Origin of the sequence: Streptomyces sp. NPDC057697 (genome assembly GCF_042799335.1) — a bacterium.
Lineage (GTDB): Bacteria > Actinomycetota > Actinomycetes > Streptomycetales > Streptomycetaceae > Streptomyces.
The window spans coordinates 1-115,343 of the sequence record NZ_JBHVJA010000012.1 but is presented as its reverse complement, the minus strand read 5'-3'; the positions used below and the strand labels follow the sequence as shown (position 1 = coordinate 115,343).

The following is a 115,343-nucleotide window of genomic DNA, read 5'->3' as shown; positions in this document are numbered from 1 at the left end:
ACATCCTGCCTCCGTTGCCCGCTCCCGCCCCGCTGCCCCCGGAGCCCGGCCTCGCGCCGTCGCTGGACACCGAGACCGAACCGGAGGCGGGGATCGACCCGGCCGCCCTGGAGATGCTGGCGACGGACGCCGCCGCGCGGGCCCACCGGATGCTGGCCGAGGCGCTCTCCCCGGGCCATGAGCAGCAGCCGCCGCCGGTCGGGCTGACGGCACGGCAGGACGCCGTGCGGCTGGCGGCGGAGGCCCGGCCCGCGTCCTGGATCGCGGAGCGGCTGGCCACCGGTTCGGAGCGGCACGAGGCCGGGCTCGACGCGGCGGTGCGGGCGTGGCGGTACGGCGGGGCGGCCGCGCTCGCCGTGCTCGAAGAGGAGTGGACGCCCGGTCCCGAGGTCCTGGCCAGGGCAGGGGCCCGGCTCGCCGGGGCGTGGGAGGAGAGCGAGCGGCCCCGGCTGAGTGCGGCGGCCAATCGCTGGACGGCGGTGGACGGCGGCGTGCAGCTCCGCTACGGCCGGGACGGGCGCTGGTGGCCGTACCGCGAGGAGGGCGGGCGCTGGGTCCCGGCGGGCCCGGCGGACGACGATCCGGCGGCCGCGCTGGGCGGCATCGACGTGGCGGACGGCTGAGAGCCGGTACGCCGGGGCCGGTGCGGGGCCCGGCGGACGGCCTGCCCGTAGGCCGCTCGGGCGGACGTGCGAGCGCCAGTCCGTGCGGTCCCCGGGGCGCTCGACGACGGGCGGGGGCGAGTACGCGCCCCCGCCCGTCGTCGCGTTCTGTCCGGGCGTTCAACTGGATGTCACCGTGTGTTGAGGGCGAGGACGGAACCTGACGGCCGTAAAGCGCTGTTCGTGCCCCAGGAGGTTCCATGTCCCCGCGTGTTGTCCGTCGTTCCCTTGCCGTCGGCCTGCCGCTCGCCCTGCTCGGCACGGTGTGCGTGGCCGGGACGGCGACCGGTGCCCAGGACCGGCACGAGCGTACGGCGCGGGTCACCGGGACGGCGGTGCTCGGTGACATACCGCTGGCCCGCTTCAGCAACGGGCTGCTGCCGGGAACGGTCGCGGACGACCGGGGGGTGGCGCTGGGCGGCATCGGCAGCGACATCTACCCCGCCGGCCGCCGGGGCGAGTTCTGGACGGTCACCGACCGGGGGCCCAACGGGCAGATCAAGATCGACGGGAAGAAGCGGCGTACCTTCCCCGTGCCCGGCTTCGACCCGGCGATCGTCAAGGTACGGGTCAGCGGCAAGCACCTCCGGGTCCTCAAGGCCATTCCGATCACCACCCGGTCCGGTGCCGCGGTCACCGGTCTGTCGAACCAGAAGGAGCGCGACGAGGCCCCGTACTCCTACGACGCGAAGACGCCGCTGGAGTACAACCCGAACGGTCTGGACACCGAAGGCATCGTCCGCGCCGCCGACGGCAGCTTCTGGCTGGTCGACGAGTACGGCCCCTCCCTGGTGCACGTCTCCGCCCAGGGCCGGGTGCTGACCCGCTACGTGCCGCGGGGTCTCGGGCTGAAGGGCGCCGACTACCCCGTGGTGGAGGCGCTGCCGGGCGTGCTCCTGCACCGGAAGATCAACCGCGGTTTCGAGGGCCTGGCCCTCCTTCCCGGCGGCGATCTGGTGCTCGCGGTACAGAGCCCGCTCTCGCTGCCCGACCAGGACGCGGGCGAATCATCCCGCAATGTGCGGCTGCTGCGCTTCTCGACGAAGAAGCGCGCGGTCACCGCGGAGTACGCCTACCGGTTCGACGCGGTGGGCGTCGTGGACCCGGGCGAGGACGACACCTCCGAGCTGAAGGTCTCCTCGGTCGTCGCGATCGGCGGGAACGACCTCCTGGTCGAGGAACGCACGGACAGGGCTGCGCGGCTGCACCGGGTGACACTCCCGCACGGCTCCGGGATCCTGGGCTCGGCGTGGGACGACGCGGCCACGTCCCCCTCCTACGAGGAACTCACCGACCCTTCGGCGTCGGGTGTGCCGGTGCTCCGCAAGAGCCTGGTCGTCGACCTGGGCAAGGTCGCGGGCGTGCCCGGGAAGATCGAGGGGGTGGCGGTGACCGGCCGGGACACGCTCGCCCTGATCAACGACAACGACTTCGGGATGACCGACGGCCCCGAGGCCTTCGACGCGAACGGCCGCCTGGTCGACAGCGGCATCAAGACGTCGGTGACGCAGCTCAAGCTGCCGCGCCCGCTGCGCGGCTGACCCCGGGTACCGGTCCTCGGCGAGCCGTACCCGCCGAGGACCGGGCCGTCGCCGCCTCACCCGCCGCCGACCCGCCGGCGCCGTACATTCCGGTGAACTCCCCCGCCCACGGAGCCGTTTCGCCCCCGCCGTCTTCCGTCACCCGCGCGGCGCCCGTACGGTAGGGCGCGCGAGCGACTCGGCCGCACACCGGACAACGCCTTCCGGTCACCGGACGCGGAGGGAGCCACGGGATGCCGGGGGATTCGGGCAGCGGACTGTTACGTGATGCCATCGGGCTGCGCGAAGTCCTCTTCCAGAGCATCACGGCGATGGCGCCCGCCGCGGCCATCGCCGCCTCGATCCCCGCCGGGGCCGCGTTCGCGGGCGGAAGCCTGCCGCTCTCCGTGGTGGTGGCCCTCGTCGCCTGTCTCTTCACCGCCTCGTGCGTCGCCGAACTGGCCCGCCGCCTCCCGGCCGCCGGTTCCGTCGCCACCTACTCCGCGCAGGGGCTGCATCCTGCCGTCGGGTTCCTCGTCGGCTGGGGCTATGTCTTCGTCGAGGCGCTGGTGCCCGCGTTGCTGCTGCTCCAGCTGGGCTTCACCACGGCGGGCACCCTGCACCAGGAATGGCCGTCCTGGCCGGCGGACCTGTGGTGGCCGTGGTCGCTGCTGGGCGCGGTGGTCATCGCGCTCGCCGGGTACTTCGGCGTGCGGGCCTCCGCACGGTTCGGCACCGTGCTCGGCATCTTCGAGGTGCTGGTCTTCGTCGTCTTCGCGGTGCTGCTCATCGGGCGGGCCGGTGCGGACAACACCCTTTCGGTGTTCGGCACTTCGCACACCGCCGACGGGTTCGGCGGCGTCAGCGGGATCTTCGCCGGCTCGGTCTACACCGTGCTCGCCTTCGCGGGCTTCGAGGCTGCGGCACCGCTCGCCGAGGAGACGAGGGACCCGCGGCGCACGATGCGGCGCGCGGTCCTCGGCGCGGCGCTCTCCATCGGCCTGGTGTACGTCCTGACCGCCTATGCGATGTCGGTGTACTTCGGGCCCGACCGATTCGCCGGATTCGGCGGATCGGGGGCAGCGTCCTGGGAAGGGGTGGCCCGCGCCTCGTTCGGTCTCTTCTGGGTGCTGCTCTTCCTCGCCGTGGTCAACTCGACCGTGGCCAACGCGAACGCGTGTGCCAACGTCTCGACCCGGACGGCCTTCGCCCTCGGCCGCATCGGAGTCTTCCCGGCGGCCTTCGCGAGGCTCCACCCCCGGCGCCGCTCCCCCGTCACCGGGGTGGCCGTGCAGTTCGTGATCGCGGTCGGCGCCGCGCTCGGACTGGGCTTCGCCTACGACCCGGTGACCGCGTTCGTCCTGCTGGCCACCGTGATCGTCACGGTGATCATCGGTGTGTACATCGTCGTCAACCTGTCCTGCGCCGGATACTTCCTGCGCAGGCGTCGCGACGTCTTCAACCCCGTGCTCCACCTCCTCTTCCCGGTGCTGGGCATCGCGGCGTTCGTCCCCGCGCTGCTGACGGCCGCCGGAATCCCGGTCTTCGACTTCGTCTCCGCCCTCAGCGCGCCCGTGTCGTACGCCGGTCCGGTCGTCGGTGTCTGGATGCTGATCGGGATCGTTGTCCTGGCGGTGCTGCTGCGCAGGCATCCGGAGCGCGTGGCAGAGACCGGACGAATCCACCTCGACGACGCCCCGGCGCCCGCCGGGGACCCGGAGACAGGAGCAGTACCACGATGACCGACCCCCGCATCCTGACCGTCCGCCCCGAGGAGGGCGAATACGCCTGGACCTTCGGCGGAGCGGCTCCGGTCGCCCGGATCGAGCCGGGGACATTCCTCGACGTGTACACGGAGGACTGCTTCGCCGGGAAGGTCCGCTCCGAGAAGGACCTGGTCTCCGAGGTCTGCGCATTCCCCTTCCTCAACCCGCAGACCGGCCCCTTCCATGTCGTGGGCGCGGAACCCGGTGACACCCTCGCGGTGCACTTCGTGTCCATCGAGCCGGCCAGGGACTGGGCCGCCTCGACGACCGTACCGCTCTTCGGGGCCCTCACCTCCACCCACACCACCGCTTCGTTGCAGGCCCCGCTGCCGGAGGTGGTGTGGATGTGGCAGCTGGACCGGGCGCGCCGCACCTGCCTGTTCAGCGCCCGGGACAGCGACATCCGGGTGGAGCTGCCGATGGATCCGATGCACGGCACGGTGGGGGTCGCTCCGGCCGGTCTGGAGGTGCGGTCCGCGCTGGTGCCCGACGCGCACGGCGGGAACATGGACACCCCCGAGATGCGGGCCGGCGTCACCTGCTACCTGGGCGTCAACGTCGAGGGCGCGCTGCTGAGCCTGGGGGACGGGCATGCCCGCCAGGGCGAGGGTGAGACTTGCGGGGTCGCCGTGGAGTGCGCGATGAACACGGTGGTCCTGGTCGAGCTGCTGAAAGGGGTCGCCACTCCGTGGCCGCGCATCGAGTCCGACACCCATCTGATCTCCACCGGTTCGGCGCGCCCCCTCGAAGACGCCTTCCGGATCTCGCAACTGGACCTGGTGCAGTGGCTGGCGCGCGACTACGGCCTCTCGGAACTCGACGCCTACCAGCTGGTCAGCCAGGCCGGTGAGGCCCCGCTGGCCAATGTGTGCGACACCAACTACACCTGCGTGGCGAAGATCCGCAAGGAGTGGCTGCCGTCCGGTGACCCCCATCGCGGGCTCCACCGCCATCTGCGCGAGACCGCGGCACCGCTGTCCAGCCCCTGACCGCTCACCACCTCGCCCCCTCTCTCCCCCCACAGGAGTGTTCATGCACCGCAGAAGGATCCTCCAGGGTGCCGCCGCGACGGCTGCCGCCGCCCTGATCCCGGCCTCCACCCGAGCCATGGCCGCCACGACCACGGGCGACACCGACTATCCGCTCGCCCACTGGAATCCGGCCTCCACCTCCAACTACACCGCTTCGAGCCGCCCTTCGGCCTATCCGGTCCAGTACGTGATCATCCACGTCACCCAGGAGACGTACCCGAACACGATCGGCATCTTCCAGAATCCGGCGAAGCAGGTCTCCGCGCACTATCTGGTGCGCTCCGCGGACGGCTACGTCGCCCAGTGCGTGCGGGAGAAGGACATCGCCTGGCACGCGGGCAACTGGGACTACAACACGCGCAGTATCGGCATCGAGCACGAGGGCTGGGTGGACCAGCCCGCCTACTTCACCGACGCCCTGTACGAGAGGTCGGCGCTGCTGACCGCGTCGGTGTGCGACCGCTACGGCATCCCGAAGGACCGCGCGCACATCCTCGCCCACGCCCAGGTCCCCGGCACCGACCACACCGACCCCGGCCCGCAGTGGGACTGGGTGCGCTACATCCGCCTCGTCAATCTGTACTCGGGCGGCTGAGCGGCCGCCGACGGGCCGGTCCGCCCGGTGCGCCACGGTTGTCGCGGCGGCCGCCCGCGACGACGATGGGGTGGTCACGACGCCGCTGGACGGAGGGTGAGTTGCTGGATCCCTGGGTGGCCCTGGCAGCCGACGCGGACCCCGGTGAGCGGATCGTCGAACTGCGCCACGCGCACGAGGCGTTCACCACGGCGGGGCGGCTGGAACGGCCGGTGCGCCCCGTCGTCGGCGAGTCGTGGCGGCGCTCGGCGCGGGCCAGGGTCAGCCCGGACGGCGCGGCCCTGGTCGAGCTGGGCAACGACGACCTCGGCCCGTACCGCGAAAGCCATCCCCTGGCTCCCGCCATGCCGGTGATCCGTGAGCTGATGGGCGCCTACGCGACGGACGGGGAACATCTGCTCGCGGTGTGCGACGCGCACGGCAGGCTGCTGTGGGTCGAGGGGCCCGCGGTGACCCGCCGGGCCGCCGGACGGATGAACTTCGTGGAGGGCGCGCGCTGGGCCGAGTCGGCGGCCGGGACCAACGCTCCGGGGACGGCCATCGCCGTGGACCGCCCGGTACAGGTCTTCGCCGCCGAGCACTTCCTCCGGCCGGTCCAGCGGTGGACCTGCGCGGCGGCGCCGTTGCACGACCCGCACACCGGACGGGTCCTGGGGGCCGTGGACATCACCGGAGGGGACCGGCTGGCGCATCCGCACAGCCTGGCGTTCGTGCAGGCGGTGGCTCGGGCCGCCGAGACACAGCTGGCGCTGCTCGCCCCGGCGGCGCCCCGCGGAGCGGTCCGGCTCAGCGCCCTCGGCCGGGACGAGGCGCTGCTGGTGGCGGGGGGCCGCAGGATCCGGCTCAGCAGGCGGCACAGCGAGATCGTGGCCACGCTGGCCCGCCGTCCCGAGGGCCTCGGCGGCGACGAGCTCCTGGTCGAACTGTACGAGGACGAGTCGGTGACCCCGGTGACCCTGCGGGCCGAACTCTCCAGGCTGCGGCGGCTGCTCGGTCCGGAGCTCCTGCTCTCCCGCCCCTACCGCCTCTCCGCGCGGGTCGACGCGGATTTCGACACGGTCGCGCGCCGGCTGGCGTCGGGCGCGGTGACGGCGGCTCTGGGCGCCTATCCGGGGCCGCTGCTCCCGGCTTCGCGGGCACCGTCCATCAGCCGCCTCCGGCGCCGTCTCGAAGAGCAGTTGCGGGCGGCGCTCATCGCGCGCGGTGACCCGGGGCTGCTGGCCGACTGGGCGTACAGCCCGTGGGGCGAGAACGACCTCCCGGTGTGGGAGGCGCTGGCGGCGGCCGTACCCGCCGGTCAGCGCCCGGCACTGCTCGCCAGGGCCCGGTCCCTGGGCGCCGAGCTGCGATAGCCCCGCGCGCCGTGCAACGGGGTTGCAACGTGTCGTGGTCTACCGTCGCGCCGAGGGCCGTCCAACGGCGGGCGGCACCGGATCCGGGAGGCCACAGAGATGACCCGTTACGCCGCGCCGGGTGCCGAGGGCGCCATCGTCTCGTACGAGTCCCGCTACGACCACTGGATCGGCGGCGCGTACGTATCGCCCGTCCGTGGTCGCTACTTCGAGAACCCGAGCCCCGTCAACGGACGCCCCTTCACCGAGATCGCCCGGGGCACGGCCGAGGACGTCGAACTCGCGCTGGACGCGGCGCACGCCGCCGCGCCCTCCTGGGGAGCCACCGCGGCGGGCGAACGCGCGGGCATCCTCAACCGGATCGCCGACCGGATGGAGGCCCACCGGGAGGAACTCGCGGTCGCCGAGAGCTGGGACAACGGCAAACCGGTGCGGGAGACCCTGGCGGCCGACATCCCGCTGGCCATCGACCACTTCCGCTACTTCGCCGGAGCGTTGCGCGCCCAGGAGGGCTCGCTCGGCGAGATCGACGACGACACGGTCGCGTACCACTTCCATGAGCCGCTCGGGGTCGTCGCGCAGATCATCCCGTGGAACTTCCCGATCCTGATGGCGACGTGGAAGCTCGCCCCGGCGCTCGCGGCGGGCAACGCGGTGGTCCTCAAGCCCGCCGAGCAGACCCCGGCCTCCATCCACGTATGGCTGAAGCTGGTCGCCGATCTGCTGCCGCCGGGCGTCGTCAACGTCGTGAACGGCTTCGGGGCGGAGGCGGGCAAGCCCCTCGCTTCCAGCCCGAGGGTCGCGAAGATCGCCTTCACCGGTGAGACGACGACGGGCCGGCTGATCATGCAGTACGCCTCCGAGAACATCAAGCCGGTGACCCTGGAACTCGGCGGGAAGTCCCCCAACATCTTCTTCGACGACGTGTGGAACGCGGACGACGACTTCCGCGACAAGGCGCTCGAAGGTTTCACGATGTTCGCCCTCAACCAGGGGGAGGTCTGCACCTGCCCGTCGCGCGCCCTGATCCAGCGAGGGATGTACGACGCGTTCCTGGAGGCGGGCATCGCCCGTACCGAACAGATCGTGCCGGGGCATCCGCTGGACACGGACACGATGATCGGCGCCCAGGCCTCCAACGACCAGCTGGAGAAGATCCTCTCGTACCTGGACATCGGCCGTCAGGAGGGCGCGAAGGTCCTCACGGGCGGAGAGCGGATCGAGTACGACGGAGAGCTGGCGGGCGGCTACTACGTCCAGCCCACCGTCTTCGAGGGCGACAACCGGATGCGGGTCTTCCAGGAGGAGATCTTCGGCCCCGTCGTGGCGGTCGCGTCCTTCTCCGACTTCGACGACGCGATCAGGACCGCGAACGACACGCTGTACGGGCTCGGCGCCGGTGTCTGGACGCGCGACATCAACACCGCGTACCGGGCGGGCCGCGCCATCCAGGCGGGCCGCGTCTGGACGAACTGCTATCACGCGTACCCGGCACACGCGGCCTTCGGCGGTTACAAGCAGTCCGGGATCGGCCGGGAGAACCACAAGATGATGCTGGAGCACTACCAGCAGACGAAGAACCTGCTGGTGTCGTACTCCCCGAAGAAGCTGGGCTTCTTCTAGGCACCCGAGAAAAGGCACCTGACCCGGGGATCTCCTCGGGCCGGGTGCCTCCCGGGAGCACCCGGCCCTCCCATGAGGGAGGCGCCTCCGGTTCGGTTCGTCCCCGCCGCGCCCGGGCCTGGGGGTGCGGACGGCCGTGGCGTGGGCTCCGCCGCGCACGGGCCGGGACCGTGGAGGGTGACCGGCCAGACGCCGTACCGCGCGACCCCGGCGGAGCGTGCCGGTCGGAGCACTAGACGAGTTGAGTACGAGCGCTCAGGCGCGCTGTTCGAATCTGCTCGTAGCCTCCACCCCATGCACATAGATCACACGGTTCGCGGCGGAGTACGCCGGGCAGGCATCACAGCGGTCGCTTCCTGCCTGCCGGACCTCGAAGTGACGTCGGAGGTCCTTCAACAGCGGCTCGTCGCGGCCTCCGGGGTGTCCCTGCCCGCTCGGGGAATCGAACGGGCCACCGGCATCACCGCGCGTCGGGCGGTCGCGGACGACGAGTACGCCTCGACGCTGGCGGTACGAGCCGCCCGGACCGCCCTGGACAGGGCTGAACTGGCCCCGCACGACGTGGACCTGCTGGTGTTCGCCTCCGCCACCCGGGACGTGGCCGAACCCGCGACCGCGCACATCGTGCAGGCCGAACTGGGCTCCCGGGCGCACGCGCTGGACGTGACCAACGCCTGCAACAGCTTCGTCAACGGCATCGACACGGCACGTGCCATGATTCTCGCCGGCCGGGCCCGGCGGGCCCTGGTGGTCACCGGGGAGACGCCGAGCCGCGCGGTGCGGCACGAGCCGACCGGCCCCGACCAGTTCCGGGACGGGTTCGCCGGCTACACCTTCGGGGACGCGGGAGCCGCAGTCGTCCTGGAGGCGGTGGAGCGGGGCGGCATACTCGACGTGGCCACCGAGACGCACTCCGAGCACTGGTCGGTCGGGGGCATCTTCGGCGGCGGTTCGCGCCACCCCAGAGGCGACGAGCACACGTATTTCCACGGGGACGGCAGCGAGCTGCGCGAGGTGTTCGAGAAGGTCGGCACGTCGGTGCTCGACCGGATGCGGCAGCGCACCGGGCTGGCGTGGGACGACTTCCGGCACATCCTGGTGCACCAGGTCACCGTTCCGTATCTGGAGCGGTTCGTGGAGCTCACCGGAGTCCCCCGGGACCGGCTCGTCGTCACGGTGCCCGAGCTCGGCAACATGGCCAGTGCCACGCTCGGCGTGCAGCTCGACCGCGTCCACGAGGAGCTGAGGGCCGGTGACCGGGTCCTGTTCGTGGGCCTGGGCGGGGGCGTGAGCATCATGACCATGGTGTGGGAGAAGGCATGAGCGCCCTGTGGGTGGTGGTGCCCGCGCACCAGGAGGCCAAGCTGATCGGCAGCACGCTCCTCGCGCTGGCCCGCCAGCAGGACCGTGACTTCACCCTCGTCGTCGTGGACAACGCCTCCAGTGACGGCACCGCGGCGGTCGCGTGCGACTTCGCCCGCTGGGCGCCGTTCCCGGTGCATGTCCTCAGCGAGCCGGAGAAGGGGGTGGGCTGCGCGGTGGACACCGGTTTCCGGTACGCGATCGAGCACGGCGCGACGCTGCTGGCCCGCACCGACGCCGACTGCCTGCCGCACCCCGGCTGGACGTCCGGTGCCCGCGAGGCCCTGCGGCACGGTGCGGGTCTGGTGTGCGGACGCATCGACGCACGCCGCGACGAGCACGGGCCGGCCGGGCGGGCCGCCTTCCGCGCGCTGGTCCGCGTCGCCGCGTTCTTCGGCCGGATCCGCCCCGCCCACCACCGCCGCCACGGCTACCTCACCCCCTACCGAATGCACGCCGGCAACAACATGGCCGTCACCGCCACCCTGTACGAAGCCGTCGGCGGCATGCCTCGCCGCCCCTCCCCCACCGACCGCCTCTTCCTCAACCGGGTGCGCCGCCACACCACCGCCATCGTCCACGCCCGCGACATGGTCGTGGAGAACTCCACCCGCCGACTGCGCGCCTACGGCCCGGTCGGCGCCGCCCGCTGGTACCTCGACAAGGGGCCGGGCCGTCACGGAGAGGACCCGCGCTGATGCTCGACACCCTCGCCCACGCGCTTCGGCGCCACCCCGACCGGCCCGCCATCCTCGGGACCACCCGCACCGGGGCCATGCGCACCAGGGCCACGTTCGGGGACCTGGCCGACCTCTCCGACCGCTATACGGCCGCCCTGCACACACAAGGCACGGGACGCGGCAGCACCGTCGGCGTCGCCGTTCGTCCCGGACCCCGGGCCCTCGCGGTGATGCTCGCCGTGCACCGGCTCGGCGCACGGACCGCGGTGCTCGACCCGGGCGCCGGGCCGGACGTGCTGCGCGCCCGGCTCGCCCTGGCCCGCCCCGATGTCGTGCTCGCGGACGCCACCGCCCAGGCCGTCGCCGGGTGGGCCCGGCCGCTCGCCCGCCGGGCCCACCTGGCCCTTCCGGACCTCGCCGAAATCGGTCCGGTGGCCACGGTCGGGCCGCGGCTGCCCGGCTGCGCCCCCGCCCTGGACGCCGACGTCCGAACCGTGCCGCTGCCGCCGCCGGTGGACGAGGACGGCGACGCGGTCATCGTGTTCACCTCGGGCACCACCTCCCAGCCCCGCGCGGTGGTCCACACCCGCTCCTCGCTCGCCGCCGGCATGACCACGGTGGCCGGTCTGGTCCGGCCCGAGGCCGGGCGGCCCGTCCTCGGCGGCACCTTCTTCGTCCTCGTACCGTCCCTCGCGAGCGGGGCGCCGGTCGCCCTGCCCGCCCGCTCCCTGCGCGGGCTGGCCCGGCAGCTGCGCCGGCTCGGCCCGCAGGCCACCTACCTGACACCGCCGAAGCTTCGGCAACTGCTGGCGCGGGGCGCCCGGTTCACCGGACGCGTGTGGACCGGATCGGCTCCCGCGAGCGCCGACCTCCTCACCCGCGTCAAGCACGCGGGTGCCGAGGAGGCGTGGGGCGTCTACGCGCTGACCGAGCTGTTTCCCGCCGCAGCGGTCGAGCAGGCCGACAAGGCCGCCTTCACCGGCGAGGGGGATCTGGTCGGCGCGCCCCTTCCCGGGGTGGTGGCCAAGACCGACGGGTCCGGTGAGCTGCTGCTGTCGGGCCCGGCCGCGCGGCACCGATACCTGGGCGAGGAGCCGGACATGTGGGTGGCCACCGGCGACCGGGCACGCCTCGACGCCGGTCGGATCGTGCTGGAGGGCCGCAGCAAGGACATGGTGCTGCGGCATGCGGAGAACATCTACCCGGGTCTGTACGAACCGTCGTTGCACGTTCCGGGCGTCGAACTGGCGGTGCTGGTGGGCGTACCGGCCGGTGACGGCGACGAGCGTCTGGCCGCCGTCGTGCAGCCGAGTCCCGGGACGGACCGCGACCGGCTCCGGGCCGCCCTGGCCGGGCCGTTGCAGCGCATGGGGTCCGCCCGCCCGGACGCGGTGCTGCTCGCCGACGTCCCGTTGTCCGGTCGCTCCCTGAAGCCCGACCGTGCCGCGGCCGCCCGCCTGGCCGCCCGGCGCCTGGCCGAACGGAGCCGGGGATGAACGCGCCCGGCAGTGCGGAGCCGTTGTGGGTGGTGGTGCCCGCCTACAACGAGGAGGCCGGGATCGGGGCGACCCTCGCCGCCCTTGCCTCCCAGACCGACACCGACTTCGTCCTGGTCGCCGTCGACAACGCCTCCACCGACGCAACCTCCGATGTCGTACGCCGCTTCGCCGCCACGGCCCCGTTCCCCGTGCACCTGGTCCACGAAGAGGAACGGGGCACCGGCGCCGCCGTCGACACCGGCTTCCGGTACGCCGTCGCTCATGGCGCCGAGTCGCTCGTGCGCACGGACGCCGACTGCCTGCCCGACGCCGGCTGGATCGCCGCCGCGCGAGCCGAGTTCGCCCGCGGCACGGACATGGCCTGTGGCCGCAGCCTGCCGCGCCACGACGAGAACCCCTCGTTCGCCGAGCGCCACCTCCTCCCGGCGGCCATCAGGCTGACAGCGGTGTACGGGCGCTACCGCACCGAGCACCGGCACCCGCGCTACCGCGCTCCCTACGTGCTGTGTCACGGGCACAACCTCGCCATCACGGCCGCGCTGTACCTGCGCTGCGGGGGCACGCCCCGCACACCTCTGGAGGGGCCGGCCGAGGACGTCGTCCTGCTCAACCGGGCGCGCGAGCACAGTGAACGGATCACACGGGCCGAGCACATGGTGGTCCGCACCAGCCTGCGCCGCCTGCGGGCGTGGGGCGCCCGCCGCACCCTGCTGTGGTGCTGGGACCGCCGCTACTGTCCCGCCGATCCCAAGCAGGTGCACGTCAGATGACCACCGTTCCCACCGGATCCGCCCTGCGCGCCGCCCGCCGCCGCGACCGGCGCGTGTACACCCGCTCCCACCCCCTGCTGTTCGCCCTCCTCGCCGCCACCCGCCACCGGACGGTGGCCCGCATCGGCGGCGCGGTGCTGGTGCACGGCACCGAGCCGTACCGGCGGGCACTCACCCGGATCCCGCTGGACCGCACCGCCGCCGGCACCACGGGCGGCGCCGCCCGGGAACTGTCCGCGGGCGGAACACTGTTCGACCAGGACGGCACCGGTCACCGCGCGACCCGGCGCGAGGTCGCCGACGCTCTCGGCGCGGCGGGGGTGGAGCGGCTCCGTCCGGTGTGGCTGGACGTCCTGGACCGCCGTCTGGCCCCGCTCGGCTCGGGCCACGACGTCGACCTCGTACCGCTGGCCCGCGAACTGGCCGGGGCCACCGTGTGCGCGCTCCTGGGCACGGCCGGCGACCCGGCGGCCGTCGCGGAGGCGGCCGCCTCCGCCGCGGCCGCCGCCGTACGCGACCACCTGCCCGGCCCCCGGCCTCCTGGCACCTCGCGGGCGGCCGCCGCGGCGACAGCACGGCTGGAGGCGCTGCTCGCACCGGACTCCGGCGCGGCAGCGGACACGGCTCTGCGGGCCATGCTCGCGGTCGCCACCGTCAACACCACCGTCGCGGCGCTTCCCCGCGCCGTCGCCTGGTGCGCCGACGCCCGGCTGTGGCACCAGGCGGCGGACGACCGGCTGCGCCCGGCCCTGGTGGACGAACTGCTGCGGGTGATCGCCCCGTCCCCGCTGCTGCCCCGCGTGGCGGGCGCCGACGCGGATCTCGGCGGCTGCCCGGTCCGGGCCGGGGACCGTCTGATCCTGGTGGCCCGTCACGCCGCACGGGCCCACCGCCGACCGCCGGACGCCCTGCGCCCCGAGCCCCCTGCGGTGTCCCGTCTCGTCTTCGGCGCCGGCCCACACGCCTGCCCCGGCGCACGCCTGGCCCGCGCACAGCTGGACGACACCCTCGCCGCGCTCGCCGCTCACCGCCCCACCGTCCTGCGTGCCCGCGTCGACCGGGGCGCGGCCCTGCCCGGGTGGCGCTCCCTCACCGTCCGGGCCACCGACAGCCATCGAGCCCCGGAGAACCGATGACCACGATCGCCGTCACCGGGGCAAGCGGATTCTGCGGCTCGCACGTCGCCGTCACGGCCGCCGCCCGTGGTGCCGATGTCCTGTGCGTCGGACGCCGCCCCGGCCCGGTGGGCCGGCACGTGCCCTGGGACGCCGGGTGCGAGGTGCCGGATCTGTCCGGCGCGGACCTCGTCGTGCACTGCGCGGCCGCCGTCGGTGACCCGGTACCCGGCTCCCCGGCCGAAGCCGCCATGCGCGCCGTCAACATCGACGGCACGGCCCGGATGTTCGAGGCGGCAGCCGGCCGGCCGGTGGTGTGGGTGAGCAGTGCGAGCGTCTACGCGCCCAGCCGACGGTCCCCGATCACCGAGGAACATCCGGTGGGCGGACATCTGAACGCCTACGGCCGCACCAAGGCCGCCGGTGAGGCGCTGGCGCTCGCCGCCGGTGCCGTGGTCCTGCGACCCCGGGCGGTCTACGGAGCAGGGGACCCCCATCTGGTGCCCCGTCTGCTCTCCCGCGTCCGGGGCCCTGTGCTCATGCTGCCGGGCCCGAGCGTCCGCCTCAGCCTGACGGCTGTCGAGAACCTCACCGACGCCTGCCTCATGGCCGCCGGATGGCCGCCCGGCGCCTACAACATCGCCGACCCCGCACCCTACGACCGCGACGAAGCCGTCCACATGGTCCTGCGCGCCCATGGCGTACGCACCCGGATCGTGCGTCTTCCACTCGCGTTCGCCCGTGCCGCGGCACACGTGGTGCAGTCGGCATCCCGTCTTCGACCACGATCGGAACCGCTCCTGACCCGCTACGCAGTCGATCAACTCGCGCGGCCCGTCACCCTCGACGTGTCCCGGGCCCGCGACCGGGGCTGGGAGCCGAGGCACACACTCGGCGATTACGTATCCGCGGCGTCGGAACGGCGGATCGGCCCCGGAGCTGGTCCGGACGCACCGTGGTAGGGCGTCCGCTCCGGCCGGGCAGCGGTTCTCCCGCTTGGAGGGCCCCGGTCCGGCGCGACGGTTTCCCGGTAGCGGCCGCGGTGTCCGCAGCGGCGAGATCGAGGCCCGCCAGGGCCTGCGGCGATCCCATGGATGCGGACGCGCCGCGCGGGCGGACCTCGTTCAGGCCGGCGTCGAAGACCGGGCGCCACGCGCCCGGCGGCAGAGCGGCCCCTGACGCGGTTGGCGGCACGGGGCCGCCCCTGGGACACTGAGGAGAGACGCTCAGGGCGTGCTCTGTGAAGCGACAGCCCGGTCGCAGACGAGCCGCATGAGTTCCTGGGCCCGTTCCAGGGAGTCGGTCCTTTCGGGACCGTCGCCGATCGGGCCGTAGTTCATGTCGATGAAGACCGCTCCCACCCGGGCCCGGATCTCGACATGATCACCGTTCCAGTCCCTCTGGCTGTCAGTGACGGTGTAGCGGGTCGCAAAGCTCTCATCACCACACTTCGGCGTCGCGATACGGGTCTCTTCCGGATCGCTGGTCGCGACGTCCTTCAACGCCTGCGCGTACCCATCGGTCACCGTTCGGACGTTTCGGCACGCGGTCACGCGGTAGGTCACTTCGAGGTTGCCAGAGTTCTTTTCCGGGTTCTCATAGTTCGCGGTTCCCGCATTGCATCCCTTGGCCCCCTCGGCGGGGAACCCGTTTCGCGCACTGCCGACTGCCCAGCCCGGCGGCATGTCCTCCAGTCCGGGCACCACGTCCTTCGTCTCGGCCGCGGTCAGCGCACGAGGTGCGATGGTCCGTCCCTCGCTGCCGCCGCCCGACGCCGAACCCCCGTTCTTGCCGGCTGTCGCAGATGCGGAGCCGTGACCGCTGTGCGGAGAGTCGTCAGAGCCGAGGAACCGGCTCCCGCCGTACACGGCGAGGACGATCACGGCGAGGGTCACCGACACGGCCACCACGAGCGCCGCCATGCCGGTCGCCGACGTCGGCTTCCTGAAGGCGATCTCCCCGCTGTCGTCCAGGATCGGAGCGTCGCCTCGGATCCGGCTGCGGTCGACGCCCGTGCCGCCGGCAGCCTGCGGTGAGCTCAGCTGTGCCGTCAGTGCGCGCCGCAACCGGGGATCGGTCTCGATCTCCTCGGCGAGAACCGCCGTTGCCCCGGTCTGCGCCTTGGAGCACGCCCCGGTCTCCTCAAGATCCGCCAGTGCGGCCCGACCGCGATCCGACGCCCCCAGCCGGTCTCGTACGACCTGCGCGACAGCCACCGCGGCCTGCTCGCCCGCTGCGGTCGCTCTCCCTCTGATCACAGCCGCCAGGACCCCGACAGCGGCCGCGGCGAGTCCACCCGCTCCCATGACACCCCCGAATCACCCGGACACCGGGCAACTGCCCTTGGTACGGCATCATGCCACCGGGAAGCCGGGATCCACCCAACTCACCACCGATAGCTGGACGTTCGCACCGACAGCCGAAGCACACGCGCGCCTACCCGAGGGCGGGAGAGATGTCGTCCCACGGAGCACGACACTGCTGTCGGCAGCGCCCTCGAAGGGGTCGACGAGAAACCGCGGTAGCTCCCGGGCGGAAGCAGGCCCCTCGCGGAAGCGACGAAGGGCCTGGTCCGCCGGTCTCCTCGGTTCTCCCGCCACAGGACGCTGCGGGGCTACTTCACGTCGACGAAGTCACCGGCGGCGTTGACCGCGGGAGTCGAGGCCGTACCGGCGAAGCTCCAGCGCCAGTAGCCGTCTTCCACCGCTTTGACCGTGGTCCTCAGCGTGCCGGTGTGGGAGCCCTTCACCGTTTTGACGGTGGTGTACGTGCTGCTGTTCTTCTTCCGGAACTGGAGTTTGACTGACTGGGACGCGTAGCCCGCGTACTTACGGGTGTCCCAGTTGGCCCGGTCCAGCTTGCCCGTGACCGTGATGGTGCCGCCCTTCTTCACGGGCTCCGGGGAGGCGTTGACCGTCAGCCGCGACAGCCGCTGGAACCTGACCGAGGAGAACGTCTCCTTCTCGGTGAAGTTGCCGTCCTTGCCCCATGCACCGGCGTAGACCCGCCAGGTCGTGGCGTTGGTGTTCCACAGGTACCCGGGATCGACCGTGATGGTGAGGGTGCAGGTGGAGGTCGTGGTGTTCGCGGCCTTGCACGTGGCCCTTCCCGCCTCCGGGTGGAACCCGAAGTCGTACAGCTTCGGGTTGCTCTCTCGGCCCCTCCAAATGTAGGAGAGAGCGTCCTTGATCCCCGACGGGTGGGACGCGGTGACGGACACCGTCACCTTCTTGGTGGCGGTGGTACCGAGCACGATCGGCTTCCCGCTGTTCACGACGGCCTTGCTGATCACCGGGGCGGCGTCCGTGCGCGCCGGCGCGAACGCAGGGCTGCTCGCCTGCGAGGCCGGCACGGCAAGTGCGGACAGGGTCAGGGCGCCGGAGACAGCAGCCACAACGGCACGAATACGCATTTGCTCCCCAAATCTGGTCTATGGATCTACTGACCCGACAAGCCAGACCCGGAGCGAGCATGGAAGGTTGTACACAAAGATGAAGCCTTTGCGAAGATCAGTTCGAGTCGAAGCCATTGCCCCCCGGGCGGCTCGACCGACCGTGACGAATCTGCCGAGCGCTGTCGGTACGACAGGAACGCGCAAGGAGACCCCTCTTGGAGCGGCCGTACCGGACGCCGGGCCGGGCGCCGGGCGTACGCACCGGCTACCTCCCGCACGCACTGGTCACCGGTTTCGGGACCCGAGGGCCCAGGGGCGGAGGATTCGGCCGGCACCGGCGGACGGACGCGGTCACCGCGCTCGCCGCGGGCCCGCTGACGGTGGAGCGGCCGGCCCGTGTGCGCGAGGGGGTCGGGCGGATCGAGGCCATGTACGAGGTACACCTCCGGGAAGCGCTGCCCCACCCGCCGACGGGAAGCCCCTTGCCGTCTGGTGTATCGGCAGTGCCATGGGCGGTCAGAGGGGCCTCTTCCAGTGGCGGGCGGGCAACTCCGACAGCGGCACGGAAACCCCGCTCGCAACCCTCCGACCGGCCTCTCAGCTGGGGGCGGCACTGTTCCGCATCGCGCCGACCGCGCCGACGACACGGACGCCTCCGCCAACCTCGATGTCCTCCGGCGACGGTGGCCACTTCGAGATCCGAGCCGTCCCGGGCCAAGTCCCGCCCGAGAATGGCCGGGTTCGGCGAAGAGATCACAACCACACCGTCGACACCCTGAAACGACGCGGGCGTCGGCGGGCCGGAACGCCTCGGGACGCCTCGGGACGCGGAAGCGGGCAGGGTTTGCCGGAGTCCGAGCAAGTCCCGTCGCACAGAATGAAGTCTCGGGCGAGACGCCCGGGATTCTCAGACGGGAATGTATTTTCGATTCTTCGCTCGACCCCGATGATTCTGCCCCGCCGAAAATCTGACTTTGCACGGGGGCCCTTGGGCGGGCATTCGAGGGGCAATACGCGGTACGGTCGAACCAGTTCCCAACGAGGGGCGCCCGCCCTGGAAATGGATTGCGGCCATACCCAGGGTGCGAATAGATCTGACTGGAGAATCGAATGCCTGACCTGCTTCGCCGAGGCCGACATCAGCCAGCCTCCGGGCAAATGAACGGTATCAGTTCCGGATACCGATCCGCAGTGGTTACGGACGTCGCTTCCGGCCTCACCCTCTTCGGCTGACCTCGTCGCCACACCGGCCTTCGTGGTGGCGGTATCGAGCAAGACGACATTCCCGTGCACGCTCAGCGGCTGCACGTGGGACGCGAGCGGACACGTCCGCCGGTTCCGCGCGGCCGTCACAGCTCCGGCACTCGCCCTCCCGGACCGCCTCGGCCCAGGAGAGGCCCATTGGCTGCCAGAGGTCCGGCGCACAAGCGAGGACCGCATCCGCGCCGCCCGGGTGCGTGGAACTTGAGGAAGAGCCCGTGTCGGAGATTCATCACCCCACCCGGACGCCCAGCGCCACCACGAACATCCACCGCCGACCCCTCACGCCCGCCCAGCCGACCAGCCGTCTCCGGCCCCGTCCCATGCCCCTCACATCGCAGAGCGACCCGAACGGCCAGAACGGCCGGCGCAGGCTCGACCTCCTCGCGTTCGTGCAACTGCACAAGGACCACTACCTTCTGTACGCGCGCACCAGGCTTGACGAGACCGTCGCACGGGCAGCCGTGTCCACCGCGCTCGACACCGTCGAGCGCCAATGGGACAACTACCTGCGATGCGCTCAGCCGGCGGCCGATGCCTGGCGCCGGCTGAGCGCCGAGGTCCACGCGAGAAGCCTCGGGACAGACGGTTCCGCTCCTGCCGTGACCCGGCTCTACCGCTCATTGCCCCACGACGCCGCGGACGCGGTCGTACTGCGGTGGCGGATGCGGCTGGACCCTGACGCCATCGCCGATCTGATGGGCCTCGATCCGGCATCGGTCACCGTGCTGCTGCTGACCGCCCAGCGGCTCCTGCCCACCACAGAACTCGAACAACTGGAGGAGCACAGGCCCCTTTTGTAACGCCTCTCGCATATTGGTGCGACCGTCAACGCGGAATCGCCATATTCGCGCCACCCCTCGCCACCATTGCTCACGAAGCGGTGGTGCGCTTCGGGCTGCCCTTCTACGATGGGTTCGCAACCCTGGCGAGAAACGGGGCTCGAACCGGGAGGGACTGTCCGTTGACAGACATCAGGCGTGTCGATTTATCCATTCCCAGCGCAGCGAGGATGTACGACTGCCTACTGGACGGGCACCACAACTACGAGGTCGATCAGAGGGCTTGTGAGGAGCTGCTCGAATCGGCGCCCAGCACCAAGGCCCTGGCCCGGAACAACCGCTGGTTCCTGGAACGCGTGGTGCGGGTCATGGCCGAGGAGCACGGCATCCGGCAGTTCGTCGACTTCGGCTCCGGACTGCCGACGCAGAACAACGTCCACCAGATCGCCCAGGCCGTCGACCACACCTCACGGGTCGTCTATGTCGACAACGACCCGGTCGTCCTGGCCCACGGCCGGTCCATCCTGGACGAGAACGACCGGACCGCCATCATCTCCGCCGACATGGGTGACACGCCCTACATCTTCGGCCACCCCGACTTCACGAGTCTCATCGACCTCCGCGATCCTGTCGGCGTCCTGTTCAACTCGGTACTGCACTGCATCCCCGACAAGAACCGTCCGAAGGACATCGTCGGCCGGACCGTCGAGCGAGTGAAGCCCGGCAGCATGTTCGTGATCTGCCAACTGGTCAGCGATGACGCGCAGCTCCGCCACGACGTCACGGAGTTCATGCGTGAGCAGACCCACGACTCCTGGGGCCGTGTACGCGAACGCCGGGAGGTGGACGACTACTTCGACGGTCTGGTGGTCCAGCGCCCCGGACTCGTGGACGTGACGGACTGGCGGCCGAGCTCAGAACTGCAACAACGCCAGCGCAGCATCGAGTGGACGGAGTACGGCGGCCTGGCCATGGTTCCGCCGAGGCAGTGACGCCGGGGCTATCGCTCGTAACGCCGGATGGCATCCCGGAGTATGGTCCGGCTGTCGCGCCAGGAAGCGGCGGACTCATGGCCGAGTCGGAGCAGTGACTCCATCCGCCGCTCCACGTCCTCGGTCTTCACGATGTAGGTCGCCTCGTCGTCGCCTTCGACATAGACCATCGGAGGAGGCCCGCCCTGGCCGAACGCCAGATGGGTCATGGAATTGTAGTTGGAGACGAAGGCGCCGTTCAGGGGCACGAAGAGGATCGTGACGCCGGGTCTGTCGATGAAGCTCTCCAGCTTGTGCAGCTGGCCGGCCATGATCTGTGGCGTCCCGACCTGACGGAGCAGCACGGACTCATCGAGGAGGAAGGTGCCGCGCGGCGGGTCGTCCTGGTCGAAGAAGCGCCTCTGGCGTTCCTCTCGCAGGGCGACGCGCTGCTCGACCTGATCGCCCTCCGAGACGCGCAGGCCGTCGGTGATGATCCTCCTGGCGTATTCGGACGTCTGGAGCAGGCCGGGCGCGAGCTTGGACTCATACGTCCAGAGGCTGCGGGCCTCCGACTCCAGCGCGATGAGGCGCATCATGTACTCGCCGGTGTAGTCCGAGTACCGGTCGCACCACTCGGGATCAAGGGCCCGGCGGGTCAGTTCCTCAAGTTCCGCCGTCTTGGCGGCGTTCGCCCGGTAGTGGGCGGCCAGTTCGCGGACGTCCCTCCTGTCGGGCGGGCTCTCGGCCCTCTCCAGTCGGCTGACCTTGGAAGTCGATGCGTTGATCAGCTTGGCCGCGGCTGTTGCCGTGAGGCCGCACCGGGTGCGCAACTGCCGTAGCTCCGCGCCGAGAACGAGCCCGGCCGCAGTCGGCGTGAGCTCCCGCTTCCGGGGCTGCGGAAACAGCGAAACGTTGTCAGGACGGGCGGACACGCATTCTCCATTCATAAAAGAGCATGGCTCATCATGACATGGTGAAGACAGCGTGTCCGCCCGAACTTATTTTGTGTTCTTTCTAGTTGACACACATGGCGTCGAACTCGCCCTTCTTCGCGCCGTCCACGAAGGCTTCGATCTCCAGCGCGGAGAAGATCAACGCGGGGCCGTCGGGGTCCGTGGAGTTCCGCATGGCAACCCTACCTCCGGCCAGCGTGCCCAACTCCACGCACTGGCCATTGGCCGTACTCATATTGCTCTTGACCCACTTCGTCTCGATGGAACCGGCAGACATGCCGTTGCGGTAGCGGTCCATGTACCTCTCCTTACCATGGCGTTCGATCATCCGACTTATCGCCTGCCCTCCCCACCGGAGGGGGCGAACCCGCAGGCAGACGCTTCATGCAATCCCGCCATGCAATTGCATGAAGCGGAATACCGGGATGCTAGCCCCGGAAAATCGAACACCGCTGTCCCTCTACAAGGTGATCTCCGGACCGCATGGATTCCAGCCGTACCGCTTGAATGTCAGTTCGATTCGACTTCCGCGACACTGACCGAACTTGCCCGTAAAGCGGTCAAGTTCGATCAATATTTGATCGCGTAGCGAAGAAAAGAGAGGAAGGTCAATCACCCCGCCGTCCTGACCTCAGGGGAAGCCGTAGCCCTCCCGTCTGCGGACGCACGTACTGCCGTCGTGTGCCGGGGCGAAGCGACCGCCGCCAGGGTCAATCGGCGGCCCGGTCGTTCCCGACCGGGTAGGGCACGAAGGTGCTGCTGTTCTGGTCGATAAGCAACGGACGGCCCAGGGGTGGCGCGGCCCGCTGCGAGCAGTCGAGACGTTCGCAGACGCGGCAGCCCATGCCGATGGGGGTCGCGGCCGAGGAGTTGGTGAGGTCGAGGCCGTCGGAGTAGACGAGCCGGTGGGCGTGGCGGCTCTCGCAGCCGAGACCGATGGCGTAGGTCCTGCCGGGTTCGCCCCAGCCGCCGCGGTGCCGGGTGACGGCTCGCGCGGTCCACAGGAAGCGCCGGCCGTCCGGCATCTCGGCGACCTGGACATGGATCCGGCCGGGATTCGCGAGCGCCTCGTACACGTTCCACAGCGGGCAGGTGCCACCGGCCCGGGAGAAGTGGAAGCCGGTCGCGGACTGGCGTTTGGACAGGTTGCCGGCCCGGTCGACGCGCACGAAGGAGAACGGGACCCCGCGCAGTCGCGGCCGTTGCAGGGTGCTCAGCCGGTGGCAGACGGTCTCGTAGCCGAGACCGAACTGGTCGGTGAGACGCTCGATGTCGTAGCGGGCCTCCTCGGCCGCCGTGTGGAAGGCGGTGTAGGGAAGGACCAGTGCGGCGGCGAAGTAGTTGGCGATTCCGATACGCGCCAGCGCGTGGGTGGGCGATCCGGACGGGAAGTCCTCGGTGGCCGTCCGGTCGAGGTCCGCTCCGTGCTCCAGCAGAGCCAGCTGGGTCGCCATGCGGAACGCCCGCTGGCCGGGCCGCAGCCGCGAGGACAGGTGAAGGGTGCGGCTCGCGCCGTCGTAGCGGTGCAGTCGCGCCCCGGGTTCGGCCGCCAGACGAACACCGTGCGCCTTCGCGAGTCTCGATGTGAGGGCCGCGGTCACCTCGCCCGGCCGGATGCCGATCTCACCGGCCAGACGCTCGGCCGCGAGGTCGGTCTCGTGCAGGTAGTTCTGGCGGCGGTAGAAGAAGTCGCGGATCTCCTCGTGCGGCGAGGAGACGGTTCTCCGGTCACGGTCCCTGCCGTCCGCCGCCCCGGCCAGGCTCTCGGAGAGCTGCTGGTTGCGGCGCCCGAGGTCGAGAAGGACCTTGGCCACGCCCGGCAGCCGGGCTGCCAGGTCACCGAGGTCGGCGGCGGAGACCCGGGAGTCGGCGATCTCGCCGGCGAGTGCCTCGCGGAGGTCGGCCAGCAGACGTGTGGTGTCGCGCTCGGAGAAGAACCCGGGATCCACGCCGAACGCCTCGGTCAGCCGGAGCAGCACGGGGACGGTGAGCGGCCTGGAGTCGTGTTCCATCTGGTTCAGGTAGCTCGGGGAGATGCTCAGGACCCGGGCGAGGTCCGCCTGGCTCATCCGGCGCTCCTCGCGCAGCCGCCGCAGCCGTGCTCCCGCGTACGTCTTGCTCATCGAACCGCTCCTCCGCACCGGGATCCGACCCCGGTCAGCGTACGGGAACGTTCCGGGTTCGCACCCTTCGCAAGCTTGGCAAAAGGCGACGGGAAGATTCGCAAAGGTTGGCATACGTCCCCGCTTGTTGGCACTGAGTGCCAGTGCCAGAGTCGTAGTGCGGCCCGCCGAACCCGGCAGTCACAGCCTGAAACCGGGGCCCTTCTACCGACCTGCTGCCGGAGATCCCGGCACTGACGGCGATCTGCACCGGCAACATTGCCCGGCTCCACCTCCCGGTGACGGCGGGCCGCACCCCCAGTAGAACGACACGCAGTGCCACCTCTGTTCATCCGGGCAGCGGGCTTGGCAGCCAATACAGACCGAGGAGACCGTGACAGCCATGGCAGAAGCGAGGACGCAGGCGGCCGAGGAACTGGCGCTCCGCTGGACCACTGATCCCCGGTGGCAGGGCATCGAGCGCACCTACACGGCCGAGGACGTGGTCCGCCTGTCCGGCAGCGTCCGCGAGGAGCACAGCCTCGCGCGGCGCGGCGCCGAGAGGCTCTGGCGCCAACTGCACGAGCTCGACTACGTCCATGCCCTCGGCGCTCTCACCGGTGGTCAGGCGGTGCAGCAGGTGAAGGCCGGGCTGCAGGCCATCTACCTCTCCGGCTGGCAGGTCGCCGCCGACGCCAACCAGGCCGGTCACACCTACCCCGACCAGAGCCTCTACCCCGCCAACTCCGTGCCCCAGGTGGTCCGCCGGATCAACAACGCGCTGCTGCGTGCCGACCAGATCGCCACCGCCGAGAACGCCGGTGACACCACGGACTGGCTCGCGCCGATCGTCGCCGACGCCGAGGCCGGGTTCGGCGGCCCGCTCAACGCCTTCGAACTCACCAAGGCGATGATCGCGGCCGGCGCCGCCGGCATCCACTACGAGGACCAGCTCGCCTCCGAGAAGAAGTGCGGCCATCTCGGCGGCAAGGTCCTGGTGCCGACCTCGCAGCACATCCGCACCCTCAACGCGGCCCGGCTCGCCGCCGACATCGCCGATGTGCCCACCGTGATCATCGCCCGTACCGACGCCCTGGCGGCGAACCTGCTCACCACGGACGTGGACGAGCGCGATGCCGAGTTCGTCACCGGGGAGCGCACGGCGGAGGGCTTCTACCGGGTGCGCAACGGGATGGCGCCGGTGATCGCCCGCGGTCTGGCCTACGCGCCCTACGCCGATCTCATCTGGGTCGAGACCGGCACCCCCGATCTGGAGCAGGCCCGGGAGTTCGCAGAGGCCGTCCACGCCCGGTTCCCCGACCAGATGCTCGCCTACAACTGCTCCCCCTCGTTCAACTGGAAGGCCGCCCTGGACGACGACCAGATCGCGAAGTTCCAGCGTGAACTGGGCGCGATGGGCTACAAGTTCCAGTTCATCACGCTGGCGGGTTTCCACTCCCTCAACCACGGCATGTTCGACCTGGCCCACGGCTACGCCGAGCACGGCATGACCGCGTACGTGGACCTCCAGGAGAAGGAGTTCGCCGCGCAGGCGCAGGGCTTCACCGCCGTCAAGCACCAGCGCGAGGTCGGCACCGGCTACTTCGACCTGGTCTCCACCGCCGTCAACCCCGCCTCCTCCACCACCGCCCTGGCCGGGTCCACGGAGGAGGAGCAGTTCCACTAGGGCCTGTCGTCGAAGTGGCGTCGTCCGGCCGGAGGCCGGGCCCTGCGGTGTCCTGCGAGCGCGAGGCGGAGGACCGTTCCCGTACCGGGTGTACGGGGACGCCTCCGTCGACCACGCGGCGAGCGTGCGTGCTGGGCACCGCACGGCAGGCGGCACTTCGAAGACAGGTCCCGGGGCCCTTCGTCCGCCCTGTCCTCGGCCGGGCGGAGGGGGACGGGCCGTCTCCCGTCCCCCTCCGCCCCCATCCCCTCCTCAGGAGAGCCCGATGTCCCTCACCGCACTCACCCGCCCCGTCCGTGTCCTCGCGGCGCCCGGTCAGCGGCACGACGAGATACTCACCCCCGCCGCCCTGGAGTTCGTCGGCCGGCTCGTCGACGCATTCGCGGTACGTCGGCGGGAGCTGATGAAGGAACGGCGCCGGCAGGCGCTGCGGCTGGCGGCGGGCTCGCCCCTCGACTTCCCCGTGGCCACTTCCGCAGTGCGCGACGACCCCACCTGGCGAGTGGCGCCGCCCGCGCCCGGTCTCACCGACCGCCGTGTGGAGATCACCGGCCCGCCGGACCGCCGGACGGCCGCCGGTGCCCTCGGCTCCGGCGCCCAGGTGTGGGTCGCCGACTTCGAGGACGCCACCGCGCCCTTGTGGGACAACATCATCGGCGGGCAGCTGAACGTGCTCGACGCCGTCGAGGGACGTATCGGCTTCGCCGCGCAGGAGGGCCAGGGGTCCCGGCTCGGCGGACGACCCGCCACGGTCATGGTGCGGCCCCGGGGCTGGCACCTGGACGAGGAGCACCTGGAGTTCGACGGCCGCCCCGTCCCCGCCGCGCTCGTGGACTTCGGCCTCTGCTTCTTCCACTGCGCCCAGCGGCAGATCGATGCCGGGCGCGGCCCGTACTTCTATCTCCCCAAGCTGGAGAACCGGTACGAGGCCCGGCTGTGGAACGATGTCTTCCTCCTCGCCCAGGAACTGCTCGGCATCCCCCGTGGCACCGTCCGTGCCACGGTTCTGATCGAGACGATCACGGCCGCGTTCGAGATGGAGGAGATCCTCTACGAACTGCGGGAGCACAGCGCGGGGTTGAACGCGGGCCGCTGGGACTACCTGTTCAGCCTGATCAAGACGTTCGGCCACCGGTCCGACTTCCTCCTTCCCGACCGTGCCCGGGTCACGGCGGCCACCCCCTTCCTGCGGGCCTGCACCGACCTCCTCGTCCGTACCTGTCATCGGCGTGGCGCGCACGCCATCGGCGGGATGGCCGCCCAGGTGCCTGGCGAGGGCCCGGCCGCCGAAGAGGCCGTCCTGGCCAAGGTCCGCCTGGACAAGGAGCGGGAGGCCGAGGACGGCTTCGACGGCTCCTGGGTCGCCCACCCCGCCCTCGTTCCCGTCTGCCGCGCGGCCTTCGACGGAGTCCTCGGTGGGCGGCCCCACCAGCACGACCGTACCCGCGACGACGTCGAGGCCGGCCCGGCCGACCTGCTGTCCGTGCGCCGGATCAGCGGACCGCCCACCTCGGAAGGGGTGCGCACCAACATCTCCGTCATCCTGCGGTACTACGCCGCCTGGCTGCGCGGGCAGGGAACGGTCACCATCGACGGCCTGGTGGAGGACGCCGCCACGGCCGAGATCGCCCGAGTGCAGATCTGGCAGTGGCTGCGGCACCGCGTGGTCGACCGGGAGACCGTCGGGGTGCTGCTCGACGACGAGGTCGCGGCGCTCGGCGCCGAGTACCCGTGGGCGCCCGTGGACGACATCCGCGCACTCTTCGAACGGACGGCCATGACAGGCGAGTTGCCACAGTTCTTCACCCCGGACGCCTACAGCCGCCACCTCGTGCGCCGGACGGAGGTGCGGGCATGAGCGCGGGCATCGCACGCGTCGGCGTGGTCGGTGGCGGGCAGATGGGCGCCGGGATCGCCGAGGTGTGCGCGCGGGCCGGACTGGACACCGTGGTCTGCGAGGTGGACGCGGTGGCCGCCCGCACGGCACGGGACCGGATGGCCGCGTCCCTCGAACGGGCGGTCCGGCGCGGAAGACTGGAACGGGAGGCGGCCCGGGACGCGCTCGCCCGGACGGTGTTCACCGGCGGCCTGGACGTTCTCGCCGACCGGCAGCTCGTCATCGAGGCGGTCGTCGAGAACGCGGATGCCAAGACCGAGGTCTTCGCCGCCCTCGACAAGATTGCCGAGGACCCCGCTGCCATCCTCGCCACCAACACCTCCTCGCTGCCGATCATGCGGCTGGGCATGGCGACCGGCCGCGCGGACCGGGTCGTGGGGCTGCACTTCTTCAATCCCGTCCCGGTCCTGCCACTGGTCGAGGTGGTCCCCTCGCTGCACACCTCGGCCGCGACGACCGCCACGATCGAGGCCTTCGCCACCAGCGCACTCGAAAAGACGGTCATCCGCTCCCAGGACCGGGCGGGCTTCGTCGTCAACGCCCTGCTCATCCCCTATCTGCTCTCCGCCGTGCGGATGGCGGAGTCCGGATTCGCCTCGGCCGCCGACATCGACGCGGGCATGGAGCACGGCTGCGCCCATCCCATGGGCCCGCTGAAGCTGGCGGACCTGATCGGCCTGGACACCGTCGTCTCCATCGCGGAGTCGCTGTACGAGGAGTTCCGCGAGCCCCTCCACGCGCCGCCGCCACTGCTCCGGCGGATGGTGGAGGCGGGTCTGCTGGGCCGGAAGACCGGCCGGGGGTTCCACACCTACGACCAGGGCTGAGGGGCCCGCACCCGCCACGGGGGCCGGCGGGCCCTCGCGGCCGTGCCGGGCGAGGGGCGTGAAGCGCGAGTACGGCGCTTCGCGCCCCTCGCCGTGATTCCGCGCCGCCCCTCATCCCGCCTCGCCGCTCCTCGTCCTGCCGCGCTCCGCCCCGCGTCCGCCGTGCGCGTGCCGTCGTCGGGGCGGAATGTCCCGCGAGCAGGCGGCACCGCCCCCGTCGACCGAAGCAGGACTTAGGTATACCTAACTTTCGCCAGCGACACAACATCTGGGGTGTGCGCGCACACGGCCATCCAGATGTAGTGTTGGCGGTGCTGGTGGTTCGCCGGGCACTGCTGTGCTCGGCGTCGCAAGAGGGAACCCGGTGAAAGACCGGGACTGCCCCGCAGCGGTGAGCGGGAACGACCGCCGTCATACGCACTGGGCCCGACACATCGGGCCCGGGAAGCGACGGCCAGTAGGAGTCTCGAACGACACGAGACGCGCCCGTGAGTCCGAAGACCTGCCACCGGTGCGCACACCGGACAGCGGTGCGCGCGCTCCGAGGCCCCGAGGGAGGGCCGGGTGGCATACGCACGGCCCCGGGTGAGGCGTACCGTTCCACGGCCCCCCGGTCCCCAGCCGTACGCGCCGCACCGCTCCTCCCTCCCGGTCCTCGGGCAGAGACGGGAACGAGCGAGAGGAGACGGCGACCCATGAGCGAACTCGTTTATTTCTCCAGCGTCTCGGAGAACACCAGACGCTTCGTGGAGAAGCTGGACCTGCCGGCCACACGCATCCCCCTGCGTCCGCGCCACGAGGGCACGCCGCAGGTGACCGAACCGTATGTGCTGATCACACCGACCTACGGCGGCGGTGAACGAGCCGGCGCGGTCCCCAGACAGGTGATCCGCTTTCTGAACGTCGAGGCCAACCGGGCGCTGCTGTGCGGGGTCATCGCCTCCGGCAACACCAACTTCGGCGCCGACTACTGCCTGGCCGGCCGGGTGATCTCGGCGAAGTGCCGGGTCCCGGAGCTGTACCGATTCGAACTGCTGGGCACGGAACGAGATGTCCGCGCCGTACGGGAAGGGCTGCGGGAATTTTGGACACGACACTCATCGACGACGGAGCGACAGGCAGCATGAACACCTTCACCACGCCGGTCACGGCCCCCGCGGCCCCGCGCGAGCCGATCGGCACGCGCAAGGACTACCACGCGCTGAACGCCATGCTGAACATCTACGACTGCGACGGCGCGATCCAGTTCGACAAGGACCGCGAGGCCGTCCGTCAGTACTTCCTCCAGCACGTCGATCCCCACACGGTGGTGTTCGACTCGCTCAAGGAGAAGATCGACCACCTCATCGAGAACGACTACTACGAACGGGAGCCGATCCGGCGCTACCGGTGGGAGTTCGTGGAGGAGGCGTACCGGCAGGCGTACGCCCACGAGCACCGCTTCCGCACCTTCCTCGGCGCGTTCAAGTACTACACGTCGTACACCCTCAAGACCTTCGACGGCTCCCGCTACCTGGAGCGGTACGAGGACCGGGTCGTCGCGACCGCGCTGTTCCTCGGCGCGGGGGACGAGGCCCTGGCCTCCCGGCTGGTGGACGAGATGATGACCGGCCGCTTCCAGCCCGCCACCCCGACCTTCCTCAACGCGGGCAAGGCCCAGCGCGGCGAGCTGGTCTCCTGCTTCCTCCTGCGGGTCGAGGACAACCTGGAGTCCATCGGCCGCGGCGTCAACTCCGCCCTCCAGCTCTCCAAGCGGGGCGGCGGAGTGGCCCTGCTGCTGACGAACCTGCGCGAGCAGGGCGCGCCGATCAAGAAGATCGAGAACCAGTCGTCCGGTGTCGTTCCCGTGATGAAGCTCCTGGAGGACTCCTTCTCCTACGCCAACCAGCTCGGTGCGCGGCAGGGCGCGGGCGCGGTCTATCTGCACGCGCACCACCCGGACATCATGCGGTTCCTGGACACCAAGCGGGAGAACGCGGACGAGAAGATCCGGATCAAGACCCTCTCGCTCGGTGTCGTCGTCCCGGACATCACCTTCGAACTCGCCAAGCGCAACGAGGACATGCACCTGTTCTCGCCGTACGACGTCGAGCGGGAGTACGGCAGGCCGCTGGCCGATCTGTCGGTGAGCGAGCACTACGACGAGATGGTCGCCAATCCGCGCATCCGCACGACCAGGCTCGGCGCCCGCGAGTTCTTCAAGACGATCGCGGAGCTGCAGTTCGAGTCCGGCTACCCGTACCTGCTGTTCGAGGACACGGTGAACCGGGCCAACCCGGTGCCCGGCTGGATCAACATGTCCAACCTGTGCTCGGAGATCCTCCAGGTCAACACAGCCAGCACGTACGACGCCTCGCTCGGTTACGAGAAGGTCGGCCGGGACATCTCCTGCAACCTGGGGTCGCTCAACATCGCCGCCGCCATGGCCTCTCCGGACCTCGGCGCCACCGTCGAGACGGCGGTGCGCGGCCTGACGTCCGTCTCCGACCAGTCGAACATCGACGCCGTGCCGTCCGTGGCGCATGGCAACGACCTCTCCCACTCCATCGGCCTCGGCCAGATGAACCTGCACGGCTACCTCGCCTCGCAGCGCATCCACTACGGGAGCGAGGAGGGTGTCGACTTCACGAACATGTACTTCTACGCGGTCGCCTTCCACGCCCTGCACGCCTCCAACCGCATCGCGATCGAACGCGGCACCGCCTTCGACGGCTTCGAGAAGACCGCGTACGCCGACGGCTCCTACTTCGACAAGTACACCGAGCAGGTGTGGGAGCCGGCCACCGAGCGGGTGCGGAAGCTGTTCGCCGACGCGGGGACCCACCTGCCCACCCAGGACGACTGGCGTGAACTGAAGCGGTCCGTGCGGGAGCACGGCATCTACAACCAGTACCTCCAGGCCGTGCCGCCCACCGGGTCCATCAGCTACATCAACGACTCGACCCCCTCCATCCACCCGATCGCCTCCAAGGTGGAGATCCGCAAGGAGGGCAAGCTCGGCCGCGTCTACTACCCGGCGCCGCACATGGACAACGACAACCTGGAGTACTTCCAGGACGCGTACGAGATCGGCTACGAGAAGATCATCGACACGTACGCGGCGGCCACCCGCCATGTCGACCAGGGGCTGAGCTGCACGCTCTTCTTCCGGGACACGGCCACCACCCGCGATCTGAACAAGGCGCAGATCCACGCCTGGCGCAAGGGCATCAAGACCCTCTACTACATCCGGCTGCGCCAGGAGGCCCTGGAAGGCACCGAGATCGAGAACTGCCTGTCCTGCACCCTGTGACCGCCCCCGTCCGCGAACCCGAGGCACCAGCGATGACCACCACCCCCGCCCCCGTGACCGACACCTCGGTCACCCCTCCCTCCTACCGCCACGACCCGGCCGCCCGGTTGCGTCCGGTCAACTGGAACCGCGTCACCGACGAGAAGGACCTGGAGGTCTGGAACCGTCTCACGGCCAACTTCTGGCTGCCCGAGAAGGTCCCGCTCTCCAACGACGTGAACGCCTGGCAGCAGCGGCTGAGCGCCGAGGAACGCACCCTGACCATGCGGGTGTTCACCGGGCTGACCATGCTCGACACCGTGCAGGCGACGGTCGGCGAGATCGTCCAGATCCAGGACGCGCGCACCGAGCACGAGGAGGCGGTGTACACCAACATCGCCTTCATGCAGGCGGTCCACGCCCGCAGCTACTCCTCGGTGTTCTCGACGCTCGCCGGCACCCCGGAGATCGACGACGCCTACCGCTGGGCCGTGGACAACGACGTCCTCCAGCAGCGCTGCAAGACCGTCCTGAAGCACTACTACGGCGACGACCCGCTGAAGCGGAAGGTCGCCTCCACGCTGCTGTCGTCGCTGCTGCTGTACGCCGGCTTCTACCTCCCCCTGCACTTCTCCACCCATGCCCTGCTCACCAACACGGCGGACATGATCCGGCTGATCCTGCGCGACAAGGCGGTGCACGGCTACTACTCCGGCTACAAGTACCAGCGCGGCCTGGAGAAGCTGGACCCGGCCGGGCGGGAGGAGATGCGGAAGTTCACCCACGACCTGCTGGAGGAGCTGTACCAGCTGGAACTCCGGTACTCGGGCGACCTGTACGAGCCTCTCGGGCTGATGGACGACGTGGCCGTCTTCGTCCGCTACAACGCCGACAAGGCGCTGATGAACCTCGGTTACCCGGCGCGCTTCGGCGCGGACGCCACCGGGGTCAACCCGGAGATCCTGGCGGCGCTCTCGCCGGGCGCGGACGAGAACCACGACTTCTTCTCGGGCTCCGGCTCCTCGTACGTCATGGGCAAGGCGGAGGAGACCGCCGATGACGACTGGGACTTCTGAGAGGTGATCACGCCGGCGCCCCCGGCGTGATCGGTAGGAGCAGTCCTACGCAGCGCCCGGCACCGCCCGCCGGCCCGGACCGTCGTACGAGGCCAGCGGGCGGATCAGGGCGTTGTGGGCGAGCTGCTCCGTGATGTGCGCGGTCCAGCCGACGATGCGGCTCATCACGAAGATCGGTGTGAAGACCGGGATGTCGAAGCCCATGAGGTGGTAGGCGAGGCCGGCCGGGTAGTCCAGGTTGGGATGGATGCCCTTGCGGTCGGCCATGGCATGCCGCAGGGCCGCGTGGAGGGCGGCGAGCCGGGCCGCGTCGGGGTCGCCGGCGCGCTCCACCAGCCGGTCCAGGGCGTCCTGCATGATCGGGACCCGGGAGTCGCCGTGCTTGTAGACGCGGTGGCCGAAGCCCATGATCTTCCGTCCGGACGCCAGCGCGTCGGCCAGCCATTCCTCGGCGCGCTCCGGGTCGCCGATCTCCAGCAGCGTGTGCATCACGGCCTCGTTGGCGCCGCCGTGCAGAGGGCCCTTGAGCGCGCCGATGGCCGCGGTGACCGCGCTGTAGAGGTCGGAGAGGGTGGAGGTGACCACGCGCGCGGTGAACGTCGAGGCGTTGAAGCTGTGTTCGGCGTACAGCACGAGGGAGATCTCGAAGCAGCGGACCACGTCCGGGGCGGGCACGTTGCCGAAGCACATGTGGAAGAAGTTCTCCGCGTATCCGAGGCCGGGGTCCGGGGGGATGGGGTCCAGTCCCCGGCGGCGGCGCTGGTCCGCCGCCACGACGGTGGGCAGCTTCGCCAGCAGGGTCAGGGACTTGGCGCGGTTGGCGGCGGGGGTGCCGTCGTCCTCGGTGGGGTCCTCGGCGCCGAGGAAGCTGACGGCCGTGCGCAGCACGTCCATCGGGTGGCAGGTCTCGGGCAGCTTGCCCAGCAGTTCCAGCGTGGTGCGGTCCAGGGGGCGCAGGGCGCGTTCGCGGGCGCGGAAGTCGCGGAGCTGTGCCTCGCCGGGGAGTTCGCCGTACCAGAGGACGTGGGCGACCTCCTCGAAGGAGCGGCGGGCCGCGAGGTCCTGGACCGGGTAGCCGCGGTAGGTGAGGGAGTTGGTCTCCTGGATGACGGTGGAGATCCCGGTGGTGTCGACGACGACTCCGGCGAGGCCGCGGTGGATCTCGGGCGCGGTGGTGTTCATGAGGTGCCTGCTTCCGTGGGTCGGGTGCCGGGCCGGTTCCCGGGCGGAAGGGTGAAGTCGAAGACCGTCGAGTCGAAGGCCGTGTACTCCTCGTAGCCGAGGAGTTCGTACAGGCGGGCGCGGGTCTGCATGCGCGGCAGCAGGGACTCCTGGGTGCCCTCCGCGGCGAGCGTGCGCAGTCCTTCCTCGACCGCGCCCATGGCGATGCGCAGCAGCGTCACCGGGTAGAGGGCGATGTTGTAGCCGAGGTCCTCCAGGGTGGCCGTGCCGAGGAGCGGGGTCTTGCCGAACTCGGTGAGGTTCGCGAGCAGCGGTACGTCCACCGCCTTGCGGAACGCCTCGTACTCGGCGGCGTCCGTGAGCGCCTCGGGGAAGATGGCGTCCGCGCCGGCGTCGACATAGGCCTTCGCCCGGTCGATCGCCGCGTCCAGGCCCTCGACCGAGCGGGCGTCGGTGCGCGCCATCAGCAGGAAGTCCGGGTCCCGCCGGGCGTCGACGGCGCCCCGGAGGCGGCGGACCATCTCCTCGCGGGGCGCGAGGGTCTTTCCGTCCAGGTGCCCGCAGCGCTTGGGGGCGACCTGGTCCTCCAGGTGCAGCCCCGCCAGTCCGGCGTCCTCCAGGAGCTGGACGGTGCGGGCCGCGTTCATCGGTTCCCCGAAGCCGGTGTCGGCGTCGATGAGGACGGGGAGGTCGGTGGCGCGGGTCGTCTGCTGGGCGCGGGCCGCGATCTCGGTGGAGGTGGTCAGGCCGATGTCGGGCAGGCCCAGGTCGGCGGCGAGCACCGCGCCCGACAGGTAGACGGCGTCGAAGCCGGTGTCCTGGATGAGGCGGGCGGAGAGCGGGTTGATCGCGCCGGGCATGCGCAGCAGCCGGCCCGAGGCCAGTTGCTCGCGGAAGGTCCGGCGGCGTCCGGCGGGTGTGGTCCGTGTGTGCAGCACCATCAGAACAGGCCCTTCGGCAGGCTCGCGTCGTACGCGGCGACGGCGTCGGTGTCGACGGCCGGGAACAGTCCGTCGAGGCCGTCCGCCGGGAGATCGGCGAGGCGGGTGGCGGTGTCCAGGAACGCGTCCTGCGCATCCTCGCCGACGATGCCCTCGGTGAGGGTGCGGAACTTGCCGATGTATCCGGAGCGGTCGAAGGGCCGGGCGCCGGCCGGGTGGGCGTCGGCGACGGCGAGCTGGTCCTCGATCACCGAGCCGTCGTCCAGGGTGATCACCGCACGTCCCCCGAAGGCGCGGCGGTCCGGGTCGGGGTCGTGGTAGCGGCGCGTCCACTCCGGGTCCTCGACCGTCGTGATCCTGCGCCACAGGTCGACGGTCGAGGGGCGGCGGGCGCGTTCGGGGGCGTAGGACCGCTCGTGGTGCCAGGTCCCGTCCTCCAGCGCCACGGCGAAGATGTACGGCACGGAGTGGTCGAGCGTCTCCCGGTCGGCGTTCGGGTCGTACTTCTGCGGATCGTTCGCACCCGAGCCGATGACGTGGTGGGTGTGGTGGCTGGTGTGCAGGACGATCGAGCGCACGTTCCGCAGCGGCCCGGTCCTCTCGCGCAGCCGCCGCGCGAGGTCGATGATCGCCTGGGCCTGGTACTCGGCGGAGTGCTCCTTGGTGTAGGTGTCGAGGATCGCCCGGCGCGGTTCGCCCGGAGCGGGCAGCAGGACCGTGTAGTCGGATTCCGGGCCGTCCAGCATCCAGGCCAGGAAGCCGTCCTCGCCCTCGTAGACCGGGGACGGGGACGTCTCGCCGCGCATGGCCCGGTCGACGGCCTCGATGGCGGCCTTCCCGGCGAAGGCGGGCGCGTACGCCTTCCAGCTGGAGATGTCGCCCTTGCGGGACTGCCGGGTGGCGGTGGTGGTGTGCACAACCTGCTGCACCGCCTGGTACACCGTCTGCGTCGGCAGCCGCAGCATCGCCCCCAGCCCGCCCGCGGTGGCGGCACCGAGGTGGGCGACGTGGTCGATGCGGTGCTCGTGCAGACAGATGCCCTTGACCAGCGCGACGTGGATCTCGTACGCGGCGACGGCCCCGCGCAGCAGGTCGGCTCCGGTGCGGCCGGTGTGCTGGGCGACGGCGAGCAGCGGCGGGATGTTGTCGCCCGGGTGGGAGTAGTCGGCGGCCAGGTAGGTGTCGTGGAAGTCCAGCTCCCGGACCGCGGTGCCGTTGGCCCAGGCGGCCCACTCCGGGGAGACGCGGACGTCGGTGCCGAGGACGCGGGCGCCGGGGGCGGCGCGGTGGGCCATGGCCTGGGCGCGGGCGACCGCGACCGGGCGGCGCAGCAGCGAGGCGACGGCGACCGAGGCGTTGTCGATCACACGGTTGACGGCCATGGCGGCGCTGTCGGGGTCCAGTTCCTCGGTGCCGGTGGCCACCGCAGCCAGTTTCCAGGCGAGTTGTTCCTCGCGTGGAAGCCTCGCGGCGCTGGGGTGGACTCGGACGTGGTGCTCAATCACGGGACTCCTCGCGGGTGCGGACGGTCCTTCTCGGTGCTGACGTGATCGACGGTGCCCGCTCCCGGTCCGTCCGGCCACCCCTCCAATCTGCAAAATCCTTCCCTCACGGAGCTGCGAATCTGCGAATTCTGCGAAGAAGGCGGATGCTATCTTCGCAAGAATCCCCTACCGGAATGTCCCCACTTCCCGGCTTGTGACAAGGATGTGCGCCGTGCCACGAGAAGCAGCGGACCGCAAGATCTACGCCCGTGCCAAGCTGCGTCGGCTGCGCCGCGAGCACGGCATGAACCAGGTGGACATGGCCCGCGCCCTCGGCATCTCCACCAGCTACGCCAATCAGATCGAGCAGAGCCGGCGCCCGCTGACCGCCTCCGTGCTGCTGCGGATCGCGGAGGCCTTCGGGGTCGACGCGGAGTTCTTCTCCGAGGCCGACGAGGACCGGCTGGCCACCGATCTGCGGGCCGCGCTCGCCGACGAGGCGTGCGGGGTGGCCCCGCCGGCCCCCGAGGAGATCACCGAGGCCGCCCGCGACCACCCCGACGTGGCGCGTGCCCTGGTCGCCCTGCACCGCCGTTACCGGGACACGGTCGAGCAGGCCGCCGCCCTGGGGTCCCCGGGGCCGGGCGGCGCTCTGCTGCCCCCCGCCGAACCGCACGACGAGGTACGGGACTTCTTCTACGCCCACCACAACCATTTCGAGCCGCTCGACGCCGAGGCCGAACGGACGGCCGACGCATGGGGGCTGCGTCCGGGCCGGGCAGCCGACGCCCTCACGGCGCTGCTCGCCGAGCGCCACCACGTCCGGGTGGTCCGGGCCGCGCCGGGGCGGGCCGGGGACGCCCGGCGCTTCGTTCCCGAGACCGGGCTCCTGTTCCTGTCCCCATGGCTCAGCGACGGCCGGCGCGCCTTCCAGCTCGCCACCCAGCTCGCCCTGCTGGAACACGGCCCGCTCCTCGACCAACTGGCGGACGACGCCTCGGGGCTGACCGCTGCCGAGTCGCCGGCGCTGGCCCGTATCGGGCTGGCGAACTACTTCGCGGGCGCGCTCCTCATGCCGTACACCGCCTTCCACACGGCGGCGGAGGAGGTGCGCTACGACATCGAGCTGCTCTCCGCCCGCTTCGGCGTCGGCTTCGAGACGGTCTGCCACCGCCTGAGCACCCTCCAGCGCACCGGTCGGCGCGGAGTGCCCTTCTCCTTCCTGCGCGTCGACCGGGCGGGCAACATCTCCAAGCGGCAGTCCGCGACCGACTTCCACTTCTCCCGGCTCGGCGGCACCTGTCCCCTGTGGACCGTGTACGAGGCGTTCTCCGCGCCCGGCAGGATCCTCACCCAGGTCGCCGAGATGCCTGACGGCAAGCGGTATTTCTGGGTGGCGCGCACGGTCGCACGGGGCGGCTTCGGTCATCACGCCCCGCGCGCCGAGTTCGCGGTCGCCCTCGGCTGCGAACTGCGCCACGCCCACCGGCTCGTGTACGCCGAGGGCGTCGCTCTCGACGACCCGCGCGCCGCCACCCCGATCGGGCTCGGCTGCCGGATCTGCGAACGCCGTGACTGCGTGCAACGCGCCCGGCCGCCGGCGGGCGGACGGCTGGCCGTCGATCCCGACCGGCGGGCCTATGTGCCGTATCCGGTGGAGGGCACCGTGAGGTGACGGCGCCGGGCTTGGGGGGCGTCGCGGTGCCGGTGCGGATACGGGGGCGTACGGCGCCGGCGTGGGTTCGGAGGGCCCCGCCGGGCGCGGAGCCCGCGGTTCCACGGTCCTGACATGCCATGGGCTGGAGCAATGGCCGGGCGGGAACGTCGTGGGGCCGCAGGATGGACGTCTTGCCCACATCATGTGCCAGGAGTCCCGTGTGTACAGGCTGTTCGAGTGGAGCCGCCAGGAGCATCGTCCGCATGCAGGCCCACGCGGCGGCTCCGTCCTCCGACGGGGCGGCCTCCGTGCTCGCGCCGCTCGCTCGGTGACGGAGTGAGGCGGTGAGGTGGCCGGGCCGCCTCGGGGCGGCGCGTGACCGGGCGGCGCCGCCCGGCGGCGGAGACCCGCAGGTGCCGTCCGCTCCCCTGTGGATGCGGTGGCTGCCTGCCTTGTACGTCGTGGGCATCCTGGTGCTCGAACCCATCACGCCCGTGCAGTGGCCGGTGAGCTTCCTGCTCATCGCCCTTCCCGTGGTCGCGGCCTTCGCCCACGGCCCCGGCGCCGTCGCCGGGATCACGGTGTTCGCGGTCGTCTTCGAAGGAGTCCTGGCCGGCACCCCGTGCTGCGCGGGCCGCCCGGTGACCTACGTGTGGGAGCGCCACTACGTGGCCACCTACCTGAGCACCGCTGTGGTCGGCGTGCTCGGAACGTTCCTGGCCGCCCACCGCGTGCGCCGGGAACGCACCCTCGCCAACGTGCGTTTCGTGGCCGAGATCGCGCAGCGCGTCCTGCTGAGCCCGGTCCCGCACCGCATCGGCCCCCTCGTGGTCGAAGACCTGTACCTGTCCGCCGCCGCGGAGGCCCGCATCGGCGGCGACCTGTACGAGGCCGTCCCCACCACGTACGGACTCCGCATCGTCATCGGCGACGTACGCGGCAAGGGACTCGCCGCCGTCGAGACGGCCGCCACCCTTCTCGGCGCCTTCCGCGAGGCCGCCCACGACGAACCCGACCTCGCCGCCATCGCCCGCCGGGCGGAGACGAGCATGAACCGCAGGGCCGCCCTCCTGGCCGGGAACGAGGTGGGAGAGCGCTTCGTCACCGCCGTCTTCGCGGAGATCCCCCTCCGTGATGTGGTCCGCATCGTCAACTGCGGCCACCCCCCGCCCCTCCTCATCCGCCCCGACGGGGTCACCGAACTGGAGACGGCCGACCCCGCACCGCCTCTCAACCTGGGCATGCACCTCACGGAGGACTACCGGATCGACGAGTACCCCTTCGGTCCCGGCGACCAGTTGCTGCTCTACACCGACGGTGTCACCGAGACCCGCGACCGCACGGGAGCCTTCTACCCCCTCCACCGGCGTGTCCTCTCCTGGGAGCCCCTCCAGCCCCGGGAACTCCTCGACCGCCTCCACCACGACCTCCTCGTCTACAGCAACAACCACCTCCACGACGACACCGCGGCCCTGGCCGTCTACCACCTGCCCGAATAGGGGTGCGCTGAGCCTGTCGCTCCCCCGGGCCCGGTCCGCGCACCGGACACCGGGCCACGCGAACCGGGTCTGTGGGCCGTCGGTGGCACAGCGGGCCGAAGCCGCTCGTGCCTGTCGTGGTGTTCCCGCACGACGCTGAAGAATCGCCCCGGCCGAGAGGTACGGACCCGTCTCGGCGGACGGAAGGGAACACCCCCGATGGGCGGATCAGAACATCCGGATCGCAGAAAGCTGCTCGCCGGGGGGCTCGTGGTCGCCTCGGCCGCGCTCACCGGGTGCACATCGACGAGCGCCGCACCAGTGGCGGCCGGTGCGTCGCCGAACCCGCGTCCGACCACGCCCGCCGAGGCGTTCACGCGACTGATGGACGGCAATGAGCGCTGGGTGAGCGGAGACCTTCGGCACCCGGACCGGGATCCGAACCGGCGCGAGTTCGTGGCCCAGAAGCAGGAGCCCTTCGGGGCGGTCCTCTCCTGCATCGACTCCCGGGTGCCGCCGGAGCTCCTCTTCGACACGGGACTGGGTGACCTCTATGTGATGCGCACGGGAGGGGAGGCGGTCGGTCCGGTGGTCACGGGGTCGGTGGAGTACGGGCCGATGACGAGCGGCACTCCGCTCGTCGTGGTCCTCGGGCACCAGCGTTGCGGCGCCGTCGCGGCGGCCTACAAGTCCCTCCGGGACGGCAAGCCGCTGCCCGGCAACCTGGACGCGATCGCCAGGGCCCTGCGGCCGGCCTACGAGCAGGCGGTCCGGAAGGGCGGCTCCGATCCGGTCGAGACCATGGCCCGCGCGCAGGTCGAGCTGACCGCGTCCGGACTGCGCTCCAACCAGGACCTGGCACCGCTCGTGGAGAAGGGTGCGCTGGCCGTGGTCGGTGCCTACTACTCGCTCGACACCGGAAAGGTGGAGGTCCTGGCGGGCACGCCCGGGGGGTCGTAGACCTCGTGGACGGACCGGGCCGATGTGCTTCGCCCGCGCCTGCCCCCGCGCCCGTGCCATACGTCCAGGTCGTACGACGCCGCCGAACGGGCGCGGTCGAGCAGAGCGGTGACGGCCCACGGGCGGGCCGCCCCTTCACCCGCTGGAGGGTGTACTCGCCAGGTCGTCGGTCCGGTAGGTCAGGTTCTGAGCGAAGGACACCACACCGTCGACGTTCCTGCACAACCGTTCGACAATGGGAATCAGGCTCTTGAACGGGACGATTCCCCCGAGGACGACCTCCCCCTCCCGCACCTCGACCGTCACCGCCGAGGGAGCGAGACCCATCGTCTGCTGCAACAGGTCCCGTTCGATCTCCTCCCGGATCGCGTCATCGGGACGCAGGAAGACCCGCAGCAGATCCCTGCGGCTGACAATGCCCAGCAGCTTGTCCGTCTCGTCCACGACGGGCAGACGTTTCACGTCCTGCACTTCCATGAGGCGGGCGGCCTCGGTCACGGTCCACTCCGGACGGGCACACACGGCCGGAGCGGACATCAGTTCCTCGGCGCGGGCCCCTTCGGCCTTGGCCCGCTCCCACGCCTCCAGGCAGGGGATCGGTGTCCGGCCGGTCGGGTCGGACGCGTCCGCGGACTTGCGCAGCAGGTCGGCCTCGGACACCACGCCCATGGGCCGGTCCAGTTCGTCCACCACGGGAACCGCGGCGACGGCGTTCTCCGCCAGCAGTGCGACGATCTCCTTGAACGGCAGGTCACGCCGCGCCCGAACGACGTCCCGGGTCATCAGCTCAGCGACTGTTCGGTGATGCATGCGACTCGCCTTTCGAGGAGTGCCGGCCGGAAAGCGGACATCAGGAGATGCGGAGGGGGCCCGGGACCGAGTCGGGGGTGGTGGTCGCTGCCCGGCCCCGGGGCGGATCAGCCCGGGACGAGGACGGCGGCGCCGTCGACCCGGTCGGCGGACAGGTCCCTCAGGGCCTGGTCGGCGCGGCTCAGCGGGTACGGGCTGACGGTGACGCGTATGCCGATCCGTGCGGCCGTGTCCAGGAAGTCCCGGCCGTCCTGCCGGGTGTTGGAGGTGACGCTGCGCAGATCGCGTTCCTCGAAGAGGTGGCGCTGGTAGTTGAGCACCGGAATGTCGGTGAGGTGGATGCCCGCGACGGCGAGCGTCCCCGAGCGGTCCAGTGCCTCCAGGGCCACGGGCACCAGATCACCGACCGGCGCGAACAGGATCGCGGAGTCCAGGGGTTCGGGCGGGCGGTCGTACGCGCCGCCCGCGGAGGAGGCCCCCAGGCCGAGCGCGAGTTCACGGGCCCGTGCCGAGCGGGTCAGTACGTGCACGGTCGCCCCTTCGGCCAGGGCGACCTGCGCCGCCAGATGGGCCGAGGCCCCGAAGCCGTAGATCCCGAGCCGTCCGCCCGGCGGCAGGGCGCTGCGGCGCAGGGCCCGGTATCCGATGATCCCGGCACACAGCAGCGGCGCCAGCGCCGAGGCGTCCTGGTCGTCCGGGAGCCGGTAGGCGTAGTCGGCCGGTACGAGGGTGGTGTCGGCGAACCCCCCGTCCGCGTCCCAGCCGGTGTAGAGGGAGGCCGGGCAGAGGTTCTCACGGCCCGCCCGGCAGTAGCGGCAGTGGCCGCAGGTGCTGCGCAGCCACGCCCCGCCGACCCGGTCACCGACCCTGAACCCCGTCACGGCCTCACCGACGGCGGTCACCCGGCCGACGATCTCATGGCCGGGAACGGTCGATGCCCGGTGCGGGCTCAGGTCGCCCTCGGAGAGGTGCAGGTCGGTACGGCACACCCCGCACGCCTCCACCGCCAGCAGCAGTTCGCCCGGCCCCGGCGGGGGTGTCGCCCGCCGCACACGCACCAGCGGCCCGTCCCCGATCGGGCCGGGCCTCTCCACGGCCCACCCGGTCAGCGTCCCCGAAGTCGGCACACCCTCCATGTGTCCAGCCTCGCGCCGACCGCCGGGGGCGGCAAACGCTCGCCGTGGGCGGGAGGCCCGCGGCCCGGTGCGGCGGCGGTCCGGCCGTCCGGACGGGCAGGCAGGCAGGCGGTGAGGCCGCCCCTCGTGGTCGGCGCGCCCTCGGCCGACAACCGTGATGCCATGGAAAGGGCTCCCTGACGAAGGGATCCGTCATGCGCGGCACACCGTCCCTGGCAGCCTGTCTGCGCCCGCTGCGGGCCGTGGTCTTCGACACCGACGGCGTGGTCATCGATTCCGCCCGGCTCCATGCCGCGGCCTGGCAGGGCGCCTTCGACGCCTGTCTGTCGGCCGTGGGCGGACAGCGCCCGTTCGATCCGGTGGGCGACTATCTGCGCCATGTCGACGGCCGGTCGCGGCTGGACGGGGCGGCGGGATTCCTGGCCTCCCGAGGGGTGCGTCTGCCTCTCGGCGGGCCCGACGACCTGCCGGGCACCGCCACGGTGTGGGCCGTGGCGGCCCGCAAGGAGGAACTGTTCACCGCGGGCGTGCGCGCACACGGGGTCCCGGCCTGGCCCGGTACGGTCCGGCTGCTGCGCGCGCTGGGGCGTGAGCGGATGCCCTGTGCCGCGGTCTCGGCGTCCCGCCACGCGACGGAGCTGATGACCGCGGCGGACGTGATCGGCCTCTTCCGGAGCGTGGTGGACGGCGAGGAGGCACGCCGCCTGGGGCTTCCGGGCAAACCGGATCCGGCGCTCTTCCTGGAGGCTGCCCGGCGGCTGGACGTTCCGGCGCGGGACGCGGCCGTGCTGGAGGACGCGCTGGCCGGGGTCGAGGCGGGCCGACGGGGCGGGTTCGGGCTGGTGGTGGGGGTGGACCGGACCGCCGCCGGGGGCAACTCGGCCGGGCTGCGCCGCCATGGCGCCGATGTGGTCGTGGCCGACCCCGGCGAATTGCTGGTTCCCGGGAAGGACTAGGCCCTGTCTTCACACCGCGGTCGTCCGGCCGGAGGCCGGGCCGTGCGGCGTCCGGTGCGTGCGATCACAAGGCGGAGGGCCGCCCCGATACTGGATGTATCGAGGTGATCGCGACAACACGGCGAGCGTGCGTGCCGGGCGTCGCCCGGCAGACGGCAGTTCGAAGACAGCGTCTGGGGCCCCTCATCCGCATCATGTCGGCTCGCATGCCCCGTATCGGTCTCGGCCCGCATGCCCCGGTATCGATCCGGTCCGATCCGAACGAAGGATCCCGCGGCCGGTGTCGAATGTGGCGTCGTCCGCCCGCAGGGCGGGCCCGCTCGGGGGCGCGGCGGGCACACCCGGGGTCAGCGCTCGTGCAGCCGGAACCAGTGTTCCTCCCCCGCGGCCACGGTCACCTTCCGCTCGCCGGGCAGGCACACGGTCAGCGGAGCAGCGGCCTGCTGCGAGCGCGGCACGCGGATCCCCAGTCGGCCCGGCAGCAGCCGGACCCGGATGCCTCGGTGTCCGCGGTAGCAGAACGTGAATGAGCAGCGCGGTACCTCCCGGAGCGGGATCGGGTCGGCACGGAGCCCGTCCGGTCCCGTCTGGAGCCCGGTGATGCCCCGTTCGAGGAGATCGAGGGTTCCGGCCATGGCGCCGAGGTGGATGCCTTCGCCGGTGGTGCCGCCCTGGACATCCGCCACATCGCTGAGGAGGGCCTCCTCGCAGTACCGCCAGGCGTCCGGGCCCTGCTCGCGCGCGAGCACCCAGCCGTGCACCAGGCTGCTCAGGGTCGAACCATGACAGGTGCGGGCCAGGTAGTAGTCGACCGTCGCGCGCCACAGTTCGTCGTCGAGCCGGTATCCGAGGCGGCCGAACAGGGACCGCAGCTCGGCAGGGCGGAAGAGATAGCCGAGCATGAGTGTGTCCGCCTGCTTGGACACCTGATAGCGGTTGACCGTGTCTCCCTCGGACTCCAGGATCCGGTCGAGCCGGCGGATGTCGCCGTAGCGGGAGCGGTAGGCGTCCCAGTCCAGTTCGGACAGCTCGCCATAGCCCTCGAACTGGCTGATGACACCGCCGTGGAACGGCACGTACAGCCTCCGGGACATGTCCTCCCAGAGGCTCAGGGTCCCGTCGTCCAGACCGAGCCGCTCGGCCAGCTCCCGTCGACGTGCCCCGGGAAGTCCTCCGAACACCTCCAGGGCGCGGGCGAGCACCCAGGCCGCGGACACATTGGTGTACGCGTTGTCGTCGATCCCGGGCGCGGCGGCCCCGGGGTAGGCGTCGTGGTACTCGTCCGGTCCGACCACGCCGAGGATGCGGTAGCGCCCCCGGTCGGCGTCGTAGGTGGCCGCCGCGCCCCAGTACGCGGCGATGCCGAGCAGCAGCTCCGCGCCCGGTCCTTCGGCGAATCCGGTGTCGCCGGTGCTCCGGCCGTACCGCCACGCGTTCCAGGCGATGGCCGATCCGACGTGTCGCTGGAGGTGGGAATGGTCGGGGAGCCAGCGGCCGGAGCGGGGGTTGAGATGCAGTGTCTGGGTCTCCTCCGCGCCCGAACTCCCGCTCTGCCAGGGGAACATCGCTCCTCGCAGGCCCGCCCTGCGGGCCGCGTCCCGGGCCGCGGGCAGACGGCGGTGCCGGTACATGAGCAGGCCCCGTGCCACTTCCGGGAAGTGCAGGGTGAGGCAGGGCAGTACGAACAGCTCGTCCCAGAAGACGTGTCCCCGGTACGCCTCGCCGTGCAGTCCCCTGGCGGGCACTCCGACGTCCAGCTCGGCCGTGTGCGGGGACAGGGTCTGCAGGAGGTGGAAGAAGTGGAGCCGAAGGATGCGGCCCGCTTCGCCGGGAGCCTTCAATTCGCCCTGGCTCCACAGGCGTTCCCAGGCCGCGCGGTGGGAGGCCAGCAGCGCGTCGAACGGCGCGCTGTGCGACGCGTCCTCGAAGGCGAGCGGCAGCGGGTCGCCCGCGGGGCGGTCCAGCGAGGTGTACAGCGCGGCGCACTTCACCACGGCGGCGGTACGCCCGGGGCGGAGCGGCAGCCTGAACGCGTGGACCGTCCCGGTGCCGGTACAGTTCGGCTCCACCGCGACGAGGGGCCGCGACGACGTGCGCACGGCGACGGCGATCCGGATCCCGGACGAACGGGTCCGGCAGGACAGCCAGGCCACACCGTCCGCACCGGCCCCGGCGCGGTGGTCGGTGAGGTGATGTCCGTCGAGTCCCCGGTACCGTTCGACGCCGCTGTTGGTGACGTCACCGTCGATGACGGACTCGACCTCCACCGCCCCGCTCCAGCCGTGGCCGTGGAAGGTCGTTCTCTGGGCGGCGAGGTACGGGTCGCCCATGTGGACGAGCCTGGTGTGGACGACGCCGAGCCGTCGCCCGTCGCCGTCCTGGAAGAGCAGGCGGCGGGTGAGGACGCCGCCGCGCAGATCGAGCGAGACCCGGTAGCGCCGCAGGCTCGGGTGATCGGTGGTGAGCCAGTCGCCCGCGGGCCCGTCGTCCGGCAGGCAGCGGTAGCGCAGCCGGGTCCAGTCGGGCAGGTTGACCATGTCCTCGTTGCCGACCCGCTCCCCCGCGACGTCCGAGAAGAGCCGGTCGTAGCAGCCGGCCGCGTAGGTGCCGGGGTAGTGGACCGCGTCGGCGGGCGACTCGGGGGCGGCGCCCCTGGTGGCGAATCTGCCGTTGCCCAGCGTGCACAGGGCTTCGACCGTCCGCTCCGCCCCGGGGTCGTAGCCGTTGAAGTCCCAGGTGGTTGCGGTGCTCATGGCCGGGCCGGGGCGATGGTCCCGGGGCGCGGGGGTCCTCCCGGCACCGCCTCGGGCGCACCGGTGTCCGCGGCAGCGAGTGCTTTCACGATGCCGCCCTCCTCCGTGTCTCCGTACGTAGGTCCCGCGCCCCGGGCCGACACGGCTCGGGGCGTTGCTCCGCGTGGGCCGTGGCCGCCCCCGCCGGGCCCCTCCCGTCCCACCCACGGGGAACCCACCGAGGAAGGGGCACCGCCCCGTCCGAGGCAGAAGGACACCCGACCGCTCCCGCGCCGGGAACCGCGCCGCCGCGCTTCGCGGCGGCGTCCGGGCCGCCACCGGCAGCACGTTCCTCATCGGGAGCGATCACACCCGCGTCCTTCTCGACCGCGGCCTCTTCCAGGGTTTCGCAGACCCGCGCCGCCGCAACCGGGCGCGGCCGCCGTGCGACGCCTCGGTGACGGGGAAGGTCCCCGCGTGCCGGTCGGCGATCCGGTCCATGCTGGAGACAGCGCCCCTTCCCCGCGTCCGGGAGACCCCGTGCTCACCGAAGCACTGGAAGACAGCGCACCGGCCTCGCGGGAACGGTGACCGCGCGTCGCGGCAGGCAGCCATCCGAGCAGGAAAGGCGGTGGGAGCCATGCAGCTCCCGATAGTCGTCGGAGTGGACGGATCCGAGGGCAGTCTCCGCGCCCTGGACTGGGCCGCTGCGGAAGCGGCGCGCTCGGGGCTTCCGCTGCGCGTCGTCCATGCCTCGTTGTGGGAGCACTACGAAGGCATGCGCCCCACCTTCGACACCGACCGTCCGGCCGAGCAGGTCCTCGCCGAGCATCTCGTCGCGTCCGCGCAGGAACGGGTTCAGCGCCTCCACTCGGACGTGCGGGTGGTCGCCGGTGTACAGCCCGAGGATCCGGTCGACGTGCTGGTGCGCGAGAGCCATGAGGCGACCCTGGTCGTCCTGGGCTCACGGGGCCGGGGCCGGGTGGCCGGGATGCTCCTGGGGTCCGTGAGCCTCGCCCTCGCGGGCCGGGCCCACTGCCCGGTCGTCGTCACGCCGGCGGCCGCACCGGACGCCCCTCCGAGGCCGGGCCGCGTCGTCGTCGGCATCGGTGACGCGCCGGGGCCGTCCGCGGCCGCCCGGTTCGCGCTCGCCCAGGCGGTGTCGCGGCACGGCGAGCTGATCGCCGTACGCGCCTGGCGGTGTCCCGCCCACGAGACCGCGGACCATCCGCTCCTCGTGGGCTCCCCGGCCGCCGCCCACCGCGAGAAGGCCGAGGAACACCTCGAAGACGTCCTGGCCGTGCTCGAACGGTCCGGGCCCGGAGCCGATGTGCACCGGTCCGTGGTGCAGGGCCCCGTGCACCAGGTACTCATCGAGGAGGCGGACGGAGCGGAGATCCTGGTCGTCGGCGCGCACCGTTCCGGTGGTCACCGCGGTCCGCGCCTCGGCCCGGTGGACCACTCGGTGCTGCACTACGCGTCCTGTCCCGTGGCCGTCGTCCCGCACACCCACTGACCGGGGCCGCGAGGCGCTCAGGCGTGGGGTACGAGGACGACCGGGCACTGCGCGTGGTGCAGGACGGCGTGCGTCACACGGCCGAGCGGGGAACCGATGGGGTGGGAACGCCGACGGGAGCCGATGACGATCATGTCGGCGTCGGCGGTCGCCGTCACGAGCGCCTCGGAGACGGATCCGGTCCGAACCGTGTGCTCGGTGACGGCGAGGTCCAAGAACTCCTCGCGCACGGGCGCGACGAGCCGGGCGGTCTCGCTCGCCCGCTCGTCGGTGAGCCGGTCCACACCGTCCAGCATCGTCACCATGCTGCCCATGTTCTCCAGGAAGACCCAGGCGTTGAGCACGTCCAGCGTGGCGCCTCGCCGCGCTGCCAGAGCCGCGGCGACGCGCAGCGTCTCCCGGTCGTGCTCGTCCCGTACGGCGGCCAGCACCACACCGGCCGGGTCCCGGTCGTCGCCGCTCGGCACGACGACCACCGGGAGGGGGGAGCGTGCGGCCACCCGGAGCGAGTCCGAGCCGACCAGCAGGGAGGCGAAACCCCCGCGTCCACGGGAGCCGACCACGATCGTCGCGTCGGGACCGGCCTCGCCGAGCAGAGAGGGCGTCGTCTCGTCCTCGCACAGGGCCGTCGTCACGGGGATGTCGGGAGCGAGCCGGCGTGCGAGTGCGGCGGCCTTCTCCAGCACGCCCTCCGCGAACTCGTCGATCTGCCGGATGTCCTGCGGGGAGAGGTAGAGACCACCGTGGCTCGTCCCGGTCGCGTACACGATCCGCAGGGGACGGCCGCGGCCCGCCGCCTCACCGGCGGCCCACCGCACGGCCCGCGTCGCGTGGTCGGAACCGTCGGTGCCGACCACGACCGGCCCTGTCACGGTCACGCTCGGTCCGGTGCTGTCCATGGTCTCTCCTCACGTGGGGCGCCTCCCGCCATGATCCGGCCTCGTCGCCCCACCCCGCAGCGCGAAGGACGGCGGGCAGGGGCCGGGCGGGTCACGGGAACGGGCCGGTCGGCCCAACGGCGGAGGGGAGGATGAGGGCGCGGCACGGCCGGGGCGGCCCACCAGGACGGGACGGGACGCCGGGCCGCCCGGCACCCGCCCGGGTGGTCCAGGCGGGGGACGTCGTACGGTTCCGTGCCGCCGCGTTCCCCTCGCCCGACGAGGCCGGTGCGGAAACGGGCCGGACGGCGCACGGGGTCGTCCCCCGGGACGGTCACGGAGCACCTGTACGGAATCGGGTGAGTCCCGGCGCCGTCGGCGCCGCCCGTCGGGCGGACGTCGGCACGGGCGGCGCGCGCCGTGACCGGACCGGCAGCAGCACCCCGGACCTGCGAGCGGTGATCGACGGTCACCGGCGGGGCGCTCGCCTCCCCGCCCCCTCGTCGCGGCGCCGATCCGCTCCCGGGGATCGTCCGACAGCGCGCCCCGGGCAACGGTCCGCCGCTCCGCAACGGCCGGAAAACGGAAGGCGTTCGCGACCGCGACGAACGGTGCGACAGCACCGTGGGCCTCGCTCACCACATCACCGCCCACCCGTGGCGCACCCGGGAACCACCGCGTGGGAATTCGGTGCAGGACAAGTTCGCCATTCCGCCACGATCATGGCCAAAGCCCTTCTAAGATCGCTGCCGAGGCGGTTCTCCGCATCTCTATGTACTCCCTCACGAGCAGGGCATCAGGCCCTTCCGAATGCTGAGAGCAGGAGATGGCATCTACGAATGAACATGTGAAGGGGGCCGCGCCGGAGCCGCGCCGGCGAAGGCCGGGCATGCCCGGTCGTCGCACCGCCGGTTGTCTGGCCGCGCTCGCCTTGGGAATCGGTAGCAGCTCGTTAGCCGCGGCGCCCGCGGCGCACTCACAGACGGAAAACGGATCGGTGACGGTCCGGGTGATCCGGGCCGTCGACAACAGCGGAGTGTGGACCCCCGCGCTGGAACCGGGCCTCGCCGGCGTCAAGGTGACACTCACCGACGACGCCGGGAAGGGCGTCGAGGGGGTCACGGCGGCGGACGGCACCGTGACGCTGACCCCGGCGGAGGACTCGGCCGGCGGCGGTACGTACCGGGTGCAGGTGGTGAATCCGAAGCCGGGTGTCATGTTCCCGGCCTTCGCCTCGCGCCGGGGACTGGACGGTGCGCCCGACCAGTTGAGCAGCAACGAGGAGTTCGTCGACCTCTCGGGCGAGAAGAACGTGGCGTACACCACGGGGTTGTGGAGCCCGGGTGACTACTGCCAGAAGAACGCCCCGCTGGTGACGACATGTCAGCCCGCCACGCGCGAGGGCGGGTCGCAGCGCACGCTGGTCTCCTTCCCGTACGACGCACGCGGCCAGGACGGCGTCGATGTCGACGTCACCGACATCGCCACCGACACCGAGACCGGCACCCTGTTCGGCATCGCGTGGAACAAGGCGGACAAGCGCGTGTTCTCCTCGGCGCTGGCCAAGCGCACCACGGACTACGGTCCGGGCGGCCCCGGTGGGATCTATGTGACCGACCGCGCGCAGAAGAAGACCGGCTTGTTCACCGTCGTCCCGGACGCGGGGACGACCACGCACGGCCAGGGCACCGACGACGCCTTCCTCGCCACTCCCGGCAAGGAGAGCCTCGGCGGCATCAAGATCACCGATGACGGCAAGGACCTGTACGTCGTCAACCTCAACGACCGCAAGCTCTACCGCTACGACGCCACGGTGGCGACGGCGACGGCGCCCGAGGCCGTCACCGCCATTCCGGACCCGGGCTGTCCGGCGGCGGTGGACTGGCGTCCGTTCGGCCTCGGCCTGCACGACGGCCTCGGCTACCTCGGCGGGGTGTGCTCCGGCGAGTCCACCGGGAAGCTCTCGGACCTGCGCGCGGTGGTCATGCCCTTCGACCTCGACACCGGCGCGTTCCAGAAGCCGGTGCTGGACCAGCCGTTGGACTACCCGCGCCAGTCCACGGTCGGCGCGCCCCCGTGCGACGGGGCGGGCTGGTTCCCCTGGACCAATACCTACCCGACCTCCCAGAACGGCCAGGCGTGCCGGAACTATCTGGCCCAGCCCGAACCGGAGCTGGGCGAGATCGACTTCGAGGCCGACGGTTCCATGCTGCTGGCCTTCCGGGACCGTTTCGCCGACCGTGCGCCGGCCGCGCCCACGCCCACCTCGGCCGCCACCGTCCTGTCCGGCGGTGACCTGAACAAGGCGTGCCTGTCGGGCGAGTCGTACGTGATGGACACCAACAACGGCTGCGGGCTCTCCCCCAGGGGCACCCGCTTCTACGACACCAGCCGGATGGGTTCCCATCACAACGCGTCCTTCGCGGGCATGGCGTTCTCCAAGGTCGAGGACACCATCGCGACCTCCGGGTTCGACCCCAACAGCACCGCCTACGGGTACGGCACCACCTTCGTCAAGCGCGACGGAAAGCAGGACCCGAACTCCGGCCTGCGCCTCAACCCGCCCGGAACCATCGCCCCGTTCGGCAAGGGCGCCTCGATGGGCGACCTGGAGGTGCTCTGCGACCAGGCGCCGCTCCAGATCGGCAACCGGGTCTGGTACGACCCCGAGCGCAAGGGCGTCCAGAGCCCGGGGCAACACCCGGTGGCGGGGGCCACCGTGCACCTGTACGACGAGTCGGGCGAGCTCGTGGGCACGACCGTGACGACGGCACGCGGCGAGTACTACTTCGACGACTCCAACGTCACCGGTGGCCTCCGGCCGAGGACCAAGTACACCATCCGCCTCGACAAACCCGACGACTACGCCAAGGGCGGCCCGCTGTACCAATGGGTGCCCACGGAAGCCGACGTCGGCGACAACCACTTCATCGACTCCAAGGGCGTCGTCCCGCGCGACGCGCGCTTCCCGGAACGGGCGTTGACCACCGGCGGCCCCGGGGAGAACGACCACACCTACGACTTCGGCTTCCGGCAACAGGAAGGCGAGCTGCGGCTGGTCAAGCACGACCAGGACGGCAAAGCGCTGGCTCGGGCCACATTCCAGCTGTGGAAGGAGACGAACGGCTCCGACGAGTTGCAGACCACCGGGGCGGAACCGGACACCAAGGTCGGCGAACCGTGCGTGACCGGAACCGACGGCAACTGCCACGGCACCGGCGCACCGGGCACGTACTACTGGCAGGAGGTCAGCCCTCCCAAGGGGTACGCCGTGCCGGACGTGACCGTGTTCGGACCGCTGGAACTGACCACCGACAACCTCGACGACGGGGTCTCGGTGACGGCGGTCAACCGACGGCTCCCCACCACCGAGCCGACGCCGACGCCCACACCCACGGCATCGGCGCCGGGCACGCCCGGTTCACCCGGTTCGCCGGGCGCTCCGGGCGCACCAGGGGCACCGGGCTCCCCCGGCAACCCGTCCCACGGGGGCCTGGCAGCCACCGGCATGAGCCAGCTGGTTTCGCTGGCCCTGGCCGGCTGTGCCGCGCTCACCGTCCTCGGCGCGGCTCTGTTCGTACTGATGCGCAGGCGAAGGGCACGGCACTTCTAGGGCGCGTACCGAAAGCCCCGGAACGGGGCGGCCGGACCCGGTGACCGTCCGGGCCGGCTCGGGCGGGTTCGCGGACCAGCGGTTCGCGAGCCCGCCCTCCTGTGTGACCGACCGATGAGAGAAGGCGACCGCATGGCTCGGAAGAGGAAGGCCGACGGTCGTACGCCGCGTCGGACCCTCTGGTGGAGAACACTGATCGCGATCGCGGTGTGCGGCGCCGCGGTGGGCGGTGTGGCCGTCTACCGGGCCTGCTCCGACACCGCCGACACCGAACGGCCGGTGACGATGGACGAGGCCTCCAGGCTGGCGTTGTCGCGGCTGAATCTGTACCAGGCCAGTCCCGTGAAGGTGGTCCTGACCGCCACCGAGGGCGCCGCCGTGGTGGTGCGGGTCGAGGGGGTCGTCGACTACCGGACCCACCGGGCCGTGGGGAGCTACGAGGTCACCGGTGCCTCTGGTCCCTCCAAAGCCGCCACACCGGCCGCGGGGCGGCTCGACCGCGGGCTGATCGTCTGGGACACCGGCGGCCTCGGCCTGGCTCCCGCGCCCGAGGGCGACGACGGGCCACCCTGGAAGCTGGCCGGGCACATCCCCCGCTCGGGCTGGTCCCCGCGCTCCTACACCTCCGATCCGCTGGACGCCGGGCTCCAGTTGCTGATCGGGCTCGGCGCGGACCGGCCCGACAACCCGCTGCTGCTCGCACAGTCCGGAGCCCGGCTGCTGGGGAGCGACCGCATCGACGGGCGCGCGTACGAGAGGTTCGCCGGGCCGCGCGCCCAGGGCGCCACACCCGGCACGGGTCCCGACGAAGGCCGGTCCCCGCTGACGTACTGGGTCGACGCCGACGGCGGGCTGCGGCGGGTGACCATGCGGATGCCGGGCCTGGGGACTCCGACCAGCGTGGAGTTCTCCGGGCGCGACGGCCGCGCGAAGCTCCCCGGGGCGCCGTGGGGATCCGGCTGAGCTCGTGGCTCCGGTGCGCCCGGCTCCGGGAGGGCCGACGACGCTCCTCGTTTCCCGTTTCCGGGGGCGCGGTGCGCGGGGCCGGGCTCACCACGGGGTCATACCGGGCGGGCGTGCGGCACGGCGTCCACGTCCTTCGGGAGCGGGTAGGCGTCGGCGTCGACGGCCCCCGGCAGGCCGGTCGCCGGACTGCCCGGGACCGTGGGGTCCGGCATGGACGGCTGGGCGGGCGGGGCCGGCACCCGGCTGAACGGAACGCCGGGCGGCGCCTGTACCGACGCGGTCCGGCCGGTGGGCAGCGCGCCCCGGCCGCGGGTGCCGCAGCCCGCACGCCCCTCCAGCCCCTTCGGGCTCTGGGTGCCGGGCCGGTTGTCCGCGAAACAGTTCGCGGGGTCGGCCGAGGCCAGCACGAGGTCGATGCCGTTGCCGGTGGTGCGGTTGTCCTCGACGCGATTGCCGCTCGCCGGGTGCCCCGGCGGGTCGGTGACGACCACTCCGGCCGCCCGGTTGCCGCGGACCAGGTTGCGCTGGACGCGGTTCGCGGTGCCGCCGCCGATGCCGATACCGATACCGAAGCCCCCGTCCGCCTGTTCCGGCGTGTCGGCGGCGTTGTTGTCGGCGACCACGTTGCCCGCGATCACCGCGCCGTGCTGCGGTGCGAGGGCCTCCAGGTCGTTGGAGTTGACCGTGACACCGACCCGGTTGCGGGCGACACGGTTGCCCAGCACCGACAGGCCGTCCGAGGCGTTGGTCAGTTCGATGCCGACCGCGTTGCGTTCCACGGTGTTGCCGCGGACGACGGTGCCGCAGGGCTTGCACTGGCCGACGTAGATGCCGGAGTCGGCGTGCCCGGAGGCGTAGGAGTCCTCGATCACTCCGTCCCGCGCGTCGAAGGCGTAGATGCCGTACAGGCCGTTGTTGTAGGCCGTGACCCGGGTGGCGCGGAAGCCCCGCACGGGAGGGAAGCGGGTGGTGTCCAGCGGGTCGTAGGCGGAGCCGCCGGCGCCGCGCTGCTGCAACCGCTCGTCGGTGACGCCGGTGAACAGCACGCCGTTGGCGAGGTATCCGTGCACGGTGAGGTTCTCGACGACGGAGCCGGCTCCGGTCACGGTGATGCCGTTGGCCCGGCGCACCCCTCCGTCGAAGACCACTTTGTTGCGGTCCGTGCCGCGCAGCACCAGCCGTGGCTTGGTGACGCGCACGCTCTCCCGGTACACGCCCGGTCCGATCAGCACCGTCTCGCCCGCGCGCGCCACGTCCACGGCCTGCTGCACCGACGAGAAGTCCTGCGGGACGCGCAGCACGTTCCCCGCGGGATGCCGCGCATCGCCGGACGTCGGCTCCGAACCGGAGCAGCCGGTGGCCGCCAGGGCGAGCGTGACGACCAGCGCCGACAGGCGCAGCGCCGCCCGGAACGCCGCCGCCGGGGCTGCCGGTCGGTTCAACAGGCGTTCCGCAGACAGGGTTTGCATGGCAGATGTTTTATCGTCTCCAATAGGCCTATGCCCACCGAACAGGGAAATGCGCAGGATCCGTCCCGCCTCGCCGGAACCGGTCTCGGGCGGCGCCGGGCACTGCTCGCTGCCGGGGCGGTGCTGGCCGCCGGGGCCGGTGCGGCGGCCGACGAACTGGTGAGGGGCAACCGGCCTGCCGGACGTGCCGCGGGCGGCGCCCCGGCGGCCGCGGCCGCGATCCCCTTCCACGGCGCCCGGCAGGCGGGTGTGACGGCGCCCCAGCAGCCGTCGACGCATCTGCTCTCGTTCGACCTTCCCCCGTCCTCGGCCGCCACCGGCCGCAAGGCCCTCGGCGGCGTCCTGGGGGCGCTGACCAGGACGCTCGCGGCGGCCGCCTCCGACACCCCGCCGGATCCCCGGCTGGAAGGCGGTGGCACGACCCGGCTCGCCTCCCTGGTCGGCGTCGGCCCCGCTCTCGCGGCCCGGCTCGGCCTCGATGTCCCCGCCTCGCTGCGGGAGTTGCCGTCGTTCCCCGGAGACCGTCTCGATCCGGGCCGGAGCAACGGCGATCTCCTGGTCCAACTGTGCGCGGCCGACCGCTGGACGCTCACCGTCGTCGCCGAACTCGTCGACGGGGCCGCCCGGTCCGCTGGAGCCGTGCCTCGCTGGACGCAGTCCGGCTTTCTGCCCCACACCGCCCCGGGTACCACCCCGCGCAACTTGTTCGGCGCCAAGGACGGCACCGCCAACCCCGATCACGCGTCGGCCGAGCAGTGGGTGTGGGGCCCTTCCGGAGCCCATGGGAACGGCACCGTTCTGGTCTACCGGCGGATCCGCATGGACGTCAGCGGCTTCGCGGCCCTCTCCGAGAGCCGGCGCGACCGGGCGATCGGCCGCCGTACCGCCGACGGTGTCGCCCTCGGCGGCACCGCCGAACACGACGAGCCGGACATCTACGCGAAGAACCCCGACGGTTCCTACGTCATCCCCGCCACCGCCCATGTACGCCTGGCCAGCCCCCGATTCGACGGCGGTGCCCGCATGCTCCGCCGCAGCTACAGCTACGACGACGGCCCGGCCGACCGCGGCCTGCTCTTCTGTGCCTTCATGCGTGACCCCGAGCAGTTCACCCGGGTCCAGAACCGGCTGGCCGCCCGTGACGCCCTCACCCCGTTCCTCCAGCACCGGGCCTCGGCCGTCGCCTACGTCCTGCCGGGCGCGGCGTCCGCCGGGACCCTGGGCGAACAGCTCTGGACGTGAGGTCCGCCCGAGGCCCGTTGTCATACCCCTGTGCCAGGCTTCTGAGTGAACGCCCGGGAGGACGCCCTCGCCCGGACGACGGCCCGGTCGTACCACCGTCCAAGGAGCACACACATGTCCGGCACCGACACCGTCCGCACCTCGCTGGAGGCCACGGCATCGCTTCTCGCGCCGAACCGTCCGGCCGTCGTCGAAAGGGTGCTGCACGCCTACGACGATCCCGAGGGGTACGTGCGGACGCACGCGGACCAGCTGGACGAACGGGGCATCGACGAGCCCATCGCGGAGCTCGCGTGGATAGCGCTCGTGGACGCGCTCCACGATCACCGGCTGCTCGCGGAATTCGACTGGAAAGAGGATCCGCAGGAGATCCGGGCCCGGTTGGCGCTGCTCGGCTCCCGTCCGTCCGTGGACCCCTGGGCGCTGTTCGACGCCGACGAGATGGCCCTGCCGACGTACGAGTTCCTGACGGCCTGCGGCCGGCACTACCGCGATGTCGGCGCGGCGCTCGCCGTCCTCGACATCCGGTCGGACTGCTACCCGGTGGTGTGTCTGCGGGCGGCACGGGCCGAGGAGCTGACGGAGCTCGCCCGCCGGGCCGGATACGACGCTCCGGTCCTGGGCGGCTGAAGGCTCCGCCACGACCACGGCGGAGCGGCGGCGGCGCGGGACGGCACGGGCGACGAACTCCCGCCCGCTCATGGGTCATGAGGGCCGCAGGCGGACGGGGAGTTCGGCGTGCCCGTTGCTGATCAGGGTGGGCAGCGGGCGCAACTCGTCGGCGGGCACGGCGAGTCGTACGTCCGGAAACCGTGCGAACAGCCGGCGCAGCACGGTGGCGACTTCGAGGCGGGCGAGGGGTGCGCCGAGGCAGAAGTGGACGCCGTGCCCGAAGGCGAGGTGGTCCTTGTCGGTTCGGGTGGCGTCGAAGAGGTCGGCGTTCCCACCGTGCCGGTCCGGGTGGCGGTTGGCGGCGGCGTAGGAGGCGAGGATCGCGTCCCCGGCCCGGATGGTCTGCCCACCGGGCAGCGGGATGTCCGTGCGGGCGAAGCGCAGGGGCAGGTGCTTGATGGGCGGCTCGTGGCGCAGCGTCTCCTCCACGACATCGTTCCAGCCGCACCGGCGGGCGCGGACGTGGGCCAGTTGCACGGGGTCGGCCAGGAGGGAGGTGATCGCCTGGTCGATGACGTTGACGGTCGTCTCGTACCCGGCGCTGATCATCAGCACGAGCGTGCCGCGCAGTTCGGCTTCGGTCAGGAGGCTCCCGTCGCCGTCCTCGTCCCGGGTGGCGATCAGGAGGGACGTCATGTCGTCCCCGGGCGAGGACCGCTTCGCGGCGATCAGTTCGTCGAAGAGCCGGTAGAGATCCGCGGTGTTCGCCGCCGCCTCCTCGGCGGAGAGAGTCGTGGCGAACACCCGGTCCACCACGGTACGGAGACCGTTCGCCTCCACGGCGTCGAGGCCCATCATGTGCCCGATGACCGCGATCGGCAGTGGATGCGCCACGTGCTCGCGCAGGTCGACCACCTCGTCGGCCGGGAGGGCGTCCAGGCCGTCGAGGATGCCGGTGACGAGGTTCTCGACGACGGGTGCCAGAGCGGCGATCCGGCGCGCCGACAGGGCCGGCGCGACCAGGCGGCGCAGTCGGCGGTGGTCGCTTCCGTAGGCGGTGAACATGTTGTCGACCGCCACCCAGAGCGCGAGCGGCCAGGTGGTGACCGTGTCGGCGAAGGCCGGCCAGTGTGCCCGTGCGTCCTTGGAGACGTCCGCGCGCATCAGGAGTTGTTTCAGGAGCACGGGATCGGAGACGGACCACGCGGTCACCCCGAGGATGTCCACGAGCGTGGCCGCCCCTCGGGCGCGCAGGGCGTGGTGCTCGGCGTGGTGGTCGGCGCCCGCGGGATCGAGGACGAATGGCTGCTGCTCGGGCACGGCGTGGGCTCCTTCGGCGAGGTGGCGGACTCGGGGCGGGGCGGGTCGGGACCGGTCGAGCGGCCCGGTCGGCGCGCGTGACCGGTCCCGGGCAGTGCACGGAAACATGGTGGACCGCCGCGTGGGCCACGAGACAGACGGGCGGGCGGCCGGACAGATGTGCGACGGTCCCGGACCGGCCTCCCGGCGTTCGCGGCGACCGGGCCGTCACCACGGCGTTCGCGGTGGCCTGGGCGGCGCCCCGGCCGTCGGGGCGCCCTGGTCGGCGCCCCGACGGCCGGCTTGCGGCCCGGTGGCGAACGGCGGGCGGAGCACGGTCCGCCCGGACGGCGCCGAACGCCGTCACCACGGACCTCGCGCGCGTCCGCCGCCCGCACAACGCGCCGCGTGAACGGGCGGCACACCCACGGGTCCACGGACCTCCGGTACGGGCCTCGTGGTGCGCCCCGGCCCGTACCGGTCGATCAGGGGTTCGGCCGGGGCGACACTATGCTGTGGGGATGGTTGAGTCGTTGCCCTCCGTGGCCGCGGTTCGGTGGCGGCCACATGCCGGGCTCATCGTTCGTACCGGGCGTCGCACGCTGGCGGAATCGCTGTATCTCCTCACCGCGCCCTTGAGCGCCGCCGTCGGACTGCTGCTGGTGGTCGGCGGCCTGGGCGTCGGAACGGTCGGTTCGCTGTCGCCGAGGTGGTCACCGGTCGCCGGGCGGGCTCTGGCACTCGCACGCCGGCCCGGCGATCTGGAGTGGTGGCGGATCGGCCTGGTCCGGTCCCGGGCCGGTGCGGGACGGCGGCCGGGGCCCAAGGGGAAGGCCGACGCGGTGGACCCCTGGCTGTGGCTCGACCTGGCGCACGCGGTGTTCGTGCTCCCCGTCGTACTGCTCACCTCCGTGGTGACGGCCCTGTGGTGGTTCGTGGGCGTCGCGACCCTCACGTACCCCCTGCGCAGCCAGGTCACGCCCGGGTCGTTGCGGCCCATGACGCTGTACGCGGGCAGCGACCAGTCCCACGTCGCCCTGAGCCTGGGGCTGACGTCACCCGCCGACCGGGTCGTGTTCGCGATCACGGTCGGTGTCCTGCTGTTGTGCACCCTCCCGCTGCTGACCCGGGTGTGCGTCGCCGCCCAGGCGGGTCTCGGGCAGGCGCTGCTGTCCAGCACCTCCGCCTTGTACCGCAGGATCAGCGGGCTGGAGCAGGAGCGCGACACCGCCCGTGCGCAGGCCGTCGCGGCGGTGACGGCCGAGACGGCCGCGCTGCGCAGGCTCGAACGCGACATCCATGACGGTCCCCAGCAGCAGCTGGTCCGTCTGGCGATGGAACTGGGCCGTGCCCAGCACAACTTCGACAGAGACCCGGAGCTCGTGCGGGCGGCACTGGCCGACGCGGTGGTCCAGACCCAGGAGGCGCTGGAGGAGCTGCGGGCCCTCTCGCGGGGCATCGCCCCGCCGGTCCTCACCGACCGGGGACTGCGGGAGGCGCTCTCCGCCCTGGCCGCACGCTGTGTCGTGCCGGTCGGGCTCGACGCGGACCCTCTCGACGGGCGGCTCGACGCGGCCGTCGAGACCGCGGCCTATTTCGTGGTCGCCGAGGCACTGACGAACGTGGCCAAGCACAGCCACGCCGGCCGGTGCACCGTCGGGATGCGCCACTCGGACGGGGTGCTGCGGATCCGGGTGACGGACGACGGGGTGGGCGGAGCGGCCCTGGCCAAGGGGCACGGGCTGCAGGGACTGGCCGACCGGGTGCGGGCGGTCGGCGGCCGCCTGCGGGTCGACAGCCCTCCGGGCGGCCCGACGACGGTGGGGGCGGAGCTGCCATGTCGCTGAACGCCGACCGGCCCGTCTCCGGGCCCCTGCCGGGCCCCGCCGCCCGTGCTCCGCTGCGGATCGTCGTCGCGGACGACGCGGTGCTGTTGCGCGAGGGGCTGGTGCGCCTGCTCACCGAGGACGGTCACGAGGTGGTGGCGGCGGTCGGTGACGGCCCCGCCCTGGTCGAGGCGGTGCTCGCACACCGCCCGGACGTGTCGATCGTCGATGTGCGGATGCCGCCGACGCATACGGACGAGGGACTGCGGGCGGCGGTCACCGCCCGCGGACACCTTCCCGGCGCGCCCGTGCTGGTGCTGAGCCAGTACGTGGAGATGTCCTACGCCACCGACCTGCTCGCGGACGGTTCCGGTGCCGTCGGCTATCTGCTCAAGGACCGGGTCGCCAAGGTCGAGGAGTTCCTGGACGCCCTGGACCGCGTCGCCCGTGGCGGAACGGTGCTCGACCCCCAGGTCGTCGCGCAGCTGCTCGCCGGAGAGAGCCGGAACGACCCTCTGGGCGCGCTGACCCCGCGTGAACGACAGCTGCTGGCACTGATCGCCGAGGGCCATTCCAACACGGCCATCGCCCGCCGGCTGGTGCTCTCCGGCAGTGCGGTGGAGAAGCACATCGGCAACATCTTCGCGAAGCTCTCCCTGCCGCCCGACGACACCCGGCACCGCCGGGTGCTCGCCGTCCTCGCCTACCTCGACGCCTGGCGGCGACCCGTCACCACCCGCCCCTGAAGAAGCCCAGAAGGGCCGGTGCCGGGTCGGCCGTGGTGGCGGTGTTCGCCGCGGCCACCACGACGACGGCCAGCGACAACAGGGCGGACAGGAGGCCGAACCACCGGAACACACGCTTCGTCCGCCGGTCGGAGACCGCCGTTCGCGCGGACTTCCTCCACGAGGCCACGCTCAGGCCGATCAGGACCACCGCCACCGTCGACGCCGCGACGGCTATCACCGCGTGGTAGCGGGCGAAGTCGTCGACCATCACCTCGACGGCGGCCGGGGCCCGCCCGCCGGGGTCCGGGTACTCGGCCAGGTGCTGCCTGACCTGGTCGAGCGTGGCCGCGAGCGCTCCGTGGGGTGTACGAATCGGCAGCAGGGACAGCAGCGAGGACAGGGGCGCCGTTGCGCCCTGGACGTTGGCCATCACCGCCGCCAGCGAGAACAGGGCGAGTGCCGTGGCGACGCCCCCGGCCGAGGCGAGAGCGGCCCTGCGTCCCGCCCCGAGCCCGTCGGCCCGCAGGAACGACCTCCAGAGATGAACGCCGAGCGCGATGAACACGAGGAGCAGCAGCGCGGCGCACACGGCCTTGGCCACGTGGTACTGGGACCAGTAGTCCATGACGTTCTTCAGGTCGGGTGAGATGTCCCGGTCGCCGGAGTCCCAGTAGCCGACGAACGCATCGGAGAGCCGGCCGACGAGCCGGCGCTGATCGCCGAAGCCGCCGTCCGACATGCTCGCCGCCCATGGGCGGGGCACGAGGACGAACGCGAGGGCCAGGACCGCGGCGAGGGCGCCGAGCGCGGCGCGCAGGCGGCCGGGGTTGCCCGCGGAGTGAGCTGGTCCGTGCGTACCGGCGGGACGTGAGGTTGTTGTCATGCCGCCGACGATGTCGCACCGGCGCCCGCCCGGTCACTGCGGTGCGCCATCCACTTGGGGTGTGGCCTGCCACACCCCCTCGCCCGGTCCTGGTGGTCCGCGGTCGGGCGGGGCCGACATGCCGGGGGCCTGATCGTGATCGAGGGGACGGGCCTGGGGCGGGTGTCGGAAGTGGCGTCGTCCGCCCGGAGGGCGGGCGGCCCGGCGGTGTCCGGTGCGTGCGAGCGCACGGCGGAGGGCCGCCCCGATACCGGTGTATCAGGGTCATCCCGACAACGCGGCGAGCGTGCGTGCCGGGCGCCGCCGGGCGGAGGGGACTTTCGGTCCACGCCCTAACCCGCCGTTCGCCGCATGGTGAGGGCCAGGTGGACCTGGAGGGCGTGGTCGCCGTGCCGCCACTGGGGGCCGAGCAGGGCCGAGATGCGGTCGATGCGCTGGTAGAGGGTGTTGATGTGGACGTAGAGGGCGGCGGCGGTACGGCTCAGGTTCCCGTCGCAGGCGAAGTAGGTGACGGCAGTGCGCACCAGGTCGCTGCCCCGGGTCTCGTCGTGCCGCACCAGCGGGCCGATCGTGCGGCGGACAAAGCGGTCGAGTTCGTCGCGGGCCGCCGCGCCCAGGAGTATGCCGTGGATGCCGAGGTCGTCCCGGCAGGCGCCTTCGCCCGCCCGGTCCAGCGCGACCAGGACGTCCAGGCAGCGGGCGGCGTCGCGGTGGGCTTCGACGACGGCGGCGGCGCCGGGGGCCGCGGGCTCCGCGCCGACCGTGACGGGGTGTCCGATCGCCTCGGTCAGCAGGGCGGCGAGGGTGCGGGCCGCGGCGCCCGGGGCTTCGGCGGCGGGCAGGACGACGACCGTGTGTCCGCCGTACTCGCCCGCGATCCCGCCCTGCCGGGTGGCGTGGCCGCCGGCCAGTTCGGTGAGGCGGCGCCTTCCGGTGGTGCCGCTGCCCCGGGCCACCAGGACCACGTGGTCGCGCTCCAGGTCGAGGCCGACCAGTGCGGCCCGGCGGCGCAGCCCTTCGGGGTCGCGGTGGGGCGCGCCGAGCAGGTCTTCGAGGATCTCGCCGCGCAGCCGGTGTTCCGCCTCCGCGACCGTGCGTTCGCCGAGGAGCATGAGGGCGGCGGCCTGGGCGGCGCGTTCCAGGGCGTGGAGGTCGGAGGCGTCGAGTCCGGCGCGTACGAGCAGCAGTGTGCCGAGGTGTTCGTCGGCCGCGACGATGGGGGTGACGCCGACGGTTCCGCGTGACGCGGAGCCCCGCTCGCTGCGGGCCCGGGCCATCTCCCGTACGAGGCCGGCGGGTTCGGGTGGTGCTTCGCCGGCGGCGGCGAGCGGCCGGTCCTGTGCGTCGAGGACGAGGACGCTGCCGCGCAGTACGTCGGCGAGCGCGGAGGCCAGGCCCGACGGTCCGCCGCCGTCGAGGGCGACGGCGGTGAGCCGTTCGTGGACGGCGGCCGTCTTGCGGACCTCCTCGAAGAGGGTGGCGTTCTCGATGGCGAGGGCGGCGTGGTTGGCCAGCGAGATGAGCAGGTCGACCTCGTCCGGCGAGAAGGGCCGCACCCGGCGGTTGGCGGCGAACAGCACCCCGTACACCTGATCGCCGGACTTCAGCGGGACGCCCTGGATGGCCACCAGGCCCTCCGCGCCGATGACGCCGTCCACGTATTCGGTGTGCTCGAAGCGGGCGTCGTTGGGGTAGTCGGCGGTGTGGTACGGCACCGCGGTCGCGGCGACCAGTCCGCCGAGGCCGGTTCCGGCGGCGAGCCGTCCGGTCTTGAACCCGTCCGTCGTGATGCCGTCGGTGACGCGTACGTAGGTGTCGCCCGCCTCGGGGTCGGAGAGCAGCAGATACGCGACGTCGGTGCCGACGAGGGTGCGGGCGCGGCTCACGATGGCCTGGAGGACGTCCTCCAGATCGCGCAGCGAGGCGAGGTCCCCGGCCGTCTCGTAGAGGGCGGCGAGCGCGGCCTCCCGGCGGCGGTGGGCCGCCAGCCTGGACCGTATCTCCAGCGCGTCGTCGACGAGCCGGGGCGCGGCCGCCACCGCGTGGAACTCCCGCTCGTCGGCCTCCTCGCGCAGCAGGCGCAGCAGGGTGCCGGTGGTCTCCGGCTTCGTCGTCATCCGGCCAGTGATACCGCACCCCTTGCCGCCGCGGACACCGGGCGACGGAGAAAATCTCCACTCATCGGGCAGCGACGACGTGGCACGCCTCCATTTCCCGCGGGGCGGCGCACGGCCAACCATGGCCCCGTCCGTCCTCGCGATTCCGGCCCACGCCCCCTCTTCCCGGACGGGCACCAGCGAAGGAGTGCGCACGATGAAGCTCGGCTCCCTGCGGTCCGCCGCCGTCACCCTGGCGGCCGTCCTGGCCGCCGCCCTGGGGCTCACCGCCCCCGCCCATGCGGGCGAACCCGGCCTTCCCCGGCTCAACATCACCGGCACCTATGTCACCGGAATCTCCTCCGGCGGCTTCATGGCCTCGCAGCTCCAGGTCGCCTACTCCGGCACCTTCGAGGGCGCGGGCATCGTCGCCGCGGGTCCGTACTACTGCGGCAAGGGCGGCATCGTCCTGGGTCTGATCGCCTGCGGCACGGGGCTGATCTCGACCGATCCGGAGGGCATCGAGCAGATCGTCCGCCGCTGGTCGGCCGAGGGACGGATCGACCCGGCGTCGAATCTGGCGGGCAAGCCCGTCTACACGTACCACGGCACCAGGGATCCCCTGGTCCGGACCTCGGTGAGCGACGAAGGGGTGCGGTTCTACCGTGACTTCGGGGCCCGGACCGCGTACCACGACACCGATCCGGCGGGGCACGGATGGCCGACGCCGAACGCCCCGCTGTCCTGCGGCACCACGTTCTACCCGTTCCTGATCAACTGCGGGAACGATCCTCAGGGGGAGATGCTGGGGCACTGGCTGGGGCGGGTGAATCCCCCGGCGGCGAGCCAGTCGGGCACCCTCGCCCGGTACGACCAGGACCGGTATGTGCCGGGGGGCCTGGCCCAGTGGTACAGCATGGGCAGCAGCAGCTTTCTCTACACGCCGGGCTCCTGTGCGGCGGGGGCGGCGTGCAAGCTGGTCGTCGCCCTGCACGGCTGCATGAGCGACAACAAGTTCGTGGGCGACCGGTTCGCCCGCGAGTCCCATCTCAACGAGTACGCCGACACCAACGACCTGGTGATCCTCTATCCGCAGACCGACATCAGCCTCCTGCGCGGCAATCCCCAGGGCTGCTGGGACTGGTGGGGGTACACGGGCGGTGACTACGCGCAGAAGTCGGCGCCGCAGATGCGCGCCGTGCTGAACCAGGTGCACGCGCTCGGCGGCTGAGGTGTGCGCTCCGCACCGGGTGCGGCGTCCGTGACGTGGCGTCGTACGCCGTCCGCGGGTCCGCCCGGCCGTGTGTACAACCGCGCGGCCGGGCTGCACACTGGGCAGCCCTCGGCCCCTCTCGTCACGGCGGCCGGCGCGTGGGCGCCGGTCCAGAGACGTGCGGGCCGTGCCGTCCCCGCCCGTCCGTACGCCGTTCTCCGGAGGACACCGTGAGCCGAACCCTGTTGGCGGCGCTGCTCTCGGGGACGCTGTTCCTCGGCGCGTCCGGAGCCGCTCCGGCGACTGCCGTCCCGTCCGCCCCGGCCGCGGTCCGCTCGGCGGCCGTGGACGACCCGGGCCGGCCGGCCGACACCTGGACCGCGCCGCTGAGTACCCGTGGCCGGTACATCGTCGACGCCTCCGGCAACCGCTTCAAGCTCAAGTCCGCCAACTGGCAAGGCGCGCAGGGTTCCTGGAACGGATCCGGCGACATCGGTGACCCAGCGAACCATCATGACGGCGAGAAGTCCGACCAGATGCCGCTCGGTCTGGACCGTACGCCGATCCCAACGATCCTCGCCGACTTCCACGCGCTGGGCATCAACAGCGTCCGTCTGCCGTTCTCCAACGAGATGCTGCACGATCAGCGGCCGGTCCCCGACGCCTCGGTCGCCGCCAACCCGGCGCTGCGGGGCAGGACGCCGCTCCAGGTCCTCGACGCCGTCGTCGCCGCCACGACGGCGGAGGGCTTCGCGGTGATCCTCAACGATCACACCAACACCTCGCGCTTCTGCTGCGGCCTGGACGGCAACGAACGCTGGAACACCAGTCAGTCCGACACCTGGGACATGCTCGACCTCGACCACGCGGACGCGGTCCAGTCGCTCCGGACACGGGCTCGGGGGGACTGGGACCCGGGAGCCCGCAAGGGGGTGTGTCCCGATGGGCAGCGCCTCGTCGGTCTGTCGCACCGGGACGGCCGGGGGCTGTGCACCGACAGCGGGGCCGCGCCGACCGTGCCCGCCGGTGCGCGGCCCTCCGTGGTGCGTGACGAGAGCCAGGTCCAGCAGGGCGACTGGGCCGTCGGATACACCAAGTACCAGTGCGGAGCGGGCCGGTTCGTCTCCGGGTACAGCGTGCGGGGGCAGGCGGTCTCGGCGGTGCTGTGCAGCCCCGCGGAGCGTGCGCTCGGGACGAGCGGCCGGACCGTGTGGTTCGACCGCGGCGACGCCCGGCCGGCCGGGGAGCCGGGCGGCGAGTTCGCGCTGGGCAATTTCAAGGGCCAGTGCGACACCGACGAGTACATGGCGGGTGTCGCCTTCACCGGCGCCTGGGCGAAGGGGAAGACGCCGGACGCCCTGCTGTGCCGGAAGCTCGCGCAATGACGGGCGTCCGCAACGCGTCGGCCGCGGTCTCCGGAAGGAGGACGGTGAGCGGCGGCGGAACACACCGGTCGTCCCGGGACCGGCGCGCGGTGCCACGGCCCACCACTCCTTCCGGGACCGGTGCGCGGTGCGGCGGCTCACCGGCCCGACGGGTACCGACCGACGCGCGCCGGTCGGTAACCGTCGGGTCCGGGGCCTCCCCCGGCAGGGCCCGTTCGGCCGGGCGCTCAGCCCGCGAACCTGGCCATCCACGCCTCGATGTCGTCCGCCGATCGCGGCAGTCCCGCGGACAGGTTCTCGTGGCCGTCGTCGGTGACGAGCAGGTCGTCCTCGATCCGGACGCCGATGCCGCGCCACTCCTCGGGCACGGTGAGGTCGTCCGGCTGGAAGTAGAGGCCGGGCTCGACCGTGAGCACCATGCCCGGTTCCAGCGTGCCGCCCACGTACTCCGCGTGCCGGGCCTGCGCGCAGTCGTGCACATCGAGGCCGAGCATGTGGCCGGTGCCCGCCATGGTGAAGCGGCGCTGGAGGCCGAGTTCGTACGCGCGGTCGGCCGGGCCCTCGATGAACCCCCACTCGACCAGCCGTTCCGCCAGGTGACGCTGGGACGCCTCGTGGAAGTCGCGGTAGGCGGCGCCCGGCTTCACGGCGGCCATCCCGGCCTCCTGGGCCTCGTACACCGCGTCGTAGATCCGGCGCTGCAGCGGTGTGAAGGTCCCGCTGACCGGGAGGGTGCGGGTGACGTCGGCGGTGTAGAGGGTGTGTGTCTCGACACCGGCGTCGAGCAGGAGCAGGTCCCCCGGACGCACCGGGCCGTCGTTGTCCGTCCAGTGCATGATCGTGGCGTGGTCGCCGGAGGCGCAGATCGAGCCGTAGCCGACGGAGTTGCCCTCCAGGCGCGCGCGGCGGAAGAAGGTGCCCTCGATCCACCGCTCGGACGACTCGACCGCCCGGGAGAGCTCGCCGATCACGTCGGTGAACCCGCGCACGGTGGAGTCCACGGCCTTGCGCAGCTCGGCGATCTCCCAGTCGTCCTTGACCAGACGGAGATCGCTGAGCGCCTCCTCCAGTTCCGCGTCGCGCTCCGCCTCGGTGGTGACGGCCGCCTCCAGGGACGGGTCGACACCGCGGACGATCCGGGTCGGCGCGCCGGAGAGGGCCAGGTCGTCGGCGGCGGTGCGGATGTCGCGGCAGGACAGGCCGAGCACGAGTTCCGATTCGGCGAGGGAGCGGCGCCGGCCCATCCACAGCTCGGCCGTGGCGCCGGTCCAGAACTCGTCGTTGTCCCTGCTGTCCCGGGGCAGCTGGTAGCAGTAGGCGTCATGGCCGCCGTCCGTGCGGGGTTCGAGGACGAGTGCGCCGTCCCGGGCCTGGTCGCCGGTCATGTGCACATAGCCGGAGTACGGGCGGAACGGGTAGGTGTCGTCGTTCGAGCGGACCTTGAGGTTTCCCGAGGGGACGACGAGGCGCTCGCCGGGGAAGCGCGCGGAGAGCGCGGCGCGGCGGCGGGCGGCGTGCGGGGCCTGCTCGCCGAGTCGCAGGTCGTGCCGTTCGGTGTCCGCCCAGCCGGTCCGCATCAGGGCGGACAGCTCCTTGGAGATCTCCGGGTAGAGACGGTTCTTCCGGCCCTTCGCCATGTCAGGCACCTTCTTCCGGTCGGGTTCCTCGGCCGCGAGGGCCGGGGAGCGCGACGGACCGGCCGTGCTCCGGCCCGTGTGTTCCGGGCGCCCTCGCTGCCGCCGGTCGTCGGCGGCCCTCGGACCGTATCCCGGGCCGCCCGTGTTCGGTGCCGACATCCGCCACTGGCACGGATCGGCCATACGCCGGACGGGGCCGTCGATAATGCACCGTATGACGAACGGGAAACTCGGCGAGGCTCTTCGGCTGCTGGGAATCGATCACAGGGCGGGGCGGGTCTATCTGGCGCTGCTGGAGCTGGCCCCCGCTCCGCTGGGCGCGATCGGGGCGGCGGCCGGTCTGAGCGGTGCGGAGCTGGCCGGGGCGTACACCGCGCTCGTCGACGCCGGTCTGGCCAGTGCCGCCGATGGCGACGGCGACGTGGTGGCCCCGGTTCCGCCCACCGCGGGCCTGGAGATCCTCGCCAGGCACCGGGCGGCCGAGGTCGAGGAGTCGCGCATCACCGTCGGGGGCGCCTTCGAGTCGTTCCGGAGGCACCGGCTCGCCGCGTACAACGACCATCTCGTCGAGGTCGTCATGGGCGACGCCATCGGCCCCAGGATCCGTCAGGCCTGGGCGAGCGCGCGCGACCAGATCCGGCAGTTCGAGTCACCGCCGTACTTCCCCCTGCCCGGGGCGACCCAGGACGCGCTGGCCACGCTCGCCCGCGGTGTGACGCAGCGCGTGGTGTACGCGCGCGAGTCGCTGGAGCAGCCGGGTCATCTGGAGAACGTCGTCGAGCCGTGCATCAGGGCCGGTGAGCAGGCCAGGGTGCTGCCGTCGGTGCCGGTCAAGCTCGTGATCATCGACGCGTCGTACGCGCTGGTCTCCTTGCCGATCCAGGAGGCCGATGTGCACAACACCATGCTGGTCGTCCAGCCCTGCGGTCTGTTCTCCGCGCTCGTGGCGCTGTTCGAGCAGTCCTGGAACAACGCCCTGCCGTTCCACGGCCACGCCACCCGCCCCGGGGGCGTGCCACCCGCGGACCGCCGGCTGCTGTGGCTCCTCGCGGGTGGCGCGGGCGACGACGTGATCGCCCGGGAGCTGGGAATCAGCCGCCGCACGCTCTTCCGTCGCGTGCAGATCCTGATGGCCCAGCTCGGTGCCGCCAACCGGTTCCAGATGGCCTTGCAGGCACAGCGGCGCGGATGGCTGTGACGGGCACCCGGAACCGGGCGACGAGCAGCCCGCGGCCGCCGGGAGACGGGCGTGCCCGCGTGCGGAACACGGGACGTGCGGCCCCGCCGCCGGGCGGGCCCGCGCGCCCGGCGGACGGACCGCCGGGGGCTCAGGTGGCGGGCCGGCTCGCCAGGTACTCGGTCAGGCCCTCGCCGGTGAGCGGGTAGTAGTCGGAGAGGCGTGCGCCCTCGTCGAGGCGGCGGCGCGCGAACTCCTCCCGGTCCTGGTGCAGCAGGGAGTCCTCGGCGAGCGGGACGGCGTTGCGCTGCGGCACCACGACGGCGCCGTCCTCGTCGGCGACGATCAGGTCGCCGGGCGTCACCAGGGAGCCGCCGACGCCGACGGGTACGTTGAACGCGGACGGGAACAGCTCGGTCTGCGAGGCGTAGTGCGGGGTGACTCCCGTACACCACACGGGCACTCCGAGCGCGCGGATCCGGGCCGCGTCCCGCACCCGTCCGTCCACCACGATCCCCGCGCCGCCACGCAGCTTGAAGTAGCGCACGAGCATGTCGCCGAGGCAGCCGGTGAAGTGGCTGCCGTGCGCCGAGACGACCAGCACGTCACCGGGCCGGATGGATTCGAGAACGCCCCACAGCGCGGTCTTGCGCTCGACGTCCTCCTGTTCCGCGCCGTTGAAGACGTCCTCGCGCTGCGGAAGGAACTGAAGCGTCACGGCGCCGCCGGTGACCTTGACGTCCGGTTCGCGGTGCAGCGGCACGGGCCCGTCGATGAACGTCCGGGTGATGCCCATCTGATGCAGCTTGGCGCAGGCCGTCGCCGCGCTGACGTCCTTCAGCGCCTCCACCATCCGTGAGGTGGGCCGTACGTAGTCCGCGGTGTGGACCGGCGCTCGCATCGATTCATAGATACGGGTCTCCCCCTGCCCATGGATGCGCGGCTCCCCCGCCGACGGCGCTTCCTGATCCCCAATCGGGTGCATGCACTTGCCTCTCCGCGTGCTCGCCGCACGCAACGCCAGTGACATCATCGCCTATCGATGGTAGATAACAGCCAATCGATTAGTGCTGTCAATCCATCAGGAGCCTTCCGTGACCGGTGCTTCCTCCGATTCCCCCGATACGCCCGACTCCCCTGATTCCACCGGGTGGTTCGAGGCGGCGCGCTTCGGGCTCTTCGTCCACTTCGGGCTGTACAGCCTGGCCGCCCGGCACGAGTGGGTACGCAGCCGGGAGGCCATGTCGCAGGAGGAGTACGACCGTTACCTTGAACGGTTCGACCCCGATCTGTTCGACGCACGGCAACTGGCGCGCGCGGCACGGGAGTCCGGGATGCGGTACGCGGTGCTGACCGCCAAGCACCACGACGGCTTCTGCCTGTTCGACTCGGCGCTGTCCGACTACGGCTCGGTCCGCGCGACGGGCCGCGACCTGGTGCGCGAGTTCGTCGAGGCGATGCGCGCCGAGGGCCTGCGCGTCGGTCTGTACTACTCGCTGCTCGACTGGCACCACCCCGGCTTCACGGTCGACGAACACCATCCGCTGCGCGGCACCGGGGCCGAACGGGAGCCGCGCGACATGGCGCGCTACCGCGCGTACATGGAGGGTCAGATACGCGAACTCCTCACCGGGTACGGCCGGATCGACCTGCTGTTCTTCGACTTCACCTATCCGGAGAAGGGTCCCGAGGAGTGGGGGGCGCACCAACTCCTGTCACTGGCGAAGGAGTTGCAGCCGGGCATTCTCGTCAACGACCGTCTCGGCATACCCGGTGACTACGTGACGCCCGAGCAGTACCAGCCGGACCGGCCGCTGGAACGGGGCGGCGAGCCGGTGAGGTGGGAGGCCTGCCACACGCTCAACGGGTCCTGGGGGTACGACCGCGACAACCACGAGTACAAGGACCCCGCGCTGCTGGTCCGCATGCTGGTGCAGTCCGTCGCCTGCGGCGGCAATCTCATCCTGAATGTCGGCCCCACCGGCCGCGGCACCCTGGACCCGCGGGCCCGTGCCACGCTCCGGGCCATCGGTGCGTGGACCGAGCTGCACGGGCGGTCCGTGCACGGCGCGGGCCCGAGCGCGTTCGAGCCGCCCCCGAACGCCCTGTACACGCAGTCCGGCAACCGTCTCTATCTGCACCTGTCGGCCTGGCCGCTCAAACACCTCCATCTGCCGGGTCTGGCCGGGCGCGTGCGCTACGCCCAGCTGCTGCACGACGGTTCGGAGATCCGGTTCCACGAGACGGACGGGGCACGGCACGAACACAACAACCTCGCGCCGCCGAGCCAGCCGACGGGCACCCTCACGCTGACCCTGCCGATCGCCCGGCCCGACGTGCTGCTCCCGGTGGTCGAGCTGGAGCTGGACGGTGGGCGGTGAGTCCCGTGACGCGGCCGTTGGGCGAGCGTCTCGCCGCCGTGCTGGGCCCGGACGGCGACGACGGGCGTCTCGCCGCGGCGCCGGGCCCGGACGGCGGCCGGGAACCGGGGCCATCGGCGGCAGGTCCCGCCGCGCGGACCGGGGTGCCCGACGTCACCTGCCGCGCCGTCTGGGACGCGGTCCCGGGGCCGGTGCGGGAGCAGCTGCTGACGGACGCGGCCGAGGAGCTGGGCCGTCCGGCGCCCCGTCTGCTCGCCGGTGCGTGGGCCCGTGCCTTCCGGGACGGGGACCGCGGCGCGTACGAGGACGCGGCATGGGGCCTCCAGGAGCGGGTGTCCCTGCTGTCCCTGGCAGCCGTCCTCACCGGTGAGTCGGCAGGGGCGGCGGAACCCCCCGGGGCCTGCCCCCATCTGGACGCCGCGATCGACGGGCTGGTGGCGTTCGCCGAGGCCAGCACCTGGTGCTGGGCGCCGCACGAGCGGTTCGCCGCGGAGCGCGGCGACCTCGTGCCCGATCCGGACGAACCCTTCCTCGACCTGGGCGCGGCCGAGGCCGCCTCGCTGTTCGCCTGGGCGGACCGTGCCCTGGGGCCTCGTCTCGACCGCCGGATGCCGGGGCTCCGGCGGCGGCTGCGCCGCGAGGTGGAACAGCGGGTGCTGCTGCCGTTCGAGCGCCGCCGGGACTGGCGCTGGATCGGCGCCGACGGCGGCGCCAACAACTGGAACCCCTGGATCCATGGTGCCGTCCTCGCCTCCGCGCTGCTGCTCTGCGAGGACGGTGCCCGGCGCGCCCGCCTCGTCCGGCTGGTCGTGGAGGGGCTCGACCACTATGTGGACACGCTCCCCGACGACGGCGGGATCGACGAGGGCATCGCCTACTGGTGGGTGGGGGCCTGCCGACTGCTGGAGATCCTGGACCTGCTGGCCGACGTCGGCGGACCCGCGCTCGACGCCCGCGGAACGGCTCTCTTCGGCGCGCTGCTCCGGTATCCGCAGCGCATGCACCTCGGCGCCGACTGGTACGTGAACGTGGGCGACGCACCCGCCAGGCTCGCCGCCGACCAGCCCTGGCAGGTGCCGTTCCGCTGGGGTGTGCGGCTGGGGCAGCCGGAGACGGTGGCGCACGCCCTGGCGGGCGCCCGGCGGCAGCACAGCGCCGCACCGCCGCGCGCCGGTCTGGGGCGGGCGCTCACCGCCCTGGCAGACGAGCGGTGGTGCCGGGCGGTGACGGCGGACGGACCGGACGGCGCCGCGCCCTGGCTGGCCGGCGCTTCGTGGCTGCCGCGCCTGGAGATCCTGGTGGCCCGCGAGACGGCGGGAACCACCGACGGCCTGGCCGTAGCGGTGAAGGCGGGCCACAACGGCGAGCACCACAACCACCTGGACGTCGGCACGTACTGGGTGGCGGCGAACGGAGAGCCCCTGGTGGTGGACGTCGGACGGCCCACGTACACCGCGCGGACCTTCGGCCCGGACCGCTACACCGACTGGCCGTTCCGGAGCGACTGGCACAACGTGCCCGACCCCGGGGCCGCCCAGCGGCCGGGCTCCGCCCACCGGGCCCGGGACGTGCGGGTCGAACTCACCGCCGCGGCGGCCGGGATGACCGCGGAGCTCGGCGGCGCCTATCCCCCCGGCACGCTCACCCGCTGGGACCGTACGGTGCGCCTGGTCCGGTCCGGCGGGTCCGGGCCGCCGCGGGTGGACGTCGAGGAGCGGTGGGAGGGGTGCGCCCGGGAGGTTGCTCTGCACCATGTCCTGGCCGGAGAGGTCGAGCACGGGGAGGGCTGGGCCACCGTCACCTCCCCCGGCGGCAACGGCCTGGTGATGCGCTGGGACCCCCGCGCCGCGGTCGCCTCCGTCGTCCGCAGGGAGCTCGACGACCCCGTCCTGAGGGCGAGTTGGGGGGACCGTCTCACCCGGCTCACGCTCACCGTCCGCTCCCCCGCTGCTCAAGGCCGGTTGACCGTGCGGTGGTTGCTCTCCTCAGGCTCCGACCGGATCCCGGAGAACTGAAAGTCAGAGGTTTGCGGCAGCACTCTTGAACAAGCGGGGTGCCGCACCTAGCATCAGCAATCGATAGACGATAGTCACCGAGGTGAGGGCACCGCCCCGCCTCCGCCGCATCGCACCACCCCCCGCCGGACGGTCTCCACCCATGACCGCCCGCGACCTCCCACCGCTGCCCCACCGGGAACTCCGCGGCCGAACAGCAGCTATCGATTATTCACGACTACGCAATGGAGCGTGTCCCATGAGAACAATGTGGCGCCGTACCTGCGGGCTCGCCGTGGCTCCCCTGGTGATGGCATCGGCCGTCGCCTGCGGTGGCGGGTCCGACCAGGCCGCGGAGGGCACGACCCTCCGCGTCATCGTGAACATCACGCCGAACCTGACGGAGAAGTACTGGAACGACCTCTTCGCCGGGTACGAGAAGGACCATCCCGGAGTGAAGGTCGCGCTCGAACTGACCGGCACGATCTCGGCCGACGCCAAGCTGAGACAGGACCTGGCCGCGGGCGATCCGCCGGACGTCGCCCAGCAGATCACGCCGACGGCCGACACCGCCTCGCTCTTCGCCGATCTGTCCGACCAGCCCTGGACCGCCAAGACCCCCCTGGCCGACCAGTACGCCATCGACGGCAAGCACTACGTGGTCGGTGTGGGCGAACAGATCCAGTCGCTCGTCTTCTACAACAAGGCCGCCTTCGAGAAGGCGGGGCTCGATGCCACGAAGATCCGGACGATGGATCAGTTCACGTCCGCCATGGGTGATCTGAAGGACGCGGGCTACAAACCGCTGCAGACCGCCGGCCAGTGGGTCACCGGATCCCAGTTCACGATGATGGCGGACGCCGGGGTGCTCACCGCCGAGCCCAAGTGGACGGTCGAGCGCAAGGCCGGCAAGGTCTCCTTCGCCGAGAGCGGCTACCTGCCCTACCTGGAGCACTACAAGAGCTGGATCGACAAGGGCTACCTCGACAAGAGCGCCCTCGGGCTGACCTACGCGGACGGCCAGACGGCCTTCCTGAACGGCAAGTCCGCGATGTACGTCATGGGTTCGTACTTCGTGCCCGCCGCGGACGCCGCGAAGAAGAGCGACGACATCGGCGTCTTCACCATGCCGACCGACGGCTCCTACCCGTCCGGCCAGTTCGGCAACATCTCGAACCCGTATGTGGTGGTCGGCAAGTCGCGCCACCGGGCCGAGGCGATCGAGTTCGTGAAGTGGGCGACCACCGACCCGGAGGCCATCAAGAGCCAGCTCGCCTCCGACGGCAATCTGCGCGAGGGCTTCACCTACCCGATGTCCAGCCTCGGCTCGTCCGTCCAGAAGGTCCTGGACAAGGCGCCCTCGGTGATCGTGAAGTCCGGTGAGAGCCAGCCGATCGCCGGGTTCAGCGACGAGCTCAACAAGCAGGTCCAGTCCCTGTACACGGGCTCGTCCCCCGCGGACGCCGCCGACGGATTGGACAAGTGGTGGAACTCGCAGGGCTGAACGCGGGGGCCGGGCAGCGCCGCCGGGCGCGGCTGAAGGAATCGGCCGTCTCCCTCGGGATGATCGGCCCGGCCGTCCTGCTCTACACGGTGATGACCGTCGTGCCCGTGGGGGTCGCGGTCTATCTCAGCCTGACGGACTGGGACGGCTTCTCCACCGCCGTCTTCATCGGACTCGACAACTACAAGCACCTGTTCGACGACCCGAGTTCGTCGGACGCCTGGTACGTGACGGCCCTCATCGCCGTGTCCGGCACCGTCCTCATGGTGGGCCTGGGGCTCGTGTACGCGCTCGCCCTCAAGGGTCGCTCGCGCACGAACTCCTTCTTCCGGGCCGTCGCCTACTTCCCGCACGTCATCAGCGCTCTGATCCTCGGCTATCTGTGGGCGGCGATCCTCGGCACCAACGGCGCGATCAACAACACCCTCGCCAAGTTCGGGATCGAGCCGCTCGGGTTCCTCTTCGACGAGCGGTTCGCACTGATCTCGCTGATCGGCGTGATCGTGTGGGCGGGATTCGGCTTCAACGTCGTCCTGTTCGTGGCCGCGTTGCAGACGGTGCCCGCCGAACTGCTGGAGGCCGCCGCGATCGACGGGGCCTCCAGGCGCCAGATCAACCTGCGGATCGTGATCCCCATGATCGCGCCCGTGGTGACCGTGGCGACGGTACTGAACCTGGTCGGGCTCATCCGGGCGTACGACATCGTGGTCAGCCTCACCGGCGGCGGTCCGGCCGGTTCGACGCAGACGTTCACGTACCTCATTCTCGCCCGTTCCTTCGAGGGCACCAAGGTCGGGTACGCGACCGCGCAGGCGGTGTTCCTGATGGTGGTGTCCGCCGCGCTCGCCCTCCTCGTGACGGCGCTGCGCAACCGTCAAGACCAAGCCGCGACAGGTCAGTGAGGAGCCGGTGGTGACCGTACTAGAGGCAGAGGTCCGCGAGAAGCCGAAGGCCGTGCCGGCCGAGGCGGACGGGACGGGGAACGCGGAGCGCGAGGAGGCCCGTTCGCCCGTGCGGTGGGCGCTGCTCGGTGTCCTCCTCGTCGTGATGATCGTGCCGGTCTATCTGCTCGTGGTGAACGCCTTCAAGTCGCAGCAGGACATTCTCGACAACCCGTTCTCGATCCCGCTGGGCGGGCTGACCTTCGAGCACATGTCGGCCGCGATCCACAGCCCGCAGTTCAACGTCATCGGCGGCTACGGCTTCACGCTGTTCCTCGTCGTGCTCGTGGACGTGCTGTGCATCCTGCTCGCGGGCCCCGCCGCGTACGCGATCGCGCGCAGCCTCAAGCGGCGTACGCAGCTGGTGCTGCTGTACTTCCTGGCGGGCACGTTCATCCCGGGGGCGGCGGTGATCATCCCGGTGATCTACGTGCTGCGCGAGATCGGCCTGGCCAACACCGTGACCGGTCTGGTGGCGCACGACGTGGCGTCCACCCTGCCGGTGAGCATCTTCCTGTTCGTCGGCTTCATCCGCACCGTCCCGGTGGACATCGACCACGCGGCGACGATCGACGGCGCGGGCCGGTTCCGGACGTTCTGGTCCATCATCTTCCCGCTGATGCGCCCCGCGGTCGTCACGGTGCTGATCCTCAACTCGATCGGGATCTGGAACGACTTCGTCTCCCCACAGATCCTGCTCAGCCCGTCCTCCGGGCACTACACGGTCACGACGGCGATCTACGCCGGCATCAGCCAGTACTCGACCGACCTGACGAAGGTGTTCCCCAACCTTCTGCTCGCCATCGCGCCCGTCGTCATCTTCTTCATCTACATGCAGCGCCACATCATCAGCGGTCTCACCGTCGGCGCCGTCAAGGGATGAGCCACGAAGGGACGACCGGGCCCGCCGTTCCCCGTCCGAGCAAGAGCCGAGAGAAGAGAGAGGACTACGGAGTGCTGAGGAGAAGGAGTCCACGGTCCCGCGGAGGACAGTGGTCCGCAGCCGCCCTGCTCGCGTCCCTGGCCATGGTGGCGGCCGGCCACCCCGCCGCCGCCCATCCGGTCGGGCCCCGAGCGGGACACACCTACTACGTCGCCGTGTCCGGCCAGGACACCGCCTCCGGCACGAGCGCCGGCACCCCGTTCCGGCACATCCAGAAGTGCGCCGATGTGATGGTGCCGGGCGACACCTGCCTGGTGCTGTCCGGCACGTACGAGGAGACGGTCGTGCCGGCCCGTTCCGGCACGGCCGCGCTGCCGATCACCTATCGCGCCGCCCCGGGTGCGAAGGTCACGGTGAGCGGTGCCTCGAAGGTCGGCGGCTTCGAACCGGTCACCGCCGCCGACGTCACCGAGATCGCCGGCACCGACCCGTTCGCCGCGGACTCGCAGTTCAGCGACGCGGTGGCGGCCGGGCACGTCTACCGCACGGACGTCGACCTGGGCACCGACGTGACCACCGTGCAGGTGTTCACCGACAAGAAGATGGGCATCGAGGCCCAGTGGCCCTACCCCGGCCTCGACCTGCTCGACCCCTCGCTCCAGTACGCCGGTGAGGGCAGCGCGGACGCCACCGTCGCCGATGCGGACCTGACCCGCCCGGCGGGGTACTGGGACGGCGCGCGTGCCCTCACCGGCTACTGGTACGTCTCGGCCACCACCAAGGTGAAGAGTTCCGCCGTCGGTTCGGTGACGCTGGAGACCGCACCGCCGTGCGTCCACAAGGTCGTGCCCGGGGAGACCCGGTACGCGCTCTCCGGGAAGATCGGTGAACTCGCGCATCCCGGCGAGTGGTTCTACGACCCGGCCGCCAAGCGCCTGTACGTGTACTCCACCGACGATCCCGGCGCCCACACCGTCGAGGCCAAGCGCCGCACCCTGGGCTTCGACCTGGCGGACACCAGCCACACCACGGTCGCGGGCATCGGCCTGTTCGCCACCACGATCAGGACCGGAGCCACCAGCACCGGCGTCACCCTGGACGGCGTCAAGGGCCAGTACCTGTCGCACTACACCGACATCACGCAGGGCGCGACGGACTGCGGCAGCACGGTGACACGGGGCGTCGGCGACAGCGGCATCATCCTGGACGGCACCCACAACAAGATCGTCAACAGCGATCTGTCGCTCAGCGCGGGGAACGGGATCGCCCTGCGCGGACAGAACAACACCGCCACGGACAACGTCATCCACGACGTCGACTACATGGGCACCTACGCGGCGGGCATCGCCGTGCAGGGCAACAGCCAGACGGTCACGCACAACACGATCTCCCGGGTCGGCCGCAGCGGCATCAACCTCCAGTGGAACGAGGTGGCCGGTCTCGCCCCGGGCAAGGACCTGATCGCGTACAACGACATCTCCGGGTACGCCCGGCTGAGCCTGGACGTCGCCGCGATCTACACCTGCTGCAGCGCGTGGATGATGGGCACGTCCATCGACCACAACGTACTCCACGACCCGGCGCCGACCACGACGTCCAGCACCTTCGGGATCTCCGGGGTCTACGCGGACAACGGACAGAGCGACCTCGTGATCGCGAACAACGTGGGCTGGGGCAACCGGGAGGGCACGGTGATGCTCAACGGTCTGGGCACCGGTTCGCACGACAACGGCGTCTACAACAACACCGGTGGGATGACGCTGTTCTACGTGAAGGAGGCGGGGCAGTCGACCGGCACCAGGATCTACAACAACGTCGGCACGATCCGGGGCCTGGACGGAGCCACCGACGGCGGGCTCGTTCTCTCCAACAACCTGCCCTCGGACGTCGATCCGCTGTTCGTCGACGCCGCCGGCCGCGACTACCGGCTGACCGCCGGATCCCCGGCCCGCAACCAGGCGATCGCGCTTCCGGGGATCAATGACGGTTCCACGGATGCCACGCCCAGCCTGGGCGCCTATCAGTACGGGGCACCCAAGTGGACCGCGGGCGCCCGCCGGTAGACCGCGCGCCGCATGAGTGAGGGGCCCGGTCCGGACGTCCGGACCGGGCCCCTCGCCCATGGATCAGTTCGGCTTCGCCGCCGTCTTCCGGGGCGCCGCCTTCTTCGCCGCGGTCTTCCGGGGCACCGTCTTCTTCGCCGCGGTCTTCTCGCGGGGCTTCTTCGTCTGCCGTGCGTCCGGCACCGGCCCCCGCCCGGCCGCGTGGTCCGCGAACGCCTCGGCCGCCCTGCCGGGGTCCCCGGCCCGCAGCAGACCGACCAGACGGCCGTGCTCGTCGGCCATCGCGCACCAGTCACCGTCGAAGAGCGGGTCGGAGATGGCCCGCAGGGTCCGTAGGCTCGGCTCGATGACCTCCCACATCCGGGCCAGGAAGGGGTTGCCCGCGAACTGGCTCACCAGGGTGTGGAACCCTATGTCGGCGTCCCGGAAGCCACTGACGTCGTTCGCGGCGACCGCCTCGTGCATCCGCTCGACCAGGGCGTCGAGCTCGGCGAGCTGCTCCTCGGTGATGTGCTCGGCGGCGAGCCGTGCGGCGAGGCCCTCCAGCGGTTCGCGCACCTGGCGGGCGTACTCCGCGTCCTTGGAGGAGATCTCGACGACGAAGTGCCCGCGGCGCGGCACATGCGTGAGCAGGCCCTCACGGGCCAGCCGCTTGACCGCCTCGCGCACCGGGGCCTGGCTCACACCGAGCCGCCGCGCGATCTCCGATTCGACCACCCGGTCGTTCGGCGCGAGGTCGCCCTCGACGACGGCCTGGCGGAGCAGTTCGTACACCTGATCCGAGATCAGGGTCTTGCGGAACCGGTCCTTGTTGGTGGCCAGTGTGGAGACGAATCCACCCGACGCATGAGATGCCATGAATTCCCAATCCTGCACTGGGGCACGTCAGTTGCGACATAGTACGCACCCATCTTCTCCCGGTGGGATCTCACCGGGGTTTTCGACCGCCTGGCGGTCCATTCCCTCGGGACGGCCTCATGGGACCCGGGGGCCGTCCGGCCCGGGGCGGGGCGGGCGCCGCCTCCGCCACGCGTCCTGGGGCGGGTCGGGATGTGCCATGGGCTTCTCCGCGGAGGTCGGGGCCCGCCCCGGCGAGGCTGAGCCGGTCACTTTTCATCGCCTATCGATCATCGAGGGAATCGAATCAGGGGCGTTCGAGCACTGTCAACCACGCCTCCGGTCAGCGGTCGAGTCCGTACACACGGACCGCGGTCCCGTGCCGTACGCGTTCGCGCTGGTCGTCCGCCAGATGGTCCAGCCCGAGCTGGGACATCGCGAGCGACGCGGCCCGTGAGCCGCGGGGCAGGCAGATCGGCCAGTCGGAGCCGACGAGGCAGCGGTCGGGGCCGAGCGTGTCCACGACGTGACGCACCATGTGCGCGATGCGCCGGGGCGGCACCCCGTGCTGCTGGGTGAGCAGCCCGGAGAGCTTCACCACCACGTCCGGGCTCGCGGCGACCCGCTCGACCTCGCGGTACCACTCCACCGCGGCCGGTGCGCGCAGGTTCGGGGGGTTGCCCAGGTGGTCGACGACGACGGTCAGCCCGGGGTGGCGCGCCGCGGCCCGCGCCGCCTGTGTCAACGCCTCCCGGTACAGGTTGAGTTCGAGCACCAGGCCCGTTTCCGCCAGCACCGGCAGGAGCGCACGGGCCGACTCGGGGGTGTCCGTCCACGAGGTGCCGCCGAGCCGCATCCCGTTGGGGCGCAGGTCGCCCAGCTCGTGCAGGAGGCCGCGGAACGGGCCGGGCCCGCCCGTGCCGTGGACATGCAGGTTGGCCACGTATCCGACAGCCAGGTCCGGGCGTCGCAGCCGTATGTCGCGCAGGGCGAGGGTCTCTCCGGTGTCGCCCCGCGCCGCCTCGACCAGCACGGCCCCGGTCACGTCCAGGCCGGCGCCCGAGCGTTCCAGGTCGTGCTCGCCGAAGGCGTGATGGTGCTCGCTCTCCGGCCGGATCCAGGGGAATCCCTCGGCCGGATCCCACAGGTGGACATGGCAGTCGATCACGGTGCGCCTCCTTCTCGGGGCTCGCGGGGCCGCTCCGGAGTATTGACACGTCGGCTCCCCGCCAGTGAGTCTAACCATCGGCTATCGATGGGCGATTGTTCAATCCGTACGTGACAAGGGGCAGGTGTTCTCGATGCTCAGGCCTGAGCGGACCGGCGGCACGCACACAGTGGGCGAGGCGCACGGACCTCTGCTCACCGCGACTCGGCGCGTCACCGACATTCCCACATGGGCACATCTGGAAAGGGAGTTGTTCGCCGCGCAGGACAAGGCGTGGCGGCTGTTCGCCGACCGTTACACCGAGGGAGACGGCCGCCTCGTCTTCCGCGACGCGCTGGGGCGGGGGCTGGACGGCCGGGACGGCGTGGACGACTTCTACGAGCCGTTCTTCAACTGGCCGACGCTCTATCTGCTGGGCGGCAGCGCGGAGTTGCTGACCGCCGCGCGGCGGCACTGGCGCGGGGTCACCGCGCAGCTCACCGAGATGGGCATGCTCGTCGACGGTCTGGAGCGCGGCTACGACTGGTTCCACCAGGGCGAGGGCCTGCTGCTCTTCTACGGGCTGTGTCTCGCCGACCCCGACGACCCGGAGCTGCGCGAACTCGCGTGCCGTTTCGCCGACTTCTACCTTCCGGGCGGCCCGAACTACGACCCCGTGCACCGGGTGCTACGTGCCCCGCACAACGGTGCGGCGGGGCCGCGATTCGGGTTCAGCGACGAGGAGGCGTACTTCCCGTGGAGCCTGGCCCTGCGCCCCTACGGTCTGCCGCTGGACGGGTTCGAGGGCGTCACCTCCTTCGACGCCCTGGCCGACTCGCCCGAGCGCGCCCGCGCGTACGGCCGCGCGATGTGGGAGCGGATGGGCCGCGGTGACACCATCGCGAACCTGGGCGCCACCGGGCTGGCCACCCATGCCTTCCTGCTCAGCGGGGAGCAGCGTTACGCGGACTGGGTGGCCGAGTACGTCGGTGTGTGGCGCGAGCGGCTGGCGGGCCGCGACGTCGTGCCGGACAACGCGGGCCTGGACGGCAAGGTGGGCCAGTACCTGGACGGCCGCTGGTACGGCGGCCACTACGGCTGGTCGTGGCCGCACGGCCTGTCCCCCGTCGGCAGCGCCACCGTCGTCGGCGCGGCCAACGCGACGCTCCTCACCGGGGACCGGGGCTTCCTCGATCTCGCCCGCAACCCCCTCGACACGGTGCTGCGCCACGCCGAACAGCGTTCCGCCGACCACATGGGCACCCTCGGCGAGCGCTGGGAACCGCATCTGCGCGCGATGACGGCCGGGCGCACCCTCATGGTGCCCCAGCGGCACAACGACTCCGGCTGGTTCGACTTCACCGTCATGCCGGGCCAGCTCCCGCTCTCGCTCTGGCACTTCAGCCGCGAGGAGGCCGACCGGGAGCGGATCGAACGGCTGCGTGCCGGGTCCCGCTGGGACTGGAGCGCCGTGCACACCCAGCGCATCAAGGACGAGGCCGGGCACGAGGAGCCCTGGTACGAATTCCTGCACGGGCGCAATCCGCGGTTCCCCGAGCGGATGCTCCGCAGTGCCCTCGCGAGCTGCGCCGAGCGGGTGGCGGCGATCGAAGGCGACACCGTCGACCCGGCCGTCGGACCCGACGCCCTGGACATCCACCACTGGCAGCATCTCAACCCCGTGGTGACCGAGGCCCTGTTGCAGCTGACCACCGGCTCCCCGCAGGTCCTCTACAACGGCGGCCTCGTCCATCTGCATGTGCGCTACTACGACGCGGACGCCCGCCGTCCCGGCCTGCCCGAGGACGTCGCCGCGCTCGTCTCCGACATCCGCCCGGACCACACGGTGGTGGACCTGGTCAACCTCGGCGCCGCGGCGCACTCCCTGCTGGTGCAGGCGGGTTCCTTCGCCGAACACCGCGTCGCCACCGTCCGCGTGGACGACGGTCCCGAACTGCCGGTCGACGGACCGCACTGCCGCGTCGCCCTCCCCGGGAACTCGCGGATCCGGCTGACCCTGACCATGACGCTGCGCGCGAACCGCGCGGCCTGCACCTCTCCGTGGGAGACGGCATGACCGACAGCGCCGCGACCGGACGGCTGCCCTTCGCCCTGCCCCGTCTGGGCATCGGCACCGCCCCGCTGGGCGGGCTCTTCGAGCCGGTCGGCGAGGAGGAGGCCGCCGCGACCCTCAAGGCCGCCACCGAGGCCGGGATCACGTACTTCGACACCGCTCCCCGCTACGGCCACGGCCTCGCCGAACAGCGCCTGGGGCGTCTGCTCGCCCCGGCCGGGAACACCTCCCCGGTCATCTCCACGAAGACCGGCTGGCTGCTGCGCCCCCGGCCGGACGGTTCCCCGGGAGAGGTGATCACCGACTGGACCGAGCGCGGCATCCGCGAGTCCCTGGAGGCGAGCCTGACCCGCCTGGGACGCAGCAGCGTCGACATCCTGTATCTGCACGACCCGGACGACTACCCGGACGAGATCCGCCGCACGGCCTATCCGGCGGTGCGCCGGCTGCGCGAGGAGGGACTGGTCCGCGCGATCGGGTTCGGCATGAACCACAGCGGCCCGCTCGCCTCGTACGTATCGGAGTTCGAGGTGGACGTGGTGCTGATCGCGGGCCGTCTCTCGCTCCTCGACCACGAGGCGCTGACCACCCTGCTGCCGGTGTGCGCCAGGACGGGCACCGCGGTGGTCGTCGGCGGTGTCTTCAACACGGGTCTGCTGGCCGACCCGTCCCCCGGCGCCATGTTCAACTACCGTCCGGTGCCCGCCCGGACGCTGGAACGGGCACGGCGGTGCCGGGCCCTGTGCGAGGAGTACGCCGTGCCGCTCCCCGCGGCGGCGATCCAGTTCCCGCTGCTGCACCCGGCCGTCGACTCGGTGGTCCTCGGCTGCCGTTCGGCGGCCGAGGTGACGGCGAACGCGGCGGCCGCCCGCTTCCCGGTCCCGGACGAACTGTGGCGGCGGCTGGCTGAGGCCGGGTTCGTGCCGGAGCAACTGCTGGGATGAGCGTGCCGATGCGGCCACGGGGGGCTGCATCGGCACGGCCCGGCCCGTCGTCGGGCGGGCCGGGCAGGCCGTGGCGGCGCTGCCCGGTCCGCTCCCCGGACCGGTGACGGCCGTTCGCGGGCCGCGTCCGCTCTCAGGTGCGCTTGAAGAACTCGACCTCGCCGACGGCGATCGGCCGCCCCTCGCCCTGGCCGGCGGCGGCCTCCAGCACCAGCCGGACGGAGACGACGTCGCTGATGCCGGTCCGCACGGTCTGCTTCCCCGGCTTGTCGGTGAGCGTCACCGTCTTCTCCTCGACGTCACCGTTCTCCTTGGTGATGATCAACTCGGCCCGGGTGGGCCTGGCGGCACGGTGGAACTCCTCGGGCTCCGTCGACACACCCGTGTACACCACGACGCCGACCAGCCGGAACGGCTGGCTGAAGGTGCACGTCAGGGACGAGCCGAGCGCGGGGGCTCCCCAGTACTTGTTGGTCAGTCCGTCGATCGCGTCGGACCCCGGATGGCCGGGGGTGTGGGCGCTCGCGGTGGCCCCGGAGGGGCTGACCTCCGCCGTTCCGCCGAGCTTGTCCCGCACGTCCTCGAAGACGTAGCGCCCGGCCGGGACGAGCAGGAAGCCCGCGAACAGCAGCCCGACGACCGCCAGCGCCAGCAGGATCCGCCGCAGCGCCCGGCCCGATCCGCTCCGCACCCTCCGGCGGAACGGCCACACCGTGCGCCACCACGGCAGCGGCGCGGGCTGCTCCCTGGGCTGCAACGGCGCCGCGCAGCGGCGGCAGAACCGGCGCCCCGGCAGGTTCGGGGTGCCGCAGGCGGGGCACGGCGGGCCGTCCGGCTCCTCGTCCGCCGTCACGGGCCGCACGACGGGCCGCCGGGCGACCGGCTTGGCCGGCTGCACCGCGCCCACGGGCTCCTCCGGCGCCGGTGGCTCCGGCCGGGCGGGGGCGGGCCGCACCGGCGGTTCCGGGCGTACGGGGGCGGGCTGCGCGGGTGCCTGGGCGGGCGTCGCGGGAACCGCGGGCGGCGGTGCGGCGGGCTCCGGGACGTCGGCCCGCACCGGTTCGGCCGAGGGCTCGCCGGGCGGGGCGGAGGGCAGCGCGGCCGACGGGGCGGACGGTGGAGCTCCGGTGGCCGGGACGGCTCCGGTCTCCGCAGGAGTCCCGGCCACGGGTTCGGCCGGAGCGCCGGACGCGGTCCCGGCCACCGGCTCCGCCGGTCCGGCGGAGGCCGGTTCGGTGGAGGCCGGTTCGGCGGGGGCGGGAGGTTCGGTGGCGGCGGGGGCGTTCCGCGGTGCCCGGGAGGACCAGCCCAGATAGGAACCGCAGTTCCCGCAGAATTCGTCGTCCTCTCGGTTGGCCGTACCGCACGCCGGACACGAGCGCATCGTGTCAGCCTCCTGTCTCGTCTGGCGGGCCCGGCAGGATCTCCACCCGGCACGTGAGGTGTACGGGGCACGAGGCCGCGACGACGTCCCGGACGCGGCCCGCGTCCACCGTTCCGCCGTGCAACGCCCAGACGCGCACCAGCAGTTCCCCGGTCGGCGGCGGGGGCAGCGGTGCGCCGGGCTCGGACGACCAGGTGGCGCCGCCGCCGTCCTGGATGTCGGCCTGCACCCCGAAGCAGAGCCGGAGGTGTTCGACCAGGCCGCGCCGGGTGCCGCGCCACCGGTGCAGTTCGACGGCGCGGGCGATCACGGCCCGTCGCAGCTCCGCGGGCCACGCGGGATCGGCGTCGGCCGCCACCCAGGACGACAGCCAGGGCAGGAAGTCGGCCGGGGTCAGCGCCGGATCGAAGTACGCGGGGAGGTTGTCCAGGGTGGACAGGACGGGCGCCAGGACGGTGTCGAGGCCCGCCGTGAACCGCTGGGCCAGATCGTCGTCCGCGTAGAGCGCGGGCAGCAGTTCGCCGATGGGGTAGCGGCTGGCGAGCCCGGGTACCGAGGCTCTGGTCATGCGCCGTCCCCCGGCACGCTCGCGACGACCTCGACCTGGTGCTGGTGCGAGAAGACCAGGGCGCCCGGGGCGACATCGATCCGCTGCACCGCCGCCCCGCGCCGGCCGGTGATCGGGTCCGCGGGGAACATCCGTACCTCCTCCACGAGGGACACCCCCGCCACGCCCTGGAGCACGGCGAAGATCTCGCCGTACTGGACGGGCCTGCCGAACGGCCACCCGGTCCCCTCCGCGCCGCCCCGCAGCGGGTCGATGTGGCGGAACAGCGCCTCGACCGCCGCCGCGCGGACCCGGTCCACGTCGCCCCCGGCCGTCATCAGCCGGGCGACCACGGTGACGCCCTGGTACGCGGGTGGTTCCACCACCAGCCGGGTGCCGACCAGGCGCCGTTCGTCGAGCCGTGCCGTGACCGTCGAGAGCACGGAGTCCGACGGGATCAGCTGCTCGAAGCGGAGCTGTCCGCCCGCGTCGGCGACCGCGTCGGGCACCACCAGCACCCGTACCGCGCCGCCCTCGCCCGCGACGGCGGGCAGGCACCGCACCCGGCGCAGGGACGGCGCGGCCTCACGGGCGATGGCCTCGTGGTCCGCCGCAGTGACCGCCCGTTCCTGCACCCGCAGGATGTTGGGCGCCCGGACCTTCGCGTTCTCCACGGTCTCGCCGTCGACCCCGCCGCGGGCCGCCTCGCGGTTCTCCACGCCCGCCACGTACGGCACCGAGCTGCGCAGCACGCAGATGGCGCCCCGGGCGACGTTCCCGGCCGCGCCGCCGCCCGTGCGGTAGCGGGGCACCCTCAGCTGTGCGCCCTTCTCGGGGACCGCTCCGTACGCGCGCATCGTGCCGTCCGGTTCGCGTACCTCCGGCGGGAAGGCGAACTCGCCGGACACGGCGTCGATCCGCACATGCCGGTCGTGCGGCCCGGAGGCGCCGAAGTGTTCCACCGGGGTCCAGACCTCCCAGCCCTCCGCGGAGGACACCTGGACGACCGGCGGCTCGCCGTCCAGCAGCAGCGGCACCCTGTTCACGGAGAACCGCTGCCCGGCGACTCCCCCGGAGGTGCCGAGCGGGACGTCGATGACGGTCTCCGCGTGTTCGACGTCCATCGTGCCGCCGACGGTGAACACCTCCGCCTCCCGGATCGTCGGGGACTCGGAGTAGAACGGCTGGCCGGGTTCGGGCGCGGTGACCCGGCAGCGCAGCCAGCCCGCCCGGGTCCCCGCGGTCACCGACGCGGTGTGCCCGGCCGGAACGAAGACGATCACCTCGCCGGGCCTGTTCAGTCCGCCGGTGCTGTCGGTGCCGGTCTGGCAGGTCACCCAGCGGGCCCCGTCCCACGCCTCCCACACCAGCGGCGGCTGCCGCGGGTCGACGCCCACGCCCTCCACCCGGCTGTCCAGGCGTACGGCGACGATGCACCGGGGCACGGCGGTGGGCAGCCCGAACAGCAGGGCGTCACCGGGCTCGGGCCGCGGCTGGAAGCAGGGGATGTCCTTGCCCGCGCCGAGCGGTGCGGTGCGGTCCGTCTGGTCGCCGGACACCGGGGCGGTGACCAGGCGCACCAGTGAGCTGGGCACGATCGACAGGTCGTCGGAGGTGGAGAAGACCACCGCCTCCTCCGACTCACCGCGTGAGGTGGCGACTTCGGTGCCCGCCGGGAGCCGCACGGTCTCCGGCTGCGGCGCCGACAGCCAGAAGTCGACCTCGGCCCGCGCCACCGTCGGCGGGAACAGGGTGACGCCGAGCAGGTCGAGGAAGGCGGCGTAGTTCTTGTCCGGCACCCGGTTGAGCCGGTACAGCAGCTGGTCGACCATGTACGCGAACGTCTCGATGAGGGTGACCCCGGGGTCCGACACGTTGTGGTCGGTCCACTCGGGGGCGCGCTGCTGGACGTACCGCTTGGCCTCGTCGACGAGTTGCTGGAAGCGCCGGTCGTCCAGGTTGGGCGAAGGCAGGGCCATCAGCGCGCTCCCGATTCTTCGGATCCCTCGGAGGACGGGATGGTGTAGAAGGGGAAGACGAGGTTGCGCAGGTCGTTCGTGGCCCGCACGGTGTAGTGCACGTCGATGTACAGGGTGCCCTCCTCGATGGAATCGAACGCGATCACCACGTCGGTCACCTCGATCCGCGGCTCCCACCGCTCCAGCGAGGTGCGTACCTCGTGCGCGATGCGCCCGGCGGTGGCGCCGTCACCGGGTGCGAAGACGTAGTCGTGGATGCCGCAGCCGAACTCCGGGCGCATCGGCCTCTCGCCGGGCGCCGTGCCGAGCACCAGCCCGATCGCCTCCTCGATCTCCCGGTCCCGCTCGACCATGCCGATGCCGCCGGTGGCGCCGACCCGCAGCGGGAAGCCCCAGCCGCGTCCGATGAATCCGCTGCCGCTCACATCGGGCCTCCGATCAGCACGTTCAGCGCACCGCTGATGATGGGTGCGCCGCAGGAGGTGTTGTCCCGCATCCGGGCGGCGGGCAGCCCGCCGATCAGGACCTGTCCGGTGACCATGGCGGCCGGGTTGGGCATGATCACGTTGCCCGGCCCGAGTGCGGCGTGCGGGGGGACGACGCACACGTGCAGGCTCCCGGTGACGGCCGCGGGCCGGCCGCCGATCAGCACGGTGGCGACGGCCACCGCGCCCGGGGGCGGGGTGCCGATGAGGCCGCCGTGGGCGGTGCTGTCGCCCGTACGGGCTGCGGGGGGCATGACCGGGGTTCTCCTTGCTGGGGAAGGGACTTCTGAGGAATGGGATGGAGCGCGGACCGTCAGTTGATCTTGATGAGCCTGGCCTTGAGCACCCCGAGCAGTCCGCCGTCGATGGTGACGCCCGTCTTGCCGTTGACCGTCACCGAGCTGCCCTTGATGTTCACATCGCCCGTTCCGGCGTCGAGGGTGATCCCGGACGCGGAGAGCTTCACGGAGCTCAGTGCCCGGCTGCCGCCGGGGGCGTACACCGTCAGCACGATCTCGTCGCGGCGCTCGTCCAGGGTGACTTCGAGCCGTTTGTCGCCGGTGGCCAGCCGGACGCCGGAGGGGCCGCGCGGGGCGTCCAGCAGCTCCAGCCGGTTGCCCGAACGGGACACCAGGGAACGGCGGTTGACCTTGCCACTGGTCGGGTCGACCAGCGGGACCGCGTGGGGCGAGGGCTTGTCCACGCCGTTGTAGAGGCCGCCCAGCACATAGGGGCTGTCCAGGAGCCCCTGCTCGAACCCGACCAGCACCTCGTCGTTGACCTCGGGGCTGAACACCCCGCCGCCGCCCTGACCGCCCCACTGCACCGTGCGGACCCAGTCGGTCACATAGGTGTCGTCGAGCCACGGGAACTTCAGCCGGACCCAGCCGCGTTCGGCCTTTCCCTCGCGGATGTCGGTGACCACGCCGATCGCCAGCCCCGGCATGCGCGGGCCGCGCGAGGGGGCGTTCGAGCCACTGGTGAGTCCCGCCAGCGAGCGGTCGGGCGCCGCGCTGACCAGCACGGTCGTACGGTAGCCGCCGTTCGGTTCGAGTACGTGGTGCGCGGCGGTCGCCGTGTAGCGCCCGGCGAAGGCCGGACCCACGTTGCCGAGGGCGACCGGCTCGCCCGCCCGCAACTGCGGATTGCCCTCGGCCACGGCTTCGATCTCACCGAATCCCGAACTCACCGAGGCGGCCACCGAACCGGCCACGGCGGTGGCCTCGGCCTGGGTCCGGTACGGGGTGTCCGTCACCGTCATCCGGGCGTTCGCGCCGAATGCCCCGGCTACCAGCGACGGGCTCATCCCGGGGGACACGGTGTCGCTGCGGATGGACTGTTCGCGGGCCACCAGCCGGGACTTGGTGTCGACGTTCCAGCCGCGCACCTCGACGCTGTCCGCCCCGTCGGCGCCGGTCAGCACGGCCCGCAGGGCCAGCAGATTGCGCCCGTACTCCAGGACCATCGGATGCCGGGTGGCGGGGGTGGTGGGAGAGGGCGCCGAGGCGGCCGGCTTCGGCTTCACGAACTGCAACAGGCCCTTGTCGTCCACCCGCACCTGCGCGCCGCTCTCGCCCGCGAGGTACTGGAGGAACTCCCAGTCCGAGACGTTGGGCTGGGTCAGCTGCTTGTACGTGATGGGCGCCGCCTCGATCTTCCCGCAGGCCAGCCCCGCGCCCGCGGCGACCTTGCGGACGATGTCCGCGGTCTTCATATTGCGGTAGGCCACCACTTTCCGGCCGCGCTGGAGCCGGTGGGCCTTGGAGAAGGCGCGGACCACCGTGAACGAACCGGTGGTGTCGCTGTCCAGCTCGACCGCCGTGACCTCACCGGTGAACAGCCGCTCGCGCACCCGCTCCTGCACCGTGACCACGGATATCTTCAACGGGGTGCCGATGGTGAGTCCGGTGGCGGTGAGCAGCTTGTGATCGGGGTCCCGGTACATCAGCACGGCGGTGTCCGGCAGGCCGACGTTCTCGTCCACCACGCAGCTGACCAGCTGGGCCGCCCAGGCGGGAGGCAGTTCACCGGGGGCCTCGACGATCGGGTCCGCCGCGAAGGAGCGGCCGGCGGCGGTCATCGGCTGCCCTCCGGGGCGTGATCTTCCAGTCCGGGCACGACCAGTTCCGTGCCGGGGATCAGCTGCATGGGGTCGTCCACGTCGTTGGCCTCCGCGATGGTGCGCCAGGCGGTGGCGTCGCCGTACTCCCGCCACGCCAGCAGCGGCAGGCTGTCACCGGCGACGACGCGGTGGGTACGGCGTGCCTCCCGCGAGCCGGACGTGGGGTTCTGCCCGGCCGGGTCGACGCTCGCCTCCTCGATCGACAGGGAGCAGGTGGCGCGCAGCGGCTTCCCGTCGACGTCGAACAGGGTGTACGAGACGGAGAGGTTGGAGAGCACACCGTCGAACGAGGTGGTCTTCGACGTGCCCCAGTCGAAGCGGACCCAGGGGCTGGCGGGCGTCTTGCGGGCCAGGCTGCTCGGGGTGGGCACACACGCCGTCATCAGCTGCTCCACCGCCCTCTCCACCGAATTGTCATGGGTGGCGGTGGCGTCCAGGAAGACCTCCAGGGACAGCGAACGGGGTCCGCTGCCCACGAATTCGGGCAGTGCGGACTGCCCGGCCATCCGGGACGGCGTACGCCGCCACACGGTGCTCTTGCTCAGCGACAGCTTGGCGGGGTTGAACTGCAACGTGAGCCGGGCCAGGTTCCCGCCCGGTTTGGCACCGACGGTCGACGGCGGTTCCATGATGGTCAGCTGGGCGCGAGCACGGCTCGTGCGGACAGCGGGTGACATTGCGCTCCTCCTTCCCGGACTTCTCCGATACCTCTGCCTGTCAAGGAATGTGATGGCCCGTCATGACGCCTCCAGGCCCTCGTGCGCGATCTCCAGCGTCTCGATCGCCGCCTGGGAGTTGGCGGGGTCGAAGGACGGGCCCTGCCAGCGGACCGGCACGATGCCCTGCACCTGCCAGCTGATGATGCGGCTGAGGTCGGGACGGAGCGCGACGATCTCTCCGTCCTTGGGCTCGACCCGCCGGATCGTCTCGTTCAGCCACCGCGCGATCTTGAGCGTGTCGGCCGTGACGGGCCGGGTCAGGGTGATGTTGGTCCAGGTGATCCGCCCCGGCAGCTGCCAGGTGAATCCGTTGTTGCCGCCCTCGGCGTACTGCTCCATCTCCACCTCGGCGCCCAGACCCGAGCAGGTGTGGAAGGCTCCCAGGTCGCTGCCTCCGATGACGAGTTTGAAGAACACGCTCGTCGCGAAGATGTTGTCCGTCATGTGCTTCTCTTCTTCTCTGCTGATTCCAAGTGAGGTGCCGGGCGCGGCCGTTCATGCCGTGTGTCAGCGGCGTCCGTCGTACAGCCGTCCGGTACGCTCCCGCCCCCTGCGCATGTCCGCGCGGATCAGCCGGCTGACCGGATCGAGCAGACGACGGGCCAGTTCCTCGATGTCCGCCCCGGTGACCCGGTGCTCGGCCGGAGTGTCCGTGGCGGCCGGGACGGCGGAACCTCCCGGCCCCGTTCCTCCCGGCGCCTTGGCGCGATTCACCGGTACCGCGCGCACCGGGACGCCGGTGATCCCGGCATCGGCGGCCGCGCGCTGAAGCACCTCGCCGGTGGAGCCCGGGACGGCGGTTCCGGCGGCCGGGGCGGGAGCGCGTCGCGGTACCCGTACCGAAAGGCCCGGCGGTCCGGGAGGAGCCGCACCGCTTCCGGACTCCGGGCCGGAGGCCATGGGGACTCCGGATTCGGGCACCACGGGCAGCGACGCCCGCTGGAGGGACACGCCGCCGCTCGCCCCCGGCCCGTCCGGTGCGGGCGGATGCGGGCGTACGACCGGGACCGGCCGAACGGTGGGCGGCGCGGACGGTACGGAGGGGGCCGAGGTCCGGGGCGTCCACGCGGTCGGGGGCGCGGGGCGCGGGGCGGGCGGCGTCGGTCCCGGGCGGTCGGCGGAACGCGGCTCCGCGGACTGCCGCTCCCGTGGACGTGCCTCGGCCCGGGACGATGGCGTCGCCGTGCTGCCCCGTACCGAGCGCTGCACCAGCCGCAGGAGGGAGGAGCCGCGGGCCAGTGACCCGCGCCCCGGCCGGTCCGTGCCGGTGCCGGGTACGGAACCCGTCCCAGGCACGGCTCCCGCTCCCGCTCCCGTTCCGGTCCCAGTGCCCTGGGCGCGGGTGGGGTCGTCGGTGGGCGTGCGGTGCGAGGACGCGCGGCTACCCGTGGCGGCGGGCGACGGGTTCCCCTGAACCAGGCGTTGGACGGTGCTCCCGGGCCCCGGCGCCTGCGGCCCGGGTCCGGTCGCGCGGGGCTGCGTCGAAGCGGATTCGGCGGGACGGGTGCGCGGGTGAGCGAGTGCCGAGGGGGACGCGGACACGGAGGAGGTGGCAGCTGCCGCTGCCCGGTGCTCTCCCGTCCGCGTGGTGCCGGGGCGGGTCCGGTCGGGGCCCGGCTGTGCCTCGTCGGGCCCCGGCCGCTGTTGCTGGGCGTCACGACGCCAGGTTGCCGCCACGACCGGCCGGGACGCGTTGTTCCTCGCCACCGGCGCCGAGAAGCCCTCTCCTGAGCCGGTGTTCACCTTCAGGGCCCGGCCCGAGAGCAGGGCCCGCGACCGCTGGACGGAAGGCATCGGCTGCCCTGCGCGGGCGGCGGGGCCGGACGCCCGGCCCCGCTCCCGCTCCGGCGTGATCCTGCGGATGCGTACGGGTGTGGCGGGAGCGGAGGGGGCAGGCGTGCTCGCGCGCGTGGCGTCCGCCACGCGCTGGACGACCGCGGGTTCCGGTGCGGGCCCGCTGGTCCCACCGGCAGCGGCGGCGACCGTGGAGGAGCGCACCGGCATTTCGGGAGGTGCGGGCGCGGACGTCGGCGTCGGCCCGGCCGACACGGCGGGATCGGCCGCCGCTGTCGGGGGCTGCCGCGAGCCCGTTGTTCCCCGCTGCGTCCGGCGTCGGTCACCGAGCAGCGGTGCGTCGTCCTGGAGCCGGGCCGTCGACGGGAGCGACGGAAGCGGTGTGCCGATCCCGCCCCTGGCCCGCGCCCGCGGTCCGGCCGTGTCGGACCGCGGCGGCTGCGGAGACCTGGCGCCCGGGGACAGAGGCTCCGTGGACCGGGACTCCGCCGACCGGGACTCCGTGGCTCCGGAATCCGTGGCTCCGGAATCCGTGGGCCGGGGCCGGGATATCGAAGACCGGTCCGCCGACGGGCGACGCTGCGCCGACTGCGGTGTCTCCCGTGCCGGTGTGTTCGTCGCCGGTGTGTTCGTCGCCGCCGGGTTCGCAGGGCTCGCCGGGTTCGCAGGGTTCGCAGGACTCGCCGCGTCCGCTGCCTGGCGCTGGATCACGGGCATGACCGCCGGCCGGGGCGCCTCCGGCTCCGAGGGGACGGTCTCGCTCCCCGCGGCGGGGACGGAGGGCACCGCTCCGGAGGGCAGTTCGGCCAGGGGCCTGCCGAGGGCGGGCCGCACCGTCGGGGCGTCGGGGCGGCCGGTGGCGCGGTCCGCTGGTGGTGCGGTCGGGGGAACGGCGGGGACGGACTCGCCGGAACCGTGCGGCCGCACGGCGGCGGCCTGCGGCGAGGCGTCCCGCCGCGCCGTCTCGGCGGCGGTGCCGGGAACGGCCGGTGCGGAGCCCGGGGCGGGCAGGATCCCGTCGATACGCCGCAGCGTCGTCGTCGGGCGCCGGGCGATGATCAGAGGTGGGGCGATCCGTCGCGGACGTACGGCGGCGGGCCGGGACCGCTGGAGCGGGGCCGGTTCCGGTGCGCCCGGCCGTTCCTGCGGGGCCGGATCGGCGGACGGGGCCGGAACCACGGCCGGAGCGGTGTCCCCGGAGGCGGAGGAACGGGAGGACGGGGGGCGCGGGGACCGGGACGAGGCCGCCGTCGTACCGCTCGCCCGCTGGACGGTGGCGGGGCCGGGCCGCTGTCCGCCGGTCCTGCCCGCTCCGGCGGTGTTGCCCGCCGGGTCCGCCGCAGGTCCGGCCTCCTCCTCCGCCCCGGTCCGGGCGGCGCGCAGGAGCAGGGGCCCGCCGGGGGCATCGGAACGCGCGCTGCCCGGACGGGTGACGCCATGGATGAGGCCCACCGGTGCGGACGGCAGTACGGCATGGCCGAGTTCGCTGCCGAACGCGAGGCTCTGCCACGAGGCGAGGCCGTCCCGGAACCGCAGGCCGTCGCTCACCCCGATCGACGAGCGGGCGACGGTCACCGCCGGGGGTGCGACCTGCCGCCAGCCGCCGTCCCAGTCGCCGCCCGCCCGTTCGGCGGTGCCGTCGGCCCGGTCGGCCTCCGGTGCCCGGACCTGTCCGGTCCCGGCCCCGGATCCGGATCCGCCCCGGGGCGGCGTTCCGGGCTGCTGCCGGTCCCCTCGGCGGAACCAGTCTCCGAACCCCACACGATCACCCGCCTTCGTTGACGCGGGTGTTGATCCGCGCTATCTCCCGCACCCACTCCTGACGCTCGGCGTGGGTGAGGTCGAGGATGTCCTCTCGCTGCCAGTGGAAGTGGTAGGCGACGTACGCGATCTCCTCCCGCAACCGGGGAAGCGCGTACGTCACGATTCCCCCAGGCGCCCACCCGAGAGGTCCACCTCGAACGCCCCGTGGCACAGCGGGCAGGTCACCGCGGCGTGCGTGTGGCCCTCGCTGTTGATCCGGCGGTAGAAGTCCTGGAGGAACGCCACGTCCGTGGCGTACATCCGCTCGACGACCCCGGCGTGCACATCGGTGATGGTGCCGAGCTGGGTGATCACCTGGCTCAGCAGCACCACGCTCAGATACGCCGGGTTCTCCTTCACCCGAAGGTCGATCTGCGGGCGCAGCTCGTCCCGTGCCGTCGCGAGCCGCATCGAGCCGCGCCGGTGGACCTGGCCCGCGTCGTCGACGTAACCGCGCGGGAGCTCGAACTCGAACTCCGTGCGCAGGTCCGGCTGGTCACGGTCCCGGGCCGGAGGCGGCGCGGGGGCCGCCTCCGGTGCGGCGGGCTGGGCGGCCGCGAGACTGTCGAGGACTTCGTCGAGCCCGCCCGACGTAACGGTCCTGCGCCTCATTCGACCACGATCTCCTCGAAGGTGATGGTGACCGACTCGGTGGCGGCGCTGGACTCGCCGGCCTTCAGCGAGGGCCCCTCCCACTTGCTGGCCCAGCCCTGCATCAGCTGGATGCGCCGGACCGTGTCACCCTTCGAGTCCTTGATCTCGATGGTCAGGTTCTGACGCGCGGTGTCGACGGCCCCGTTGTTGAGCGTCTCCTTGATCCATTTGGTGAACTCACTGCTCTTGTCGAGTCCTCGGGTGATCGTCACCTCGCCCGCCTGACGTGCGCCGGGCTGCTTGCGGATGATCTGCTTGCCCTCGGCCGTCACTTGACGGACCTCGACGACCTCCTCCTCGACGGTCAGGCCGCTGATCTCTTGGATCGACTCGACGAGATAGCCGCCGAGCTGCACGCCGAAGACGTGGGTGGAAAGAGCGTCGCCCTCTGCCATGACTCTGTGTCACCTGTTCTGTGTGCGGACCCTGCTGGGTCACTCGTTGACGAGGCTGGTGCTGTCGGAGAACTGCGCGAGACGGAAGACCACGAACTCCGCGGGCTTCACCGGGGCGACGCCGATCTCACAGACGACCTGGCCGAGGTCGATCGACTCCTGCGGATTGTTGTCGCGGTCGCACTTCACGTAGAACGCCTCCTCGGCCGTGCGGCCGAAGAGGGCGCCCCGGCGCCACTCCTCGGTGAGGAAGGCGGTGACATTGCGCCGGATGCTCGACCACAGGCGGTCGTCGTTCGGCTCGAACACCACCCACTGGGTGCCCAGGAGGATCGACTCCTCCAGGTAGTTGAAGAGGCGGCGCACATTCAGGTAGCGCCAGGCCGGGTCGGACGAGAGGGTCCGGGCGCCCCAGATCCGGATGCCGCGTCCGGGGAAGGCGCGTACGCAGTTGACCCCGATCGGGTTGAGGAGGTCCTGCTCGCCCTTGCTGAGGCGGATCTCCAGGTCCAGCGCACCGCGGATGACCTCGTTGGCGGGGGCCTTGTGGACGCCGCGCTCGCCGTCGCTGCGCGCCCAGACACCGGCGACATGACCGCTCGGCGGCACCAGGGAGTTCTGGCCGGTCGCCGGGTCGAAGACCTTGAGCCAGGGGTAGTACACGGTCGCGTAGCGCGAGTCGTAACCGGCGTCGTCGTTGCGCCAGGTGCGGACGCGCTGGGCGTTCATGCCCGGCGGGGTGTCCAGGACCGCGACCCGGTCGCCCATCTGCTCGCAGTGCGAAATCACCGCCAGCTGGACGGCCTTGACGCCGTCGGCGTCGATGTCCCCGCGCTGATAGGCGCTCATCAGGTCCGGGACGGCGACCATGGTGATCTCGTCGATCGCCTCAAGGCCCGCGAACCCGGTACGGGCTGCGGCGTCGCCGACGTACTCGGCCGGGTCGATCCGGGCGACTCCTGCCCCGGGAGCGGCCGGGGACGACGCGAGGGAGAGGGTCTGGTTCTCGGGGCGGGCCGGGGTCGCGCCGGGCTGCTCGACGACCTCGATGAGCTTGGACTGGCGGGTCTGGGCGACCAGATAGCCCTTGACGTTCTTGCGGGTGGAGACGTCGTAGCTCTCCACCACCTTGCCGGCCTGCCGCACCAGCAGCCGGAACCGGTCCTCCGGAGGGTTCTCGCCCTCGGCGTCGGCGACCTCCACGGAGAGGTCCCCGTTGGCACCGGGCCGCGCGGAGACCAGGAAGCCGCCGATGGCGGCGGGCGGTGCCGCCTCGGCCGCGGAACCCTGCGCCGAATCCTGCGCGGGGCCGCCGATGCGCACGATGTAGGCCGCGCCACCGCCATTGGCGAAGTAGCCGTAGACCGCGGGCGTCAGATACGTGTCGGCGGTGAAGGTGCCGAACGTCTGGACGTACTGGTCCCAGTTGGTCACCAGCGTCGGCTGGTGGAAGGGACCGGTCTCCGCGAAACCGACGAAGGCTGCGACCGCGGTGCCGACTCCCTCGATGGGCCGCGCTCCGGACTGCACCTCCTCCACGTATACACCGGGGGTGAGGTACGACGGCATGCTCGCTCCTTCGCGTGGTCATTCGTTCACCGTCGAGTCTTCCTCGGCGGCTCCGGCGGACAGTAGGTCTCAAAGTCCTGGACACGGGGCAACGGTGCTGCCTTCCCGGGGCACCCGTGGGCCAGGGATTTCTTCCCTCGCGGACCCGGTCGCGGCGGCCGCCGCAATTCCCGTTCCGCGCGTGTGACAACACGATGTACTGCGGATTTCCGGCAGACGTCCGCCGACCGGGGAACAGTAAAGAATCAGCCAGAATACGCGGGCAGCCGTCATCCGCCCGGGACCCGTCGACCGAATCCCCTCCTTGACCAGGCCCGCTGACCGGCCGGCGGTCGCCTGGACGGCAGTGGCCGGAAATGCCTTGGCCACTGCCTACATCACGGAACCCGGACGGCTCGGACGGCCTCTAATCTGCACAGGAGAAGGAAACTGCCAAAGGTCGGCAAGCCGGGGTTTCCCTCGATCGGGATTTCTGCTGTTCTCGTCCCCCGTGGGGGAAGCAGGAAGCCGGGTTCGTTGTTCCTACGGTGCGAGATCGCTCAGCTCACCGCTGACATTGAGCACCTGATGGCACTTGGAGGCCTGGGTCCCGGTCGCCGGCGTGCCAGGTTTGGCGCAGGTCACGGATGCGGTGACCGTGTCGTTCTCCTGGATCTGGATGGGGGTGACCCAGTGGTAGTCCTGGTTGCGGAAGGTCTCCAGAGCGATGGTGGTGATCTTCCGTTCCCCGAAGGAGATGGTCAGCACTCCTTCGTCGCCCTGGAAGTTCGCCACCACGATGTCCGTGATCCCGAACACCTTCCCCTGGGGAACGCGGTAGATCCCCTTCTTCTGGGACCCGGACCCGGTCTCCACGTCGATCGTCGCCGAACTCTGCTGCGTGCCCCCCGTTCCGCCGCTCGATCCGGAACCGCCGGAACCGCCCGAGCCGGAGCCCCCGGACGCGCCGGGCTTGCCCTGCCCCTTGTTCTCTCCCTGGCCACCGGGGTCTCCCGTGCCGCCCCCTGTTGCCGAACCCTGCCCGTCGCCGGGGGGCGTCTTCTCCTGCGCGGCCTCGTGCGCCGCCTGCTTCGCGGTGCTGCGCACCGCGGGCCGGACCAGCGCGAACCATGCGAGCAGCAGCGCCAGCAGCGCGGCCAGGACGATCAGCAACCACCGTGGGAACACCGGGAGTTGGGCGAACTCACCGGAGAGCGTCTCGGTCCGCCCGGCCTGCTCGCCCTCGCCGTCCCGTTCGGCGCCTTCGGTGGCCTCGGCCTCGAACGGCCAGGTGACCGGTTTGCCGAACCAGATGAGCTTCCGGGCCCGGACCCGCAGACCCACCTCCGCGGACTCCCCCGGTTCCAGGCGTCGTCGGCCCGGAGTGAAGGCCAGCCGCAGCTCCTCGCCGGCCTGCTTTCCGGTGAAGGAGATGTCGACCGCGGTGTTGCCCCGGTTCTGCACCGAGGTGCGGAACCGGGCGCCCAGCCAGCCGGAGCGCCGTCGCGGGTCGAGCTCCGCCCGGAGTTCGTGAAAGGGCCCGACGACCACGGTGGTCTCGGGGACCGCCACCGACTCGGGGTGTTCCGTGGGCAGCACCCGGACGCCCAGGGGCACCTCACCGGCCCGTACCTCGTGCGACCGGGGCGGCGCCAGCCGTACCGTCACCACCTCGGAGGTGCCCGGGTAGAGCGAGACCCTCGCCGGCTCGACAGTGCTCCAAGCGGCGCAGTCACCGACCACTTCGAAGGTGTACGCCTCGACGATGTCGCCGTCGTTGCGCACGGTCAGGGTCGTCGTCGCTTCGGCGCCGGGCGACACCGTCACCGTAGGCGTTTCGAGTTCGGCAGATGTGGTCACGATGCGACGTTAGGCCACCCCCGCGGCTCCGCAGCAGAGACGCGAGGGCAACGACCGGGCAGGGGTGGTGCCCTGAGGGCACAACGCAGCGATGCCCCGGCGACCCTCCCGCGGGCCCGTTCACCCTGCCGGGGACCGGCGCCCGGGAGTGCGGCGACAGGCGTATCGGACGAAGGCATCTGAGGAAGACAGGCACGCAATCGAATGACCACAGCAGAAACGACGAACAGGGCGGCCGACCACAGCCGGTACCGGCGGCCCACCGCGACGGAGCGCTCCGGCCGGGGCGGCGCCAGGGAGGCCCCCAGGGGCAGGGTCTCCGTCGCCGTGTACGCGGAGGACCTGATCCTGCGGACCGGGGTGGTCCACCAGATGCGCCCCCGGCCCGAGATAGAGCTGCTGGAGGAGGCCGAGGCGGACCGGGCCCAGGTCTCGTTAGTGGTGGTGGACATGGTGGACGAGCGCACCATCCAGCTCCTTCAGCGTCTCCAGCGCAACACGACGACCCGCACCGGACTCGTCGTCGGCTTCTTCGAGTCGGGCGCGCTCCAGACCATGATCGAGTGCGGCGTCGCCGCCGTGCTGAGGCGCGGGGAGGCCGACCAGGACAGCCTCGTCCACCTGGTCACGGCGATGGCGAACGGTGAGGGAGTCCTGCCGGGCGATCTGCTCGGAAAGCTCCTCGACCACGTCAGCAGCCTCCAGCGCACGGTCCTCGACCCCCGGGGGCTCTCGCTCTCCACCCTCACGACCCGGGAGGCGGAAATGATCAGGCTGGTGTCGGAGGGCTACGGCACCGCGGAGATCGCGCACAAGACCTCGTACTCCGAACGCACCGTCAAGAACGTGCTGCACGAGGTGGTGACCCGGCTGGAACTGCGCAACCGGGCCCACGCCGTCGGCTACACCATGCGGCACGGACTCATCTGAGCCCCGCCCCGGGCTCCCGCGCGGACGGCCGTTCGGACGTCGCCGCGCGGGAGCCCGTCGCGTGCGCGGCCCGTACGGCCGGCCGACGGGCCGGGCGGGCGCCGCAAAGGGCAACGGCCGCTTCCCCCGGTCCGGGTACTACGGACCTGTCCCGGGACCGTCGCAGGCATGATGCTTGTCCTGGAGAGTCATCGACAGGACTGTGAGGTGGGCCGTGACCGGCACTGCTGGCCCTGCCCGGCATACCAGGCTGGGCCGACTGGTGGGGGCTGTGACGCTGTTGGCTCCGCTGCTGGTGGCGGGCTCCGCGTCCGCCCCCCGGAGTGCGCCACGGCTGTCCGCCGCTGCGGACGAGACCCCGGTCGACGCCGGGCGCATCACCTACGCCGGGACCGAGCACCGCAGCATCGGCCGGGTCACCGGCACGACCAACTCCGACCCGTTGTTCGGGGACGGTCCGGCCCACTACGACCAGGACCCCTTCGCACGGGGCGATGTGATGGTCTTCACCAGTCTGCGCGACAGCGTCCGCCCGCAGGTGTACGTGCGCGAGGCGGACGGAGCGGTACGCAAGCTCACCAGCGACCGGGACGCCGCGCATCCCGAACTCTCCCCCGACGGACGGACCGTGGCGTTCGACTCCGCGGAACGGAGCGCGGACGGCACGGTCCAGCGCGAGCTGTGGACCGTCGGCGTGGACGGCACCGGTCTGCGGCGGCTGACCGACACCCCCAACAACGAGACCTCCCCGACCTTCTCCCCGGACGGCACCCGCCTCGCGTACTCCTGCGACTCGGGGTACGAGGGTGCCGGGCTCATCTACGAGCGGCGGGTGGACGGCGGCTCGGCGGTGGTGGTCAGCGAGAACCGGGGCCCGGACGGGGGCAGCGCGACCGAACCGGCGTGGAACCCGGTGGACGACGACGCCCACCGCGACCAGGTGGCGTACACCCTCACCAAGGACGACGACGATCCGAGACTGCGGGTGACCGAGGGCCGCCCCGGCACCGACCGGCTGCTGCTCGGCGGTGGGCAGGCGACCTGGCGCACCCGCTCGGCCGCCTGGCTGGCGGACGGCGAGGGCCTGCTCTTCCTCGGCCGCGACTGCACCTGCCAGTACGAACGCGTCTACCGGGCAACGGCGTTCGCCCCGGCCGCGCCGACCACCGAACTGGACGAGAGCCGCAAGCTCGAATCGCCCACCTGGTCCGGCCCGCCGGACACCGGGACCGTCGTCGTCTCCCGGCAGACCTCGCGCAGGCCGGACGGCAACAACGAGGACACATCGGTTGTCGCGACGCTCCAGGACGTCCGGCAGGACGGCTCGGACCCGCGCGACCTCGGGATCCCCGTCCTGTGGGAGGACCCGGACGCCGCCAGCGACGCGAACCTGCTGTTCAACCCCGGGAAGGACTACGACCCGTGGACCGAGCGGCAGAGCTACACCCCGGACGGCCGACGCATCGTCGTGACCCGCTTCGAGGGCGGAAAGGGCTCGCGCACCGAACGGATCTGGCTGGCCGACGCCGACGGGAGCAACGCGGCCGCGATGCCGCTCGCCGGGCACAACCCCGGTGACTGGGACACCGACCCGGCGTTCTCCCCCGACGGCACCAAGCTGGCGTTCACCAGGACCTCGCCCGGCGGGGTCGGCGAGAACGCGGGGTCGAGCAGCGTCCTCGTCGCGGACGTCGCGACGGGCGCGATCATCGGCAAGGTCGTGCCACCGGCCGGGCAGTTGACGGGGCAGGACGCACAGCCCGCGTGGTCGCCCGACGGCACCACCCTCGCCTTCACCCGCAACCATGTGATCCGGGGCCTGGGCGGCATCAAGCACATCTGGACCGCGCCGGTGAACGCGCTCGACCGGCAGCGCGACCTCAGCGCCACGATCTGCCCCGGCGAGTGCAAGAAGATCGACGACAGTCCGGCCTTCTCGCCCGACGGCACCAGCATCGCCTTCAACCGCAAGGACGGCGGCAACGACCAGAACAGCGGCCGGGGCGGCATCCTGATCACCTCGCTCGACGGCGACGCGTGCCGGGTGGCCCTCCCTGCCGTCCAGGGCGACGACCCCGACGCCTGCCGCCGGGAACTGCCCGACACCCCGCCGGACGGTCCCTTCCAGCCGCGTGACGTGGCCTGGTCGCCGGACGGCGGCCGACTGGTGCTGAGCTCGCGCCGCCAGGCCGCGCCCGCCTCCCAGGAGCAGCTGTCCTTGCTGGACCTCGCCACCGGCACCCTGACGCCGTTCGGCGAGCGGCTGGGCGGGCGGCAGAAGGAGCCCGCCTTCCAGCAGTCCGTCGACCTGTCCCTGACCGCTCCGCCGACCGCCCCCTCGGTGCGGGTCGGCGCCACCGGCGAGGCGACGGTCACCGTCACCAACCGGGGGCCCGCCGCCTCGCCCGGCACCGTACTCACCCTGGACGCCCCGCCCGGGGTCCGCCTGGAGCAGCTCACCACCCCGGTCGGGTCCTGTCCCGCCGGTTCGCCCCAGTGCGATCTGGGCGTGCTCCGGCCCGGCCAGAGCGTGACGGTCACCGCCCGGCTGACCGGCGTGACGGCGGGGGACCAGCGGATCGGCTGGTCGGTCGCCGGTTCCGTGGTGGATCCGAACCCCACGGACAACGCCACCGGGACCACCGTTCCGGTGGAGGACGCCCCCGCGCCCACGCCTTCCCCGACACCGACACCGACACCTTCGAGCCCCCGGCCCCCGGCCCCCGAGCCGCCCGCGCCGAAGGCCGGACCGGGCGTCACGGTCCGGGCCCAGCCCAGTCCCGGCTACGTCGGCGGCCGGGTGGTGGTCACCTACACCGTGCGCAACGGCCGGAACGCGCTCGCCACCGGGCTGCGCCTGAAGCTCGGGCTGCCCTCCCGGATCCCGGCGGGTCCGCTTCCGGCGGGCTGCGCCGCCGGGGTGTGCACGCTGCCGGACCTGGCGCCCGGCGCCTCCACCGTCGTCCGGGTCGTGCTCCGACCCGACCGGGCGCTGACGACGAGCATCACCGGAAGGCTGACCACGACCGGCACGGACGCCGACCTCCGCGACAACGTGTCCAGGAAGCCGCTGCGCATCCTCCAGCCCCGTATCGTCGCGGTGCCCGCCGTCGGCAAGCCCGGGTTCGTCACCTCCGTGCGGGGCAAGGACTTCCCGCCCGGGGCGCCGGTGAGGCTGAGCTGGAAGCCGGGGATCACGGCGGCCGCGCCGCCCGCCTTCCCACGCCGGGACCGTACGTTCATCGCGCAGTTGCTGATCCTGGCGAAGGACCAGACGGGGCCGCGCACCATCACCGCCCGCGGGCCGGGGTTCAGCCCGGTCACCACGTCCTTCCTGGTGGTCGGCGGGACCATCGTCCCGCCCGACGAGGTGGGGCGCCGATGATCCACGAAGTGGACGAGGGGCTGCGGCTGTTGCTGGTCGACGCCGGGCTCCAGGAGAGCGGGGTGGACCTGGTCTTCGACGCACCGACGAAGGAGTGGTCCGCCCGGCGCAACGCCCCCACGATCAGCGTCTTCCTGCACCGGATCCGCGAGGACGCGACCCGCCGCCGTACCGGCGCCGCCGAGGAGCACGACGACCAGGGCCTGGTCATCGGCTGGCGGACCCCGCCGCGGTGGTTCGAGCTGACCTATCTGGTGACGGCGTGGACCAACCGCCCGCAGGACGAACACCGCCTGCTCGCCGAGGTGCTGCGCTGTCTCGTGCGGTCGGACGTGCTGCCCGCCCGCATGCACACGGGCAGCCTGGCCGAACTGGGGCTGGCCGTGGAGATCGAGGCGGCGGGTCCCGGGACCGACGGGCCGTCCGCCTCGGACGTGTGGTCCGCGCTCGGCGGTGAGCTCAAGGCCGCGATCGACCTGCGGGTGTGGGCGCCGCTGGCCGGTGAACGGACGGCCGCCGGTCCGCCGGTCACCGAGGGGCTGGTGGTCAGGAGCGCGTCGGCACGGCACGGCGAGGACGCGGAACCGGGCCGCAGGCTCCGCTACGACGGCGCGTCCGACCCGGGCGCGCAGGGCTTCGCGGCGGAACGGGAACGGCAGTTGCCGCCCGGCCGCCGCAGGCGCGGAGGCACCGCCCGATGACCACGGCACAGGGCGCGCACGTCCTGCCTGAACCGGCCGACGGCCCCGCGCGGGTCGTCGGGGACCTCTGGGAGCGGCTGGTCCACGTCGAGCAGCGGGTACGGAGCGCCGTGGCGCTCCGGCGGGCCGTCGACCCGCATCCGGACGATCCGTACCGGGGGCAGTACCTGACCCCCGAGGCCGCGGAGCGGATCGTGGAGTCCCGCGACGCGTTCGCGCCGGTGCCGTCGTACGGTGCGGGGCCCGTGCCGCAGTCGCCGCCCGGGAGCCGGATCGGGCGGCTCGCCGAGGACTTCGGGCTGGTGCCGCTGGACGTCGAGCTCCTGATGGTCGCGATGGCCCCGGACATCGACCACCGGTTCGAGCGGCTCTACGGCTATCTCAACGACGACCTGACCCGGCGCAGGCCCACCATCGGCCTGGCGCTCGACCTCTGCGGGCTGCCCGCCGCGGGTTCCGGCCGCTTCCGGTTCTCGCCGTCCGCCCCGCTGGTCGCGGGCGGGCTGCTGGAAGTCCTTGAGGACGGACGCCCGTTGCTCTCACGGGTGTTGCGCGTGCCGGACCGGATCACCGCCCATCTGCTCGGTGACGACGAGATCGACGGAAGGCTGCGCGGTCTGGTCCGGGTGGCCGGCCCCGGCGCGGAGCGGGGCACCGGGCCGGAGGTCGCGCGGGTGGCCGCGGCGCTGGGCACGGGCAGCGGCCTGGTGCACCTGCTCGACCGGGGCGGCGATCCCGGCAGGCTGGCGGTCGAGGCGCTGGTCGCCGCCGGGCGCCGTCCGCTGGTGGTCGACCTCGCGGCGCTCGCCGCCCTTCCCGAACCGGCGGACACCGTACGGATCCTGGCGGCGGAGGCCCGGCTGAGCGGTGGCGGGGTTGTCCTCGGGCCGCTGGAGGCGCTCGCGCCCGAACGGCCGGAGCGCGCCCGGCTGCTGGGCGGCCTCTGCGCGGCGGTCGACGGTGTTCCGCTGGTGGTGTACGGGAAGAAGAACTGGGACCCGCTGTGGACCGCGGAGAGTCCGGTGCCCGTCCAGGTCCCGTCCCCCGGCCCCGGCGGTGTGGCGCGGCAGTGGCGCCGGGCGCTCGCCGAGGCCGGTGCGGCGGTCGGGGTGCCCGCCGGGAGCCCGTCGGACGAGGAGGAGCTGGTCGGGGCCACCGCCTCCTACCGGCTCGACTCCGACCAGATGCGCAAGGCATCCGTCGTCGCCTCCCGGCTGGCCGTCCTGGCGGAGCGTCCGGTGGACGTGCGGGACCTGCGTACGGCGGTGCGGGCGCAGAACGGCGCGGGGCTCGAACGGCTCGCCCGCCGCATCGATCCGGCGGTCGGCTGGGACGACCTCGTGCTGCCCCCCGCGACCCGTCGGGAACTGTCCGAACTGGCCCTGCGCGCCCGCCACCGCGAACAGGTGCTCGGGCAGTGGCGGATGCGTCCGGGCGGCGGCCGGGGGCGCGGCATCATCGCGTTGTTCGCGGGCGAGTCCGGCACAGGCAAGACCATGTCCGCCGAGGTGGTGGCGTCGGAGCTGGGCATGGAGCTCTACGTCGTGGATCTGTCCACCGTGGTGGACAAGTACATCGGTGAGACCGAGAAGAACCTCGAAAGGATCTTCGCCGAGGCGTCCGACGTCAACGGCATCCTGCTGTTCGACGAGGCGGACGCCATCTTCGGGAAACGCTCCCAGGTGAAGGACGCGCACGACCGTCACGCCAATGTGGAGTCGGCCTATCTGCTCCAGCGGATGGAGTCCTTCGACGGGATCGCGGTGCTCACCACCAACCTTCGCGGCAATCTCGACGAGGCGTTCACCCGGCGTCTCGATGTGATCGCGGAGTTCCCCATGCCGGACGCCCGGCAGCGGCTGGCCCTGTGGGACCGCTGTCTGGGGACCGCGGTCCCCCGTGAGGCCGGGCTGGACCTGGAGTTCTGCGCGGGACGCTTCGAGCTGGCGGGAGGTTCGATCCGCGCCTGCGCGGTGACCGCCGCCTATCTGGCGGCGGAGTCGGGGAAGCCGCTCGGCATGGAGCAGATCGTCTCGGCGGTGCTCCAGGAGTACCGCAAGCTCGGCCGGCTGGTCCGGGAGAGCGAGTTCGGCTCCTGGCTGGACCGTACGCGGGGGCCACGGGACGGCCTTTGAGCGGGGCGCCCGCGACGGGGAGGAGCGCCGGGGCGGTCAGCGCTCCTGGGCCGGTGTTCCGGGTGCCCGGCGTACCGGGTGCTTGCTGAGCACGGAGACCCGGTTGAAGGCGTTGATCGTGATCGCCACCCAGATCACCGCGGAGATCTCGTCGTCGCCGAAGACCGCGCGGGCCGCGTCGTGGGCGGCTTCCTGCGCGGTGGCGTCGGCGGGGTGGGTGGTCGCCTCCGCCAGGGCGAGCGCCGCGCGTTCCCGGGGTGTGAACACCTCCGTGTCCCGCCAGGCCGCCAGCACCCCGAGGCGCTGCGTGGTCTCGCCGGCCCGGAGCGCCGCCCGGGTGTGCACGTCGAGGCAGTAGGCGCAGCCGTTGAGCTGCGAGACCCGGAGGTTGACCAGCTCGACCAGCATCCGGTCCAGGCCCGCGTCGGCGGCGGTCGCCCGGACGGCCTCGGAGGTCTGGACCAGGGCGTGGTACGCCTTCGGGGACTGCTTGTCGACAAAGACCCGTCGCCCCCGCGCGGTTGTCGTCGTGTCGCTCACTGCGGTCTCCTTCTGACTGTCCCGGCCCGCCCGCCGTCGTCGTGCGGTCCGGACGACGGTGCCCTAGTATCCAAGCATGATAGTTGAATATCCAACAAGAATTGCGTCGAAGGGGGCCGGGCGGTGAGCAGCGCCGAGACGGAACCGGGCGAGGCACACCGCACGCCCCCGGCGAACGACGGGCGGGACGGCGGGACACCGCGGGTGGAGGTGCTGTCCGCGCGGGACGTCCCGCTGGGCGGCCCCCGGGCGATGACGGTGCGGCGCACCCTGCCGCAGCGCGGTCGCACCCTGATCGGCGCCTGGTGCTTCGCCGACCACTACGGCCCCGACGACGTCGCCGAGACGGGCGGCATGGATGTCGCGCCCCACCCGCACACCGGACTCCAGACCGTCTCCTGGCTCTTCGGCGGGGAGATCGAGCACCGCGACAGCCTGGGCAGCCATGCGTTCGTGCGCCCCGGCGAGCTCAACCTCATGACCGGCGGGCACGGCATCAGCCACACGGAGGTCTCGACCCCGGGCACCACGATCCTGCACGGCGCCCAGCTGTGGGTGGCGCTGCCCGGGGAGCACCGGCACGCGGAGCGCGATTTCCAGCACTACGTCCCCGAGCCCGTTTCCCTGGACGGGGGCGAGGCCAGGGTGTTCCTCGGAGCTCTCGCCGGGGACACGTCCCCGGTGCGGACCTTCAGCCCGCTGCTCGGCGCCGAACTCCTCCTCGACCCGCACGCGAGCGTCACCCTCGCCGTGGACACCGCCTTCGAGCACGGCGTCCTCGTCGACCGGGGAACCATCCGCCTGGACGGCACCCCCGTGCTCCGGGCGGAGCTGGGATACGTCGGCCCCGGCCCCGGCACCCTGGAGCTCACCAACACCTCCGACGAGAGAGCACGGCTGCTGCTGCTCGGCGGCACTCCGTTCGAGGAGGAGATCGTGATGTGGTGGAACTTCATCGGCCGCAGCCACGAGGACGTCGTCAGGGCCCGCGAGGACTGGGAGCGCGCCTCCGAACGCTTCGGCACCGTCCTCGGATACGCCGGTGACCGCCTCCCCGCCCCCGCGCTCCCGAACGCGGTCATCCGGCCGCGCGGGAACCCGTCGCACGTCTGAACCACCCGCGCCCACGACTCGTCGAAGGAATCGGAACACCATGACTCAGAACGCCGCCGCTCCCGTCGTACAGCACATCGGCGAACGGCACCGGTACGCCATCCTGGTGGACGGCGCGACCGCGGGCTTCACCGTCTACCGCGACCGGGACGGACAGCGGGTCTTCTACCACACGGAGATCGACGACGCCTTCGCCGGACGGGGCCTGGCCTCGGTCCTCGTGACCGAAGCCCTCGACGACGTACGCGACAGCGGCCTGCGTATCGTCCCCGTATGCCCCTATGTGGCCAAGTACCTCAAGAAGCACGAGGAGTTCGCCGGCATCACCGACCCCGTGACTCCCGAGATCCTCCAGTGGCTCAAGGACGGGCGCCCGTAGGCGGCCGGAAGGACACCACCGCGCCGGACCGGTCCGACGGCACCCGCGCCGCGCGCCCGAAAGGGCCGGTCCGCGGCGGCCGGGGGCCCTCGGCAGGCCCGCCCGCGCCATATTGCTTCACGTTACACACAGATGCATAATGCCGTGACGCACGGGCCGGTCCCGGCACGACTCCCCCGGCCGGGCGCCGGATCACCGCCGTGGAGCGGATGACCCGCCATGTGCGTCAGCTCTTCTCTACGGCTTGGGAGAGAACCGCGCATGAGTGCACCGCACGCAGGAGCCGCCGGACCCTTCAAGCAGCCCAAGGCCGTCTGGGCCGTGGCGTTCGCCTGTGTGATCTCGTTCATGGGCATCGGTCTGGTCGACCCGATCCTCCCCGCCCTGGCCGAGAACCTGCACGCCTCCCCCAGCCAGGTCTCCCTGCTCTTCAGCAGCTACCTGATCGTGACCGCGGTCGCCATGCTGGTCGTCGGCTGGATATCCAGCCACCTCGGTGCCAAGCGCACGCTCGTGGTGGGCCTGGCCGTCATCGTGGTCTTCGCCGCTCTCGCCGGCACCGCCGACTCCGTCGACGGCATCGTCGGCTTCCGCGCCGGATGGGGCCTGGGCAACGCGATGTTCATCGCCACCTCCCTCGCCGTCATCGTCGCCTCCGCGAGCGGCGGGTTCGGCGGCGCGATCATCCTCTACGAGGCCGCGCTCGGTCTCGGAATCGCCGTCGGACCGCTCCTGGGCGGCGAGTTGGGCGGGATCAGCTGGCGCGGCCCGTTCTTCGGTGTCGCCGTGCTGATGGCGATCGCCCTGATCGCGACGCTCGCCTTCGTGCCGGCGCTGCCCAAGCCCCGGCACCCCACCCCGCCGCTCGCACCGCTCAGGGCGCTGCGTCACCGCGGGCTGCTGACCATGGGCATCATGGCCCTGCTGTACAACTGGGGCTTCTTCACCATGCTCGGCTACGCCCCGTACCCCATGAAGCTCGACGCACACCGGCTCGGCCTGGTCTTCACCGGCTGGGGCCTGCTGGTGGCCGCCTTCAGCGTCTTCTTCGCCCCGCGCCTCCAGGCCCGGTACGGCACAGCCCCCGTCCTGTACGCCAACCTGCTCGGCCTCGGCATCGTGATGGCGGTCATCGCGGCCGGGGTGGACGATCCGACGGTCGTCGTCGTGGCCGTCATCGCCAGCGGCGCCTTCATCGGCATCAACAACACCCTGACCACCCAGGCCGTCATGCTCGTCTCCCCCGTCGAACGCCCCGTGGCCTCCTCGTCCTACGGATTCCTGCGCTTCATCGGCGGCGGCCTGGCGCCCTTCGTCGCGGGCAAGCTCGCCGATGCCACCGATCTGAGCGTCCCCTTCTACCTGGGCGCAGCCACCTTCCTCCTGGCCGTCCCCGTCCTGGCCACCGGCCACGGCCTGCTGCGGAGGGCCGAGGAGGGGCCCGGCGGCGACGGACCCGCGCCCGTGGCCGGCACCGGGACCGCCAAGAGCCCGGCAGCGCTGCGCGAAGGCCCGGCCTGAACCCCCCGGTGCCGGCATCGCACACCGGCCTGACCTGGTACGACGTCCACGCATGCCGACCGGCGTGTACGCGTGGGTGAGCGGGCCGCTGCTGACCCACCGGTGTCCGATGTGCCACCGGAGCATGTGACGCCCGCCGTGGAGCGGTCGGTCCGGCATGTGCGTACCAGCGCCACGGCGGGCGGTCCGGGCACCACGGTCTCCACCGCGCCGGCGCGTCCGGGCCCGGAGGGGCCCCGGCGGCCGACCGCCCCGGCACGGGCCGAGGGCGCCGCCCAGCCGGGCGCGACGCAGCTCATGACCCGGCTGGAACGCGCGGGTCCGGTGCGGCGGGTCGCCGACCGCGGCGACGGCGCGATGGTGCCGGTGGAGGCCACCGGCACCGGCCCGGAGGTCTTTTGGCGGCGCCGCACCGGGTACGCCCGCGCCCTTCGGCATCCCGTCGACGGGCCGGCCCCGCCGGAACGGCACGCGGTGCGGGTAGCCCTCCCGGCCCCGGCCCGAGCGATCCAGGACCGCCCGCCGGTCCCCTGGACGCGGGTCCCGGCCGCCCTGGAGCGGCGGATCAAACGCCTTGGGCCGCGATCGCGTTCTGTGCCAGAGTGCTCCCTCGTGACAGAGAACGACAGCATCCGGATATCCCCGCTCTCCCAGCGTCCCTCGCTGGTTCCGCGCGTCTACGAGATCAACGACTCCTGGCCGGTGTTCACCCCTCACGACCCGGTCGCGGGCGCCTTGCTGGGCCGGGTCCCGGAGGAGTTCCCGCAGTACTGCGTGGTGGCGACGGACGGCGACCGGGTCGTCGGGCGCGGACTCGCCGTGCCCTTCGACGCCGAGGGCGACGGCCGCGAGGAGATGCCCGATCAGGGCTGGGACCGGATGCTGGTGTGGGCGTTCCATGACCGGCAGTACGAGCGGGTCCCGACGGCGGCCGGCGCGCTGGAGATCTCCCTGGACGTCGACTATCTCGGCCGGGGCCTGTCCTACCGGATGCTGGCCGCGCTGCGGCAGGCGGCCGCCCGGCAGGGACACGACGCCCTGCTGGCACCGGTCCGTCCGACGGCCAAGCACCTGGAGCCACACGTCCCCATGGCCGCCTACCTCCGCAGGTGCCGGGCGGACGGACTGCCGGCCGACCCGTGGGTACGGGTGCACGTCAGGGCGGGCGGCACCATCGAGAAGATCGCTCCCGCCTCGATGACGGTCAGCGGTTCACTGGCCCAGTGGCGGCAGTGGACCGGCCTGCCCTTCGACCGGGACGGGTACGTCGACGTGCCCGGTGCCCTGGCTCCGGTGCACTGCGACACCGCGCACGACCACGCCGTCTACGTCGAACCCAACGTCTGGATCCGGCACGGCGCGGAGCCGACCTCGGTCTGAGGGCTCCGCACACTACGACAGTGTGTCGGCCACGACCGACGCCGCCCGTGCGACGAGTTCGTTGTCGTACGTCTCGTCCTTCTCGTGACGGTTCGTCAGGATCGCCATGACGATCGGGGCGGCGTCGGGGCGCCACACCACGGCGATGTCGTTGCGGGTGCCGTAGGTGCCGCCGGCCCCGGTCTTGTCGCCGACCTTCCAGGTCCGGGGCACCCCGGCCCTGATGAGTTCGTCCCCGGTGGTGTTGGCGCGCAGCCACTTCGTCAGCTGCGCGCGTTCGTCCTTGCCGAGCACGTTCCCGAGGACGAACGCGCGGAGGTCTTCCGCGAGTGCCCGTGGCGTGCTGGTGTCGGGCAGGGAGCCCGGCGACCACTCGTTGAGTTCCGGTTCCCGGCGCTCCATCCGCGTGACGTCGTCACCGATCCCGGCGAGCACGGCGTCCAGGCCCCGAGGGCCGCCCAGACGGCCGAGGAGCACGTTGGCCGCGGTGTTGTCGCTGTGACGGACGGCGGCGTCGCACAGGGCACCCAGGCTCATCCCCGTCCCGATGTGCTTCTCGCTCACCGGGGAGCCGTCGACCAGATCGTCCCGGGAGTACGGGACCACCTCGTCGAGCCCGCCCACGGAGTACTTGCGCAGCACCGCGCCGGCCGCGAACGCCTTGAAGGTGGAGGCGAAGGCGAATCGCGCCCGGTCGTTGTGGGCGACCTCGCGGCCGGTGCCGGTGTCGATGGCGTAGACGCCGAGCCGCGCGCCGAACGAGCGCTCGATCGCCTTGAACCGTCCGGCGAGCGGCTCCACGGCCGCGGCCGTCCCCGTGGCCCCGGAGGAAGCGACCGGCGAGGAGGACGACGAGGGGCGGGGGTCCGCTTCGCCGCACGCCGACATCGGTACGAGGACGAGCGCGGCCAGCGCACCGAGAAGGGCGCGGCGGGCGGGGCTGTGCTGCTGCATGGTGTCCGGACCTCCGGGGCCCCGCGGGCGGGGCGCGTGCATAGGGGATGGGACGCAGGACGCCGTCCGGCGCCTGGTCATGAGTGCCGCGACCACCTTCGCCGCCCCCTTCCATGCGGTCCAATACGTCCCTGTGTGGTTTCATGCCGATCCGGCATGACGCTAGGGTTCGGTCCGTGGATCTGGTCGGAGCGTGTCGGGCATTCGTCAGCGTCGGCGAGCACGGCGGTTTCACGGTCGGGGCGGCCGCGGCCCGGATGTCCCAGCCGGTGGCCAGCCGTCGTGTCGCCGCCCTGGAGGAGCACCTCGGTGAGCCGCTCTTCGAGCGGATGTCGCGGCGGGCCGTCCTCACGCCCTTCGGCCGGGACATGCTCCCGGCGGCCAGACAGCTCGTACAGGCGGCCGATGTGCTGCTGCACGAGGCCGAGGCCGTCAAGTGCAAGCCCTGGCGGCTGGCGGTTCCCGGTCTCTGCCCGACGGTCTCGCTCGCCCGTCTGATCGCGGAGGCCCGGGAGCACGGCATCACGCTCGACCTCCGGACAGCCGGTCCCGCGCAGCGGCTGGAGCTGGTCCACTCGCAGTTGGTGCGGGCGGCGCTGCTCGCGGTGCCCGGGGACGAGGCGACGTGGTCCGTGCCGCTCGGTCTCGCCGGGGCCCGGGATCCCGGTGCGAGGCGCGTCTACATCGAGACGTTGCGGGTGGGCCGGGCGTCGTCGGGTCCGGCCCGCCGGATCTGGATCCAGCCGGAGGACGACGTGCCGCACCTGCGTGACCCGCTGACCCGGCTGCGGGACGCGGTCGGCCTGCGGCCCGCGCAGCTCACCACAGCGACCGGTCTGACGGCTGCCGCGGCGGAGGTGTTCTGCTCGGAGGACCTGCTGCTGTGCTCCCCCGCGCAGGCCGGGGAACTCGGGCTGCACTGGCGGCCCATCGGAGACATCGCCCTGGACCGGGGCTTCGCCCTGGTCGCCGCGGCGGGCGGCAATCCCCGGCACATCGAGGCGCGGCTGGGCGAGGCGATCGGCCGCTGCCTGGGCGCGGTGGCCGGGGCGGGCGGTCCGGGGGCGACGGCGGCATGAGCACCGAAGCGCTCCTGGGCGAGATGCGACGGCAGTTGCACGAAGGCGGGCTGCACGGCTGTCTGCTGGTGCGGGATCTGCACACCGGCGACGAGGTGGGGATCGCCCCGGACACCCAGCTGCCCGCCGCGTCCCTGGTGAAGGTCCCGCTCGCGCTGGCGACGGCGGAACGCATCCGGCGGGGCGAACTCGACGGGGCGACGATGCTCGACGTCCTCCCCGGACGCACCGGCACCCCCGGGCCCACCGGACTGAGCCGGTTCCGGCACCCCGCCCGGGTCGCGATCGACGACCTGCTCTATCTGAGCACCTGTCTGAGCGACGGGGCGGCCGCCGACGTGCTGTTCGGTCTCACCCCGCCCGCGCAGGTCACCGGCATGCTCCATGAGTTCGGTCTGCGCGGCATCACCGTCCGCCACGGTCTCGACGAGCTCACCGACACTCCGCTGGAACGCTTCGACGCCTCCCAGGCCCATCTCGCGCTGGCCCTCGCCATCGACGCCGGTACCAGCGGTCGTGGACACCGGGTGCCCCAGCTGGACACCACGCGCGCCAGCAGCGGCAGCGCACGCGCCTACGTCGAGCTCCTTCAGGCCCTGTGGACACCGTCGGCGATCCACCCCGACGTGGCGGAGCACGTACGCGGTCTGATGGGTCACAACCTCATCCGGCACCGCCTGGCCCCCGACTTCAGTTCCGACGCCACCACGTGGTCCTCCAAGACCGGGACCCTGCTCAATCTCCGTCATGAGATCGGTGTCGTCGAGCACTCCGACGGCCAGGCCTTCGCCGTCGCCGTGCTCACCGAGTCGCGGGTACCGGCCGGTGTCCAGCCGGGCGCCGAAGCCCTCATGGCACAGGTGGCCCGCACGCTGCGTGATCACCTCCGGCAGCTCTGAGGACGGGCGCGGGTGCGGGGCACGCCACCGCCGACAGCCCGGCCCGTGCGGTGTGCGTCAGGCGTGGAAGCCGTTGCACACGATGGAGGTGTACTTCGTGGGCCCGCCCTCGACGTGGTAGAGCACCACGGTCCAGTCGCCCCGGTCGTCCCCCACCGGCAGCGCGTCCACGGTGCCTTCGCCGAAGTGGGCGCGGAAGTCCCCGGGGTACTTGAACTTGAGGGCGCCGCCGGTGGACCAACGGGAGTAGAGGTCGACGGGCCTGCTGGTGAAACCGATGCCCTTGCTGACGGACCGGAGGGGCCGCCCGGTGGCACGGTCCGTCTCGTGCGGGGGCCGCACCCCCACGGCTATGTAGTACGGCGCGGGTCTCTTCCCCTCGCCGAGGCCCTCGGGGCGCACCTCCAGCGAGGCGGTGTCCGAGCCCGAGGTGTGGGAGACGGCGGAGCGCAGCCCCGACGGCGGTGAGGAGTCGGCGGAGCTGGTCAGATCGCAGGAGCCCATGCCCTGGGCCGCCTGTTGCGGATCGTCGGAGAGGGTCCAGCGGTCCTGCGAGACACGGTCGTTCACGATGTGGTCCGGTGGCCGGGCGGCCGGGCTCGTGGCGGCCGGCCGCGACGCTTCCGGCAGGCCGGACGCGGTGGTCTTCGTCGCGGGGGCGCCACCGGTGTCCTCCCGGTCGGATTGCGGGAGCAGCCAGACCGTCAGCGGCACCGCGAAAGCCACCGCGCAGACGGCGAGCCAGGCCCTGCCCCGTGACGGCCGGCCGGTGCGGTGCGGCGGATCAGGGCGGTCGTCCGGTGCGGTCTCCGGCGGCTCCACGGGCGCGGCGGCCACGGCCCGCCCGGCCCGGCCGGTGTCCGTCTCCCGGGGCGTCGGCCGGGTCCGGTCCTCGCTCTGCGGCACCCGGCCGGTGCCCGTCTGCGGACCCGGCTGCGGGCCGGACGGCAGGGGCGGCGTCCGCACGTCACCGGGCTCGGGAACGGCTCCGCCGGTACGTGCCAGCATCCGGTAGTGGGCGTCCGACGCCAGCGGCGAGTCCACCGCGCACCGCGCGATCACGTCGCCCGGCTCCGGACGGTCCGCCGGGTCCTTGGCGACGCACTGCCGGATGAGACCGGCCAGCGCGGGCTCCACTCCGGCCAGGTCGATGTCCTCGTGCACGGTCCGGTAGCTCACCACCGCCGGTTCGCCGGTGCCGTACGGGGGCCTGCCCGTCACCGTGTACGCGAGGGTCGCGCCCAGCGCGAAGACATCGGCCGCGGGGCCCACTTCGCTGCGCAGGAGCACCTCGGGGGCCGTGTAGCCGGGCGTCCCGGACACCATCCCGTCCCGGGTGAGGACCGTCTGCTCCAGCCCTCGCGCGATCCCGAAGTCGATCAGTTGCGGTCCCTGCGGGGAGAGGATCACGTTGTGCGGTTTCAGGTCCCGGTGCGTGACCCCGTGGGCATGGACCGCGGCCAGCCCTTCGGCGAGCGCGGCGAGCAGCCCGAAGGCGCTGTCCGGCGGGAAGGGGCCGCTCGCGTCCACGGCGGCGCGCAGCGTGGGCCCGGACACGTACTCGGTGGCCAGCCAGTAGGGCGGCGCGTCGAGCGATGCCTCGATCAACTGCGCGGTGTAGGCGCTGCGTACGGCCTCGACGGTCGCGGTCTCGCGCCGGAACCGGGCCAGTGCCTCGGGGTGGTCGCTGATCTCGTCGCGGATGACCTTGACGGCCACCAGCCGTCCGCCGGGCGACCTGCCGAGATAGACCTGCCCCATGCCGCCCGCGCCGAGGCGGGCCAGGAGGTGGTAGGCGCCGATGCGCACGGGGTCCTGAGGTCTCAGTGCATCCACGGCACGACTGTGCCATATGCGGACACCGCGTGGAGCGACGGTGCGCGACTCGTGACCGGATCGATGGGCGTCAACGTACCGGAGGAGCAGCGCCGTTGAGGGAGCGGTGGGTTTCGCTCCGGGACGGGGCCGGATGCCGTGCCGCCGTCCCCGTACTCGTTCCGGGCGGCCCGGGGGTCTGCGCGCGGGATGTCCCGGCGGCCCCCGGCTCGGGCCCTGGCACTACCGGTGGCTCAGTAGGCGGAGTTGACGTTGTCGATGGAGCCGTAGCGGTCGGCGGCGTAGTTGGCGGCGGCGGTGATGTTGGCGACGGGGTCGGTGAGGTCGTGGGCGGTGCCGGCGACGTGGTAGGCGTTGAA

At 72.1% G+C, this 115,343-nt stretch carries 89 protein-coding genes, 2 pseudogenes and 1 riboswitch (1 of these 92 running past the window's edge); of the genes and pseudogenes, 53 read left to right on the top strand and 38 right to left on the bottom strand.

The genetic code is table 11. The features are described from left to right. From ACFVFH_RS27475 to ACFVFH_RS27415, 13 genes are all read left to right on the top strand, one after another. On the top strand, positions 1-623 hold the end of the coding sequence (locus tag ACFVFH_RS27475) for an SWF or SNF family helicase (protein ID WP_383773386.1). 715 nt of this gene lie to the left of the window's left edge; only the last 623 of its 1,338 coding nucleotides appear in the window; its start codon lies off the left edge, out of view; the stop codon is at positions 621-623. Positions 624-862: 239 nt separating this feature from the next. Then, positions 863-2,203: an esterase-like activity of phytase family protein gene (locus tag ACFVFH_RS27470; RefSeq protein WP_383773384.1), complete on the top strand. Its 1,341-nt coding sequence runs from the start codon at positions 863-865 to the stop codon at positions 2,201-2,203. 233 nt (positions 2,204-2,436) lie between these two features. Then, the gene (locus ACFVFH_RS27465) at positions 2,437-3,924 is read left to right on the top strand and encodes an APC family permease (protein WP_383773382.1); all 1,488 of its coding nucleotides are present in this window, start codon (positions 2,437-2,439) and stop codon (positions 3,922-3,924) included. Further along, positions 3,921-4,937 carry an acetamidase/formamidase family protein gene (locus ACFVFH_RS27460; protein ID WP_383773380.1) on the top strand — a complete coding sequence of 339 codons (1,017 nt, stop codon included), beginning with the start codon at positions 3,921-3,923 and terminating at the stop codon, positions 4,935-4,937. The genes ACFVFH_RS27465 and ACFVFH_RS27460 overlap by 4 nt, the downstream gene beginning before the upstream one ends. Before the next feature lie 43 nt (positions 4,938-4,980). Continuing rightward, complete coding sequence (locus ACFVFH_RS27455; RefSeq protein WP_383773378.1) at positions 4,981-5,574, top strand: N-acetylmuramoyl-L-alanine amidase; 594 nt, start codon at positions 4,981-4,983, stop codon at positions 5,572-5,574. Between the two features lie 101 nt (positions 5,575-5,675). Beyond that, the gene (locus ACFVFH_RS27450; RefSeq protein WP_383773376.1) at positions 5,676-6,926 is read left to right on the top strand and encodes a GAF domain-containing protein; all 1,251 of its coding nucleotides are present in this window, start codon (positions 5,676-5,678) and stop codon (positions 6,924-6,926) included. Between the two features lie 99 nt (positions 6,927-7,025). After that, positions 7,026-8,549: an aldehyde dehydrogenase family protein gene (locus tag ACFVFH_RS27445; RefSeq protein ID WP_383773374.1), complete on the top strand. Its 1,524-nt coding sequence runs from the start codon at positions 7,026-7,028 to the stop codon at positions 8,547-8,549. Positions 8,550-8,843: 294 nt separating this feature from the next. Further along, a complete protein-coding gene (locus ACFVFH_RS27440; protein ID WP_383773372.1) occupies positions 8,844-9,872 on the top strand; it encodes a 3-oxoacyl-ACP synthase III family protein in 1,029 nt (342 codons plus the stop codon). After that, a complete protein-coding gene (locus ACFVFH_RS27435) occupies positions 9,869-10,609 on the top strand; it encodes a glycosyltransferase family A protein (RefSeq protein WP_383773370.1) in 741 nt (246 codons plus the stop codon). Before ACFVFH_RS27440 ends, ACFVFH_RS27435 begins: the two co-directional genes overlap by 4 nt. Then, positions 10,609-12,087, top strand: coding sequence for a class I adenylate-forming enzyme family protein (locus tag ACFVFH_RS27430; protein WP_383773368.1), 1,479 nt, complete (start codon positions 10,609-10,611; stop codon positions 12,085-12,087). The genes ACFVFH_RS27435 and ACFVFH_RS27430 overlap by 1 nt, the downstream gene beginning before the upstream one ends. Beyond that, a complete protein-coding gene (locus ACFVFH_RS27425; protein WP_383773366.1) occupies positions 12,084-12,860 on the top strand; it encodes a glycosyltransferase family 2 protein in 777 nt (258 codons plus the stop codon). Before ACFVFH_RS27430 ends, ACFVFH_RS27425 begins: the two co-directional genes overlap by 4 nt. Next, positions 12,857-13,996 (top strand): cytochrome P450, encoded by a 1,140-nt coding sequence (locus ACFVFH_RS27420; RefSeq protein ID WP_383773364.1) that lies wholly within the window; start codon positions 12,857-12,859, stop codon positions 13,994-13,996. Before ACFVFH_RS27425 ends, ACFVFH_RS27420 begins: the two co-directional genes overlap by 4 nt. Next, entirely contained in the window at positions 13,993-14,937 is a 945-nt protein-coding gene (locus ACFVFH_RS27415; RefSeq protein ID WP_383773362.1) for an NAD-dependent epimerase/dehydratase family protein, read from the top strand. The genes ACFVFH_RS27420 and ACFVFH_RS27415 overlap by 4 nt, the downstream gene beginning before the upstream one ends. 264 nt (positions 14,938-15,201) lie before the next feature. Here the strand turns inward: ACFVFH_RS27415 and ACFVFH_RS27410 are convergent, their stop codons facing one another. Beyond that, the gene (locus ACFVFH_RS27410; RefSeq protein WP_383773360.1) at positions 15,202-16,191 is read right to left on the bottom strand and encodes a hypothetical protein; all 990 of its coding nucleotides are present in this window, start codon (positions 16,189-16,191) and stop codon (positions 15,202-15,204) included. 398 nt (positions 16,192-16,589) lie between these two features. Continuing rightward, the gene (locus tag ACFVFH_RS27405; protein WP_383773358.1) at positions 16,590-17,387 is read right to left on the bottom strand and encodes a DUF5707 domain-containing protein; all 798 of its coding nucleotides are present in this window, start codon (positions 17,385-17,387) and stop codon (positions 16,590-16,592) included. 1,460 nt (positions 17,388-18,847) lie between these two features. On the opposite strand from ACFVFH_RS27405, the gene ACFVFH_RS27400 reads away from it, so the two are divergent. Next, positions 18,848-19,432, top strand: coding sequence for a hypothetical protein (locus tag ACFVFH_RS27400; protein WP_383773356.1), 585 nt, complete (start codon positions 18,848-18,850; stop codon positions 19,430-19,432). 161 nt (positions 19,433-19,593) lie between these two features. Then, positions 19,594-20,403, top strand: a complete 810-nt coding sequence (locus ACFVFH_RS27395; RefSeq protein ID WP_383773354.1) for an SAM-dependent methyltransferase — start codon at positions 19,594-19,596, stop codon at positions 20,401-20,403. 8 nt (positions 20,404-20,411) lie between these two features. Here ACFVFH_RS27395 and ACFVFH_RS27390 read toward each other — a convergent pair whose 3' ends face one another. The 3 genes from ACFVFH_RS27390 to ACFVFH_RS27380 all read right to left on the bottom strand — a co-directional run bounded on the left by ACFVFH_RS27390 (position 20,412) and on the right by ACFVFH_RS27380 (position 23,461). Further along, positions 20,412-21,317, bottom strand: a complete 906-nt coding sequence (locus ACFVFH_RS27390; RefSeq protein ID WP_383773352.1) for a helix-turn-helix domain-containing protein — start codon at positions 21,315-21,317, stop codon at positions 20,412-20,414. An 82-nt stretch (positions 21,318-21,399) separates the two neighbouring features. Beyond that, entirely contained in the window at positions 21,400-21,615 is a 216-nt protein-coding gene (locus ACFVFH_RS27385) for a DUF397 domain-containing protein (RefSeq protein ID WP_383773350.1), read from the bottom strand. Between the two features lie 433 nt (positions 21,616-22,048). Continuing rightward, positions 22,049-23,461 (bottom strand): short-chain fatty acyl-CoA regulator family protein, encoded by a 1,413-nt coding sequence (locus tag ACFVFH_RS27380; RefSeq protein WP_383773348.1) that lies wholly within the window; start codon positions 23,459-23,461, stop codon positions 22,049-22,051. Between the two features lie 382 nt (positions 23,462-23,843). On the opposite strand from ACFVFH_RS27380, the gene aceA reads away from it, so the two are divergent. The 6 genes from aceA to nrdF all read left to right on the top strand — a co-directional run bounded on the left by aceA (position 23,844) and on the right by nrdF (position 32,198). After that, positions 23,844-25,127, top strand: coding sequence for an isocitrate lyase (aceA, locus tag ACFVFH_RS27375; RefSeq protein ID WP_383773346.1), 1,284 nt, complete (start codon positions 23,844-23,846; stop codon positions 25,125-25,127). Between the two features lie 265 nt (positions 25,128-25,392). Then, positions 25,393-26,985 carry a malate synthase A gene (aceB, locus tag ACFVFH_RS27370; RefSeq protein WP_383773344.1) on the top strand — a complete coding sequence of 531 codons (1,593 nt, stop codon included), beginning with the start codon at positions 25,393-25,395 and terminating at the stop codon, positions 26,983-26,985. Continuing rightward, entirely contained in the window at positions 26,982-27,851 is an 870-nt protein-coding gene (locus tag ACFVFH_RS27365; protein ID WP_383773342.1) for a 3-hydroxybutyryl-CoA dehydrogenase, read from the top strand. The genes aceB and ACFVFH_RS27365 overlap by 4 nt, the downstream gene beginning before the upstream one ends. A gap of 301 nt (positions 27,852-28,152) precedes the next feature. Continuing rightward, positions 28,153-28,376, top strand: a riboswitch (cobalamin riboswitch). A gap of 170 nt (positions 28,377-28,546) precedes the next feature. Further along, positions 28,547-28,978 carry a class Ib ribonucleoside-diphosphate reductase assembly flavoprotein NrdI gene (gene nrdI / locus ACFVFH_RS27360; RefSeq protein WP_383773340.1) on the top strand — a complete coding sequence of 144 codons (432 nt, stop codon included), beginning with the start codon at positions 28,547-28,549 and terminating at the stop codon, positions 28,976-28,978. Beyond that, complete coding sequence (gene nrdE, locus ACFVFH_RS27355) at positions 28,975-31,143, top strand: class 1b ribonucleoside-diphosphate reductase subunit alpha (protein ID WP_383773338.1); 2,169 nt, start codon at positions 28,975-28,977, stop codon at positions 31,141-31,143. Before nrdI ends, nrdE begins: the two co-directional genes overlap by 4 nt. Before the next feature lie 32 nt (positions 31,144-31,175). Further along, on the top strand, positions 31,176-32,198 hold the full coding sequence (gene nrdF, locus ACFVFH_RS27350) for a class 1b ribonucleoside-diphosphate reductase subunit beta (protein WP_383773336.1): 1,023 nt from the start codon (positions 31,176-31,178) through the stop codon (positions 32,196-32,198). 45 nt (positions 32,199-32,243) lie between these two features. On the opposite strand, the gene ACFVFH_RS27345 is transcribed toward nrdF, so the two are convergent. The 3 genes from ACFVFH_RS27345 to ACFVFH_RS27335 are packed head-to-tail and all read right to left on the bottom strand — an operon-like array spanning position 32,244 to position 35,826. Then, a complete protein-coding gene (locus tag ACFVFH_RS27345; protein WP_383773334.1) occupies positions 32,244-33,380 on the bottom strand; it encodes a bifunctional 2-methylcitrate synthase/citrate synthase in 1,137 nt (378 codons plus the stop codon). Then, positions 33,377-34,321, bottom strand: a complete 945-nt coding sequence (gene prpB / locus ACFVFH_RS27340; protein WP_383773332.1) for a methylisocitrate lyase — start codon at positions 34,319-34,321, stop codon at positions 33,377-33,379. Before prpB ends, ACFVFH_RS27345 begins: the two co-directional genes overlap by 4 nt. Then, entirely contained in the window at positions 34,321-35,826 is a 1,506-nt protein-coding gene (locus tag ACFVFH_RS27335; protein ID WP_383773330.1) for an MmgE/PrpD family protein, read from the bottom strand. Before ACFVFH_RS27335 ends, prpB begins: the two co-directional genes overlap by 1 nt. A gap of 211 nt (positions 35,827-36,037) precedes the next feature. Here ACFVFH_RS27335 and ACFVFH_RS27330 point away from each other — a divergent pair, with 211 nt between their 5' ends. The 3 genes from ACFVFH_RS27330 (at position 36,038) to ACFVFH_RS27320 (ending at position 39,900) form a co-directional block, all read left to right on the top strand. Then, positions 36,038-37,480: a short-chain fatty acyl-CoA regulator family protein gene (locus ACFVFH_RS27330; RefSeq protein WP_383773328.1), complete on the top strand. Its 1,443-nt coding sequence runs from the start codon at positions 36,038-36,040 to the stop codon at positions 37,478-37,480. Between the two features lie 416 nt (positions 37,481-37,896). After that, the gene (locus tag ACFVFH_RS27325) at positions 37,897-38,961 is read left to right on the top strand and encodes a PP2C family protein-serine/threonine phosphatase (protein WP_383773676.1); all 1,065 of its coding nucleotides are present in this window, start codon (positions 37,897-37,899) and stop codon (positions 38,959-38,961) included. 198 nt (positions 38,962-39,159) lie between these two features. Next, on the top strand, positions 39,160-39,900 hold the full coding sequence (locus ACFVFH_RS27320) for a carbonic anhydrase (RefSeq protein WP_383773326.1): 741 nt from the start codon (positions 39,160-39,162) through the stop codon (positions 39,898-39,900). 135 nt (positions 39,901-40,035) lie between these two features. Here the strand turns inward: ACFVFH_RS27320 and ACFVFH_RS27315 are convergent, their stop codons facing one another. Both ACFVFH_RS27315 and ACFVFH_RS27310 read right to left on the bottom strand, forming a co-directional pair. Then, positions 40,036-40,710: a CBS domain-containing protein gene (locus tag ACFVFH_RS27315; RefSeq protein ID WP_383773324.1), complete on the bottom strand. Its 675-nt coding sequence runs from the start codon at positions 40,708-40,710 to the stop codon at positions 40,036-40,038. A 107-nt stretch (positions 40,711-40,817) separates the two neighbouring features. Next, on the bottom strand, positions 40,818-41,846 hold the full coding sequence (locus ACFVFH_RS27310; RefSeq protein WP_383773322.1) for a zinc-binding alcohol dehydrogenase family protein: 1,029 nt from the start codon (positions 41,844-41,846) through the stop codon (positions 40,818-40,820). A gap of 194 nt (positions 41,847-42,040) precedes the next feature. On the opposite strand from ACFVFH_RS27310, the gene ACFVFH_RS27305 reads away from it, so the two are divergent. Continuing rightward, entirely contained in the window at positions 42,041-42,802 is a 762-nt protein-coding gene (locus ACFVFH_RS27305; RefSeq protein ID WP_383773320.1) for an HAD family hydrolase, read from the top strand. A 347-nt stretch (positions 42,803-43,149) separates the two neighbouring features. On the opposite strand, the gene ACFVFH_RS27300 is transcribed toward ACFVFH_RS27305, so the two are convergent. Beyond that, positions 43,150-45,555, bottom strand: coding sequence for a glycoside hydrolase family 65 protein (locus tag ACFVFH_RS27300; RefSeq protein ID WP_383773318.1), 2,406 nt, complete (start codon positions 45,553-45,555; stop codon positions 43,150-43,152). A 619-nt stretch (positions 45,556-46,174) separates the two neighbouring features. On the opposite strand from ACFVFH_RS27300, the gene ACFVFH_RS27295 reads away from it, so the two are divergent. Next, complete coding sequence (locus ACFVFH_RS27295) at positions 46,175-47,050, top strand: universal stress protein (RefSeq protein WP_383773316.1); 876 nt, start codon at positions 46,175-46,177, stop codon at positions 47,048-47,050. 17 nt (positions 47,051-47,067) lie between these two features. Here ACFVFH_RS27295 and ACFVFH_RS27290 read toward each other — a convergent pair whose 3' ends face one another. Then, a complete protein-coding gene (locus ACFVFH_RS27290; protein ID WP_383773314.1) occupies positions 47,068-47,949 on the bottom strand; it encodes a universal stress protein in 882 nt (293 codons plus the stop codon). Positions 47,950-48,925: 976 nt separating this feature from the next. Here ACFVFH_RS27290 and ACFVFH_RS27285 point away from each other — a divergent pair. Beyond that, complete coding sequence (locus ACFVFH_RS27285; RefSeq protein WP_383773312.1) at positions 48,926-51,541, top strand: SdrD B-like domain-containing protein; 2,616 nt, start codon at positions 48,926-48,928, stop codon at positions 51,539-51,541. Between the two features lie 132 nt (positions 51,542-51,673). Beyond that, positions 51,674-52,504: a hypothetical protein gene (locus ACFVFH_RS27280; protein WP_383773310.1), complete on the top strand. Its 831-nt coding sequence runs from the start codon at positions 51,674-51,676 to the stop codon at positions 52,502-52,504. 98 nt (positions 52,505-52,602) lie between these two features. Here ACFVFH_RS27280 and ACFVFH_RS27275 read toward each other — a convergent pair whose 3' ends face one another. After that, complete coding sequence (locus ACFVFH_RS27275) at positions 52,603-53,949, bottom strand: right-handed parallel beta-helix repeat-containing protein (RefSeq protein ID WP_383773308.1); 1,347 nt, start codon at positions 53,947-53,949, stop codon at positions 52,603-52,605. A 57-nt stretch (positions 53,950-54,006) separates the two neighbouring features. Between ACFVFH_RS27275 and ACFVFH_RS27270 the strand changes: the two genes are divergently transcribed. Together ACFVFH_RS27270 and ACFVFH_RS27265 are read left to right on the top strand one after the other, a co-directional pair. Continuing rightward, positions 54,007-55,218 carry a Dyp-type peroxidase gene (locus tag ACFVFH_RS27270; protein ID WP_383773306.1) on the top strand — a complete coding sequence of 404 codons (1,212 nt, stop codon included), beginning with the start codon at positions 54,007-54,009 and terminating at the stop codon, positions 55,216-55,218. Positions 55,219-55,332: 114 nt separating this feature from the next. Beyond that, positions 55,333-55,848: a DUF6630 family protein gene (locus ACFVFH_RS27265; RefSeq protein WP_383773304.1), complete on the top strand. Its 516-nt coding sequence runs from the start codon at positions 55,333-55,335 to the stop codon at positions 55,846-55,848. 75 nt (positions 55,849-55,923) lie between these two features. On the opposite strand, the gene ACFVFH_RS27260 is transcribed toward ACFVFH_RS27265, so the two are convergent. Next, the gene (locus ACFVFH_RS27260; protein ID WP_383773302.1) at positions 55,924-57,150 is read right to left on the bottom strand and encodes a cytochrome P450; all 1,227 of its coding nucleotides are present in this window, start codon (positions 57,148-57,150) and stop codon (positions 55,924-55,926) included. Between the two features lie 500 nt (positions 57,151-57,650). Between ACFVFH_RS27260 and ACFVFH_RS27255 the strand changes: the two genes are divergently transcribed. Both ACFVFH_RS27255 and ACFVFH_RS27250 read left to right on the top strand, forming a co-directional pair. Continuing rightward, a complete protein-coding gene (locus ACFVFH_RS27255) occupies positions 57,651-58,976 on the top strand; it encodes a histidine kinase (protein WP_383773300.1) in 1,326 nt (441 codons plus the stop codon). A gap of 53 nt (positions 58,977-59,029) precedes the next feature. Next, on the top strand, positions 59,030-59,701 hold the full coding sequence (locus ACFVFH_RS27250) for a response regulator (RefSeq protein WP_383773674.1): 672 nt from the start codon (positions 59,030-59,032) through the stop codon (positions 59,699-59,701). Here the strand turns inward: ACFVFH_RS27250 and ACFVFH_RS27245 are convergent. Together ACFVFH_RS27245 and ACFVFH_RS27240 are read right to left on the bottom strand one after the other, a co-directional pair. Further along, positions 59,685-60,566, bottom strand: a complete 882-nt coding sequence (locus tag ACFVFH_RS27245; protein WP_383773298.1) for a hypothetical protein — start codon at positions 60,564-60,566, stop codon at positions 59,685-59,687. The two genes, ACFVFH_RS27250 and ACFVFH_RS27245, sit on opposite strands and share 17 nt — an antisense overlap. A 332-nt stretch (positions 60,567-60,898) precedes the next feature. Further along, positions 60,899-62,683 carry a helix-turn-helix domain-containing protein gene (locus ACFVFH_RS27240; RefSeq protein WP_383773296.1) on the bottom strand — a complete coding sequence of 595 codons (1,785 nt, stop codon included), beginning with the start codon at positions 62,681-62,683 and terminating at the stop codon, positions 60,899-60,901. 196 nt (positions 62,684-62,879) lie between these two features. Here ACFVFH_RS27240 and ACFVFH_RS27235 point away from each other — a divergent pair, with 196 nt between their 5' ends. Beyond that, positions 62,880-63,893 (top strand): PHB depolymerase family esterase, encoded by a 1,014-nt coding sequence (locus ACFVFH_RS27235; protein ID WP_383773294.1) that lies wholly within the window; start codon positions 62,880-62,882, stop codon positions 63,891-63,893. A gap of 212 nt (positions 63,894-64,105) precedes the next feature. Beyond that, on the top strand, positions 64,106-65,260 hold the full coding sequence (locus ACFVFH_RS27230; protein ID WP_383773292.1) for a cellulase family glycosylhydrolase: 1,155 nt from the start codon (positions 64,106-64,108) through the stop codon (positions 65,258-65,260). A gap of 227 nt (positions 65,261-65,487) precedes the next feature. Here ACFVFH_RS27230 and ACFVFH_RS27225 read toward each other — a convergent pair whose 3' ends face one another. After that, positions 65,488-66,897 carry an aminopeptidase P family protein gene (locus ACFVFH_RS27225; RefSeq protein WP_383773290.1) on the bottom strand — a complete coding sequence of 470 codons (1,410 nt, stop codon included), beginning with the start codon at positions 66,895-66,897 and terminating at the stop codon, positions 65,488-65,490. Between the two features lie 214 nt (positions 66,898-67,111). Here ACFVFH_RS27225 and ACFVFH_RS27220 point away from each other — a divergent pair, with 214 nt between their 5' ends. Then, on the top strand, positions 67,112-68,095 hold the full coding sequence (locus ACFVFH_RS27220; RefSeq protein WP_383773288.1) for a LuxR family transcriptional regulator: 984 nt from the start codon (positions 67,112-67,114) through the stop codon (positions 68,093-68,095). 130 nt (positions 68,096-68,225) lie between these two features. Here the strand turns inward: ACFVFH_RS27220 and ACFVFH_RS27215 are convergent, their stop codons facing one another. Next, a complete protein-coding gene (locus ACFVFH_RS27215; RefSeq protein ID WP_383773286.1) occupies positions 68,226-68,975 on the bottom strand; it encodes a ribonuclease activity regulator RraA in 750 nt (249 codons plus the stop codon). Between the two features lie 193 nt (positions 68,976-69,168). Between ACFVFH_RS27215 and ACFVFH_RS27210 the strand changes: the two genes are divergently transcribed. The 6 genes from ACFVFH_RS27210 (at position 69,169) to ACFVFH_RS27185 (ending at position 77,840) form a co-directional block, all read left to right on the top strand. Beyond that, positions 69,169-70,455, top strand: a complete 1,287-nt coding sequence (locus tag ACFVFH_RS27210; RefSeq protein WP_383773284.1) for an alpha-L-fucosidase — start codon at positions 69,169-69,171, stop codon at positions 70,453-70,455. Positions 70,456-70,460: 5 nt separating this feature from the next. Next, positions 70,461-72,470 carry a heparinase gene (locus ACFVFH_RS27205; protein WP_383773282.1) on the top strand — a complete coding sequence of 670 codons (2,010 nt, stop codon included), beginning with the start codon at positions 70,461-70,463 and terminating at the stop codon, positions 72,468-72,470. Between the two features lie 238 nt (positions 72,471-72,708). Further along, the gene (locus ACFVFH_RS27200) at positions 72,709-73,953 is read left to right on the top strand and encodes an ABC transporter substrate-binding protein (protein ID WP_383773280.1); all 1,245 of its coding nucleotides are present in this window, start codon (positions 72,709-72,711) and stop codon (positions 73,951-73,953) included. Continuing rightward, the gene (locus ACFVFH_RS27195) at positions 73,932-74,855 is read left to right on the top strand and encodes a carbohydrate ABC transporter permease (protein WP_383773278.1); all 924 of its coding nucleotides are present in this window, start codon (positions 73,932-73,934) and stop codon (positions 74,853-74,855) included. The genes ACFVFH_RS27200 and ACFVFH_RS27195 overlap by 22 nt, the downstream gene beginning before the upstream one ends. A 10-nt stretch (positions 74,856-74,865) precedes the next feature. Beyond that, a complete protein-coding gene (locus ACFVFH_RS27190; protein ID WP_383773276.1) occupies positions 74,866-75,777 on the top strand; it encodes a carbohydrate ABC transporter permease in 912 nt (303 codons plus the stop codon). Positions 75,778-75,920: 143 nt separating this feature from the next. Continuing rightward, the gene (locus ACFVFH_RS27185; protein WP_383773274.1) at positions 75,921-77,840 is read left to right on the top strand and encodes a right-handed parallel beta-helix repeat-containing protein; all 1,920 of its coding nucleotides are present in this window, start codon (positions 75,921-75,923) and stop codon (positions 77,838-77,840) included. Between the two features lie 63 nt (positions 77,841-77,903). Here the strand turns inward: ACFVFH_RS27185 and ACFVFH_RS27180 are convergent, their stop codons facing one another. Next, positions 77,904-78,698 carry an FCD domain-containing protein gene (locus ACFVFH_RS27180; protein ID WP_383773272.1) on the bottom strand — a complete coding sequence of 265 codons (795 nt, stop codon included), beginning with the start codon at positions 78,696-78,698 and terminating at the stop codon, positions 77,904-77,906. Between the two features lie 322 nt (positions 78,699-79,020). Continuing rightward, complete coding sequence (locus ACFVFH_RS27175; protein WP_383773270.1) at positions 79,021-79,845, bottom strand: amidohydrolase family protein; 825 nt, start codon at positions 79,843-79,845, stop codon at positions 79,021-79,023. Between the two features lie 133 nt (positions 79,846-79,978). On the opposite strand from ACFVFH_RS27175, the gene ACFVFH_RS27170 reads away from it, so the two are divergent. Both ACFVFH_RS27170 and ACFVFH_RS27165 read left to right on the top strand, forming a co-directional pair. Beyond that, on the top strand, positions 79,979-81,901 hold the full coding sequence (locus tag ACFVFH_RS27170) for a hypothetical protein (protein WP_383773268.1): 1,923 nt from the start codon (positions 79,979-79,981) through the stop codon (positions 81,899-81,901). Next, positions 81,898-82,842, top strand: a complete 945-nt coding sequence (locus ACFVFH_RS27165; RefSeq protein ID WP_383773266.1) for an aldo/keto reductase — start codon at positions 81,898-81,900, stop codon at positions 82,840-82,842. The genes ACFVFH_RS27170 and ACFVFH_RS27165 overlap by 4 nt, the downstream gene beginning before the upstream one ends. Positions 82,843-82,975: 133 nt before the next feature. Here ACFVFH_RS27165 and ACFVFH_RS27160 read toward each other — a convergent pair whose 3' ends face one another. The 14 genes from ACFVFH_RS27160 to ACFVFH_RS27095 all read right to left on the bottom strand — a co-directional run bounded on the left by ACFVFH_RS27160 (position 82,976) and on the right by ACFVFH_RS27095 (position 98,132). Continuing rightward, complete coding sequence (locus tag ACFVFH_RS27160; RefSeq protein ID WP_383773265.1) at positions 82,976-84,226, bottom strand: NADase-type glycan-binding domain-containing protein; 1,251 nt, start codon at positions 84,224-84,226, stop codon at positions 82,976-82,978. 4 nt (positions 84,227-84,230) lie between these two features. Next, positions 84,231-84,794, bottom strand: coding sequence for a phage tail protein I (locus ACFVFH_RS27155; protein ID WP_383773263.1), 564 nt, complete (start codon positions 84,792-84,794; stop codon positions 84,231-84,233). Beyond that, positions 84,791-86,752 (bottom strand): putative baseplate assembly protein, encoded by a 1,962-nt coding sequence (locus tag ACFVFH_RS27150; protein ID WP_383773261.1) that lies wholly within the window; start codon positions 86,750-86,752, stop codon positions 84,791-84,793. The genes ACFVFH_RS27155 and ACFVFH_RS27150 overlap by 4 nt, the downstream gene beginning before the upstream one ends. Further along, positions 86,752-87,177, bottom strand: a complete 426-nt coding sequence (locus ACFVFH_RS27145; protein WP_383773259.1) for a GPW/gp25 family protein — start codon at positions 87,175-87,177, stop codon at positions 86,752-86,754. The genes ACFVFH_RS27150 and ACFVFH_RS27145 overlap by 1 nt, the downstream gene beginning before the upstream one ends. Further along, on the bottom strand, positions 87,174-87,491 hold the full coding sequence (locus tag ACFVFH_RS27140; RefSeq protein WP_093544223.1) for a PAAR domain-containing protein: 318 nt from the start codon (positions 87,489-87,491) through the stop codon (positions 87,174-87,176). The genes ACFVFH_RS27145 and ACFVFH_RS27140 overlap by 4 nt, the downstream gene beginning before the upstream one ends. Positions 87,492-87,550: 59 nt before the next feature. After that, a complete protein-coding gene (locus ACFVFH_RS27135) occupies positions 87,551-89,317 on the bottom strand; it encodes a VgrG-related protein (protein ID WP_383773257.1) in 1,767 nt (588 codons plus the stop codon). Then, positions 89,314-90,036 (bottom strand): LysM peptidoglycan-binding domain-containing protein, encoded by a 723-nt coding sequence (locus tag ACFVFH_RS27130; protein WP_383773255.1) that lies wholly within the window; start codon positions 90,034-90,036, stop codon positions 89,314-89,316. Before ACFVFH_RS27130 ends, ACFVFH_RS27135 begins: the two co-directional genes overlap by 4 nt. Positions 90,037-90,096: 60 nt before the next feature. After that, positions 90,097-90,522, bottom strand: coding sequence for a phage tail protein (locus ACFVFH_RS27125; RefSeq protein WP_383773253.1), 426 nt, complete (start codon positions 90,520-90,522; stop codon positions 90,097-90,099). Positions 90,523-90,585: 63 nt separating this feature from the next. After that, complete coding sequence (locus ACFVFH_RS27120) at positions 90,586-93,633, bottom strand: hypothetical protein (RefSeq protein ID WP_383773251.1); 3,048 nt, start codon at positions 93,631-93,633, stop codon at positions 90,586-90,588. Between the two features lie 4 nt (positions 93,634-93,637). After that, positions 93,638-93,796 carry a DUF6760 family protein gene (locus ACFVFH_RS27115; RefSeq protein ID WP_176729256.1) on the bottom strand — a complete coding sequence of 53 codons (159 nt, stop codon included), beginning with the start codon at positions 93,794-93,796 and terminating at the stop codon, positions 93,638-93,640. Further along, positions 93,793-94,287, bottom strand: a complete 495-nt coding sequence (locus tag ACFVFH_RS27110; protein ID WP_383773249.1) for a hypothetical protein — start codon at positions 94,285-94,287, stop codon at positions 93,793-93,795. Before ACFVFH_RS27110 ends, ACFVFH_RS27115 begins: the two co-directional genes overlap by 4 nt. Next, entirely contained in the window at positions 94,284-94,724 is a 441-nt protein-coding gene (locus ACFVFH_RS27105; protein ID WP_018553078.1) for a phage tail protein, read from the bottom strand. The genes ACFVFH_RS27110 and ACFVFH_RS27105 overlap by 4 nt, the downstream gene beginning before the upstream one ends. 39 nt (positions 94,725-94,763) lie before the next feature. Continuing rightward, entirely contained in the window at positions 94,764-96,293 is a 1,530-nt protein-coding gene (locus ACFVFH_RS27100) for a phage tail sheath family protein (RefSeq protein ID WP_383773247.1), read from the bottom strand. Positions 96,294-96,815: 522 nt separating this feature from the next. Next, positions 96,816-98,132 (bottom strand): hydrolytic protein, encoded by a 1,317-nt coding sequence (locus tag ACFVFH_RS27095; protein ID WP_383773245.1) that lies wholly within the window; start codon positions 98,130-98,132, stop codon positions 96,816-96,818. A 204-nt stretch (positions 98,133-98,336) separates the two neighbouring features. On the opposite strand from ACFVFH_RS27095, the gene ACFVFH_RS27090 reads away from it, so the two are divergent. From ACFVFH_RS27090 to ACFVFH_RS27075, 4 genes are all read left to right on the top strand, one after another. Continuing rightward, positions 98,337-99,062, top strand: coding sequence for a response regulator transcription factor (locus ACFVFH_RS27090; RefSeq protein WP_383773243.1), 726 nt, complete (start codon positions 98,337-98,339; stop codon positions 99,060-99,062). Between the two features lie 271 nt (positions 99,063-99,333). Continuing rightward, the gene (locus ACFVFH_RS27085) at positions 99,334-102,447 is read left to right on the top strand and encodes a hypothetical protein (protein ID WP_383773241.1); all 3,114 of its coding nucleotides are present in this window, start codon (positions 99,334-99,336) and stop codon (positions 102,445-102,447) included. Continuing rightward, complete coding sequence (locus ACFVFH_RS27080) at positions 102,444-103,148, top strand: DUF4255 domain-containing protein (protein WP_383773239.1); 705 nt, start codon at positions 102,444-102,446, stop codon at positions 103,146-103,148. The genes ACFVFH_RS27085 and ACFVFH_RS27080 overlap by 4 nt, the downstream gene beginning before the upstream one ends. Next, entirely contained in the window at positions 103,145-105,283 is a 2,139-nt protein-coding gene (locus ACFVFH_RS27075; RefSeq protein ID WP_383773237.1) for an ATP-binding protein, read from the top strand. Before ACFVFH_RS27080 ends, ACFVFH_RS27075 begins: the two co-directional genes overlap by 4 nt. 36 nt (positions 105,284-105,319) lie before the next feature. Here ACFVFH_RS27075 and ACFVFH_RS27070 read toward each other — a convergent pair whose 3' ends face one another. Next, the gene (locus ACFVFH_RS27070) at positions 105,320-105,823 is read right to left on the bottom strand and encodes a carboxymuconolactone decarboxylase family protein (RefSeq protein WP_383773235.1); all 504 of its coding nucleotides are present in this window, start codon (positions 105,821-105,823) and stop codon (positions 105,320-105,322) included. 123 nt (positions 105,824-105,946) lie between these two features. Between ACFVFH_RS27070 and ACFVFH_RS27065 the strand changes: the two genes are divergently transcribed. The 4 genes and pseudogenes from ACFVFH_RS27065 (at position 105,947) to ACFVFH_RS27050 (ending at position 110,216) form a co-directional block, all read left to right on the top strand. Beyond that, positions 105,947-106,936 carry a pirin family protein gene (locus ACFVFH_RS27065; RefSeq protein WP_383773233.1) on the top strand — a complete coding sequence of 330 codons (990 nt, stop codon included), beginning with the start codon at positions 105,947-105,949 and terminating at the stop codon, positions 106,934-106,936. A gap of 40 nt (positions 106,937-106,976) precedes the next feature. Then, a complete protein-coding gene (locus tag ACFVFH_RS27060) occupies positions 106,977-107,315 on the top strand; it encodes a GNAT family N-acetyltransferase (RefSeq protein ID WP_383773231.1) in 339 nt (112 codons plus the stop codon). Positions 107,316-107,576: 261 nt separating this feature from the next. Next, a pseudogene (locus ACFVFH_RS27055) lies at positions 107,577-108,830 on the top strand (MFS transporter); the annotation flags it as partial. Between the two features lie 618 nt (positions 108,831-109,448). After that, positions 109,449-110,216: an N-acetyltransferase gene (locus ACFVFH_RS27050; protein ID WP_383773229.1), complete on the top strand. Its 768-nt coding sequence runs from the start codon at positions 109,449-109,451 to the stop codon at positions 110,214-110,216. Between the two features lie 12 nt (positions 110,217-110,228). Here ACFVFH_RS27050 and bla read toward each other — a convergent pair whose 3' ends face one another. Continuing rightward, positions 110,229-111,170: a class A beta-lactamase gene (gene bla, locus ACFVFH_RS27045; protein WP_383773227.1), complete on the bottom strand. Its 942-nt coding sequence runs from the start codon at positions 111,168-111,170 to the stop codon at positions 110,229-110,231. A 176-nt stretch (positions 111,171-111,346) separates the two neighbouring features. Here bla and ACFVFH_RS27040 point away from each other — a divergent pair, with 176 nt between their 5' ends. Both ACFVFH_RS27040 and ACFVFH_RS27035 read left to right on the top strand, forming a co-directional pair. Next, positions 111,347-112,249, top strand: coding sequence for a LysR family transcriptional regulator (locus tag ACFVFH_RS27040; protein WP_383773225.1), 903 nt, complete (start codon positions 111,347-111,349; stop codon positions 112,247-112,249). Then, a complete protein-coding gene (locus ACFVFH_RS27035; protein ID WP_383773223.1) occupies positions 112,246-113,148 on the top strand; it encodes a serine hydrolase in 903 nt (300 codons plus the stop codon). Before ACFVFH_RS27040 ends, ACFVFH_RS27035 begins: the two co-directional genes overlap by 4 nt. Positions 113,149-113,205: 57 nt before the next feature. Here the strand turns inward: ACFVFH_RS27035 and ACFVFH_RS27030 are convergent, their stop codons facing one another. Both ACFVFH_RS27030 and ACFVFH_RS27025 read right to left on the bottom strand, forming a co-directional pair. Continuing rightward, positions 113,206-114,984 carry a protein kinase gene (locus ACFVFH_RS27030; RefSeq protein WP_383773220.1) on the bottom strand — a complete coding sequence of 593 codons (1,779 nt, stop codon included), beginning with the start codon at positions 114,982-114,984 and terminating at the stop codon, positions 113,206-113,208. Between the two features lie 233 nt (positions 114,985-115,217). Then, positions 115,218-115,343 (bottom strand): annotated as a pseudogene (locus ACFVFH_RS27025) (lytic transglycosylase); the annotation flags it as partial.

Coding starts and splice junctions, on each gene's coding strand:
- aceB (WP_383773344.1), top strand. CDS start 25,393: ATGTCCCTCACCGCACTCACCCGCCCCGTCCGTGTCCTCGCGGCGCCC.
- ACFVFH_RS27290 (WP_383773314.1), bottom strand. CDS start 47,949: ATGGACAGCACCGGACCGAGCGTGACCGTGACAGGGCCGGTCGTGGTC.
- ACFVFH_RS27430 (WP_383773368.1), top strand. CDS start 10,609: ATGCTCGACACCCTCGCCCACGCGCTTCGGCGCCACCCCGACCGGCCC.
- ACFVFH_RS27185 (WP_383773274.1), top strand. CDS start 75,921: ATGGTGGCGGCCGGCCACCCCGCCGCCGCCCATCCGGTCGGGCCCCGA.
- ACFVFH_RS27060 (WP_383773231.1), top strand. CDS start 106,977: ATGACTCAGAACGCCGCCGCTCCCGTCGTACAGCACATCGGCGAACGG.
- aceA (WP_383773346.1), top strand. CDS start 23,844: ATGGCAGAAGCGAGGACGCAGGCGGCCGAGGAACTGGCGCTCCGCTGG.
- ACFVFH_RS27235 (WP_383773294.1), top strand. CDS start 62,880: ATGAAGCTCGGCTCCCTGCGGTCCGCCGCCGTCACCCTGGCGGCCGTC.
- ACFVFH_RS27105 (WP_018553078.1), bottom strand. CDS start 94,724: ATGGCAGAGGGCGACGCTCTTTCCACCCACGTCTTCGGCGTGCAGCTC.
- ACFVFH_RS27160 (WP_383773265.1), bottom strand. CDS start 84,226: ATGCGCTCGTGTCCGGCGTGCGGTACGGCCAACCGAGAGGACGACGAA.
- ACFVFH_RS27110 (WP_383773249.1), bottom strand. CDS start 94,287: ATGAGGCGCAGGACCGTTACGTCGGGCGGGCTCGACGAAGTCCTCGAC.
- ACFVFH_RS27255 (WP_383773300.1), top strand. CDS start 57,651: ATGGTTGAGTCGTTGCCCTCCGTGGCCGCGGTTCGGTGGCGGCCACAT.
- ACFVFH_RS27035 (WP_383773223.1), top strand. CDS start 112,246: ATGAGCACCGAAGCGCTCCTGGGCGAGATGCGACGGCAGTTGCACGAA.
- ACFVFH_RS27135 (WP_383773257.1), bottom strand. CDS start 89,317: ATGACCGCCGCCGGCCGCTCCTTCGCGGCGGACCCGATCGTCGAGGCC.
- ACFVFH_RS27090 (WP_383773243.1), top strand. CDS start 98,337: ATGACCACAGCAGAAACGACGAACAGGGCGGCCGACCACAGCCGGTAC.
- bla (WP_383773227.1), bottom strand. CDS start 111,170: ATGCAGCAGCACAGCCCCGCCCGCCGCGCCCTTCTCGGTGCGCTGGCC.
- ACFVFH_RS27220 (WP_383773288.1), top strand. CDS start 67,112: ATGACGAACGGGAAACTCGGCGAGGCTCTTCGGCTGCTGGGAATCGAT.
- ACFVFH_RS27295 (WP_383773316.1), top strand. CDS start 46,175: ATGCAGCTCCCGATAGTCGTCGGAGTGGACGGATCCGAGGGCAGTCTC.
- ACFVFH_RS27305 (WP_383773320.1), top strand. CDS start 42,041: ATGCGCGGCACACCGTCCCTGGCAGCCTGTCTGCGCCCGCTGCGGGCC.
- ACFVFH_RS27465 (WP_383773382.1), top strand. CDS start 2,437: ATGCCGGGGGATTCGGGCAGCGGACTGTTACGTGATGCCATCGGGCTG.
- ACFVFH_RS27420 (WP_383773364.1), top strand. CDS start 12,857: ATGACCACCGTTCCCACCGGATCCGCCCTGCGCGCCGCCCGCCGCCGC.
- ACFVFH_RS27455 (WP_383773378.1), top strand. CDS start 4,981: ATGCACCGCAGAAGGATCCTCCAGGGTGCCGCCGCGACGGCTGCCGCC.
- ACFVFH_RS27130 (WP_383773255.1), bottom strand. CDS start 90,036: ATGTCACCCGCTGTCCGCACGAGCCGTGCTCGCGCCCAGCTGACCATC.
- ACFVFH_RS27415 (WP_383773362.1), top strand. CDS start 13,993: ATGACCACGATCGCCGTCACCGGGGCAAGCGGATTCTGCGGCTCGCAC.
- ACFVFH_RS27315 (WP_383773324.1), bottom strand. CDS start 40,710: ATGCATCACCGAACAGTCGCTGAGCTGATGACCCGGGACGTCGTTCGG.
- ACFVFH_RS27075 (WP_383773237.1), top strand. CDS start 103,145: ATGACCACGGCACAGGGCGCGCACGTCCTGCCTGAACCGGCCGACGGC.
- ACFVFH_RS27470 (WP_383773384.1), top strand. CDS start 863: ATGTCCCCGCGTGTTGTCCGTCGTTCCCTTGCCGTCGGCCTGCCGCTC.
- ACFVFH_RS27270 (WP_383773306.1), top strand. CDS start 54,007: ATGCCCACCGAACAGGGAAATGCGCAGGATCCGTCCCGCCTCGCCGGA.
- ACFVFH_RS27155 (WP_383773263.1), bottom strand. CDS start 84,794: ATGACCAGAGCCTCGGTACCCGGGCTCGCCAGCCGCTACCCCATCGGC.
- ACFVFH_RS27180 (WP_383773272.1), bottom strand. CDS start 78,698: ATGGCATCTCATGCGTCGGGTGGATTCGTCTCCACACTGGCCACCAAC.
- ACFVFH_RS27425 (WP_383773366.1), top strand. CDS start 12,084: ATGAACGCGCCCGGCAGTGCGGAGCCGTTGTGGGTGGTGGTGCCCGCC.
- ACFVFH_RS27310 (WP_383773322.1), bottom strand. CDS start 41,846: ATGGAGGGTGTGCCGACTTCGGGGACGCTGACCGGGTGGGCCGTGGAG.
- ACFVFH_RS27125 (WP_383773253.1), bottom strand. CDS start 90,522: ATGACGGACAACATCTTCGCGACGAGCGTGTTCTTCAAACTCGTCATC.
- ACFVFH_RS27460 (WP_383773380.1), top strand. CDS start 3,921: ATGACCGACCCCCGCATCCTGACCGTCCGCCCCGAGGAGGGCGAATAC.
- ACFVFH_RS27440 (WP_383773372.1), top strand. CDS start 8,844: ATGCACATAGATCACACGGTTCGCGGCGGAGTACGCCGGGCAGGCATC.
- ACFVFH_RS27100 (WP_383773247.1), bottom strand. CDS start 96,293: ATGCCGTCGTACCTCACCCCCGGTGTATACGTGGAGGAGGTGCAGTCC.
- nrdE (WP_383773338.1), top strand. CDS start 28,975: ATGAACACCTTCACCACGCCGGTCACGGCCCCCGCGGCCCCGCGCGAG.
- ACFVFH_RS27140 (WP_093544223.1), bottom strand. CDS start 87,491: ATGCCCCCCGCAGCCCGTACGGGCGACAGCACCGCCCACGGCGGCCTC.
- nrdI (WP_383773340.1), top strand. CDS start 28,547: ATGAGCGAACTCGTTTATTTCTCCAGCGTCTCGGAGAACACCAGACGC.
- ACFVFH_RS27405 (WP_383773358.1), bottom strand. CDS start 17,387: ATGCGTATTCGTGCCGTTGTGGCTGCTGTCTCCGGCGCCCTGACCCTG.
- ACFVFH_RS27080 (WP_383773239.1), top strand. CDS start 102,444: ATGATCCACGAAGTGGACGAGGGGCTGCGGCTGTTGCTGGTCGACGCC.
- ACFVFH_RS27200 (WP_383773280.1), top strand. CDS start 72,709: ATGAGAACAATGTGGCGCCGTACCTGCGGGCTCGCCGTGGCTCCCCTG.
- ACFVFH_RS27445 (WP_383773374.1), top strand. CDS start 7,026: ATGACCCGTTACGCCGCGCCGGGTGCCGAGGGCGCCATCGTCTCGTAC.
- ACFVFH_RS27320 (WP_383773326.1), top strand. CDS start 39,160: ATGGGCGGATCAGAACATCCGGATCGCAGAAAGCTGCTCGCCGGGGGG.
- ACFVFH_RS27385 (WP_383773350.1), bottom strand. CDS start 21,615: ATGTCTGCCGGTTCCATCGAGACGAAGTGGGTCAAGAGCAATATGAGT.
- ACFVFH_RS27265 (WP_383773304.1), top strand. CDS start 55,333: ATGTCCGGCACCGACACCGTCCGCACCTCGCTGGAGGCCACGGCATCG.
- ACFVFH_RS27215 (WP_383773286.1), bottom strand. CDS start 68,975: ATGCGAGCGCCGGTCCACACCGCGGACTACGTACGGCCCACCTCACGG.
- ACFVFH_RS27280 (WP_383773310.1), top strand. CDS start 51,674: ATGGCTCGGAAGAGGAAGGCCGACGGTCGTACGCCGCGTCGGACCCTC.
- ACFVFH_RS27225 (WP_383773290.1), bottom strand. CDS start 66,897: ATGGCGAAGGGCCGGAAGAACCGTCTCTACCCGGAGATCTCCAAGGAG.
- ACFVFH_RS27245 (WP_383773298.1), bottom strand. CDS start 60,566: ATGACAACAACCTCACGTCCCGCCGGTACGCACGGACCAGCTCACTCC.
- prpB (WP_383773332.1), bottom strand. CDS start 34,321: ATGGTGCTGCACACACGGACCACACCCGCCGGACGCCGCCGGACCTTC.
- ACFVFH_RS27380 (WP_383773348.1), bottom strand. CDS start 23,461: ATGAGCAAGACGTACGCGGGAGCACGGCTGCGGCGGCTGCGCGAGGAG.
- ACFVFH_RS27345 (WP_383773334.1), bottom strand. CDS start 33,380: ATGAACACCACCGCGCCCGAGATCCACCGCGGCCTCGCCGGAGTCGTC.
- ACFVFH_RS27435 (WP_383773370.1), top strand. CDS start 9,869: ATGAGCGCCCTGTGGGTGGTGGTGCCCGCGCACCAGGAGGCCAAGCTG.
- nrdF (WP_383773336.1), top strand. CDS start 31,176: ATGACCACCACCCCCGCCCCCGTGACCGACACCTCGGTCACCCCTCCC.
- ACFVFH_RS27325 (WP_383773676.1), top strand. CDS start 37,897: ATGCGGTGGCTGCCTGCCTTGTACGTCGTGGGCATCCTGGTGCTCGAA.
- ACFVFH_RS27170 (WP_383773268.1), top strand. CDS start 79,979: ATGCTCAGGCCTGAGCGGACCGGCGGCACGCACACAGTGGGCGAGGCG.
- ACFVFH_RS27165 (WP_383773266.1), top strand. CDS start 81,898: ATGACCGACAGCGCCGCGACCGGACGGCTGCCCTTCGCCCTGCCCCGT.
- ACFVFH_RS27300 (WP_383773318.1), bottom strand. CDS start 45,555: ATGAGCACCGCAACCACCTGGGACTTCAACGGCTACGACCCCGGGGCG.
- ACFVFH_RS27150 (WP_383773261.1), bottom strand. CDS start 86,752: ATGGCCCTGCCTTCGCCCAACCTGGACGACCGGCGCTTCCAGCAACTC.
- ACFVFH_RS27240 (WP_383773296.1), bottom strand. CDS start 62,683: ATGACGACGAAGCCGGAGACCACCGGCACCCTGCTGCGCCTGCTGCGC.
- ACFVFH_RS27365 (WP_383773342.1), top strand. CDS start 26,982: ATGAGCGCGGGCATCGCACGCGTCGGCGTGGTCGGTGGCGGGCAGATG.